The organism is Campylobacter sp. CFSAN093227, assembly GCF_012897855.1.
GTDB lineage: Bacteria > Campylobacterota > Campylobacteria > Campylobacterales > Campylobacteraceae > Campylobacter_D > Campylobacter_D jejuni.
The window spans coordinates 171,858-287,200 of record NZ_CP040610.1; the positions used below are offsets into that span (position 1 = coordinate 171,858).

117 protein-coding genes and 6 pseudogenes (2 of these 123 cut by a window edge) are annotated in these 115,343 nt (G+C 30.3%); 53 read left to right on the top strand and 70 right to left on the bottom strand.

Features of this window, described 5'->3' with window-relative positions:
- The 7 genes and pseudogenes from FBF06_RS00880 to FBF06_RS00910 all read left to right on the top strand — a co-directional run.
- Nucleotides 1–470: the 3' portion of a ChaN family lipoprotein gene (locus FBF06_RS00880; RefSeq protein ID WP_168977494.1), read on the top strand. It extends 340 nt beyond the left edge of the window; 470 of the gene's 810 nt are visible here — the last part of the coding sequence; its start codon lies off the left edge, out of view; the stop codon is at nucleotides 468–470.
- A pseudogene (locus FBF06_RS00885) lies at nucleotides 467–2,733 on the top strand (TonB-dependent receptor). The gene FBF06_RS00880 and the pseudogene FBF06_RS00885 overlap by 4 nt, the downstream one beginning before the upstream one ends.
- 11 nt (nucleotides 2,734–2,744) lie before the next feature.
- Nucleotides 2,745–3,506: a MotA/TolQ/ExbB proton channel family protein gene (locus FBF06_RS00890; protein ID WP_052796041.1), complete on the top strand. Its 762-nt coding sequence runs from the start codon at nucleotides 2,745–2,747 to the stop codon at nucleotides 3,504–3,506.
- Nucleotides 3,493–3,903 (top strand): biopolymer transporter ExbD, encoded by a 411-nt coding sequence (locus tag FBF06_RS00895; RefSeq protein ID WP_002851714.1) that lies wholly within the window; start codon nucleotides 3,493–3,495, stop codon nucleotides 3,901–3,903. Before FBF06_RS00890 ends, FBF06_RS00895 begins: the two co-directional genes overlap by 14 nt.
- 1 nt (nucleotide 3,904) lies before the next feature.
- Nucleotides 3,905–4,651 carry an energy transducer TonB gene (locus FBF06_RS00900; RefSeq protein ID WP_002867104.1) on the top strand — a complete coding sequence of 249 codons (747 nt, stop codon included), beginning with the start codon at nucleotides 3,905–3,907 and terminating at the stop codon, nucleotides 4,649–4,651.
- A gap of 45 nt (nucleotides 4,652–4,696) precedes the next feature.
- Nucleotides 4,697–5,902: a putative transporter gene (locus FBF06_RS00905; protein WP_079460392.1), complete on the top strand. Its 1,206-nt coding sequence runs from the start codon at nucleotides 4,697–4,699 to the stop codon at nucleotides 5,900–5,902.
- 98 nt (nucleotides 5,903–6,000) lie between these two features.
- A complete protein-coding gene (locus tag FBF06_RS00910; protein ID WP_002869507.1) occupies nucleotides 6,001–7,359 on the top strand; it encodes a hemolysin family protein in 1,359 nt (452 codons plus the stop codon).
- A 13-nt stretch (nucleotides 7,360–7,372) separates the two neighbouring features.
- Here FBF06_RS00910 and FBF06_RS00915 read toward each other — a convergent pair whose 3' ends face one another.
- From FBF06_RS00915 to tig, 10 genes are all read right to left on the bottom strand, one after another.
- Complete coding sequence (locus FBF06_RS00915; protein WP_052796043.1) at nucleotides 7,373–8,557, bottom strand: metallophosphoesterase; 1,185 nt, start codon at nucleotides 8,555–8,557, stop codon at nucleotides 7,373–7,375.
- Nucleotides 8,558–8,566: 9 nt separating this feature from the next.
- Entirely contained in the window at nucleotides 8,567–8,776 is a 210-nt protein-coding gene (locus FBF06_RS00920; RefSeq protein ID WP_002851709.1) for an alkylphosphonate utilization protein, read from the bottom strand.
- On the bottom strand, nucleotides 8,769–9,488 hold the full coding sequence (locus FBF06_RS00925; RefSeq protein ID WP_002900759.1) for a TerC family protein: 720 nt from the start codon (nucleotides 9,486–9,488) through the stop codon (nucleotides 8,769–8,771). The genes FBF06_RS00920 and FBF06_RS00925 overlap by 8 nt, the downstream gene beginning before the upstream one ends.
- Before the next feature lie 71 nt (nucleotides 9,489–9,559).
- On the bottom strand, nucleotides 9,560–10,126 hold the full coding sequence (gene purN, locus FBF06_RS00930; protein WP_002900760.1) for a phosphoribosylglycinamide formyltransferase: 567 nt from the start codon (nucleotides 10,124–10,126) through the stop codon (nucleotides 9,560–9,562).
- The gene (locus FBF06_RS00935; protein ID WP_052796044.1) at nucleotides 10,117–11,487 is read right to left on the bottom strand and encodes a bifunctional ADP-dependent NAD(P)H-hydrate dehydratase/NAD(P)H-hydrate epimerase; all 1,371 of its coding nucleotides are present in this window, start codon (nucleotides 11,485–11,487) and stop codon (nucleotides 10,117–10,119) included. The genes purN and FBF06_RS00935 overlap by 10 nt, the downstream gene beginning before the upstream one ends.
- On the bottom strand, nucleotides 11,471–12,169 hold the full coding sequence (locus FBF06_RS00940) for an NYN domain-containing protein (RefSeq protein WP_002826913.1): 699 nt from the start codon (nucleotides 12,167–12,169) through the stop codon (nucleotides 11,471–11,473). The genes FBF06_RS00935 and FBF06_RS00940 overlap by 17 nt, the downstream gene beginning before the upstream one ends.
- Before the next feature lies 1 nt (nucleotide 12,170).
- Nucleotides 12,171–13,676, bottom strand: coding sequence for a YifB family Mg chelatase-like AAA ATPase (locus tag FBF06_RS00945; protein ID WP_052796045.1), 1,506 nt, complete (start codon nucleotides 13,674–13,676; stop codon nucleotides 12,171–12,173).
- The gene (gene def / locus FBF06_RS00950) at nucleotides 13,673–14,200 is read right to left on the bottom strand and encodes a peptide deformylase (RefSeq protein ID WP_002917788.1); all 528 of its coding nucleotides are present in this window, start codon (nucleotides 14,198–14,200) and stop codon (nucleotides 13,673–13,675) included. Before def ends, FBF06_RS00945 begins: the two co-directional genes overlap by 4 nt.
- Nucleotides 14,201–14,235: 35 nt before the next feature.
- Nucleotides 14,236–14,820, bottom strand: coding sequence for an ATP-dependent Clp endopeptidase proteolytic subunit ClpP (gene clpP, locus FBF06_RS00955; protein ID WP_002806309.1), 585 nt, complete (start codon nucleotides 14,818–14,820; stop codon nucleotides 14,236–14,238).
- On the bottom strand, nucleotides 14,820–16,154 hold the full coding sequence (tig, locus tag FBF06_RS00960; protein ID WP_002851938.1) for a trigger factor: 1,335 nt from the start codon (nucleotides 16,152–16,154) through the stop codon (nucleotides 14,820–14,822). Before tig ends, clpP begins: the two co-directional genes overlap by 1 nt.
- Before the next feature lie 143 nt (nucleotides 16,155–16,297).
- Between tig and folE the strand changes: the two genes are divergently transcribed.
- Both folE and fliI read left to right on the top strand, forming a co-directional pair.
- Nucleotides 16,298–16,870 (top strand): GTP cyclohydrolase I FolE, encoded by a 573-nt coding sequence (gene folE / locus FBF06_RS00965; RefSeq protein ID WP_002826917.1) that lies wholly within the window; start codon nucleotides 16,298–16,300, stop codon nucleotides 16,868–16,870.
- Complete coding sequence (fliI, locus tag FBF06_RS00970) at nucleotides 16,870–18,255, top strand: flagellar protein export ATPase FliI (RefSeq protein WP_002900770.1); 1,386 nt, start codon at nucleotides 16,870–16,872, stop codon at nucleotides 18,253–18,255. The genes folE and fliI overlap by 1 nt, the downstream gene beginning before the upstream one ends.
- A gap of 2 nt (nucleotides 18,256–18,257) precedes the next feature.
- Here the strand turns inward: fliI and purF are convergent, their stop codons facing one another.
- From purF to FBF06_RS01005, 7 genes and pseudogenes are all read right to left on the bottom strand, one after another.
- Nucleotides 18,258–19,595, bottom strand: coding sequence for an amidophosphoribosyltransferase (gene purF, locus FBF06_RS00975; protein WP_002857257.1), 1,338 nt, complete (start codon nucleotides 19,593–19,595; stop codon nucleotides 18,258–18,260).
- 1 nt (nucleotide 19,596) lies between these two features.
- Nucleotides 19,597–20,325 carry a 4-hydroxy-tetrahydrodipicolinate reductase gene (gene dapB, locus FBF06_RS00980; RefSeq protein ID WP_002860637.1) on the bottom strand — a complete coding sequence of 243 codons (729 nt, stop codon included), beginning with the start codon at nucleotides 20,323–20,325 and terminating at the stop codon, nucleotides 19,597–19,599.
- A 62-nt stretch (nucleotides 20,326–20,387) separates the two neighbouring features.
- Nucleotides 20,388–21,569: an AAA family ATPase gene (locus FBF06_RS00985; RefSeq protein ID WP_002860636.1), complete on the bottom strand. Its 1,182-nt coding sequence runs from the start codon at nucleotides 21,567–21,569 to the stop codon at nucleotides 20,388–20,390.
- Entirely contained in the window at nucleotides 21,569–22,696 is a 1,128-nt protein-coding gene (locus FBF06_RS00990; protein ID WP_052796046.1) for a hypothetical protein, read from the bottom strand. Before FBF06_RS00990 ends, FBF06_RS00985 begins: the two co-directional genes overlap by 1 nt.
- 134 nt (nucleotides 22,697–22,830) lie before the next feature.
- On the bottom strand, nucleotides 22,831–23,178 hold the full coding sequence (locus tag FBF06_RS00995) for a hypothetical protein (RefSeq protein ID WP_002867117.1): 348 nt from the start codon (nucleotides 23,176–23,178) through the stop codon (nucleotides 22,831–22,833).
- Nucleotides 23,179–23,276: 98 nt separating this feature from the next.
- Nucleotides 23,277–23,850: pseudogene (locus FBF06_RS01000) on the bottom strand (YiiX/YebB-like N1pC/P60 family cysteine hydrolase).
- Nucleotide 23,851: 1 nt separating this feature from the next.
- Entirely contained in the window at nucleotides 23,852–24,175 is a 324-nt protein-coding gene (locus FBF06_RS01005) for a DUF4878 domain-containing protein (protein ID WP_052796047.1), read from the bottom strand.
- 243 nt (nucleotides 24,176–24,418) lie between these two features.
- Here FBF06_RS01005 and FBF06_RS01010 point away from each other — a divergent pair, with 243 nt between their 5' ends.
- The 11 genes and pseudogenes from FBF06_RS01010 (at nucleotide 24,419) to FBF06_RS01085 (ending at nucleotide 39,499) form a co-directional block, all read left to right on the top strand.
- A complete protein-coding gene (locus FBF06_RS01010) occupies nucleotides 24,419–25,765 on the top strand; it encodes an SLC13 family permease (protein WP_032586638.1) in 1,347 nt (448 codons plus the stop codon).
- Between the two features lie 182 nt (nucleotides 25,766–25,947).
- Complete coding sequence (locus tag FBF06_RS01015) at nucleotides 25,948–27,945, top strand: oligopeptide transporter, OPT family (RefSeq protein ID WP_074482883.1); 1,998 nt, start codon at nucleotides 25,948–25,950, stop codon at nucleotides 27,943–27,945.
- A gap of 73 nt (nucleotides 27,946–28,018) precedes the next feature.
- Nucleotides 28,019–28,822: an undecaprenyl-diphosphate phosphatase gene (locus tag FBF06_RS01020; protein ID WP_032592228.1), complete on the top strand. Its 804-nt coding sequence runs from the start codon at nucleotides 28,019–28,021 to the stop codon at nucleotides 28,820–28,822.
- Between the two features lie 130 nt (nucleotides 28,823–28,952).
- Nucleotides 28,953–30,761: a threonine--tRNA ligase gene (gene thrS, locus FBF06_RS01025; RefSeq protein WP_032592230.1), complete on the top strand. Its 1,809-nt coding sequence runs from the start codon at nucleotides 28,953–28,955 to the stop codon at nucleotides 30,759–30,761.
- Complete coding sequence (gene infC, locus FBF06_RS01030; RefSeq protein ID WP_002851726.1) at nucleotides 30,758–31,276, top strand: translation initiation factor IF-3; 519 nt, start codon at nucleotides 30,758–30,760, stop codon at nucleotides 31,274–31,276. The genes thrS and infC overlap by 4 nt, the downstream gene beginning before the upstream one ends.
- 38 nt (nucleotides 31,277–31,314) lie before the next feature.
- A complete protein-coding gene (locus FBF06_RS01035; RefSeq protein WP_002857221.1) occupies nucleotides 31,315–32,406 on the top strand; it encodes a DNA adenine methylase in 1,092 nt (363 codons plus the stop codon).
- 39 nt (nucleotides 32,407–32,445) lie between these two features.
- Nucleotides 32,446–35,894 (top strand): annotated as a pseudogene (gene vvfC, locus FBF06_RS09580) (autotransporter serine protease VvfC).
- Nucleotides 35,895–35,974: 80 nt separating this feature from the next.
- Nucleotides 35,975–37,003, top strand: coding sequence for an N-acetyl-gamma-glutamyl-phosphate reductase (argC, locus tag FBF06_RS01070; protein WP_168977495.1), 1,029 nt, complete (start codon nucleotides 35,975–35,977; stop codon nucleotides 37,001–37,003).
- Nucleotides 37,004–37,012: 9 nt separating this feature from the next.
- A complete protein-coding gene (locus tag FBF06_RS01075; protein WP_002854672.1) occupies nucleotides 37,013–37,459 on the top strand; it encodes an N-acetyltransferase in 447 nt (148 codons plus the stop codon).
- Between the two features lie 3 nt (nucleotides 37,460–37,462).
- Nucleotides 37,463–38,308 carry an acetylglutamate kinase gene (argB, locus tag FBF06_RS01080; RefSeq protein WP_002859393.1) on the top strand — a complete coding sequence of 282 codons (846 nt, stop codon included), beginning with the start codon at nucleotides 37,463–37,465 and terminating at the stop codon, nucleotides 38,306–38,308.
- A 3-nt stretch (nucleotides 38,309–38,311) separates the two neighbouring features.
- Entirely contained in the window at nucleotides 38,312–39,499 is a 1,188-nt protein-coding gene (locus FBF06_RS01085) for an aspartate aminotransferase family protein (RefSeq protein WP_079355485.1), read from the top strand.
- Between the two features lie 19 nt (nucleotides 39,500–39,518).
- Here the strand turns inward: FBF06_RS01085 and FBF06_RS01090 are convergent, their stop codons facing one another.
- Complete coding sequence (locus FBF06_RS01090) at nucleotides 39,519–40,148, bottom strand: protein-L-isoaspartate(D-aspartate) O-methyltransferase (RefSeq protein WP_002851780.1); 630 nt, start codon at nucleotides 40,146–40,148, stop codon at nucleotides 39,519–39,521.
- Nucleotides 40,149–40,236: 88 nt separating this feature from the next.
- Between FBF06_RS01090 and FBF06_RS01095 the strand changes: the two genes are divergently transcribed.
- Entirely contained in the window at nucleotides 40,237–40,785 is a 549-nt protein-coding gene (locus FBF06_RS01095) for a gamma carbonic anhydrase family protein (protein ID WP_002867133.1), read from the top strand.
- Here FBF06_RS01095 and FBF06_RS01100 read toward each other — a convergent pair.
- The 7 genes from FBF06_RS01100 to FBF06_RS01130 all read right to left on the bottom strand — a co-directional run bounded on the left by FBF06_RS01100 (nucleotide 40,754) and on the right by FBF06_RS01130 (nucleotide 45,916).
- Nucleotides 40,754–42,127 carry a nicotinate phosphoribosyltransferase gene (locus tag FBF06_RS01100; protein WP_002859396.1) on the bottom strand — a complete coding sequence of 458 codons (1,374 nt, stop codon included), beginning with the start codon at nucleotides 42,125–42,127 and terminating at the stop codon, nucleotides 40,754–40,756. The genes FBF06_RS01095 and FBF06_RS01100 overlap by 32 nt on opposite strands.
- Complete coding sequence (locus FBF06_RS01105) at nucleotides 42,114–43,136, bottom strand: ribonucleotide-diphosphate reductase subunit beta (RefSeq protein WP_002859397.1); 1,023 nt, start codon at nucleotides 43,134–43,136, stop codon at nucleotides 42,114–42,116. Before FBF06_RS01105 ends, FBF06_RS01100 begins: the two co-directional genes overlap by 14 nt.
- A 2-nt stretch (nucleotides 43,137–43,138) precedes the next feature.
- Nucleotides 43,139–43,561, bottom strand: a complete 423-nt coding sequence (locus tag FBF06_RS01110) for an RDD family protein (RefSeq protein ID WP_002859398.1) — start codon at nucleotides 43,559–43,561, stop codon at nucleotides 43,139–43,141.
- Entirely contained in the window at nucleotides 43,562–44,170 is a 609-nt protein-coding gene (gene pyrE, locus FBF06_RS01115) for an orotate phosphoribosyltransferase (protein WP_002869477.1), read from the bottom strand.
- A gap of 2 nt (nucleotides 44,171–44,172) precedes the next feature.
- On the bottom strand, nucleotides 44,173–44,736 hold the full coding sequence (gene frr, locus FBF06_RS01120) for a ribosome recycling factor (RefSeq protein WP_002860618.1): 564 nt from the start codon (nucleotides 44,734–44,736) through the stop codon (nucleotides 44,173–44,175).
- 9 nt (nucleotides 44,737–44,745) lie between these two features.
- Nucleotides 44,746–45,117 carry a preprotein translocase subunit SecG gene (secG, locus tag FBF06_RS01125; protein WP_002854650.1) on the bottom strand — a complete coding sequence of 124 codons (372 nt, stop codon included), beginning with the start codon at nucleotides 45,115–45,117 and terminating at the stop codon, nucleotides 44,746–44,748.
- Between the two features lie 103 nt (nucleotides 45,118–45,220).
- Nucleotides 45,221–45,916, bottom strand: a complete 696-nt coding sequence (locus FBF06_RS01130; RefSeq protein WP_002851668.1) for a Bax inhibitor-1/YccA family protein — start codon at nucleotides 45,914–45,916, stop codon at nucleotides 45,221–45,223.
- 160 nt (nucleotides 45,917–46,076) lie between these two features.
- On the opposite strand from FBF06_RS01130, the gene FBF06_RS01135 reads away from it, so the two are divergent.
- Nucleotides 46,077–46,712: a carbonic anhydrase gene (locus FBF06_RS01135; protein WP_002859401.1), complete on the top strand. Its 636-nt coding sequence runs from the start codon at nucleotides 46,077–46,079 to the stop codon at nucleotides 46,710–46,712.
- Nucleotides 46,709–48,592 (top strand): mechanosensitive ion channel family protein, encoded by a 1,884-nt coding sequence (locus tag FBF06_RS01140; RefSeq protein WP_002890623.1) that lies wholly within the window; start codon nucleotides 46,709–46,711, stop codon nucleotides 48,590–48,592. The genes FBF06_RS01135 and FBF06_RS01140 overlap by 4 nt, the downstream gene beginning before the upstream one ends.
- Nucleotides 48,593–48,614: 22 nt before the next feature.
- On the opposite strand, the gene FBF06_RS01145 is transcribed toward FBF06_RS01140, so the two are convergent.
- The 4 genes from FBF06_RS01145 to FBF06_RS01160 form a co-directional block, all read right to left on the bottom strand.
- Nucleotides 48,615–49,586 (bottom strand): iron-sulfur cluster assembly scaffold protein NifU, encoded by a 972-nt coding sequence (locus FBF06_RS01145; RefSeq protein ID WP_002840050.1) that lies wholly within the window; start codon nucleotides 49,584–49,586, stop codon nucleotides 48,615–48,617.
- 9 nt (nucleotides 49,587–49,595) lie between these two features.
- Entirely contained in the window at nucleotides 49,596–50,777 is a 1,182-nt protein-coding gene (locus tag FBF06_RS01150; RefSeq protein WP_004308213.1) for a NifS family cysteine desulfurase, read from the bottom strand.
- Nucleotides 50,778–50,954: 177 nt separating this feature from the next.
- Nucleotides 50,955–51,356, bottom strand: a complete 402-nt coding sequence (locus FBF06_RS01155; protein ID WP_002854195.1) for a bacteriohemerythrin — start codon at nucleotides 51,354–51,356, stop codon at nucleotides 50,955–50,957.
- 136 nt (nucleotides 51,357–51,492) lie between these two features.
- Nucleotides 51,493–52,659 carry a hypothetical protein gene (locus tag FBF06_RS01160; RefSeq protein ID WP_002860616.1) on the bottom strand — a complete coding sequence of 389 codons (1,167 nt, stop codon included), beginning with the start codon at nucleotides 52,657–52,659 and terminating at the stop codon, nucleotides 51,493–51,495.
- Nucleotides 52,660–52,817: 158 nt separating this feature from the next.
- Between FBF06_RS01160 and rpmI the strand changes: the two genes are divergently transcribed.
- Nucleotides 52,818–53,009 carry a 50S ribosomal protein L35 gene (gene rpmI, locus FBF06_RS01165; RefSeq protein WP_002777995.1) on the top strand — a complete coding sequence of 64 codons (192 nt, stop codon included), beginning with the start codon at nucleotides 52,818–52,820 and terminating at the stop codon, nucleotides 53,007–53,009.
- A gap of 93 nt (nucleotides 53,010–53,102) precedes the next feature.
- The gene (gene rplT / locus FBF06_RS01170) at nucleotides 53,103–53,456 is read left to right on the top strand and encodes a 50S ribosomal protein L20 (RefSeq protein ID WP_002851731.1); all 354 of its coding nucleotides are present in this window, start codon (nucleotides 53,103–53,105) and stop codon (nucleotides 53,454–53,456) included.
- Between the two features lie 57 nt (nucleotides 53,457–53,513).
- Here the strand turns inward: rplT and FBF06_RS01175 are convergent, their stop codons facing one another.
- Both FBF06_RS01175 and FBF06_RS10080 read right to left on the bottom strand, forming a co-directional pair.
- Entirely contained in the window at nucleotides 53,514–53,996 is a 483-nt protein-coding gene (locus tag FBF06_RS01175) for an FIST C-terminal domain-containing protein (RefSeq protein ID WP_011049643.1), read from the bottom strand.
- A 28-nt stretch (nucleotides 53,997–54,024) separates the two neighbouring features.
- Nucleotides 54,025–54,590: pseudogene (locus tag FBF06_RS10080) on the bottom strand (FIST N-terminal domain-containing protein).
- Nucleotides 54,591–55,071: 481 nt separating this feature from the next.
- On the opposite strand from FBF06_RS10080, the gene cheP reads away from it, so the two are divergent.
- Both cheP and cheQ read left to right on the top strand, forming a co-directional pair.
- Nucleotides 55,072–55,929 (top strand): cheVAW transcriptional regulator CheP, encoded by an 858-nt coding sequence (cheP, locus tag FBF06_RS01185; RefSeq protein ID WP_002860614.1) that lies wholly within the window; start codon nucleotides 55,072–55,074, stop codon nucleotides 55,927–55,929.
- Nucleotides 55,930–55,956: 27 nt separating this feature from the next.
- Nucleotides 55,957–56,436, top strand: coding sequence for a cheVAW transcriptional regulator CheQ (cheQ, locus tag FBF06_RS01190; RefSeq protein WP_002854628.1), 480 nt, complete (start codon nucleotides 55,957–55,959; stop codon nucleotides 56,434–56,436).
- On the opposite strand, the gene FBF06_RS01195 is transcribed toward cheQ, so the two are convergent.
- Nucleotides 56,405–57,715 carry an MFS transporter gene (locus tag FBF06_RS01195; protein ID WP_002851616.1) on the bottom strand — a complete coding sequence of 437 codons (1,311 nt, stop codon included), beginning with the start codon at nucleotides 57,713–57,715 and terminating at the stop codon, nucleotides 56,405–56,407. The genes cheQ and FBF06_RS01195 overlap by 32 nt on opposite strands.
- 2 nt (nucleotides 57,716–57,717) lie before the next feature.
- A complete protein-coding gene (locus tag FBF06_RS01200; protein WP_002851965.1) occupies nucleotides 57,718–57,873 on the bottom strand; it encodes a highly acidic protein in 156 nt (51 codons plus the stop codon).
- Nucleotides 57,874–57,965: 92 nt separating this feature from the next.
- Here FBF06_RS01200 and moaC point away from each other — a divergent pair, with 92 nt between their 5' ends.
- The 3 genes from moaC to FBF06_RS01215 are packed head-to-tail and all read left to right on the top strand — an operon-like array spanning nucleotide 57,966 to nucleotide 59,830.
- The gene (gene moaC / locus FBF06_RS01205; RefSeq protein ID WP_002886444.1) at nucleotides 57,966–58,439 is read left to right on the top strand and encodes a cyclic pyranopterin monophosphate synthase MoaC; all 474 of its coding nucleotides are present in this window, start codon (nucleotides 57,966–57,968) and stop codon (nucleotides 58,437–58,439) included.
- The gene (locus FBF06_RS01210) at nucleotides 58,417–58,680 is read left to right on the top strand and encodes a DUF493 family protein (protein WP_002852023.1); all 264 of its coding nucleotides are present in this window, start codon (nucleotides 58,417–58,419) and stop codon (nucleotides 58,678–58,680) included. Before moaC ends, FBF06_RS01210 begins: the two co-directional genes overlap by 23 nt.
- Nucleotides 58,670–59,830 carry a hypothetical protein gene (locus FBF06_RS01215; RefSeq protein ID WP_010891847.1) on the top strand — a complete coding sequence of 387 codons (1,161 nt, stop codon included), beginning with the start codon at nucleotides 58,670–58,672 and terminating at the stop codon, nucleotides 59,828–59,830. The genes FBF06_RS01210 and FBF06_RS01215 overlap by 11 nt, the downstream gene beginning before the upstream one ends.
- Before the next feature lie 18 nt (nucleotides 59,831–59,848).
- Here FBF06_RS01215 and FBF06_RS01220 read toward each other — a convergent pair whose 3' ends face one another.
- Nucleotides 59,849–60,607 (bottom strand): exodeoxyribonuclease III, encoded by a 759-nt coding sequence (locus tag FBF06_RS01220; RefSeq protein WP_002851821.1) that lies wholly within the window; start codon nucleotides 60,605–60,607, stop codon nucleotides 59,849–59,851.
- A 117-nt stretch (nucleotides 60,608–60,724) separates the two neighbouring features.
- Between FBF06_RS01220 and eptC the strand changes: the two genes are divergently transcribed.
- From eptC to pyrC, 4 genes are read left to right on the top strand one after another with little or no spacing between them, the layout of a single operon-like run.
- Nucleotides 60,725–62,263, top strand: coding sequence for a lipid A/FlgG phosphoethanolamine transferase EptC (gene eptC, locus FBF06_RS01225; protein WP_052796052.1), 1,539 nt, complete (start codon nucleotides 60,725–60,727; stop codon nucleotides 62,261–62,263).
- A complete protein-coding gene (locus FBF06_RS01230; protein ID WP_002872983.1) occupies nucleotides 62,260–62,616 on the top strand; it encodes a diacylglycerol kinase in 357 nt (118 codons plus the stop codon). The genes eptC and FBF06_RS01230 overlap by 4 nt, the downstream gene beginning before the upstream one ends.
- On the top strand, nucleotides 62,613–62,858 hold the full coding sequence (locus tag FBF06_RS01235; protein ID WP_002872982.1) for a replication/maintenance protein RepL: 246 nt from the start codon (nucleotides 62,613–62,615) through the stop codon (nucleotides 62,856–62,858). The genes FBF06_RS01230 and FBF06_RS01235 overlap by 4 nt, the downstream gene beginning before the upstream one ends.
- A complete protein-coding gene (pyrC, locus tag FBF06_RS01240; protein WP_168977496.1) occupies nucleotides 62,848–63,855 on the top strand; it encodes a dihydroorotase in 1,008 nt (335 codons plus the stop codon). Before FBF06_RS01235 ends, pyrC begins: the two co-directional genes overlap by 11 nt.
- A gap of 31 nt (nucleotides 63,856–63,886) precedes the next feature.
- Here pyrC and FBF06_RS01245 read toward each other — a convergent pair.
- The 3 genes and pseudogenes from FBF06_RS01245 to FBF06_RS01255 form a co-directional block, all read right to left on the bottom strand.
- A pseudogene (locus FBF06_RS01245) lies at nucleotides 63,887–64,101 on the bottom strand (hypothetical protein).
- A gap of 55 nt (nucleotides 64,102–64,156) precedes the next feature.
- The gene (locus FBF06_RS01250; RefSeq protein ID WP_168977497.1) at nucleotides 64,157–64,876 is read right to left on the bottom strand and encodes a class I SAM-dependent methyltransferase; all 720 of its coding nucleotides are present in this window, start codon (nucleotides 64,874–64,876) and stop codon (nucleotides 64,157–64,159) included.
- A gap of 80 nt (nucleotides 64,877–64,956) precedes the next feature.
- Nucleotides 64,957–66,945 carry a methyl-accepting chemotaxis protein gene (locus tag FBF06_RS01255; RefSeq protein WP_168977498.1) on the bottom strand — a complete coding sequence of 663 codons (1,989 nt, stop codon included), beginning with the start codon at nucleotides 66,943–66,945 and terminating at the stop codon, nucleotides 64,957–64,959.
- A gap of 195 nt (nucleotides 66,946–67,140) precedes the next feature.
- On the opposite strand from FBF06_RS01255, the gene zupT reads away from it, so the two are divergent.
- A complete protein-coding gene (gene zupT / locus FBF06_RS01260) occupies nucleotides 67,141–68,016 on the top strand; it encodes a zinc transporter ZupT (protein WP_002867909.1) in 876 nt (291 codons plus the stop codon).
- 98 nt (nucleotides 68,017–68,114) lie between these two features.
- On the opposite strand, the gene FBF06_RS01265 is transcribed toward zupT, so the two are convergent.
- The 5 genes from FBF06_RS01265 to ilvE all read right to left on the bottom strand — a co-directional run bounded on the left by FBF06_RS01265 (nucleotide 68,115) and on the right by ilvE (nucleotide 73,361).
- Complete coding sequence (locus tag FBF06_RS01265; RefSeq protein WP_168977499.1) at nucleotides 68,115–70,094, bottom strand: methyl-accepting chemotaxis protein; 1,980 nt, start codon at nucleotides 70,092–70,094, stop codon at nucleotides 68,115–68,117.
- A 200-nt stretch (nucleotides 70,095–70,294) separates the two neighbouring features.
- Nucleotides 70,295–70,804 (bottom strand): DUF2393 family protein, encoded by a 510-nt coding sequence (locus tag FBF06_RS01270; protein ID WP_002867731.1) that lies wholly within the window; start codon nucleotides 70,802–70,804, stop codon nucleotides 70,295–70,297.
- Nucleotides 70,804–71,334, bottom strand: a complete 531-nt coding sequence (locus FBF06_RS01275; protein ID WP_002867732.1) for a DUF2393 domain-containing protein — start codon at nucleotides 71,332–71,334, stop codon at nucleotides 70,804–70,806. The genes FBF06_RS01270 and FBF06_RS01275 overlap by 1 nt, the downstream gene beginning before the upstream one ends.
- 12 nt (nucleotides 71,335–71,346) lie before the next feature.
- On the bottom strand, nucleotides 71,347–72,435 hold the full coding sequence (locus tag FBF06_RS01280; protein ID WP_002867733.1) for a prohibitin family protein: 1,089 nt from the start codon (nucleotides 72,433–72,435) through the stop codon (nucleotides 71,347–71,349).
- A gap of 11 nt (nucleotides 72,436–72,446) precedes the next feature.
- A complete protein-coding gene (ilvE, locus tag FBF06_RS01285) occupies nucleotides 72,447–73,361 on the bottom strand; it encodes a branched-chain-amino-acid transaminase (protein ID WP_002826902.1) in 915 nt (304 codons plus the stop codon).
- A gap of 175 nt (nucleotides 73,362–73,536) precedes the next feature.
- Here ilvE and FBF06_RS01290 point away from each other — a divergent pair, with 175 nt between their 5' ends.
- From FBF06_RS01290 to FBF06_RS01335, 10 genes are all read left to right on the top strand, one after another.
- Entirely contained in the window at nucleotides 73,537–73,743 is a 207-nt protein-coding gene (locus tag FBF06_RS01290) for a 4-oxalocrotonate tautomerase family protein (RefSeq protein WP_002860331.1), read from the top strand.
- Nucleotides 73,740–74,195, top strand: a complete 456-nt coding sequence (gene bcp / locus FBF06_RS01295) for a thioredoxin-dependent thiol peroxidase (protein ID WP_002851665.1) — start codon at nucleotides 73,740–73,742, stop codon at nucleotides 74,193–74,195. The genes FBF06_RS01290 and bcp overlap by 4 nt, the downstream gene beginning before the upstream one ends.
- Nucleotides 74,195–75,286, top strand: a complete 1,092-nt coding sequence (locus FBF06_RS01300) for an epoxyqueuosine reductase QueH (protein WP_002867734.1) — start codon at nucleotides 74,195–74,197, stop codon at nucleotides 75,284–75,286. Before bcp ends, FBF06_RS01300 begins: the two co-directional genes overlap by 1 nt.
- Nucleotides 75,287–75,380: 94 nt before the next feature.
- Nucleotides 75,381–75,821: a 3-hydroxyacyl-ACP dehydratase FabZ gene (gene fabZ / locus FBF06_RS01305; protein ID WP_002857452.1), complete on the top strand. Its 441-nt coding sequence runs from the start codon at nucleotides 75,381–75,383 to the stop codon at nucleotides 75,819–75,821.
- Nucleotides 75,821–76,612, top strand: coding sequence for an acyl-ACP--UDP-N-acetylglucosamine O-acyltransferase (lpxA, locus tag FBF06_RS01310; RefSeq protein ID WP_002867735.1), 792 nt, complete (start codon nucleotides 75,821–75,823; stop codon nucleotides 76,610–76,612). Before fabZ ends, lpxA begins: the two co-directional genes overlap by 1 nt.
- Nucleotides 76,605–77,828 (top strand): ATP-dependent Clp protease ATP-binding subunit ClpX, encoded by a 1,224-nt coding sequence (gene clpX / locus FBF06_RS01315; RefSeq protein WP_002860329.1) that lies wholly within the window; start codon nucleotides 76,605–76,607, stop codon nucleotides 77,826–77,828. Before lpxA ends, clpX begins: the two co-directional genes overlap by 8 nt.
- Before the next feature lie 10 nt (nucleotides 77,829–77,838).
- Nucleotides 77,839–78,879 (top strand): rod shape-determining protein, encoded by a 1,041-nt coding sequence (locus tag FBF06_RS01320; RefSeq protein ID WP_168977500.1) that lies wholly within the window; start codon nucleotides 77,839–77,841, stop codon nucleotides 78,877–78,879.
- Complete coding sequence (gene mreC, locus FBF06_RS01325) at nucleotides 78,869–79,618, top strand: rod shape-determining protein MreC (RefSeq protein ID WP_002859838.1); 750 nt, start codon at nucleotides 78,869–78,871, stop codon at nucleotides 79,616–79,618. The genes FBF06_RS01320 and mreC overlap by 11 nt, the downstream gene beginning before the upstream one ends.
- A 260-nt stretch (nucleotides 79,619–79,878) precedes the next feature.
- Complete coding sequence (gene carB / locus FBF06_RS01330; protein WP_052796133.1) at nucleotides 79,879–83,148, top strand: carbamoyl-phosphate synthase large subunit; 3,270 nt, start codon at nucleotides 79,879–79,881, stop codon at nucleotides 83,146–83,148.
- Nucleotides 83,145–83,567: a hypothetical protein gene (locus FBF06_RS01335; protein WP_002851686.1), complete on the top strand. Its 423-nt coding sequence runs from the start codon at nucleotides 83,145–83,147 to the stop codon at nucleotides 83,565–83,567. The genes carB and FBF06_RS01335 overlap by 4 nt, the downstream gene beginning before the upstream one ends.
- Here FBF06_RS01335 and FBF06_RS01340 read toward each other — a convergent pair whose 3' ends face one another.
- From FBF06_RS01340 to FBF06_RS09645, 15 genes and pseudogenes are all read right to left on the bottom strand, one after another.
- Nucleotides 83,568–84,545, bottom strand: coding sequence for a transaldolase (locus FBF06_RS01340; RefSeq protein WP_002851728.1), 978 nt, complete (start codon nucleotides 84,543–84,545; stop codon nucleotides 83,568–83,570).
- Nucleotides 84,545–85,168 carry a phosphoserine phosphatase SerB gene (serB, locus tag FBF06_RS01345; RefSeq protein WP_002851598.1) on the bottom strand — a complete coding sequence of 208 codons (624 nt, stop codon included), beginning with the start codon at nucleotides 85,166–85,168 and terminating at the stop codon, nucleotides 84,545–84,547. The genes FBF06_RS01340 and serB overlap by 1 nt, the downstream gene beginning before the upstream one ends.
- Nucleotides 85,168–85,689, bottom strand: coding sequence for a chemotaxis protein CheW (locus tag FBF06_RS01350; RefSeq protein ID WP_002826355.1), 522 nt, complete (start codon nucleotides 85,687–85,689; stop codon nucleotides 85,168–85,170). The genes serB and FBF06_RS01350 overlap by 1 nt, the downstream gene beginning before the upstream one ends.
- A 4-nt stretch (nucleotides 85,690–85,693) precedes the next feature.
- On the bottom strand, nucleotides 85,694–88,003 hold the full coding sequence (locus tag FBF06_RS01355) for a chemotaxis protein CheW (protein WP_002859840.1): 2,310 nt from the start codon (nucleotides 88,001–88,003) through the stop codon (nucleotides 85,694–85,696).
- 3 nt (nucleotides 88,004–88,006) lie between these two features.
- Complete coding sequence (locus tag FBF06_RS01360; RefSeq protein WP_002851778.1) at nucleotides 88,007–88,963, bottom strand: chemotaxis protein; 957 nt, start codon at nucleotides 88,961–88,963, stop codon at nucleotides 88,007–88,009.
- A complete protein-coding gene (locus tag FBF06_RS01365; protein ID WP_323808422.1) occupies nucleotides 88,956–89,714 on the bottom strand; it encodes a UDP-2,3-diacylglucosamine diphosphatase in 759 nt (252 codons plus the stop codon). The genes FBF06_RS01360 and FBF06_RS01365 overlap by 8 nt, the downstream gene beginning before the upstream one ends.
- A 9-nt stretch (nucleotides 89,715–89,723) precedes the next feature.
- Entirely contained in the window at nucleotides 89,724–90,209 is a 486-nt protein-coding gene (gene greA / locus FBF06_RS01370) for a transcription elongation factor GreA (protein WP_002851733.1), read from the bottom strand.
- A gap of 11 nt (nucleotides 90,210–90,220) precedes the next feature.
- Nucleotides 90,221–91,315, bottom strand: coding sequence for a lipid-A-disaccharide synthase (lpxB, locus tag FBF06_RS01375; RefSeq protein ID WP_139889264.1), 1,095 nt, complete (start codon nucleotides 91,313–91,315; stop codon nucleotides 90,221–90,223).
- On the bottom strand, nucleotides 91,312–94,155 hold the full coding sequence (locus FBF06_RS01380) for a DEAD/DEAH box helicase family protein (protein ID WP_002851717.1): 2,844 nt from the start codon (nucleotides 94,153–94,155) through the stop codon (nucleotides 91,312–91,314). Before FBF06_RS01380 ends, lpxB begins: the two co-directional genes overlap by 4 nt.
- Before the next feature lie 112 nt (nucleotides 94,156–94,267).
- On the bottom strand, nucleotides 94,268–95,005 hold the full coding sequence (locus tag FBF06_RS01385; protein WP_002868183.1) for a hypothetical protein: 738 nt from the start codon (nucleotides 95,003–95,005) through the stop codon (nucleotides 94,268–94,270).
- A 1-nt stretch (nucleotide 95,006) separates the two neighbouring features.
- Nucleotides 95,007–97,475, bottom strand: coding sequence for a DNA methyltransferase (locus tag FBF06_RS01390; RefSeq protein ID WP_002868182.1), 2,469 nt, complete (start codon nucleotides 97,473–97,475; stop codon nucleotides 95,007–95,009).
- 35 nt (nucleotides 97,476–97,510) lie between these two features.
- Nucleotides 97,511–97,735 (bottom strand): annotated as a pseudogene (locus FBF06_RS01395) (lipid-A-disaccharide synthase); the annotation flags it as partial.
- A gap of 96 nt (nucleotides 97,736–97,831) precedes the next feature.
- A complete protein-coding gene (gene peb3, locus FBF06_RS01400; RefSeq protein WP_002868180.1) occupies nucleotides 97,832–98,584 on the bottom strand; it encodes an AcfC family glycoprotein adhesin PEB3 in 753 nt (250 codons plus the stop codon).
- 141 nt (nucleotides 98,585–98,725) lie between these two features.
- Nucleotides 98,726–99,808 carry an MFS transporter gene (locus FBF06_RS01405; RefSeq protein WP_002906404.1) on the bottom strand — a complete coding sequence of 361 codons (1,083 nt, stop codon included), beginning with the start codon at nucleotides 99,806–99,808 and terminating at the stop codon, nucleotides 98,726–98,728.
- On the bottom strand, nucleotides 99,799–100,020 hold the full coding sequence (locus FBF06_RS09645; protein WP_002857419.1) for a glycerol-3-phosphate transporter: 222 nt from the start codon (nucleotides 100,018–100,020) through the stop codon (nucleotides 99,799–99,801). The genes FBF06_RS01405 and FBF06_RS09645 overlap by 10 nt, the downstream gene beginning before the upstream one ends.
- Before the next feature lie 254 nt (nucleotides 100,021–100,274).
- Here FBF06_RS09645 and surE point away from each other — a divergent pair, with 254 nt between their 5' ends.
- Entirely contained in the window at nucleotides 100,275–101,051 is a 777-nt protein-coding gene (gene surE / locus FBF06_RS01410) for a 5'/3'-nucleotidase SurE (RefSeq protein WP_002854555.1), read from the top strand.
- On the top strand, nucleotides 101,041–101,694 hold the full coding sequence (locus FBF06_RS01415; RefSeq protein ID WP_079263976.1) for a ThiF family adenylyltransferase: 654 nt from the start codon (nucleotides 101,041–101,043) through the stop codon (nucleotides 101,692–101,694). Before surE ends, FBF06_RS01415 begins: the two co-directional genes overlap by 11 nt.
- Nucleotides 101,695–101,768: 74 nt before the next feature.
- On the opposite strand, the gene panD is transcribed toward FBF06_RS01415, so the two are convergent.
- From panD to FBF06_RS01465, 10 genes are all read right to left on the bottom strand, one after another.
- A complete protein-coding gene (gene panD, locus FBF06_RS01420; protein WP_002854245.1) occupies nucleotides 101,769–102,149 on the bottom strand; it encodes an aspartate 1-decarboxylase in 381 nt (126 codons plus the stop codon).
- Nucleotides 102,146–102,994, bottom strand: a complete 849-nt coding sequence (gene panC, locus FBF06_RS01425) for a pantoate--beta-alanine ligase (protein ID WP_002867741.1) — start codon at nucleotides 102,992–102,994, stop codon at nucleotides 102,146–102,148. Before panC ends, panD begins: the two co-directional genes overlap by 4 nt.
- Before the next feature lie 10 nt (nucleotides 102,995–103,004).
- Nucleotides 103,005–103,829, bottom strand: a complete 825-nt coding sequence (gene panB / locus FBF06_RS01430; protein WP_165434402.1) for a 3-methyl-2-oxobutanoate hydroxymethyltransferase — start codon at nucleotides 103,827–103,829, stop codon at nucleotides 103,005–103,007.
- Nucleotides 103,830–103,982: 153 nt separating this feature from the next.
- A complete protein-coding gene (locus FBF06_RS01435) occupies nucleotides 103,983–104,873 on the bottom strand; it encodes a sulfate/molybdate ABC transporter ATP-binding protein (RefSeq protein ID WP_165434403.1) in 891 nt (296 codons plus the stop codon).
- A 9-nt stretch (nucleotides 104,874–104,882) separates the two neighbouring features.
- Nucleotides 104,883–105,551 carry a molybdate ABC transporter permease subunit gene (modB, locus tag FBF06_RS01440; RefSeq protein ID WP_002854336.1) on the bottom strand — a complete coding sequence of 223 codons (669 nt, stop codon included), beginning with the start codon at nucleotides 105,549–105,551 and terminating at the stop codon, nucleotides 104,883–104,885.
- The gene (locus FBF06_RS01445; RefSeq protein WP_002787993.1) at nucleotides 105,544–105,945 is read right to left on the bottom strand and encodes a molybdenum-pterin-binding protein; all 402 of its coding nucleotides are present in this window, start codon (nucleotides 105,943–105,945) and stop codon (nucleotides 105,544–105,546) included. The genes modB and FBF06_RS01445 overlap by 8 nt, the downstream gene beginning before the upstream one ends.
- Nucleotides 105,942–106,691, bottom strand: coding sequence for a molybdate ABC transporter substrate-binding protein (gene modA, locus FBF06_RS01450; protein ID WP_002854529.1), 750 nt, complete (start codon nucleotides 106,689–106,691; stop codon nucleotides 105,942–105,944). Before modA ends, FBF06_RS01445 begins: the two co-directional genes overlap by 4 nt.
- A gap of 53 nt (nucleotides 106,692–106,744) precedes the next feature.
- Nucleotides 106,745–107,431: a malonyl-ACP O-methyltransferase BioC gene (gene bioC, locus FBF06_RS01455; protein ID WP_002854349.1), complete on the bottom strand. Its 687-nt coding sequence runs from the start codon at nucleotides 107,429–107,431 to the stop codon at nucleotides 106,745–106,747.
- The gene (locus FBF06_RS01460) at nucleotides 107,428–108,039 is read right to left on the bottom strand and encodes a pimeloyl-ACP methyl esterase BioG family protein (protein WP_002854367.1); all 612 of its coding nucleotides are present in this window, start codon (nucleotides 108,037–108,039) and stop codon (nucleotides 107,428–107,430) included. Before FBF06_RS01460 ends, bioC begins: the two co-directional genes overlap by 4 nt.
- On the bottom strand, nucleotides 108,036–109,178 hold the full coding sequence (locus FBF06_RS01465) for a pyridoxal phosphate-dependent aminotransferase family protein (RefSeq protein WP_002854666.1): 1,143 nt from the start codon (nucleotides 109,176–109,178) through the stop codon (nucleotides 108,036–108,038). Before FBF06_RS01465 ends, FBF06_RS01460 begins: the two co-directional genes overlap by 4 nt.
- Nucleotides 109,179–109,244: 66 nt before the next feature.
- Between FBF06_RS01465 and FBF06_RS01470 the strand changes: the two genes are divergently transcribed.
- Entirely contained in the window at nucleotides 109,245–110,528 is a 1,284-nt protein-coding gene (locus FBF06_RS01470; protein WP_002859851.1) for an adenosylmethionine--8-amino-7-oxononanoate transaminase, read from the top strand.
- Here FBF06_RS01470 and bioD read toward each other — a convergent pair.
- The 3 genes from bioD to FBF06_RS01485 are packed head-to-tail and all read right to left on the bottom strand — an operon-like array spanning nucleotide 110,515 to nucleotide 111,785.
- Nucleotides 110,515–111,120, bottom strand: a complete 606-nt coding sequence (gene bioD / locus FBF06_RS01475) for an ATP-dependent dethiobiotin synthetase BioD (protein ID WP_002816248.1) — start codon at nucleotides 111,118–111,120, stop codon at nucleotides 110,515–110,517. The genes FBF06_RS01470 and bioD overlap by 14 nt on opposite strands.
- A gap of 9 nt (nucleotides 111,121–111,129) precedes the next feature.
- Nucleotides 111,130–111,444: a multidrug efflux SMR transporter gene (locus FBF06_RS01480; RefSeq protein ID WP_002857436.1), complete on the bottom strand. Its 315-nt coding sequence runs from the start codon at nucleotides 111,442–111,444 to the stop codon at nucleotides 111,130–111,132.
- 2 nt (nucleotides 111,445–111,446) lie between these two features.
- Entirely contained in the window at nucleotides 111,447–111,785 is a 339-nt protein-coding gene (locus FBF06_RS01485) for a multidrug efflux SMR transporter (protein ID WP_002810730.1), read from the bottom strand.
- A 131-nt stretch (nucleotides 111,786–111,916) separates the two neighbouring features.
- Between FBF06_RS01485 and FBF06_RS01490 the strand changes: the two genes are divergently transcribed.
- The 5 genes in view from FBF06_RS01490 to FBF06_RS01510 are tightly spaced (at most 43 nt apart) and all read left to right on the top strand, a layout consistent with a single transcriptional unit that may run on beyond the window.
- Complete coding sequence (locus tag FBF06_RS01490; RefSeq protein ID WP_002791314.1) at nucleotides 111,917–112,453, top strand: 50S ribosomal protein L25/general stress protein Ctc; 537 nt, start codon at nucleotides 111,917–111,919, stop codon at nucleotides 112,451–112,453.
- Nucleotides 112,450–112,995, top strand: a complete 546-nt coding sequence (gene pth / locus FBF06_RS01495) for an aminoacyl-tRNA hydrolase (RefSeq protein WP_002854409.1) — start codon at nucleotides 112,450–112,452, stop codon at nucleotides 112,993–112,995. Before FBF06_RS01490 ends, pth begins: the two co-directional genes overlap by 4 nt.
- 1 nt (nucleotide 112,996) lies before the next feature.
- Nucleotides 112,997–114,055 carry an LptF/LptG family permease gene (locus FBF06_RS01500; RefSeq protein ID WP_002867746.1) on the top strand — a complete coding sequence of 353 codons (1,059 nt, stop codon included), beginning with the start codon at nucleotides 112,997–112,999 and terminating at the stop codon, nucleotides 114,053–114,055.
- A gap of 43 nt (nucleotides 114,056–114,098) precedes the next feature.
- The gene (gene lysA, locus FBF06_RS01505) at nucleotides 114,099–115,307 is read left to right on the top strand and encodes a diaminopimelate decarboxylase (protein WP_002867747.1); all 1,209 of its coding nucleotides are present in this window, start codon (nucleotides 114,099–114,101) and stop codon (nucleotides 115,305–115,307) included.
- Between the two features lies 1 nt (nucleotide 115,308).
- Nucleotides 115,309–115,343, top strand: the 5' end (the start) of a protein-coding gene (locus FBF06_RS01510; protein WP_168977501.1) for an HAD-IIA family hydrolase. The gene runs 733 nt beyond the window's last position; the window shows 35 of its 768 coding nt (coding positions 1–35); it begins with the start codon at nucleotides 115,309–115,311; its stop codon lies beyond the right edge, outside the window.

Genomic DNA, 115,343 nt, shown 5'->3' on the forward strand with positions numbered 1-115,343 from the left:
ATTGGGATAAGGTCTGGAAATGGAAAGATTATGAGCAATTTGTCAATGTGGTTTTTTATTCAAAGTCAAAAATATTGGGTGTAAATCTTTCACGCTCAGAAATTACAAGTATTTATAATGGGGCTCAGCCCTTAAAGGGTTATGTTTCAACCACAAATGAAGTAAAAAAACAACTTTTTGACATTATATCCTTAAGCCATAAGCTAAATCCTGAAGAAAATAAAGAATTACTAGATAAATTGGTGGAAATTCAACAATTCAAAGACAGGCGTATGGCTGATGTATTGGTTCATCATGTAAATAAAGTTTTATTGCTAGCTGGAAGCTATCATACAAGTAAAAAAATAGGAATTCCTTTACATATACAAGATTTTAAAAGCAGTAAAAAAATAGTTGTAGTGAATTTAAGCTATGGAGAAATAGATTTAAAAGACAGTGATTATGTTTTGATTTATAAGGGGGAGGAATGAAAAAATTAAGTTTATTTTGTGCTGTAGGTTTATGTTTTGCTAGTTTTGCTTTTTCTGAAGAATTAGAATTTGATAGTCTTGAAATTTCAGGTTCAAAAATCAAAAACGATGAAAAACCTTTTGTAACTCCTGGAGCAACAAGCACAAGAGAGGGTATAGGTTCAGATACACAAAGTATAGATTCTATAGTGCGTAGTATACCTGGAACCTACACAAACACAGATCAAGCTCAAGGTACAGTTCAAGTAAATATTCGTGGTATGAGTGGTTTTGGGCGTGTTAATACCATGATTGACGGTGTTACTCAAACTTTTTATGGTAGTGCATCAGATGATCCAGCTAGATTTCATTCACAAACGGGAACTTCAGCTTTTGGAGCTGTTATTGATACAAATTTCTTAATCGGAGTTGATGTTACAAGGGGAACTTTTGAAGGAGTAGGTGGAGCAAATGCCTTGATGGGATCAGCAAATTTTAAGACCATAGGTATAAATGATATTGTACATGATGGCAATATCTTTGGATTTTTAGGACGATTTTCTTATGGAAGCAATGGAATCGGACCAAGTTATATGAGTGCAGTGGCTGGAAAGACTGAACTTGAAAATAATGGATATGTGGGCGCGCTTTTTGGTTATAGCGCAAAGAGAATTACTCAAAATTACACTGTAGGCGGGGGTGGCAAGATAGGTAGTAGTATGGTTGATACTGATGGAGATGGTATAGCTGATACCAATATCGCTCCTTTTGATCCAGATTTTTTAACCCAAAAACCAAACTCTCAACTTTTTAAACTCGAATATGTCCCAAATTCTTTTACAAACACTATATTTTCTTATCGTAGATATCAAAACGAACTTGCCGGTAGAAAAATACACAATGACAATTATCAACTTGATTTTTGGCACAACCCTAATGAGTGGCTTAATGTAAATACGCTTATTGCCTACAATCAAGGCATACAAACCTATGGATCAAAATCTACTTTTGCGGCAAACGATGCCATAGCTAACACAAAGGCAAAAAATACTGCCACTACTTTTGATATAAGTGATACTTTAGAGGGTGAATGGCATGGATTTAATCTAAACACACGCTTTGGAGCAAATATTTTGCTTAATGATTATAAAAATACCTTAAATACATCAATTCAAGGAGTAAATTCTATACCTTTTCAGCCTCGTGGAAAACAAAATCTTTTTACTTATTATCTTGATAATAGTCTAAATTATGGTATCTTTACACTTGATACTAATGTGAATCTTTTAGATTGGAATATCAAAGGACACAGACCTGCTTGCGATGAAGTAAATTTTATGTGTTTTCCAAAAGCGGCGACAGATATAGATAAAAATGGACTTCGCCTGAATGCTTCTGTCATGCTTTCAGCTGCCATACACGAGCTTTTTACACCCTTTGTAAGTTTTGCGGAACAAATAGAGCCCCTAATGTGCAAGAAATGTTTTTCTCAAATAACGAAGGCAATGGTATCAATCCTTTCTTAAAACCAGAACAAGCCAATACTTGGCAAATAGGTTTTAATTCTTTTAAACATGGACTTTTAAAAGATGATGATCGCTTTGGTTTTAAAGCCGTGTATTATCATACAAAAATAAAAGATTATATTTATAATGAACAATTTTATCTTGAAGATCCAAGTAAAGTTCCTCCAAGCTCGCAATTTTATATGCACTTAAATTCAGCTGATGATACCATATTTAAGGGTGTGGAGTTAGAATTAAGCTATGACTTGGGTTTTGCTTATGCTAAAGCTATGTATTCAAGATAAGATACAAGTTCGACTATTTCTCAAACTTCAGGACCTCTTCTTGGCTCTTTTTCGGCAAGTAAAATCATGGAGCTTCCAAAAGATTATGTAAATGTAGAGCTTGGCTTTAGGCTAAATGACAAAATAAGCTTTGGTGGTATAGCAAAATACACAGGCAAAGCAAAAAGGGTAAATCCAAATACAGATGATTGGAATAAAGATCCAAACAATCCTTATTATCCTAAACCAACCACACAAGACTTACCAAAAATTCCTATTATAGTAGATTTATATTGGAATATAGAATGGTTTAAAAACCTCACAATGAGAGCAGAGGTGCAAAATTTATTTGATAAAAACTACATGGATGCCTTAAATGCTTATAATTCCTTAGATAATCAGCTTCAATATAATGGAGCAGGTGATCCTATCTATCTTTTTAGCAATTCTGCTCGCGGTCGTACTTTTATAGTAAGTTTTGAATATAAATATTAAGGAATATACAAATGTTAAAAAAAATGTTTTTATTTTGTTTTTTATTGTTAAATTTAAATGCTGAAGTAAATGCAACAGATACAAATTTATCTTTTGATTCTTCTAAGATAGAAACCAAAGCACCTAAAATAGAGCTTTCTCTTTCTAGTCTTTATCAAAATGCTGATGAGGTGGTAAAAGGTGTTATTTATATATTGGTTTTATTTTCCATTTTAGCATGGGCGGTTTTTATTTCTAAGCTTATGCAATTTTATTTTATGAAAAAAAATCTAGACTTGTCTATACAAAAGATAAAAGAATTAAAAAATCTCAATGAATTAGATCAGACAAAAGATTTTGCAGGTGTTTTATCTTTAGAAATTCAAGATGAGCTTGAAAAAAGTGAATATAAAAATGATCACATAAAAGAGCGTATAGAATTGCGTTTGCAAAATACCATCTCAAAGCAAATCACAGCAAGCAAAAATGGCTTGAGCTTGCTTGCGAGTATAGGTGCTAGCGCACCTTTTATAGGGCTTTTTGGAACAGTTTGGGGAATTATGAATGCATTTATAGGTATAGCAAATCTTGGCAATGCTTCTTTAGCAGTCGTTGCGCCTGGTATAGCTGAAGCCTTGTTTGCTACAGCTTTTGGCTTGATAGCTGCTATCCCTGCGGTGCTTTTTTATAATTATCTTACAAGAAAAAATTTAAAACTTATGCACCATTTAGATGAGCTTGCAAATTTTGTCTATATACTTTTTCATAGGAGTTATTTTAATGATAAAAACTGAAATGGCTCACAAAGAAGAGGAGTTAAGTGAGATCAATATAACTCCTTTTATAGATATTATGCTTGTATTATTGATTGTTTTTATGGCTGTTACTCCTCTTATCACAAGTTCTATCAAAATAGAATTACCCAAGAGTTCGCAGCAAGCAGAGGATAAGCTTAAAAATCCCATCATACTTTATTTAAATACTGATAATACTTTGGCTATTAATGATGATAAATTAAGCCTAGAAAATCTTTCAAGTGCTTTAGATATAAAAACCAAAGGCAATAAAGAAGAAATTATTTATTTTCATATCGATAAAAGTGTAAAGTATGAAGATATTATGCAAGTAATGCAAAAATTAAAAGAGAATGGCTATGGAAAAATAGCTCTTTCAAGTAAAAAGATGGATTAGTATGAAGTCTAGTGTGATTTTTGGGTTTGTGTTAAGTTTGATATTGCATACTTTAGTATTAATGTTTTTCCTTTTTTCTTTTTATACTCAAGAAAAATCAAGTGGTGTTGATTTTAAACAAGGAGCGGAATTTACTTCCATTATGATGGTATCAGAGCTTCCCATTGGGGAATTAAAAGAAGTTTCGATTGATCAAAAAAAGAGTAATTCTCAAGATAAAAACAAAAAACAAGACGAAAGAATAAGTCTTAATTCTCAAGATAAAAATGCTGTATTAAAAGTTCAAAAAAAGATTGAAAAGCAAGATGAAAACCAAGCTCAAAAAGAAATAGCTAATGCAAGTGAAAATTCAAAATTTAAAAATGAATCGCTCAGTGCTCCGCTACAAAGTAATGAAGATAAAACACAAACTATAGTAAGTGGCAATGCCAAAGAACAAGTTAAAAGCTATCAAGCTTTGCTTATGGCTCATTTGACTAAATTTAAAAAATATCCTCAAGAAGCGATAATGCAAAAACAAGAAGGCGTTGTAAGAATTCGCGTAAGCATTGATGAAAGCGGAAATGTCTTAAGCAAAGAGCTTAAAAAATCTTGCCCTTATGCAGCGCTCAATGATGAAGCTTTAAGTTTATTTAAAAGAGCTTCTCCATTGCCAAAACCGCCTAAAGAAATGTTAAAAAATGGTGATAAAATCAGTTTTGTTATGCCTATTGATTACAATATTAAAGACTATTTAGGTAAAAAATAAACTTTTCATTAAAAAAAGTTTATTAGAATTTTTATTTTAAAGGTGATGATTATGTTCTCTTCGTTTTTTAAAAGTAAAAAATGGGCTTTATGGGCTTATTTGGGACTTTTTTTACTGTTATTTTTCTTATATATACAAACAAGCTTAAATGTTGCGATCAATTCATGGTATAGTGATTTTTACAATGTTTTACAAAAGCCAAAAATAGAACTTTTGGATTCTAATTCTACGCAAAAAATAGAAGAAAATCTTGAAAATAATGCCACTTTAATCCAAGAGGCTAATCAAAGAGCTGAGCAAAATTTCCAAAAAGCTAATTTTATCAATAAAGGCGCATTGTATTATTATCAAAATTTATTAGAATATTTTTTCAACTCTAGGGCTATGATTGAAAAGCCAAATTATTCAGCAAGTGATTTTTATGCTTTGATTTTAGTTTTTTTGGCTATTGCTATTCCTTATGTTTTAATCGCTACAATTAATATCTATTTTGCTAGCGTCTATGCTTTTAAGTGGCGTGAGGCTATGACTTTTTCTTATTTAAAATTTTGGAAAAATAAAGATGATAATATAGAAGGAAGTTCGCAAAGAATTCAAGAAGATACTTATAATTTTTCTAAAATCGTAGAGAGTTTAGGACTTAGTTTTATAAAAGCTTTGATGACCCTTGTAGCATTTATTCCGATTTTATGGAGTTTAAGTGATGTTGTGAGTAAAGCTTTATTTGTAAATTTAAGCGAAAATTCTTCTTTTTATTTTTTAAAAAACATTGATGGTTTGCTTGTTTATATTGCACTTTTGATTTCTTTAGGAGGCTTGGTTGTGTCATGGTTTGTAGGTATTAAGCTTCCTGGACTTGAATATAACAATCAAAAAGCTGAAGCAGCTTTTAGAAAAGAGCTTGTTTATGCTGAGGATAATCGCAAAGAATACGCTAAAAATGAGACTATGATAGAGCTTTTTACAGGGCTTAAATTTAACTATAAAAGACTTTTTTTACATTATGGATATTTTAATATTTGGCTCATTTTATTTGAGCAAATGATAGTTATAGTGCCATTTTTAATCATGGCACCAGGGCTTTTTGCTGGAGCTATAGGACTTGGTATTGTAATGCAGATTAATAATGCATTTGATCAAGTGCGAAGCTCTTTTAGTGTTTTTATCACAAACTGGACAACTATCACTCAACTTAGAAGTATATATAAGCGTTTAAAAGAATTTGAGAAAAATATTTCTTATAAGTCTTAGTTTTTTCTTATAAAATACAAGAAAAAATTCAAATATTAAATTTACTTTTAATTGTGTATAATAAGGTTTAATAATATTTTATTTCTTAAGGAGCTTCATTGGACCCCAGTCAGGTTTTGGATTTAAACCAAACTTCTACAGCATCTTTTGATGCAGGATATTCTATGCTTATGGTTGTTGTTGCACTTGCTCTAGTGTTTTTAAATGGTTTTTTTGTTTTGTCTGAATTTAGTATTGTTAAAGTACGTCGTTCCAAGCTTGAAGAGATGGTAAAAGAAAAAAAAGCTGGTGCCAAGAAAGCTTTGGAGGTTACTTCAAGGCTTGATACATATCTTAGTGCTTGTCAATTAGGAATTACTTTAAGTTCTCTAGCTCTTGGTTGGATAGGTGAGCCTGCTATTGCAAAAATGCTAGAAATTCCGCTTATTAATCTTGGTTTTAGCACTGTTATTATCCATACTATAGCTTTCATTATTGCTTTTAGCATTATTACTCTTTTACATGTGGTTTTAGGAGAACTTGTGCCAAAAAGTATAGCTATTGCAGTTGCAGATAAAGCGGTTTTATTTATAGCTAGACCGCTTCATTGGTTTTGGATGCTCTTTTTGCCTTGTATTAAAATTTTCGATTTTTTAGCAGCTATAAGTTTGAAACTTTTTGGAATAAAACCTGCTAAAGAAAGCGAGCTAACTCATAGCGAAGAAGAAATTAAAATCATAGCAAGTGAGAGTCAAAAAGGTGGAGTTTTAGATGAATTTGAAACAGAGATCATACGCAATGCTGTTGATTTTTCAGATACTGTTGCTAAAGAGATTATGACTCCTAGAAAAGATATGATTTGTCTAAATAAACAAAAAAGTTACGAAGAAAATATGCAAATCATTTGTGAGCATAAACATACTCGCTTTCCTTATATTGATGGTTCTAAAGATACTATTTTAGGTATGATACACATACGAGATATAATACAAAATGAATTAAACCATAAAAGTCAAAATTTAGATACTTTTGTTAAACCTTTGATTTTGGTTCCTGAAAATATCAGCATTTCAAAAGTACTTGTAATGATGAATAAAGAACGCTCTCATACTGCATTAGTAGTTGATGAGTATGGTGGAACTGCTGGAATTTTAACCATGGAAGATATCATGGAAGAAATTATTGGCGAAATTAAAAGCGAGCATGAAGAAGACAGCTATAAAAAACTTGCTGAAAATATCTATGAATTTCAAGGACGATGCGATATAGAAACTGTTGAAGAAATGCTTGTAATAAACTATGATGAGGATTTAGAACAAGTTACTATAGGTGGTTATGTATTTAATCTTTTAGGACGCTTGCCTATGGTAGGAGATCGCATTGAAGATGAACTTTGTTACTATGAAGTTAAAAAAATGGATGGGAATTCTATAGAGCGTGTTAAGGTGGTTAAAAAAACAAATAAAGATGAAGAATAAGCCTCTTTAGGCTTTATTTCTTTTTGTAAATTTGGTTTTTAATTTCTATACACTCAAAACCTTTTTCATCTAGTGTAACTACGCGTAAATATCCACCATCATCTATTTTACCCTCGCATAAAAATACTCTTTTGGCTATTTTCATAGGAAGTTTTTCTTTATTTCTGTGTCCAAAGATTTGATAAAGATTGTCCGAGGTGAAATTACAAAATTGATTTGCTATTTTTTGACTGTCTTCATATCCACCTACACCATAAATAAAATCATGGCTTGGTATAAAACTTATTTTTTCAGGTTTGGAGGGTATAAAATTTACTCCTCCATGTGAACAAAATATGAATTTATTTTGGAATTTGTAGTATAAACATTCTTTTAGATGAGGATAGAGTTTTCTAGCATCTCTTGGAGTAAGTTTTTCTTTTCTAAAATCCTTTAAAGTATTTTCATTAAATTCTTTGGAATTTGACAATTCTCCATTAGCCCATTTTATAAGATGTCTTTCGTGATTTCCTTCTAATAAGCATACGTTTTCTTTTTCGCAAATTTTTAAAAGAAATTTTATTACTTTGCCATTTTCTATACCTCTGTTGATATAATCTCCCAAAAATATATAAAATTCATCTTCTTTGATTGTTTTAATGTATTCTTTTAAAACACTATAACAACCTTGTAAATCTCCTATATGATGAATTTTTTTGTATTTGCTTAAATTTGGCATTTGGTAAAGACATTTTTTCCAGTCGCTCGAGTCTAAAATTGGGTATTTTTTTGGATTTTTTTTGAGCAAATCTTGAGTTTTTTCCAAAAGAGCATAAGGAATGATATATCCATTTTTTTTAGCTTCTAAAAGATTTTTTTCTTGACATTGTTTTAAAGAGCTATCAAAAACAATAACATATATTTTATAGCGATATTGTTTAGCTAAGTCTTTATAAATTTTTAATGTTTCGTTGTAAGCGTTTATGATGCTAAACTCACCTTTTTGCATACGCATTTCTAGAAGTTTGAGTAAAATTTTACTCAAATCTTCATCATTTTTAACATTTAAAATTTTATATTCACTGACTATATTTTTAACGCTTCCTGATAAAAGACGCAAAGCATTTAAATCAAGTGTATAATTTTGAAGTTTATTATTTTTGATAAATTCTTCTTGTCCTGCGTAATAATTCCCTCTTAAAACAAGTAAGATTCGCACATTCTTTGCCTAGATTTTCTTTAAAAATTCAGTTTTTAAAACAATAACGCCAAATTTATCTACTCTAGCCTCAATTTCACCTTCTTTAGAAGTGAGCTTAATATTTTTTATAGTAGTTCCACGTTTTAAAGTTGTACTTGCACCTTTAACCTTAAGATCTTTTATTACACTCACGCTATCACCTGTGTTAAGTTCTATTCCATTAGCGTCTTTAGCCATTTTTTTCCTTTCTTTGATCTAAAATATTTAAAATTTGCACCACTAAAGCAAAAGCCATAGCGGTATAAATATATGCCTTATCAATATGAATATCAAAACTTTCAGCAACTAAAACTACGCCTATTAGCACCAAAAAAGCTAAGGCTAAAATTTTAATGCTTGGATATTTTTCAACAAAATCTGCTATAGGTTTAGAAGCAAAAAGCATCACAGCTACTGCGATAATAACAGCGATAATCATGATGGTTACATCTTGAGCAATTCCTACTGCGGTAATAACACTATCAAGCGAAAACACTATGTCAATCACAGCAATTTCAGCTACAACTATCCAAAGTTTATTGCTTGCTTTAAAATGACTTTGACTTTCTTCTTGATGAGAAATTTGCTCTTTAATTTCTTTAATAGACTTTACAATCAAGAAAAGCCCACCTAGTAAAAGAACTAGATCTCTTCCTGAAATTTCATTGTCTAATACACTAAACAAAGGTGTTACAAGTTTCATCACCCAAAAAAGAGATAAAAGAAGTAAAATTCTTGTAATCATTGCAAAAGCTAAACCTAAGATACGTCCTTTATCACGATGTTCAGGGGGTAGTTTGCTTACTAAAATAGCTAAAAAAATGATATTATCTATCCCTAGTACAATTTCAAGAGCACTTAAAGTAGCTAAAGTAATCCAAGCATCAATACTAAATATCCATTCAAACATAAATTTCCTTGAAAATTTTAAAATTTTTTAAAGCGATATTTTATAGTTTTAAAGCAAATACCTTTAATTCTTTAAGAAAAAATTTCAATCACACTTAAGGGTAAAATTTCATGTTCTAGACTATGAATTTTTTCTTCAAATTCTTCAAAACTCAAATTTCTTTTTTCAAAAGCTTTTTGAGCTATAATCATTCCACCATCAAGTTCTTCACTGACCCAATGCACACTGACTCCAGCCACTTTCATATCACTTTCATAACTTTCTTTAATCGCATGTGCTCCTTTAAAAAGGGGTAATAAAGAAGGATGAAGGTTAATTGTCTTGATATTTTTTGTAAAAACAGGACTTAAAATTCTCATAAAACCTGCTAATACAGTAAGATTTGCTCCACTTTCTTTGATTTTTTGTACCAAAATCGTATCAAATTTTTCACGAGTATTATAAGCCTTATGATCAACAATTACAGTATCAAGACCAAATTTTTTTGCCCTTTGTATACCAAAAGCATCTTTTTTATTGCAAAGGCAAAGTACTACTTCATAGGTATTTTCCCCTATGGTTTTTTTATGAAGTTTTTCTAAAATATTTTCTAAATTACTTCCATTTCCACTAAAAAGTACAGCTAATTTTACAAGCATTTTAATCCTTTGGTAAGTTTTAAAGCGTCAAAGCTATTTTTATTAAATTTATATTTTTTTGCAACAAGTCCATGAGCTAAAGTAGCATTTTTTGCTGCTTCTAAAGCGCTAAAACCAAAACCTAAATGTGCAGCAATCATTCCACTTAAAACATCTCCACTCCCACCTTTAGCTAAGGCTTGATTTCCTAAATTTACAACAAATAATTTTTCTTTTTGCACAATAATAGGATTTGCTCCTTTTAAAACAAGAACACAATCATAATTTTGCGAAAATTTTCTAGCATAGAAAAAGCGATTTTTTTGCAATGTTTCTATATCTAAATCCTCATCAAAGCACATTTTATAAAGTTTTATAAATTCTTTTGGATGAGGGGTTATAACAACATCTTTTCTGTTTAAATACCAAAGCAAAGCTTCACTTAAAAAGCAGTTTGCATCCAAGATCAAAGGAGTGTTTTGCAAAATTTCATCTTTTAGAAAATCCAAATTTTCAAGCCCCATACCTAAAGCAATAGCACTTGCATTATTTTCAATTTTTTCTTTTAACATCAAAAGAGGCGAGAAGCTTTTTTGCGCTACTAAAGAAACAAGACCTGCTCCAAAATTTAAGGCTCCAAGTCCTGCTAAAGTTCCAGCGCTTGCATTGGCAACTATATAAATATGGCCAAAATTTCCTTTATTGGCGTTGATTTTTCTATCTATAGTTTTTAAATCTTTTTTTTCAAGCAAAAAAGCTTGAGAATTAGAGTAAAATTTCTTAGAGCTAATGCCTAAATTGGCTATTTTAATCCTTCCTACAAATTCCTTAGCAAAATCTTCAAATAAAATTTCCTTTAAAACTCCCATACAAAGTGTAATATCAGCTTTAAAACAAGGATAAAATCCCAAATTTGTAGGTATATCACAAGCTATTTTTAAAGCCTTACTTTGATTAACTTTTTGAATAATTAAACTTGTTTTTTCATCTAAACAACGATTTGAACCTGTACCTAAAATACAATCAATGATAATATGAAATTTTTTAAAATTAGGCTCCTTTTGACAAAATTTAAAAGCATAATTTTGTAAAATTTGCTCTTGTTTTTTAAAAAGCGTATTTTCTTTAAAGCCTATTTTATAAGCTTTAGCGTGTTTTAAATTTCTTAAAGCCACCAAGCCATCTGAAGCGTTGTTACCCCCGCCTAATAAAAAAAGTATTTTTACTTTTCTAATCTTGCGTTGAATGCGAATTTTTTTAGCTTCTTTTTTAATTAGCTTGGCTAAATTTAATCCCGCATTTTCCATTAAAATAAGCTCATCTAGGCCTTTATTTATAGCATTTTGTTCTAAAATTTTTATATTATCAATAATAGCTTTCATAATCTTTTTTCACCAAAAAATATATATTTTTTTCTCTTTCTTCTTCAAATTTTTTCATTTTGGGTAAAAATTTCTGGATCAAAGCACGAAAATTCTTAAAACCATAATTTTGCGGATGAAAATCCGAGTATTTGCGGTTCATATTAGTACGGATTTGTGCGTATTCGGCACGCCCTTTTTCATCGATAAGTTGTTCGGTGATATTGATTAAAGCTCTTAAATAATCCTTACTTAAAATATCTTCTTTTTTACTCTCATCTTTATCTAAATAAAAAAATTCACTAAAGGCATTTACATAAGATTTTATAGACTTTTCAAGCCCCATTCCTATAACTTGTTTTTTATTTTCTCTTAATTTTTGAATGAGTGAAGTATAATCACTATCGCTTGAAACAATAACAAAAATATCTATATTTTTTTCATAAAATATGGACATAATTTCAGTGATTAAATACATATCGCTTGAGTTTTTGTTGGCTGCAAAATTAAATTGTTGCATAGCGATTAAAGAATATTCAGCAATTTGCTCTCTCCAACCTTGTATATTTTTTTGAGTCCAATCCCCATAAATGCGTTTAATGATAACCTCTCCGTAATCTGAAGCGATATCAAAAATACTTTTAGCGTATTTTGCAGGGATATTTTCTGCATCTATAAAGATAGCTATACTTTTATTTTCCATTTTAATTCCTTGCTCTAAAGCTTAAAGCTTCTAAAATATGGGTTTTGCTAATATTAAGACTTTGTTCTAAATCCGCTATACTTCTTGAAACTTTTAAAATTTTATTAAGCGATCGCAAAGAAAGATTATAACGTGAAATTGCTAAATCTAGCGTATCTTTGGCATCTTTTTCCAATACACAAAAACGACTTAAATCTTCATCTTTTAATTTCCCATTAAATTCTTTTTGCCCCCGTTTTTTACTAAAAATAAAAGCTTGTAAAATTTTTTCACTCATTTCTTTAGAACTTATACTCGTTTTATCATCCTTGCTGATCTCATCCATAGCTACATAAAGATCAATCCTATCCATAATAGGAGCTGAAATGTGATTTTTGTATTTTTTAATCTCATTTTCACTACAAACACAAGAAAGATTTTTGGAGAATAAATTTCCACAAGGACAAGGATTTTGGGCAGCTATAAAGCTAAATTTTGTTTCATAAGTGATTTTAGAATTTACTCTTGAAATATGAATTTTATGATCCTCTAAAGGTTCTCTTAAACTCTCTATGATTTGCTTGTTAAAATGTGGAAATTCATCAAAAAACAATACTCCACCATTTGCAAGTGCGACTTCTCCAATTCTAGCATTTTTTGTTCCTCCGCCAAAAATACTTGCTCTTGTAGAAGTATGATGAGGATGACGAAAAGCACGAATTTTAGTAAATTCACAATCTTTTGAATCTAAAGACATATAAGCATTTTGCATTAAAATTTCATTTAAACTTTGAGGAGGCATGATATAAACAAGGCGTTTAGCACACATACTTTTACCACTTCCTGGACTTCCTTCAAATAAGATATTATGCATACCTAAAGCAGCTATCATACAAGCTCTTTTGGCTTTTTCCTGCCCTTTGATGTCTTTAAAATCAAGTTTAAAATCCATATTTTGTAAAAAAATTTCATTTTCTATTTGTAAAGGGTTTGCAAATAAAGGATGATTGTGAGAAAAACGAAAATTTTCATAATTTTTTTCTTTAAAAAACTCTATTGCTTCATTTAAATTTTCAAGTCCATAAACCTCTAAATTTGGTATCATGGAAGCTTTTTGTGCTATACTTTTTGGAACAACGATCTTAGCTTTTTTAATTTTAGCAGAGAGAAACAAAAGCAAAGAAAAAAGCTCATTTGTGCTTTTAATACTTCCATCAAGTCCTAATTCTCCTACTACAAAAAAGTCATCTAATTCTTCATTTTGCAAAAGGATTAATAAAGCGATAGCCAAATCAAAATGCGATCCCTTTTTTGGGATGCCTGAAGGACTAAGATTGATAGTGATTTTTTTAGCAGGAAAAGCAAAATCATAACTTAAAAGTGTGGCTTTGATGCGTTCGACACTTTCCTTAATCGCTGTACTTGCAAGCCCTACTATGCTTAAATTTGGCAAACCTCTTGTAAAAGTGGATTCTACCTCTATAATGTCTAAGCCTTCATGAAAGCTTATGCACTTTAGTTTTTTCATTTCTCTTTTTTATGATTTTTCTTTTTTTTCTTAAATTCTTTATCGAATTTTTGACGCTTAGTAAAGGAAATTTTTTCTATAAATAAATGTCCATTTAAATGATCATTTTCGTGTTGAATAGCCACAGCTAAAAAACCTTTTGCTTCAAGTTCTTTAAATTCTCCAAAGCGATCTTGATATTTAAGCAAGATATGATTATAGCGTTTCACTTCTTCAAAAAAATCTGGCACACTCAAACACCCTTCTGTGCAAGTGATCATTTCTTCATCTAAAGGAATAATTTCAGGATTGATAATCTCTAGCAAATCTTCTTTTTTTTGTTCATCGTTTTCATCAAAAATATTTACAAGTAAAACACGCAAAGGAATATCCACTTGAATAGCTGCTAAACCTACTCCATTACTTGCTATCATAGTTTCATACATATCATCAAGCAAGGTGTGAAGTTCTGTATCAAATTTATTTACAATTTCAGAGTTTAAAAAAAGTCTAGGATTGGGATAGGTGATAATTTTTCTAACCATTAAAAAACCTTTGTTTTAAATGATCTCCAAAGAAATCATTTAAAACTTTTTTCCAAAACCTTATCAATCAGCCCATATTCTTTAGCTTCTTGTGCTGACATGAAAAAATCTCTTTCTGTATCTTTTGCTATTTTTGCAACTTTTTGCTTAGTATTTTTTGCCAAAATATCATTAAGTATAGTTTTGAGTCTTAAAATTTCTTTGGCTTGAATTTCAATATCTGTGGCTTGACCTCTAGCTCCACCTAAAGGTTGATGAATCATAATACGTGAATTAGGCAAAGCAAAACGTTTTCCTTCTGCGCCACAACTAAGCAAAAATGCTCCCATAGAAGCAGCTTGTCCTATACAAATCGTACAAACATCAGGTTTGATATAGTTCATAGTATCATAAATACTAAAACCACTTGTAATTACACCACCTGGAGAATTGATATAAAGATAAATATCTTTTGTAGGATCTTCAGCTTCTAAAAAAAGAAGTTGTGCTACGATAGAAGCGGCAAGTTCATCATGAATTTCACCACTTAGCATAATAATTCTATCTTTTAAAAGGCGTGAATAAATGTCATAACTTCTTTCACCACGACTAGATTTTTCAATAACATAAGGAATAAACATTATTTATCTTCTTTCTCTTTTTTGCTCACTTTTTCCGATTTTTCTGTTTTTGGTATAAAAATATCATTAAAAAGTTTTTCTTCAATTAAAGCCATTTTCACAGCAGGCAAAGCTCCTTGTTTTTTATAGTTTTCTAAATGCTCTTTTGGATTCATACCATAGCGATATGCTTCAAAATAAATCGCTTGAATCAATTCTTGATCATTTACTTCAATCTTACGCAATTTTGCAAGTTCATCAATGATAAAAGTAAGTTTTACACTTTTTTGTGCTTCTTCTTTAAAAGAATCACGTTTTTCTTGATATTTTTCTTTACTTGCTTTAAGCTCTTCAATTTCTTTTTCGCTAAAAGTATTAAAAGCCGCACGCATCTGCATATCAGTTTCTTGTTCTACTATGCCTTTAGGTAAATCAAAATTATATTTTTCAATCAAAGCATCTGCAAATTTGCCTTTTAATTCATCATTTACAAGTTTGAAAAGTTTTTCATTTTTGATTTGCTCTTTTAATTTTTCATCTAAAACTTCAACACTAGCTTTTTCTTCTCCTGGTAAAAGTTTTTTAAGCATTTCATCATCAAGTTCTGGAATTTTAAGCTCTTGAATTTCATGTAGTTTTACTTTAAATACTGCATCTTTACCCGCTAAATGCGCTGCGCCGTATTCTTTAGGGAAAGTTACTTTGATATCTTTTTCTTCACCTATTTTCATTCCCACCATACCATCTTCAAAACCTGGAATAAATTGCTTAGAACCAATTTCTAAAACATAATTTTCAGCTTTACCACCTTCAAAAGCTTTATCATCTACAAAACCTTCAAAATCAAATTTTGCAAAATCACCTTCTTTTAAAGCTCTTTTTGTTTTTATAGCTTCAGGAGTAGCAAAACGCTTTAAAAGTTCATCTTTTTTCTCATCAATTTCTTTTTTACTTACTTTTGGAGTTTGATATTCAGGGATGAGTTTTTCATAACCCTCAAGTTTGATTTCAGGTTTAAAAGAAAGTATTAATTCAGCAATAATTTCTCCATCTTTACGATCAAATTTTTCAAAATATGGCTCACCTACAAGCTCTTTATTTTCTTTTTTAAGTTCTTGTAAAGCGCTATTTACAGCGGATTTAAAAAGATTTTGTTCTGCATCTTGAGTGAGCTCTCTTTCATATCTTTTAAGTACGGCACTTACAGGAACTTTTCCTGGTCTAAACCCATCCATTTTTACACTTTTAGAAGCTTTTTTTGCTAAATTTTCTACTTCACTTTTGATCATTCCTGAAGGAATTTTTACACTAGCAGTCGCATTAACAGAATCTAGTTGCTTTGCCTTTACTTCCATAGTTTTTTCCTTATAAAATAAAATTTGCCTTCAATGATAGCAAATTTTTCCTTATTACTTGCATAAAATTTTAAAGTAATTTATGATAAAATTGCAATATTACATTAATTATTAAAATATAAAAAATATTTTTGGAGAAAAATTTGCAAAAAAAATTTGAAGATTGTGTTAAAACCATACTTGGAATTATAGGAGAAAATCCAAATCGTGAAGGGCTTATTAAAACACCAAATCGTGTTTTTAAAGCTTATGAATTTCTTACTAGTGGTTATACGCAAAATGTCAAAGACATTTTAAATGATGCTTTATTTGAAAGCTCTAATAATGAAATGGTTTTGGTGCGTGATATAGAATTTTATAGTCTTTGCGAACATCATCTTTTACCTTTTTTTGGGCGTGCTCATGTAGCCTATATCCCTAATAAAAAAGTAGTAGGTTTAAGCAAAATTCCACGCCTTGTAGAAGTATTTGCAAGAAGACTTCAAATTCAAGAACAACTTACTGAACAAATCGCACAAGCTTTAATGGAAAATGTTGATGCAAAAGGTGTGGGTGTAGTCATAGAAGCAAGACATATGTGTGTTGAAATGCGTGGAATACAAAAAGCTAATTCCACCACTACAACTTCAGCTTTACGTGGAATTTTCTTAAAAAATGAAAAAACCAGAGAGGAATTTTTTTCTCTCATAAACTCTGCTAAACAGGTAAGATTTTAATGAATCTTGAAAAACTACGCTCCAAACTTGGTAAAGAAAATTTAAGTGCTATCTTTGGAGAGATTACAAAAATTTCTGCTACGAGTATAGAAATTCGTGGGCTTAAAACAGGGGTTGGAGATATAGTGAAGCTAGTTTCCAATGAAAATGAAAATTTAAACACTCTAGCTATGGTCGTAGAAATCAAGGAACAATTTAGCTATTTAAGCCCTTTTTCTTTTATAGAAGGTTTCAAAATAGGCGATCGTGCTTTCATAAGTGATGCAGGTATGCAAATAGGCGTTAGCGATGAACTTTTAGGCAGAGTAGTAGATCCTTTTATGCGCCCAAAAGATGGTAAAGGAGCTATAGAAGTAACCAAATATATGCCTATAATGCGTGCACCTATTGATGCCATGAAAAGAGGGCTTATAGAAGAAGTTTTTCCCGTGGGTGTTAAAACCATAGACGCGCTTTTAACTTGTGGTGTAGGACAAAAACTTGGTATTTTTGCAGGAAGTGGGGTAGGAAAATCCACTCTTATGGGAATGATAGTTAAAAATTCCAAAGCTCCTATAAAAGTAGTGGCACTCATAGGAGAAAGGGGGCGTGAAATTCCTGAATTTATACAAAAAAATTTAGGCGGAAAGCTCGATGATACAGTGATTATTGTTGCTACAAGTGATGATAGTGCTTTGATGCGTAAATACGGTGCTTTTTGCGCAATGAGTGTGGCAGAATACTTTAAAGAACAGGGCAAAGATGTACTTTTTATCATGGATAGTGTAACGCGTTTTGCTATGGCACAAAGAGAAATTGGACTAGCTCTTGGAGAGCCTCCTACAACCAAAGGTTATCCGCCAAGTGTTTTAAGTCTTTTGCCTCAACTCATGGAAAGAACCGGTAAAGAAGAAGGTAAAGGCACTATAACAGCCTTTTTTACCGTTTTAGTGGATGGTGATGATATGAGCGATCCAATCGCCGATCAAAGTCGTTCTATCTTAGATGGACACATTGTTTTAAGTCGTGAATTAACAGACTTTGGAATTTATCCTCCTATTAATATACAAAACTCTGCTTCAAGGGTGATGAGTGACATTATAAGTCCTGAACATAAACTTTGGGCAAGAAAATTTAAGCGTTTAAACTCGCTTTTAAAAGAAAATGAAGTATTGCTTCGCATCGGTGCTTATCAGAAAGGAAGTGATAAAGAACTTGATGAAGCTATTTCTAAAAAAGAATTTATGCAAAAATTCTTAGGACAAAATCCTGAAGAAAGCTTCGAATTTAATCAAACTTTAGAGCTTTTAAGTCAAATTGATGCACCAAATACTCCTTTGCTACCAACTCAAAATATAAATGTAGGAAGTGCAAGTGCAACCTTGCCTAATCCTAATTTAAAATAAAATTATTTAATAAAATAATCTCCATCAAAACTGATTAAAGAATATTTTCTTTCATCGCCTATGCTTTGAGTTAGCTCTTCTATGCTTAAAAAACTTAGCGTATCAGCTTCTACATATTCACGCACTTCTTCAGCATTTTTATTTGCGCTGATAAGTTCTTCAAAAGTTGGAGTATCTATACCATAAGTATCAGGAAATTTGATCTCAGGACAAGCTATGGCAAGATGGATTTTACTCGCTCCTGCAGCACGAAGTAAGGAAATTATTTTTTTAGAAGTAGTGCCACGCACCAAGCTATCATCAATGACTACAATTTCTTTGCCTTCTAAAACTTTACGCATAGGATTAAGCTTTAATTTTACTTTTAAATTTCTAAGCTCTTGAGTTGGCTCTATAAAAGTTCTTCCTACATAATGATTTCTTACTATTGCCATTTCAAGAGGGATTTGTAAATATTGAGCAAAACCTATAGCTGCACTTACTCCACTATCTGGCACAGGCACGACAAAGTCTGCTTTATAAGCAAATTTTTTAGCTAAAGCTTCGCCCATTTTTTTACGCACTTCATACACGCTTTTACCTTCTACTATGCTATCAGGTCTAGCAAAATAAATGTATTCAAAAGCGCAAATTCTAGGAGTTTGAGAAAAAAGTTCTATGCTTTCAAATTTATCATTTCCCTGAGTAAAAATAAGCATTTCCCCTGGTTTAACATCACGAATAAATTCAGCCTCTATAAGATCAAAAGCACAAGTTTCACTAGCAACTATATAGCCTCCATCTTTTAAACGCCCTAAAGACAAAGGACGCACCCCATGAGGATCTCTTACAATATAAAGCTTATCTTTGCTTGCTAAAACAAAACAATAAGCTCCTATACATTCTTTTAAACTCTCAATAAATCTATCTTTTAGACTTTCTTGCTTACTTCTTGCGATAAGATGAACAACATTTTCTGTGTCCATATTGGTTTGAAAAATAGCCCCATCTTGAATAAGTCTTGATCTTACTTCTTCTTTATTGACTAAATTTCCATTATGCGCTAAAGCAATATCACCTAAAACCGAAGTGGCTGCTATGGGTTGGGCATCGTTTAAACTTGAATTTCCTGCTGTAGAATAGCGATTATGCCCTATGGCGATTTCACCTTCTAAAGTTTTTAAATTATCGGGATTAAAAATTTGACTCACTTCACCTTTAGCTTTAATAGTCTTAATATTTTTACCATTACTCACACTAATACCACTTGCCTCTTGCCCACGGTGTTGCATAGCAAAAAGCGCATAATACGCATAAGTACTAGCATTTTTTGAATTAATAACTCCTACAACTGCACACATTTTAAATTCCTAAAAAATCATTGATTGAATACATTTTTGCTTCTTGCTTACTAAGCCAAATAGCGATTTTAATCGCACCTTTAGCAAAAGTCGCCCTTGAAGTAGCGGTATGATTAAGTTCTAAAAATTCTCCATCTTCATAAAAACCTACTGTATGACGTCCTACTATATCGCCACCCCTTAAACTCATCACGGCAATTTCATCTTTGCTTCTTTCACCTATAATGCCATCTCTTCCACTTACTCTTACTTTTTCAAGTTCTAAATTTCTAGCTTTTGCTACACTTTGAGCTAAAGTCATAGCTGTACCACTTGGTGCATCTTTTTTATGGCGATGATGCATTTCTAAAATTTCTATATCAAAATTTCTTAGCATTTGACTGGCTTTACTAGCAAGATAGTTTAAAACCGCAACACCTAAAGACATATTGGTCGCATAAAAAATCGGCATCACTTCACTAGCACTTTGCATCAAATGTAAAATTTTCTCATCAAGCCCTGTTGTACCTATTACCAAAGGTTTAGGTATAGTTCTTGCATAATTTAAAAGCTCATGAGTTCCACTTGGGGAAGAAAAATCAATAATCACATCGCTTTTTTCAAAAAGCTCTCCTAAATTTCCACCCTTATCATAAAGTATCGAAATTTGTGCTTGTGTTTCGCTTTTTAAACATTCTTCAATCTGTTTTCCCATTCGTCCTTTAGCGCCATAAATTCCTATTTTAATCATCTTTTTCCTTGAAAATAAAATATTGATTTTAGCATTTATTTTGTAAATTTTAAATAATAAAATTAAGCTTTATGGTTTTTTAATTTATATAAATTATCTAACAATTTTGCTTCTTCTCCTAAGCCCTTGCTATGATAAAATTTTAAATTTTTACTAAGATATTTTTGCTCTACCCAGCCACCAAAATCATGTGGATAAAGATAGTTTTGTTTTTCTTGATGATTGTTGTTAAGATAATTAGGTATTTCTAAAGCTTCATTATTTTTTACATAGTTTAAAGCTTCATTGATAGCTTTGTAGCTTGCATTAGATTTGATTGTGCTTGCTAAATAAACTACGCATTGGGCTAGGATAATTCTTGCTTCAGGATAACCTATATTTTTAACAGCCTCTAGAGTCGAAACCGCTAAATTTAAAGCATTTGGATCGGCATTTCCGATATCTTCACTTGAAAAAATCACCAAACGCCTAGCGATAAAATCCGCACTTTCTCCTGCATCAATAAGTCTTGCAAGATAATAAATAGCTGCATCAACGTCACTTCCGCGTAAACTTTTTATCATTGCACTTGCTAAAATATAATGTGTATCTTTTGAGCTAACACCTTCACTATTTATGGTGTTGCGAAGTTTTTTAAGATTTTCAAGACTGATATGTTTTTCATTTAAAACCAAGACAAATTCAAGCAAATTTAGCATAGCTCTTGCATCAGCACTTTTCAGTAGAAAATCTTTAGCTTCTTTATCAATACTAAATTTCATTTTTTCTTGTACACGCAAGAGTAAAGTTTCAAGTTCCTTTACCCCTAAAGATTTAAATTCAAAAAGCATGGAACGACTTCTTATACCAGAACTTAAAACAAAATAGGGATTTTCAGTGCTTGCGCCGATTAAAATTAAACGGTAATTTTCCATAGGAATTAAAAGCATTTCTTGTTGGGTTTTGCTAAGGCGGTGAATTTCATCAATAAAAATTAAAGGCTTATAAAGACTATTTTTATAATTATCTAAAATTTTTCTTAGTTCTTCGAGTTTAAAATTTCCTCCATCAAATTCATAAAAATCTAAGCCAAATTCTTTGGCTACAACTCTAGCAAAAGTTGTTTTTCCAGAACCTGCCGTTCCAAAAAAAATACTATGAGGAAGTTTTTGTAAAGCAGTAAATTTTTTGAAAATTTCTATAAGCTCATATTGTCCTAAAATATCATCAAAATTTTCAGGGCGAAAGGTCAAAGCTAGGCTCATTAATTTAAATCCATATTTGAAAATTCACTACCATTAATTTTTAGTTGAGGATTGGCTAAGCTATCATAAGATAAATTTAGAAAAAAGTTATTATTTTCTTTTAAAAAATATTGATTTAAACCTCCATAATCTTTTGTCCAAGGAAAAATTTCATCAGGCTCATCTGAACTGATAACTTGTAATTTTGCTTGATAAGAGTTGTTAATATTTAAATTGCCTTGTAGACTGATATTTTGTTTATTTTTTTCAAGAATTAAATTTTGTATTTCTAGATCAAGATTTTTTTGAATAAAATGAGAGATATTGAAATTTGAGTTAAGAAATTTATTTATGGTTATATTAAATTTTGTTTTGTCAAAATTTAAATTCTGACCCAATAAAGATTTAAGATCAATATCAATTTCATTGGATTTTCCTTGTATGTTTAAGTTTATTGTTGAATTTTCTTCATTAAAATTTACTAGATTTTTGCTATAAAAAGAATTGATTTTATTGTTATCTAACACAAGATAATCAAAGTTGATTTGTTGTTGGCTTTTGCTAAATAAATTTAATTCATAAAATTGTACAGGATTGTTAAAAAATTGTTCGTAATTTAAATTTTGCAACACAAATTTAGTATAAAATTGAGAAAAATTAATCATATCAAAATGTATTTTAATGTTTTTAATTTCTAAATTTTTATTCATTAAAGCTTCAATATATCCGCCTTTTATGATGGTATCTCCACCTTCATTGCTTAAATTTATATCTTTAATATTTAGAAATATTTTAGAGTTGTTATCGTGTAATTTGAGAGTAAAAGTTCCTAATTTATTGTTTTTTAACACTTTATCTAAAAAATCAAAAGGATTTGTAAAATTTCCTTTTATAATTTTATTTAAGAAAAAATAATTATTAAATTTAAGGTTGATTTTGGTTGAAAGCTGTGTATGAGAGTGATTTAAAGTAAAACTTCCTTTAGAGGTTAAAAAACCTTTTTTGAAGTAAATATCTGTAATTGTATAATCAGGATTGCTGTTTTTAATAAATTTATTAAATAAAAGTTCGTTAGTGTATCCTATATAAAATATATGAATAATAAAACCTAATATAAAACAAAAAACAATAAAAATCCATTTTTTCATTATTTGCCTTAGATGAAAATATAAGTGTTATTTTATAAATTGCTTGTTAAAAAAGAGTTTAAATTTTTATTTAAGAGTAATGAAGTAGTTTGCCGAAGAATGATTTTTATAAATCCCTTGTTAAGGGATTTATATTAATAAGCTTTTTTATAACATTGAATTTCAATTTTTCTAGCTACTGGAATAGCCTGAGTATTTGGTGTAGCAGGTATTCCATAAGAAATTTTACTTTCTAAAAAATTTCCAACCTGTAAATCTTTAAAAGTTCCATCTTTATCTGTTCCAAAAATACCACAATCATCCATTTCTATTTCGGTATTTGGTAGAACTTTTATAGCCATTTGTCCGCCATAAATAGAGTCAATAAGCAAGGTTTTATTGTTATCATAAATTTGTGCAATAGTACCTTCAAGTTTTAGACTATCTGCAAAAAGCATTGAGCTAGCTAAAAGTGCTGATGCGAATAAAATACTTTTTTTCATAATTATTTCTCCTTAATGTAAAGTGATGACATTATAAAATTTTTAAGTGAAGTGAATGTGAAATTAAAAATTTTTGACTTTCATAAAATTAATACGCTTTAATTATTTTCAAAAAAAGCTTGTGGAAAAAGATATAAACCTTCATTAAAAGGAGCTTTGATTAGAGTATATTGAAGATGAAATGGGGTAATGGAGTTAATAGATTGTTCTAAAAAAAGTAGTGCAGTAAAAAGCATCTTTATCTGTACTTATGATAAATTTTCTGCCTAAATGTTCCAAAGCTTTAGCAACTATTTTTTGTTTGGTTTTTTCATCAAATTTTAATCTTTTAATAGCAATTTTATGACTCAGTTTTAAAAAATCATCCATAGAGCTTAAGATAACTTGGTCTTTAGCATTTTTGTCATCATCTGTTGTAGCATGTATGAGTATAGTTGGAGAAGTTTTAACTACCATAGCGATATGAGAATAAGGGCTTTGACTTAAATTTTCTATTAAAAAACTTTCACTTCCTATTCCTGCACGAAAGACAAGATCACCTATTTCAAGAAAAGGTAGATAGGGTTTTTTGATGATTTGATTTGAAGGATTGGAATTTATAAAGAAACCCAAAATTCCAATCAATAAAAATAAAATTAAGAAAAAATATAAAATTTTATTTAAGTAAAACAAGCTATTTTCTATCTTTTTTAGCAAGAAAAACATTGCTGCTTTGATTATTATCATTGTTAAATAACACTAAAACTCTGATTTTAGCAGAATCTTTATTGATTGTTTTTTCTTCAATTTGAATATTTTTAACACCACCCATTCTTTTTGCTTTGGCTGCATTTTTAGCAACAACTTGAGTGATTTTATCACTAACAAATGTTTTTTCTTCATCGCTTTTAGCTTCGCTAAGATCAATGTAACTCATAACAGATTTAGTATTACCACTGTAAAGATCTTTTGTAAAATTTTTAGCTAAATCTTCAGGATTTGAAGAACCGCAAGCCACTAAAAAAAGGCAACTAAAGCCAAGAAAGAAAGTTTAAAAAATTTCATTTTTTTCTTTTGATAGTATAAATTAAAATATTCATAATTATAGCAAAATAATTCAAAATTATTTTTTTATTCTTGTTTATAATGGTTACATTAGAAAATATATTTTTTTTAAAAAGCTATAAATTTAAACACATATAAGTTGGAGTTAAAATATCCTATTTTATTATCGAATAAAAATGATACAAAAGGATAGGATATGGAAATTTTTTTAGCTTTATTGGGTTTTTTCTCGTTAGGATTGATAGTTTGGCTTTTGCTAAAAGATTATACTACTCCAGCACTAGCTTTTATAAGTGTAAGTATTAGTGTAGCTTGTATTTTACTTATTCTTGAACGGCTTGGTTTTGGCGTGGGTGTAGCTTTAGGGGTTAAAGGAGGTGTTTTTGATATTAAAACATTGGTTGTTTTTATTAAAGATGGAGTCAAAAGCGTAACGGATACGGCAGCTTTGTTTGTTTTTTCTATACTCTTTTTTAGTGTTTTAAATGCAAGTGGTTTTTTTACTAAAATTTTAAATGCATTTTTATCAAAAATGAAAGCTAATATATATCAAGTTTGCATTCTTACTGTTTTTATTGCTGCTGCTGTACATTTAGATGGTTCGGGTGCTTCTACTTTTCTTATTGTAATACCTGCATTATTACCTATTTATGAGCGTTTAAGTATAAGAAAGACTTCAATGTTATTGATTATTACTTCAGCTATGGGGGTTATGAATGTTATTCCTTGGGGTGGTCCTACTTTAAGAGCGGCTACTAATATAGGAATGGATGCAAATTTGCTTTGGCACCATATTATACCTATTCAGATTGTAGGTTTAGTATTATCCCTTCTTTTGGCAATTTGGATTGCTAAGATAGAAATAAAAAGAGGCGCAGGCGCAGGTAACTTGTCGGGAATAAAATTAAATATAGAAAAAAGCGAGCACCATAATGAAAAATGGTTTTGGTTAAATTTACTTGTAACTATTGGGGTTATTGGGCTTTTAATTAGTGGTATTATTCCTAGTTATATTTGCTTTATGATAGGGCTTGTAATAATTTTACCGCTTAATTATCCTAATTTAAAAATAGCTAAAAAAGTTTTAGATCGTGCAAGTGCTGGTGCAATGCTTATGTATATTACTTTAATTGGTGCTGGGATATTAATAGGCGTATTTGATAAAAGTGGTATTATGGAGAAAATGGGTGTTTTGATTTTAAATTTCGTTCCAGATTATTTAGGTGCTTATATTCCTTTAATGGTAGGGATATTGGCTGTTCCAATGGCAATTATTTTTTGTACGGATTCTTATTTTTATGGAGTGATGCCTATAGTTTTGAGTGTAACTAAGGCTTTTGGTGCTGAACCTTTGACTATAGCTATTATCATGGTGATAGCAAGAAATTGTGCGACATTTATTTCTCCTGTTGTGCCTGCAACTTTGCTAGGTTGTGGTTTAGCAGAGGTTAATATTAGAGATCATATCAAAAGAAGCTTTTTTTATATATGGGGTATAAGTATTATTTGCTTGATTTTTGCTGAGGTAGCTGGGATAATATAATTAAAATAAAAGAACTTTTGATTTTTCAATGATTAGCTCATTGTTTTATGATATTTTTGAGTCAAAAATTTATAAAAATATAAGCGTTTTTTTGTATTATTTTATTTTACTTTAGAGAAAAATTATAAATTTAAACTTATAAGAATATTTTTTAAGTTGAAGGTAAATTTTAAAACGGAGAAATGATGTACAAAAAACAAAATTTACCAGAACTTACCTTAAGGGGTTTGATTTTGGGAAGTATTTTAACTATTATTTTTACAGCTTCAAATGTATATTTGGGGTTAAAAGTGGGACTTACTTTTTCATCATCAATTCCAGCTGTGGTCATCTCCATGGCGGTTTTGAGTCTTTTTAAGACTTCAAATATTTTAGAAAATAATATGGTTCAAACTCAAGCTTCAGCAGCAGGAACTTTATCATCAGTTATTTTTGTTATCCCAGGGCTTTTTATGTGTGGGTATTGGAGTGAATTTCCACTTTGGCAAACTTTTATGATATGTCTTTGTGGTGGCGGACTTGGAGTGCTTTTTACTATACCATTAAGAAGGACTATGGTGGTTGAAAGCAAGCTTGCTTATCCTGAAGGTAGAGCTGCAGCTGAAATTTTAAAAGTAGCCAATAAAGATCAGAGTAGTAAAAAAGGAAAACAAGGCATTAAAGAAATAGCATTAGGCTCTTTTATAGCTGCTATTTTTAGTTTGTTAAGCAATGGTTTCAAGCTCGCTGCAAGTGAGAGTAATTTTGCTTTTATTTGGAATAAAATGGCTTTTGGTTTTTCTATGGGATATTCTTTGGCACTTTTAGGGGCAGGTTATTTAGTTGGTTTAGCAGGTGCTATAGCTCTTTTTGTAGGTATGTTTTTAGCTTGGGGTATTTTTACTCCCTATCTTTCAAATTTTGAATTCGATAGTGCAAAAAATGCTGTAGATTTAGCTTCTAGTGTATGGAGTTCTAAAGTAAGGCTTATAGGAACAGGAGCTATTGCTATAGCAGCGCTTTGGACTTTAATAGAACTTTTAAAACCCGTTATTGAAGGTATTAAAGAAATTGTTAAAAATGTTAAAATTACTAATCAAGAAAAAAATGAAAGAACAAATATAGACCTTTCTTTAAAAAGTATTTTTATACTTTTTGTTTTAATGGTTGTGGGTTTATTTATTACTTTTTATAGTTTTGTTGAAGATGCTAACTTAAGTATTTATTATCAAATGCTATTTTCATTTGTTGGAACTTTAGTTTCTGTTTTAATAGGTTTTTTTGTTGCAGCAGCTTGCGGATATATGGCAGGACTTGTAGGATCTTCTTCTAGTCCTATTTCTGGAATCGGACTTATTGGTGTTATTATTTCTTCTATTGTTTTTTTGGTTTTAGGTGTGGAACTTTTTCAAGATCCTATGCTTTCTAAATTTGCAGTAGCATTAGCTATTTTTACTACTAGTGTTATTTTAGCTACAGCTGCTATTTCGAATGATAATTTACAAGATTTAAAGACAGGACATTTAGTCGGAGCTACTCCTTGGAAACAACAAGTTGCTTTACTTGTAGGCTGTGTTTTTGGTGCTTTGGCTATAGTTCCTGTTTTAAATTTGCTTTATCAAGCCTATGGTTTTGTCGGAGCAATGCCAAGAGAAGGTATGGATGCTTCATCAGCTTTAGCAGCACCGCAAGCAAATTTAATGAGCACTATCGCCCAAGGAATTTTTCATCACAATATAGAGTGGGGTTATATGGCTTTTGGTGTATTTGTAGGAATTTTAATGATTATTATAGATAAAATTTTAAGAAGAACACAGAAAATGTCTTTGCCGCCTTTAGCCGTTGGAATAGGTATTTACCTTCCCCCTGCTGTAAATATACCTTTAGTTATAGGCGGAATTTTAAAATATATTGTAATGCAACACTTGACTAAAAAATATGCAAAAAATTCTCATAAAGAAGAAAAACTTGCAAGTTGTGAGCAAAGAGGCACGCTTTTTGCTTCAGGGCTTATAGTGGGTGAAAGTATTTTTGGGGTAATTATCGCAGGAATTACTGTATTTTCAGTAAGTATGGGTGGTAGTGAAAATCCTTTAGCTTTAAATTTAGCAAATTTTCATGATAGTGAGCTTTTCGCACTTATCTTTTTTGTGGGAGTTGTATTATATTTCATTAAGCGTATTGTTAAAAAAGATGCTTAATTTTTGGGGTTAAAATCCTATTTAATCCATTCTGATATAATTTTTCTTTTGCAATTATCATTCAAGGATTAAAATGGAAAATTTATATGCTTTAATACTTGGAATTATAGAAGGTCTGACTGAGTTTTTACCTGTTTCTTCAACAGGACATATGATTTTAGGTACGACTATTTTAGGTATCGATATAGATGAGTTTTGGAAAAGCTTTTTGATTATCATCCAGCTTGGTTCTATTTTGGCGGTAATTTTTGTATTTTGGCGTAAATTGTTTCAAGGGCTTGATATTTGGTTAAAACTTGCAGTTGGATTTTTTCCTACCGGAGTTATAGGGCTTTTTGTGGCAAAATACTTAAATGCTTTATTTAATGGTTGGGTTGTGGTTGGAATGCTCATTTTTGGCGGTGTTGTGTTTATTCTTATAGAACTTGCACATAAAAATAAACAATATCGTATCAATTCTTTAGAAGAAATAAGTTTTAAACAAGCTTTTTGCATAGGTATTTTTCAATCTTTAGCCATGATTCCTGGTACTTCAAGAAGTGGAGCAAGTATTATTGGTGGACTTTTGCTAGGATTTAATAGAAAAGTTGCGGCTGAGTTTAGTTTTTTGCTTGCCATTCCAACGATGATTATCGCTACAGCTTATAGCATTTATAAAGAGCCTGAGCTTCTTAGCAATGCAAATTCTTTAATTCCTTTAGGCATAGGTTTTATCACTGCTTTTATTGTTGCAGTTTTAGTTATAAAATTTTTCTTAAAATTTATTTCTAAATTCGACTTTATCCCTTTTGGAATTTATCGTATTATTTTAGGATTTGTTTTCTTTTATTTGTATTATAGTGGGATTTTAAATGCTGGAAGTGAATTTAAGCTATAAATAAATATTAAATTTATTCTAAGATTTTTTTAAAAATAAGCTGAATTTCAAAAATAATTAAGTCTTAGAAAGTTAAAATTAGAACTTTATAAACACTCACAGGGTAAGTGAGCGACAAAGGGTTAAAAATATGGAAAAAGAAGTTATTGCGTATTTGGACAATGAGACAATAATTGACTCTCAAAGTGTGAAAAATACAAATTTAAAAGAAATTTATTTTGATAATTCTAAAGAAAGTTTAGAAGTAATCCGTCATTCTTGTGCGCATTTAATGGCACAGGCGATTAAGAGTTTGTATCCTGAGGCTAAATTTTTCGTTGGCCCTGTTATAGAAGATGGATTTTATTATGATTTTCGTGTGGAAAGTAAGATTGGCGAAGAAGATTTAGTAAAAATTGAAAAAAAGATGAAAGAACTTGCTGAAGCAAAGATTGAAATTTTAAAGTATGAAATCACAAAAAACGAAGCTTTGGCTAAATTTCAAAATGATGATTTAAAACAAGAAGTTTTATTGCGTATTCCTGATGGAGCTGTAAGTATTTATAAACAAGGTGAATTTGAAGATTTGTGTCGTGGTCCTCATGTGCCAAATACGAAATTTTTACGCTTTTTTAAACTCACTCGTGTTGCAGGAGCGTATTTGGGTGGCGATGAAAAAAGAGAAATGCTTACTCGAATTTATGGTACCGCTTTTGCAGATAAGGAAAGTTTAAAAGAGTATTTAACCATTATTGAAGAAGCTAAAAAACGCGATCATAGAAAGCTTGGAACAGAGCTTAAGCTTTTTACTTTTGATGATGAGATCGGAGGAGGTCTTCCTATTTGGTTGAGTAACGGTGCAAGACTTAGATCTAAACTTGAACATATGCTTTATAAGATCCATCGTTTACGTGGTTATGAGCCTGTGCGTGGGCCTGAACTTTTAAAAGCAGATGCATGGAAAATCAGTGGGCATTATGCAAACTATAAAGAAAATATGTATTTTACACAAATTGATGAACAAGAATATGGCATTAAGCCTATGAACTGTGTGGGACATATTAAAATTTATCAAAGTGATGTAAGAAGTTATCGTGATTTGCCTTTGAAATTTTTTGAATACGGCGTGGTACATCGTCATGAAAAAAGTGGCGTTTTGCATGGACTTTTTAGAGTGAGAGAATTCACTCAAGATGATGCACATATTTTTTGTATGCCAAGTCAGATTAAAGAGCAGGTTTTAGAAATTTTAGCTTTTGTGGATAATTTGATGAAATTATTTGATTTTAGCTATGAAATGGAAATTTCAACTAAACCTGAAAAAGCCATAGGTGATGATGAAATTTGGGAAATAGCGACTAAGGCTTTAAAAGAAGCTTTAGATGAACAAGGTTTAAAATACGGTATTGATGAAGGTGGCGGGGCTTTTTATGGGCCAAAGATTGATATTAAAATCACCGATGCTTTAAAAAGAAAGTGGCAATGTGGAACCATACAAGTAGATTTTAACCTGCCAAGTCGTTTTAAACTTGAATACACTGATAGTGATAATGAAAAAAAACAACCTGTAATGTTGCATCGTGCGATTTTAGGTTCTTTTGAAAGATTTATAGGAATTTTAACCGAGCATTGTGCGGGTGAGTTTCCGTTTTTTATCGCACCAACTGCGGTGGGTATAGTGCCAATAGGCGAAGCACATATTGCTTACGCAAAAGAAATTCAAAAAGAATTATTAGAGCTTAATATCGATAGCGAGGTGTATGAAAAAAATGAGAGCTTAAGTAAAAAAATTCGTATCGCTGAAAAGCAAAAATTACCTATGATTTTAGTTTTAGGCGATGATGAGGTGGTAAAGCGTAGCGTTGCTTTAAGAGATAGAAGAGCTAAAGAACAAAAAAATCTTAGCTTGGACGAATTTATTAAATTAGTTAAGGAGAAAATGAGTGAGGTACACTTTTGAGTAAAGAAAAAGAAGTATTGCTCAATGAAGAAATAAGAGCGGATGAAATCAGATGTGTTGGCGATGATGGCAAAGTTTATGGTATTATCAGTAGTGATGAAGCTTTAGAAATTGCAAATCGTTTAGGACTTGATCTTGTAATGATAGCTGCAGATGCTAAGCCACCTGTTTGCAAGATCATGGACTATGGTAAATTCCGTTATCAACAAGAGAAAAAACAAAAAGAAGCAAAGAAAAAACAAAAAGTGATTGATATAAAAGAAATCAAACTTTCTGTAAAAATTGCTCAAAATGATATTAATTACAAGGTAAAACATGCTTTAGAATTTTTAGAACAAGGTAAGCATGTGAGATTTCGTGTGTTCTTAAAAGGACGTGAAATGGCAACTCCTGAAGCAGGTGTAGCTTTGCTTGAAAAAATTTGGACTATGATAGAAAATGAAGCTAATCGTGACAAAGAGCCAAATTTTGAAGGTCGTTATGTAAATATGCTTGTAACTCCAAAAAAAGCTTAATCCACTTTTGTGGATAAGGCTTTTAAAGGTTTTAAATTTTGAAAGAAAATCCTTCTTTTTTAAAAGAGCAAATTATAACTTATCTTGGAAATAAAAGAGCACTTTTAAGTTTTTTAAATAATGGCTTTAAGGTAGCTAAAAAAGAACTTGGTAAAGATAAATTTAGTTTTTGTGATATATTTAGTGGCTCAGGTGTTGTAAGTCGTTTTGCAAAAGCACACTCAAATTATATTTTAGCCAATGATTTAGAAGATTATTCAAAACTCATCAATGAGTGTTATCTTGCTAATAAAGACAAAGATTTACTTCAAAATATAAAAAAGTATTATAAAAATTTAATCCAAAATTTAGATTTTCAAAAAGGTTTTATCAGTGAGCTTTATGCTCCAAAAGATGATGATGATATTAAAAAAAATGAAAGGGTTTTTTATACTTTTAAAAATGCTTTATATCTTGATACTATAAGGCAAAAAATCGAAAATGAAATTCCAAAAGAATTGAGGCATTTCTTTATAGCTCCTTTGATTTATGAAGCCAGTGTTCATTCAAATACTAGCGGAGTTTTTAAAGGTTTTTATAAGGGTAAGGATGGCATCGGAAAATTTGGTGGCGAAGGACAAAATGCACTTAAACGCATTAAAGGAGAAATAGAGCTTAAAATGCCTATTTTTTCAAATTTTTCTTGTGAATTTGAAGTGATGCAAAAGGATGCAAACATGCTTGCAAAAGAACTTGATTTTTTTGATGTAGTGTATCTTGACCCCCCTTATAATCAGCACCCTTATAGTTCTAATTATTTTATGCTAAATTTAATTGCAAATTATAAAAAACCTGAAGAAATTTCTAAAATCAGTGGCATTCCAAAGGATTGGAACCGCAGTACTTTTAATAAGTCAAAATTTGCCCAAGATGCTTTATTTGAACTTATTAATGATTTAAAAGCAAGAGTGATTTTACTTTCTTATAATTGTGAAGGTTTTGTAAAAAAAGAAATTTTTTTAAAGCGCTTAAGCACTCTTGGAAAATGTCGGATTTTAGAACAAAAATATAATACTTTTAGAGCTTCTCGCAATCTTAAAAATCGTAATATCCATCTTCATGAACAACTTTATATTTTAGTTAAAAATTAAATTTTGTGCTAAAATTATATTTATAAAAAGGAGGGATTTATGAAACTAAAATTATCTTTTTGTACATTAATGGCATTTGGTTTTTCTAACTATCTTTTTGCTTCAGCTATTGATCCAAAGTTATTTTCAAGAATATCTTGATTTTGCCAGTAATAAAGGCAAATTTCAAGTAGGTTAAAGTGGCTTTGAAATTTTAGCAAAAAATCCTAGTCAAAATATCTCTTTCAATGTGCCTATGATTGATTTTTCTACTTCAAATCGTGGAGGAAAATTCCAAGGAGAATTTACCAATATAGGACAATCTTATATAGTCAGTGCTTCTCATATGAGTACAAGTTTAAATACTGGGAAGTAAATAAAGGCTATGTGAAACAAGGTAGTGTTTTACACTTTGGAGGTGTAGCAAATAGAATCGTAAGCTCAAGTGATAATTTTACTTATAAGAAAGAAAATGTGGATTTTGCTGTTTTAAAAATGAGTAAGATTAGTCTCAATAAAAGTGCAAATTTGAGTAAAGATTTAAATCTTATTGAAAAAGATTCTGGCGATGGTGGAGAGTGGAGATATTTATGAATACAAGGATCCATTTTGGGATAGTTGTCAAAGTGGAAAATGTGATTATTCAAAAGGCAAAGGCAAGCTTTTTGATAGTTCGCGTTATGAGTACTTTGTAAGAGAGGGAAGTGGTATTGTAGCTTTAGGTTTTGAAGATACAAATAAAGTACCCATTAAGATTTTTGATTCTAATGAAATTAATTTAGGAGGTTTTGTCAGTTTAGCTCCTAAAAATACTGAAGATAAGCGTTTTAAGTTGCAATTTCTTAATTATACCAATGATAAAAGAAATCCTTTTACAAGTTCTTCAACACCTGGGGATTCTGGAAGTGGAGTTTATGTTTATGATAAGATTGATAAAAAATGGTATTTAGTAGGTGTAGTAAGTACGAGTAATTGTAATGCCCATTTTACTGATGGATATACTTGTTCACAGGTTGATTATGCTTTGATCAATCAAGTAAAGATCAATGAATTTCAAAATACTCATAAAATAGCCATAGGATCTGGAACTTATACACTTAGTAGCGATGGTTTGGTGAAAGATGGTAAAAAAATAGAAAATGTAAGTTTGATTTCTAAGACTAATGTGGGTTGTGTAAGCTATAAAAATTCTTTTGATGATAAAAATAATTGTGATAAGAGAATTGAAGAAATGCAAAATAGCAAGGATTTGTATTTTTCTCAAAATGGAAGTATAAATTAAATAGCGATGTGGATTTAGGCGCTAGTGTTTTAAATTTGATAAAAATTCAAATTGGCAAATAACAGGCGATAAATGGCTTATACATGGCGGAATTTATGCTGATAAGGGTTCAAGGTAGAATATAATGTTAAAACCAAAAAAGATGATTTTCTTTATAAAATGGGTGAAGGAGAGCTTGTTGTCAAAAGTCAAAGTGTGGATACAGGACTTAGAATGGGTGAGGACCAAGGTAAGTCTTGAGGGTGAAGGTTTAAGTTTTGGCGAAATTTATATGAATGGCAGAACTTTGGATTTATCAGGGGCTTAACATTAAATTTTGATCAAATTAAAACTGACTCTAATAATGTTTTTATCACAAGTTCTTAATCAGGAATACATTTAAATTTAGAAAACAAGCAAGATTATCTTTATCATGGCAATATCTTTTCAGATGAAGCTGTAGCAATGAGTGCCAATACAGACAAAGCTTTGATTTTTGATGGTAATATTTACAATAAAGAAGGTGTTTTTAGGACAGAAAATGCCAAGTTAAATTTTCAAGGACATGCTAGAATACACGCTTATGTAAGCAAAGAACAAGCTAAAAAACTTCAAGAGCAAGGTTTAAGTGCTTTAACTAAGCCTGTAAGTTTTACACAAGAAGATTGGGTTTTTGTTTTAAAAGAGCTTAATTTAGAAAAAAGCGAGTTTTATTTAGGGCGTAATGTAAGCTTAAAAGTAGAAAACCTTAATGCTAAAAATTCCAAAATAGAGCTTGGAAGTAAAAATTTGTGGATCGATGAAAAAGATGGGGAAAATATTATTGATAAGACTGATGATTATTCTTATGGAGATGTTGTATAAACAGGAGTTGGCAAAGAAATGGCTTTTGAGCAAAAGCTTTAAAATACCCAAAATGCTAAGATAGAAAAGGTTTATTTTAGTGTAAATTTAAATCTTGATCATTCTGATGTTACTTTGCAAAACACATTTTTTAGTGGTAATATCAAAGGTATCAATGATACGCAAAAAAATCTTGCGATTAAAGATTCTTTGCTTGAGTCTCATATACAAATGAGCAATCTTCAAGTAGAAAAAAGTGCTATTTATAGGAAAGTTGATGCAAAAAAAATTAAGTGCAAATAATACAATATTTAAAATCAATGTGGATTTTGAAAATTCTAAAGCAGATTATATTAATTCTAAGGAAAGCACACAAGGAGTAAATAATACTTTAGTATTAATTTTTCTTAATAATCCTAGTAAAAAGCGGGTTTAAATATCTTGCTAGCTCATTTAAAAGATGAAAATAAACATTTAACAAAGGAATTTTTTACTATGCCTTTAGTACGTATACCCCAAATGTTGTTTTTTCTCATAATGAGGAAAATTTTGCCCAGAGTGGAATTTAGAAAAAATTGATTCTAAGATTAAAGATGAATATTTTTTTACTAATGATAATACTCAAGCTATTGTAAAAACTAAATCTATACTTGCTCAAGCTATTTTAGGCTCCATGATAGGAGTGGAATAATATGCATAAAAGAATGGGGGAATTACGCAATAATCCTTATGAAAGTGGTGTATGGTTAAGAACTTTTGGATGGGGTACGAGTGATGAGTATAATAGTGGAAAATACTTTGAAATTCAAAGCGGACATGATAAATTAAACGAGTATTCGAATTTCGAGCTTTACAGTGGAGTAAGGTTTTTATAGTGATTTTGTTTTAGATATATTTATTATCAAAATGAAATAAATGCAAATTTTATTCCAGGAAATCAAGGTAGATTAGATGATAATGATGGTTCGCATAATATTATCTTAAGTGCTGAGTTAGGTTATAGAAAAGCTTATGATAAATTTTATCTTGAGCCGAGTTTGGAATTTATCAGTGGTTATGTAGGAGCTATGGATCTAAAAGGAGATATTGCTAGTTTAAAACGATTTTCTTATATTCCTTTAGTCGTAAAAACAGCATTTTTCATAGGAAGTCAAAATTAAAATTTAAATTTTAGAACAGGACTTGGTTTGTATGCGGATCCGATTAAAGCAGGAGATCAAATCTTGGAGGATCAAGCAAGTCAGAGAAGATATGAAGGAAAAAAGATCAAAGAATGTTTATAAATTTAGGAAATGATTATAAGCTTAACGATAAAACACGCTTTAGTTTTGAATTTGAAAAGACATTTTTTGGCGATTTAAATGTAGATTGGAGTGCAAATGCTAATTTAAGATATAGTTTTTAAATAAAAAATAATTTAAAAATTGTATTTTTATTTTAAGCTTTTTTGTTTATAATACTTGCTTTTACATTTAAAGGATAAAGATGAAAATAAAAGTTGGGATTTTAGGAGCGAGCGGTTATGCGGGAAATGAACTTGTTCGCATTTTGCTTAATCATCCCAAGGTTGAAATTTCTTATTTGGATTCGAGTTCTAGCGTGGGGCAAAATTATCAAGATCTTTATCCTAACACCCCTTTAAATTTATGTTTTGAAAATAAAAATTTAGATGAACTTGAACTTGATCTTTTGTTTTTGGCTACTCCGCATGAATTTAGTGCTAAACTTTTAAATGAGAATTTATTAAAAAAGATGAAAATCATTGATTTAAGTGCGGATTTTCGTCTTAAAAATCCTAAAGATTATGAGCTTTGGTATAAATTCACTCATCCTAATCAAGAGCTTTTGCAAAATGCGGTTTATGGACTTTGTGAGCTTTATAAAGAAGAGATAAAAAAAGCAAGTTTAGTGGCAAATCCAGGTTGTTATACCACTTGTTCTATCTTAAGTCTTTATCCGCTTTTTAAAGAAAAGATCATTGATTTTAGCTCAGTTATTATTGATGCAAAAAGTGGAGTAAGTGGAGCAGGAAGAAGTGCAAAGGTGGAAAATCTTTTTTGTGAAGTTAATGAAAATATCAAAGCTTATAATTTAGCTTTGCATCGCCATACTCCTGAAATTGAAGAGCATTTAAGCTATGCAGCCAAAAAGAAAATCACTCTACAATTTACCCCTCATCTTGTGTCTATGCAAAGAGGAATTTTAATCAGTGCTTATGCAAATTTAAAAGAGGATTTGCAAGAACAAGATATACGCGATATTTATACAAAATACTATCAAAACAATAAATTCATAAGGCTTTTACCGCCGCAGTCGCTTCCGCAGACTCGGTGGGTTAAATCAAGCAATTTTGCGGATATAAATTTTAGTGTAGATCAACGCACAAAGCGTGTTATTGTGCTTGGTGCTATTGATAATTTAATCAAAGGTGCAGCAGGACAAGCTGTTCAAAATATGAATTTAATGTTTGATTTTGATGAAGATGAAGGACTTAAATTCTTTGCAAATTTGTAAAGGATAAAAATGTTAATACGAGCTATGCAAAAAAGCGATTATGAAGCCGTTTATAAGCTTTGGTGTGAGATAAAAGGCTTTGGGATAAGAAGCATTGATGATAGCAAAGAAAATATAGAAAATTTTTTAGATAGAAACCCAAATCTTAGCGTTGTAGCAGTGCTTGGTGAAGAAATTGTAGGAAGTATACTTTGCGGACATGATGGACGCACAGGAGGATTTTATCATGTATGTGTACATAAAGATCATAGAAAAAAGGGCATAGCGCACGAGATGACAAAATTTTGTCTTGAGGCTTTAAAAGCTCAAAAAATCAATAAAATCGCCTTAATCGCTTTTAAAAACAATGATTTAGGCAATGAGTTTTGGAAACATTATGGTTTTACTTTAAGAGAAGATGCGAATTATTACGATCTTTCTTTAAATGAGTATAATCAAACTAGCTTTAATGCTTAAGGAATGATCATGCAAAAATATTTAGAAAAAGCTAATGTCTTAATCGAAGCTTTGCCTTATATACGCAAATTTAATTCCAAGATTATACTTATAAAATACGGCGGATCAGCTATGGAAAATGAAGAGCTAAAGCATTGCGTGATGCAAGATATAGCTCTTTTAAAACTTGTGGGTTTAAAGCCTATCATCGTACATGGTGGGGGAAAAGATATTTCTGCTATGTGTGAAAAATTAGGCGTAAAGAGTGAGTTTAAAAACGGTCTTAGGGTTAGTGATAAAGCCACTACTGAAGTAGCCAGTATGGTTTTAAATCATATCAATAAAAATTTAGTCCATAGTTTGCAAAATTTAGGAGTTAAAGCCATAGGGCTTTGTGGTAAAGATGGCGCGCTTTTAGAATGTGTGAAAAAAGATGAAAATTTAGCTTTTGTTGGCACGATACAAAAGGTAAATTCGAAAATTTTAGAAGAGCTTTTGGAAAAAGATTTTTTACCTATCATTGCTCCTATTGGCATGGATGAGAATTTTAATACTTATAATATCAACGCTGATGACGCAGCTTGTGCGATCGCTAAGGCTTTAAGGGCTGAAAAACTTGCTTTTTTAACTGATACTGCAGGGCTTTATGAGGATTTTAATGATAAAAATTCTTTAATTTCTAAAATCAGCCTTGAACAGGCTAAAATTTTAGCTCCTAAAATAGAAGGTGGTATGCATGTAAAATTAAAATCCTGTATTGATGCTTGTGAAAATGGAGTCAAAAAGGTACATATTTTAGATGGGCGTGTGAAACATTCTTTGTTGCTTGAGTTTTTTACCGATGAAGGTATAGGCACTTTGGTGGGTTAAAGGATGAAAATGGATTATAAAGAACAAAGTCATATTGTCCCTACTTATAAGCGTTTTGATATAGTTTTAGAAAAAGGGCAGGGGGTTTATCTTTTTGATGATAAGGCTAAAAAATATCTTGATTTTTCAAGTGGTATAGGTGTTTGTGCTTTAGGATATAATCATGCTAAATTTAATGCTAAAATCAAAGCTCAAGTGGATAAACTTTTACATACTAGCAATTTATATTATAATGAAAACATAGCCGCTGCAGCTAAAAATTTAGCCAAAGCTAGTGCTTTAGAGCGTGTTTTTTTTACAAATTCTGGTACAGAAAGTATAGAAGGAGCGATGAAAACAGCTAGAAAATACGCCTTTAACAAAGGTATTAAGGGTGGACAATTTATCGCTTTTAAGCATTCTTTTCATGGGCGTACTTTAGGGGCTTTATCGCTTACTGCTAATGAAAAATATCAAAAGCCTTTTAAACCTTTAATTTCAGGGGTTAAATTTGCAAAATATAATGATATTTCAAGCGTTGAAAAACTGGTGAATGAAAAAACTTGTGCCATTATCTTAGAAAGCGTGCAAGGAGAAGGTGGGATAAATCCTGCAAATAAAGATTTTTACAAAGCCTTAAGAAAGCTTTGCGATGAAAAAGATATATTATTAATCGCTGATGAAATTCAATGTGGCATGGGTAGAAGTGGAAAATTTTTTGCCTATGAGCACGCACAAATTTTGCCTGATATCATGACTTCAGCTAAGGCCTTAGGTTGTGGGCTTAGTGTGGGTGCTTTTGTAATAAATCAAAAGGTAGCAAGCAATTCTTTAGAAGCAGGCGATCATGGTAGTACTTATGGTGGAAATCCTTTAGTTTGTGCAGGAGTGAATGCAGTTTTTGAAATTTTTAAAGAAGAAAAAATTTTAGAAAATGTCAATAAACTCACGCCTTATTTAGAGCAAAGTTTAGATGAGTTGATAAATGAATTTGATTTTTGTAAAAAACGCAAAGGCTTAAGGTTTATGCAAGGGCTGAGTCTTGATAAAAATGTAAAAGTAGCTAAGGTCATTCAAAAATGCCAAGAAAATGCACTTTTACTGATAAGTTGCGGGGAGAATGATTTGAGATTTTTACCTCCTTTGATTTTGCAAAAAGAACATATTGATGAAATGAGTGAAAAGTTAAGAAAGGCTCTAAAGAGTTTTTGATAAATTTTGTAAAAAAAGTTTATTCTTTCCCATCTACTATAGGCACAAATAAACATTCTTCTAAAATTTCTTTTTGTAAATTTGTGCCATTTTTTCTAAGGCGTGTGATGAATTGTTTGCCATTGTGTAAAATAGGAGCAACTAAAATACCATCATCGCTTAATTGATCGAGTAAAATTTCAGGAATTTGTGTCGCATAAGCAGAAAATAAAATCCTATCATAAGGAGCATAATTTTTCCAGCCATTTTGTCCATCATCAAATTTTACATTGATATTAAAAAGTTCTAATTCTCTGAAAGTTTGAGCGGCTTTTTTGGCTAAATTTTCTATGCGTTCTATGGTAAAAACACGCCTTATGACTTTGCTTAAAATCGCAGCTTGATAGCCACTTCCACAACCTATCTCTAAAATACTATCAGCATTTTTAAAATCTAAAGCCATAGTCATTTTAGCTACAGTTAAAGGTGAACTAATCCATTGAGAATTTGCTAAAGGCAAAGCATCAAGGCGATAAGCATGGGCTTTTAAAGGAGAAAAAATTTCACGCGGAATTTGACAAAAAGCATTAAAAAGCTCTTCATTGATAAAAACTTTTTGTGCAATTTCTTCAGCCATATTTTGACATCTTTTTTGTTCAAATGCGTTCATTACTTCTCCTATAAATTTAAATAAAAATTGTAACTAAAAAAGTTGAAATAGAGTTAAACTTAGCTATACTTAAATAAAAAGGAAAAAAATGCTTATAAAATTTAAAAATCATAGTCCCAAACTAGGTCAAAATGTTTTTGTTGCAGAGGGCGCTAAAATCATAGGAGAAATAGAAATAGGAGATGAAAGTAGTATTTGGTTTAATTGTGTTTTAAGAGCCGATGTTAATTTTATAAAAATTGGCAAAAGAACCAATATTCAAGATCTTAGCACAGTTCATGTTTGGCATAGGGAATTTGATAAAAAAGGAAAGTTAAAAGATGCTGGTTTTCCTACGATAATAGGAGATGATGTAACTATAGGACATAATTGCGTTATCCATGCTTGTGTGATAAAAAATCGTGTTTTAATCGGAATGAATGCTGTTATCATGGATAGTGCTTTGATAGAAGAAGATAGCATAGTGGGTGCTGGAAGCGTTGTAACAAAGGGTAAAAAATTTCCGCCACGCTCTTTGATACTTGGAAATCCTGCAAAATTTGTGCGTGAATTAAACGATGAAGAAGTCAGCTTTCTAAAACAATCCGCTTTAAATTATGTGGATTTTAAAAACGAGTTTTTAAAAGATCTTCAGTGATATTTTGAAGTTTAGGCGAGAGTTTTACTTCAAATTTCACAAAACGATCAAGATCTAAAAAACTCTCATCGAGTTTTGAAATTTGCTCTTTTGTATAATCTTGAATAGTATTTAAAGATGACTTTTTAAGAAGTCTTTTTTCTTTGTAGACTAATTCTAAAAGTTCTTTGCGTTCTAAATTTTCATCTTGATTTGGGTTTTCGTCAAAAACATAAAGCTCATCAAAAAGGATTTTTTGCGTGTTTTTATCATAAACCCTAAAAAGCTTTTTAAAATGAGGTAGGGTTGATTTTTCGTTATTTTCGCTGATTTTGATTTTAGGTTTTATGCCTTGATCTTCTAAGGCTGCGAGTTTATAAACGCAACTAAAAATAGGGTCACTTGAAGCAGTGATCAATCTTTCACCTACACCAAAGATATCAATAGGTGCATTTTGTTCTTTGAGTTTTTTAATGCTCCATTCATCAAGTGCGTTAGAAACTATGATTTTACATTTTTGAAGTCCTGCTTGATCAAGTTCTTGTCTGATTTTCAAACTCAACTTAAGTAAATTTCCAGAATCTATTCTCACGCCGCCTTCTTGAATACCAAATTCTTTAAAAACTTTAATCGCATTTTTAAGTCCGCTATTTAGACAATCATAAGTATCAATCAAAAAAACAGGATTTTTTGGATAAATTTTCACATAAGCTTTAAAAGCTTCAAGTTCATTTTCAAACATTTGCACCCAAGAATGTGCCATAGTTCCATTGATAGGGATATTATAAATTTTTCCTGCTAAAGTACAAGCACTTCCTATGCAACCTCCTATAAAAGCTGCTCTTGCTCCTTTTAAGGCTGCTTCACTTCCTTGTGCTCTGCGTGAACCAAATTCTAAAATTTTACTGTCTTTAGCTGCACGCACGATACGATTGGTTTTGGTAGCAATAAGGCTTTGGTGGTTTAAACTTAAAAGTAAAAAAGTTTCTAAAAGCTGTGCTTCTATGGTTGTAGCTTTAATACATAGCAAAGGTTCGTTTGGAAAAATCACTTCTCCTTCACGCATAGCATAAATTTCACCCTTAAATTTAAAGTTAGCTAAAAAATCTAAAAATTCTGTATCAAAAATACCTTGTTTTCTTAAAAATTCTATATCTTCTGCATCAAAACTCAAATTTTCAACAAAGTCTAAAATATCTTCAAGACCTGCAAAAATAGCAAAAGATCCTGAATCTGGAATTTTTCTAAAAAATATATCAAAATAACAAATTTGATCTTTTTTATTGTTTTTGAAATAGCCTTGAGACATTGTAAATTCATAAAAATCACAAAGCAAGGCTAAAGAAGTTTTAGAAGTCATCAAAGCTTATACTACCCTTAGAATAATTCGTTACTTTACTTTCAAAGAAATTGCTCTTTTGATCGTTAAATTTTGAAAAATCATCTACCCATTTAATAGGATGTTTTGCATTGTATAACTTATCTAAATTGATCGCGCTTAATCTTTGATCTACAAGATAATGGATATATTCTTCTATGATATCATCAGTAAAGCCCATGATTTGATTTTGAGTGATGTATTTACCCCATTTGATCTCAAGATCTCCAGCTTTTTTAAACATATCATAAATTTTATTGATATTTTCATCATGGAACAAATCAGGTCTTTCTTTGCGTACTGAATTGATCATATTTTGAAATAATAAAAGATGTGTGATTTCATCTCTTTGGATAAAGCGGATCATTTGTGCTGAACCTAGCATTTTTCCTGCACGTGCAAGTGCGTAAATGGCAGTAAAACCACTATAAAAATATACTCCTTCTAAAATTTGATTTGCTACCATAGCCAAAAGAAGTTTATTATCATCTACATCGCCTGCTAATTCTTCATAAATGCTTGAAATAAAGTCATTTTTTTCACGCAAAGTTTCATCATGCTTTTCCATTTCATAAATCAAATCTGTATTATCGCAAATCGCTTCTACCATAACAGCGTAAGATTTTGAATGGTTTGCCTCTTCATAAGCTTGACGTGCCAAAACCGCATTGATTTCAGGAGCTGTGATGTAAGGGTTGATATTATCTGCTAAATTATTGGTTTGAAAACTATCCATAGAAATAAGCTGACTCCAAACCAAATCATACATTCTTTTTTCACCTACAGTTAAATTACAGCGATAATCAAGTGCATCTTTAGTTGTATCCACTTCTTTTGGAAACCAAGTATTTGCCTCCATTAAATCCCAAAGTTTTAAAGCCCAGGTATATTTTGCCTTAGTGAAATTTAAAATTCCATGTGGGTTACCATCAAAAATTTTACGATCTCCTAGGGTTTCGTTTGAGTTTGGATTGTAAATTCTTTTTCTTTGCATTTTTAACCTTTCTTTATGCTTTTAGTAGCTATACAACTTTGAGTTAAAATATCGTGTAAATTTAAACGATCTTTTCTTACAAAACTGACAAATAAACCAAAGAGTAAGCCAAAACTTATAATAAATATCACATATCTTAGTAAAATTCTAAGAAAACTTAGTTTCTTTCCCGTTTTTATATCAATAAGATATAAATCATATGCTTTAAGACCTGGGCTTTGTGCCTTTTTTGTTAAAAAAATAGCTTGAATCAAACCAAATAAAAAAGTACATAAAGTTGTGATAAAATGGTTGTTTAAAAAAGCTTCTTTAGAGCCTAATAGAAAATAAAATAAATACAAAATAGGAACATAAATAAGAAAAATATCTATAAGCAAAGCTCTAAATCTTAGCCATCTAGAGCTAATTTTTGCTTTAGTTTTCATTTAATTTCCACGGCTTCCTGGTTTTATAGCTTTACTCCCTTTTTTACAAAGTGGACAATTTGTTTCATCATAAATTTCAAATTCAAAATTTCCTAGAGTAAAGAGTGGTAAATTTTCAGGTAATTTCGCATTATCTTTTCTTGGAGATTTTAAATTTTCTACTGCACAGAAACCACGATTTGCCAATGCTGCAAAACCTACAACAATGCCACCTAAACTTTCAATGATTTTTGCACTCTCTAAAGCACTACCACCTGTAGTAATGATATCTTCACAAATTATAAATTTTTCACCCTTTTTCACCTCAAAACCACGTCTTAAAGTCATTTCTTTATTTACTCTTTCAGTGAAGATAAAACGTTTACTACAAGCTCTCGCAAGCTCATAACCTGCTAAAATTCCACCTAAAGCAGGAGAACAAATGCTATCAAATTCTATCTTATAGCTTGCAATAATCTTTGCAAGTTCATCACAAAGTTTTGCTGCTAATTTTGGATTCTCTAAAACTTTTGCACTTTGAAGATAAAATTGCGAATGTTTACCTGAACTTAGTAAAAAATGCCCTTCTAAATAAGCACCACAACCTTTATAAATTTGCTCTAAATTCATCGTTAAACCTTTAAAAGTTCACTTTCTTTACTTTTTACACTCTCATCAATTTTTGTTGTATAGGTGTCGGTAAGTTTTTGCACTTCATCATAAGCTTTTTTTGCTTCATCTTCGCTTATTGCCTTATCTTTTTCTAGTTTTTTAACTGCATCGTTGGCATCTTTGCGTATATTTCTTATAGAAACTTTTGCCTTTTCACCCATAGCTTTAGCTTGCTTTACATTTTCTTCTCTTTGCTCTCTAGTCATCGGAGGGAAAAATAATTTTACACTTTCGCCGTCATTGTTTGGATTTACACCGATATTTGCAGCTGCAATAGCGCTTTCTATGGTTTTTAGTAAAGGTTTTTCCCAAGGAGTGATGCTAATAGTTGAAGCATCACTTGCTAAAACAGTTGCTACTTGATTTAAAGGAGTTTGAGTTCCATAATAATCCACTGTAATATGATCTAAAATATGGGTATTAACTTTTCCAGTTCTTAAAGTGGTGAAGTCTTTTTTTAAGGCTTCTAAAGATTTTTCACTTTGGGTTTTTTGTTTGTTAAAAATTTCATTTAGCATTATCATTTCCTTTGATTATTTACTTGAATTAACATCGCTTGGAAGTTGTGGTGCACTTGGAGCGATAGAATTTGTGTTTGGGGTAGCAGGCACAATAGGAGCACTTGGAATAGTAGTATTGTTGTTTTCTACTTTAATTTTCTCTGCTAGAGAGTCTTTGCTAGCTTTATTGTATAAATAACCAAGACCAATAGTATTTGCAATAAGTAAAATTCCCATAACAAAGGTAAATTTTGCCAAAAATCCAGCTGGTCCTTTGGCACCAAATAAACTTTCATTGCTTCCACTATAAGCTCCAAGTCCTATACTTGAACTTTTTTGAAGTAAAACTGCTATACAAATAACTACAACGATGATAAATTGCAAAATGATTAAAAGAGTGATCATTGAAAATTCCTAAAAGTTAATTTTTAAATGATTATTTTAGCTAAATAAAACTTGAAAAGTTTTGAAACTTGAAAAGTTTTTGTGAGAAAAATCCCACAAAAATTTATCTGCTATTGAAGCTTCTTAAGATATTAAGTAAAGATACGAAAAGATTAACAAAATCAAGATAAAGTGCTACTGCACCTTCGATTGGAGTTTCATAATTTCCGCGGATAATATTTTGCGTATCATAAAGAATGTAAAATGAAAATAATATTGCAGCTACTGCTGAAATAGCTAGATTAACTATACTGCTTTGGAAGAAAAGGTTTAGTAAAGATGCTGCTACAATAACGATTAATACTATAAATAAAGCTTTACCCATAACAGTAAAATCTTTTTTTGTATTCATAGCAAATACACTAAGTCCTGCAAAAGCAACTGTTGTTAAAGCAAAAGCTTGAGCGATGATAATTCCTCCAGCTGGTAGAGCTAACACTGAAATAAGCAAAGGTGTAAGCGTTAAACCTGAGCAGAAAGTAAAACCAAAAAGCAAAACAAGATTTAATGGAGCCTCTCTTTTTTTCCATTGCAAAGCAAATAAAAGTCCGATTTCAACAGCAAAAAGGATCCAAAAAGTTACTTGTGATTGTATAAAAAATGATGCTAAAGCAAAAATTCCTACATACGCACCTACTGTTGCAGCTAATAATGAAGCAGCAAAAAGTTGATAAGTTTGTTTAATAAAAATACTTAATTCGCTTGAGCGTGTATTTTCAAATTCTTTTGATCTTGAGTAGTCTCTATCATAAAGACTCATAAAATTCTCCTTGCAAAATTGTTAGATTTTTTAAAATCTTGAGCGAAATCTAACATATTAGACTAAATAAAAAGTTAATTTATATAATATCTTTATGATTAAATGAAATCTTTGCTGAAATTTTGTTATAATTTCAAGATTTTAGTTTCAGGTTGGTTTTATGGAAAATCTTATTAGTGGGGCGATTAAGTTTATGCAAGAAGACTTTAAGGAGCATGAAGAACTTTTTGAAAGTCTAAAAAATAAGCAAAATCCCCATACTCTTTTTATAGGTTGTTCTGATTCTAGAGTAATTCCAAATTTGATCACCAATACGGGTCCAGGTGAGCTTTTTGTAATACGAAATATTGCAAATATAGTTCCACCTTATCGTATTGGGGAAGATTACTTAGCGACAACTTCAGCAATAGAGTATGCTTTAAATTCATTGCATATTAAAAATATCGTCGTTTGTGGCCATAGTAATTGTGGAGGTTGCAATGCTCTTTATTATTCTGATGAAGAGTTAAATAAAATTCCTAATGTGAAAAAATGGCTTACTATGTTAGATCCGATAAAAAAAGATGTAATGATTTTTGCAAGAGACGATTTGGCTATGCGTTCATGGCTTACAGAAAAATTAAATTTAGTAAATTCTTTGCAAAATATACTTACTTATCCAGGCGTGCAAGAAGCTTTAGATGAAGGAAAAATAGAAGTACATGCTTGGTATTATATTATAGAGACAGGTGAAATTTATGAGTATGATTTTAAAGCAAAAATTTTTACTTTAATACAGGATAGGAAAGTTCAATGAAGAAAATTATTTTTAGTTTATGTTTTTTTATTTTATACCTTGGAGCACAAGAATTTAAATTTATTGATGCGAATATTAGTAAAGAGGATGAAGGAATTTATGCTTTAGTTGAAAAATATGTTGATCTTAACAATCAAATTAAAGAATTTAAGAAAAACAATGATGAAAATTCAAGCACTTTTAATGGTATTTTAAGTGAATTTGAAAAAGACAAAAAGACTATTTTAGCAAAAATACCCGATATGATAGTAGGACAAAAGATTAATGAAGAGGCAGTGGCTAGATTTTTAAAAGCAAAAGAAAAATTACTAGATGTTCAAAAAAAGAATATTAATAAGCCTTATATTTATACAGATGCCACTCTTAATCTAGTTTATTTTAATATTGTGGAAAGTTTTTATTCTTCTTTGTTTGAAGTGGAAAAACTTTTTAAAAATACAGCAAGCAGTGAAGATTTGATTGCTACTGTTGATAAGGCAATGGAAAATTTACAAAATTCTTCTAATGTTAATTTAGATAGTTTTAAAAGCAAAATTACAAATTCAGAAGAATTAGAAAAAATTACCCTAAAAGAAAGATATATCAGTAATGCTGTAGATTCTTATTCTGAAATTCTTAAGTATTTACGCTCAAATGCAGATTTGCTTGAAAGTAATTATATTTTTTCATTACTCGAGCTTCAAGTTTGGATAGATCGTATAAATGAGGCAATTGGGGTAAGTTTTGTTAATATCGGAAAAATAGTAATTTCTGCTTTGGTTTTAGTATTTTTTATATCTTTAAGACGTTTTTTTGCAAATATAGTATATTTTTTCCTTGTTCAGTTTTTTTATAGAAATAAAAATGATGTAGATGATATTAAAGTCATTTTTATTGAGAATATTAAAAAACCCGTAGGCTTCTTGTTGATTGTCTATGCTATTTCTCTTTGTCTTACTATAGCAACTTATCCTGCACCTTTGAGTGTAAATTTAAGTAATTTTTTTCATATAGTTTATGCAGTTTTAATTGCATGGCTTATTTTAAGAATGCTTGATGGTTATGGCGTGGTATTGGTTTCTAAACTTGCTCAAAAAAGTGGAAAAAAAGAAGTTGTAAATTTAATTATTAAAATTTTATATTTTGTCATTATTATTATAGCTTTATTATATATTCTTGCTCAACTTGGTTTTAATATTTCGGCTATTATTGCATCTTTGGGAATTGGTGGTTTAGCTGTTGCTTTAGCGGCGAAAGATATCATTGCAAATTTCTTTGCTTCTATACTCTTACTTTTTGATAATAGCTTTAATCAAGGAGATTGGGTAGAGGTTTCAGACATAGAAGGAACCGTGGTTGAAACAGGACTTAGAAAAACTACTATTAGAACTTTTGATAATTGTCTTGTATTTTTACCAAATTCAACTATTATGGGAGCTAATATCAAAAATTGGAGCAAAAGACGCATGGGTCGCCATGTTAGAATGTATTTGGGTGTTGGTTATGATGCTACTCCTGAAAAACTAGAACAATGTGTAAAAGATCTAAGAGAATTTTTGCATACAAGTGATTTAGTAGCTCACGATGAGGATAGCGCATTAAAATATGGCGATCATACAACAAAATATCGTCAAAATCTTGTATCTATTAATGATTTAGAAGGCTATAAAAATGCTTGTTATGTGGCTTTAAGTGAATTTGCAGATAGTAGTATTAATATAGAGCTTTATTTTTATATCAAAGAAATAGGTGGAAAAGATTTTAGAGAAGCTAGACAAAGTTTAATGCTTGAGTTTATGCGTATAATTGAAAAAAATGGTTTAACCTTTGCTTTCCCAAGTCGTAGTATTTATATAGAAAATTTACCACCCCTTGATTTGCAAGCAAAAGCTAAAAAATAGCAAGATTTTATCTTGCTATTTTTTAAACCGGCATAACGCGTATATTTGGACTTAATTCTTCTTGTAAAATTGTTTCAATAGCATAAAGTGTTGCACCACTTCCACTAGAACAACCACTACAAGCACCAAGATAACGAATATAAACATCAATTGCTGCACCTTCAGCCTTTTGTATATCAATCACTTCCAAATCTCCACCATCATTATGAAGCATAGGGCGAATTTCAGCATCTAAAACACTTTCAACTGCTTTTAATTGCCCCACTACGGTCATTTCATCAAAAGCTACATCACTTTTCATTGTATTTTTGAGTTTTTCTCTATCTATTTCAGCTCTAGTTTCAGCTAAAATATCTACAAGGTAATAATCTCTTTTTTCATGTCCGCCTGGTTTGATACAGGATTTACAAAAAGCACCCGCTTTAGTGTATTGTGTGATTTCTTCTACGCTATGCAAATCATTAAGTTTAATCACTTCTTTAATAGTTCCAAGACTTACCCTAGCGCACTCGCAAACTATAATTTGATCTTCAAAATCTTCAGGACTTATGCCTTTATAATGCGCTGCTGCTTGTTTGATTACATCATAAGCCATAACCGAACAGTGCATTTTTTGAGGTGGAACAGCTGGAGTTTCTGGATTATCACGCATAGCAAATTCCACATCTAAATTTGTGATTTTTACTGCTTCATCTACAGTTTTTCCTATACAAAGATCCACCATAGTATCACTACTTGCTATAGCTGTACCACAACCAAAACTTTTAAATTTTGCATCGATAATTTTATCAGTTTTTTCATCTACAAGCCAAAAAAGTCTTACTGCATCGCCGCAACTTTCTGCGCCAAAATCAGCTACGATCAATTTTGCATTGCGTGCTTTAGCATCTTCTTCACTAAATTCTCCCATATGTTGAGGATTATTCATTCTATCTTGAACTTTTTGTGAATACTCATCCCAAATGGATCCACCAATTAAACTATTTTTTCCCATTTTTCATCCTTATTTGTAATTATTTGGATTATAAGCATAAGTACAAGAAATTGCTCTTAATCTCTGTGTTGCATTTTTAATTTGTTTTGCTGCATAATCAATTTCTTCTTCAGTGTTAAAACGTGACAAAGAAAGCCTTAAAGCTGTATGCGCTAAATCATGCTCCGCACCGATAGCTTCCATAATAGGATTGCTTTCTAAAGCTTCACTTGCACAGGCTGAGCCCGTACTTGCAGCTATACCATTTTTATTTAAATCCCAAAGCATTGCTTCGCCTTCAACTCCTTTAATACTTGCTAAGATTGTATTAGGCACACGGTGTTTTCTTTTTCCAACCACTGTTGTATCAGGCAAGGCTAAAATTTGATCTTCTAGTTTATCTCTTAAACGGCGTATATGAGAATCTTCAAAATCAAGCATAGTATTTGCAATACGCAAAGCCTCGCCCATAGCCACTATATAAGGCACATTTAAAGTCCCGCTTCTACGACCACCCATGTGTTCTCCACCGTGTAAAAGTGGAGTAAGCTTAAGTCCTTTTTTTATAAAAAGTCCACCCACACCCTTTGGTCCATGAAATTTATGTGCCGAAAATGAAGCAAAATCAACTCCTACTTGAGTTAAATTAACCTTTATTTTACCTACTGCTTGAGTAGCATCTGTATGAAAAAGAGCACCAAATTCATGCGCAAGTTCTGCCATCGCTTTAATATCAAAAATCATACCTGTTTCATTATTTGCCCACATAACACTTACAAGTGCTGTTTTATCGCTAATCACTTTACGCAAATCTTCTACAGTAGAAACTCCTTCTTCGTTTACAGGAAGTTCTATGACTTTTACTCCAAGACTTTTTAAAAAATAAGCAGCAGCAGTAACAGCAGGGTGTTCTACACTAGAAATAATCACTTCATTGCGCTCTCTATCTAAAATATGATCAAAATACACACCCTTAAGCACCCAGTTAATGCTTTCTGTCGCACAGGAGGTTACAATTATGTCATCTAGGTCATTTGCTCCAAGTCCTGCATAAAGTTTATCCAAAGCTTCTCTTAAGGCAGGATGTGTTGCGCTACCATATTGATGAAGGCTATTTGGATTTCCATACATATCCTTTAAAAAAGGTAGCATCAACTCATAAGCATTAGGATCAAGCATTGTCGTTGCGTTGTTATCTAAATATACTTTCACTTTAAAATCCTTAATTTATCCTTAATTTTAATTAGGATATTTTTTATCTTTATTTGAAAATGGATAATAACAAAAATTTATAAAAATTAGGTTAAAAATTATAACAAAAATAAAATGCTAAAGTAAAATTTTAAAGTGAAATATTTTGTGAATTTTATATAGCAAAAATGAGAAATACTATTTCTTAAATTTTTCTTCGTAATACTTTACTATTTTTGAATCTTCTTTGGCTGTATGTTTAAAGATAAAATCTTGAACAACGAGATTTAATTTTTCGGTCATTATATTTACAAATTTAGCTTCACTGATGATAATTTCTTCAATTTCTAAGATAATTTTTCTGTGAATTCTTGTATGATGGTTGATATAAGGATATTCTATTTTTCTCATAAAGGCTTCTTCATCTGAAAAATGTCTATTGATCATTATCAACAACTCTCTTAAGACAATTTTTAATTCTTTTGTTCCAACATGACATTGGTTCATTAAAGAGAGTTTTTTAGAAATTTCAAAAAGTTCTTTATGTTGATGATCTAAAAGATCATTATTCATTGAAATAATTTTTTCATTATAAATCATGGTTTTGAGTACTTTTATATTTATATTTTTTGAGAGCGGATTATAATGCTATAATACTTAAAATTTTATTAATTAATTATATAAAAATTATTATTATTAAAGTATTTATAATTTATATATTTTTTAAAAAATTATTTTAAACCATCACAGACATATAAGAGTTTAAAATTTTATTTATATTTGCTTGTTTTTGACGACGATCTAAAAAATTTTCTATAGAGCTAGAACGTAGTTGATTTGCTTCTTCTAATCTTTGCGTATCTTGACTTTGGTTTTGATATTGTTTTTTAAGAGCATCAAAATCATTGCGATTTTGATCGATATAAATTTGAAATATTGAACTTGAATTTGCAAATTCTCTTAAATCCATATCTTTTTGGTAGTTAATATATTGTTGAAAAAATACAGATAGTTTATCTTGAGTACTTGTTTTTTTATCTACGCCATTCACATAAAGATAAAGATCAAAACTCATCTTTTTTTCATTTTCTTTTTTGATGTAATCTTCTATATCTGTTTCACCCTTGAGAATTTTTTGTAAATTTTGATGAGAGCTTAGTTCTAAAGTGGCAGGTTTCATAAAAAAGTTAAATTCTTTTTCGTTTTGAGTTTTTATATCATGGTAGATAAAATTCATTAAAAGACCAGATTTTGATACTTCTGCATTTTTAGTTAAATAAGGTTTTAAAATTTCATTAGAAGAAGTGTTTTCTATGGCTTTATCAAAGTGAAAATTAGTTATTTTATTATCTAACATTAAAGTATTTAAATTTGTGATATTACTTAATGCCAAATCAATTTCTTCTTGATTGTTGTAAATTCTTGAAATTTGGCCTAAAAATTCTCCATTATCTGTTGAAAAACCTGATGATAGTTTTGAAATAAGATCGCGACTTAAATAAGCATTATCATCTTGTAAAAATTCTGAATTTATAGATTTTAATGAACTATGATAGCTATTTAAAAGATAAGGTAGATCAATTTTATTGTAGTTTAAATTTTCATCTTGTTTTGCGAGTTCTTTCGCTATGCTTCTAACGCTTTTAATGTTGATATCATAAGATTCTGGTATATTTGCAATTTTATTTAAATCTTTATCAAAAAAACCTTCTTCATTGATTCTAAATCCAAATTCACTAGCATAAGTGATATTATTAAAAATATAACTTAATTGTTCTAAGCTATTTTCATTTCCTTTTTGATCTAAGGCTTTGCTATCTTTAATCAAATTTAGAGCAGAGCTATTCTGCAAAGGATTAGATAAGGTTAAATTTTGATATGGATTTGCCGAATTTATAGTCATTTTAAATCTTTCCAAAATATTGCTGATTTTTTTATAAGCAAAATGCGTGCCAAGTTTTTTAAAAATTAAATTCAGTCAAAAATTAGAAAAAATTTGATAGTATTTATCTTTTCTTTTAAAGTTTGAAAAATAAAAATTTATCTAAATAAGGAAAGCGTATGCCAAAGATGAAAAGCGTTAAAAGCGCAGTTAAACGCTTCAAAGTAGGTAAAAATAAAATCAAAAGAGGCTCAGCTTTTAGAAGTCATATTTTGACTAAAAAACCTGCAAAAAGAATGCGTGATCTTCGCACAGCTAAATATGTGCATAGCACAAATGTAAAAGCTGTTGAAAAAATGCTAGGAATTTAAGTTTTTGACTAAAAGTCATTCAAACTCCCCTCTGAGATAAAATTTCAAGGGCAAGCTCCAAATTTGGACGCCACTTTATGAAAGGAAATAAAAATGGCAAGAGTAAAAACAGGTGTTGTTAGACGCCGCAGACATAAAAAAGTTTTAAAATTAGCGCGTGGTTTTTATAGTGGACGACGCAAACATTTTAGAAAAGCAAAAGAACAACTAGAAAGAAGTCTAGTCTATGCTTATCGTGATAGACGCCGTAAAAAAAGAGACTTCCGCCGTCTTTGGATTGTGCGTATCAATGCTGCTTGCAGACTCAATGATTTAAGTTATTCAAGATTTATCAATGGTCTTAAAAAAGCAGGTATTGAACTTGATAGAAAAATTCTGGCAGATTTAGCTATGAATGATGCTGCTGCTTTTGCAAAAATTGCAGAGGCTGCAAAAAAAGCACTTTAATTTTTTAGTGTAAGAATTTCAAGATTTTTGATTCTTGAAATTCTTAATTTTTTAGTATTAATTTAATTTAGCTAGAACATCTTCATAACATTTGAGTTGATTTAAGATTATTTTATTAATCTCATTTGTCATTTCTAGTTTTTGACCTTTTATATTAAGATAATAGTATTTAAAATCACTGTATTTTTGTATGAAAGTTTTTAAATATCTAGGTTTGAAATCATTAAAATTTTCAACTTCATAAAAAAATATTGCCACTAAACTTTTTGCAATTCCCGCTCCGTAAATTTCTCCAAAACTAGAAAAACCAACTATGGGAAAATTATTAAAATGGATTTGATTTAAATGTTCTTTGTTGTGAAGTCTTCTTAAGATACAATCATTAAAAATTGCTCCTAGTGGTTTTGGTTTATTAAGAGAAAATTTTTCATAATCTTTTTTTATAGCTTCAATAAAATTTGTTTTTTTAAGCAAGCTTAATTCCTGAGCGCTTTCTATATCACAATAACTAAATAATGTTTTATTTGGGTTGATTTTCATAGGGGAAATAAGATAGTCTTCTCCAATTTTAAAGCAAAAGTATATTCTTGCATTTTATTTTTAAGTTCTTCAAAAGTACAGTTAAAATAATTACATAAAACTTCAACCGCGTTGATGGATTGAAAGGTTTTTTATTAATAAATTCGCGTACAGTTTTATCATATAAGCTTACATCAAGTATGGTAAAGGTAATGTTGCTTTGAGGATTGAAATTTTGAGACTTCATTAAATTAAAACGGTATTTAGGTTTAAATTGAACATGTATGCTTAAAGCTTGATTTTTAATATTTCTCCGTTATAAAATATAAATGCTCCGCTAAAGTCCATGTTTCCGCTAGACCCACCCCCTACTAAAGCACAAGGATAGGGGTTGTGTTTGTACAAAAGTTCTAAAAGAGAACTTTCGCTTTGACTTAAACCATCATAAATTAAATAATGCAAAGTATTTATGCAGTGTGCTTCAAAAGGTATATTTATAAATAAAACTTCTTTTTCTATCAGTTTTTTTCTTTCTGTATAATCTTTTATATCACTAAAAAGCTTGATTTTATTTGTGCAAAGATTTTCTATCATATCTTCACTAAAAAGTATCAAGCTTATTCCTTGGATATTTTGTTTATAAGGACTGTTTTCAATGTTTGAGTTAGAATCAAGGTTGCATAATAAATCAGTAGCACTGCTTAAGATGATATCACATTGCTCATTTATAGAATTTTGAATCTTATTTCCTATGATCGCTAGATTAAGTTGATTGACACAAAGCCTATAATTAATTTTGGCTTGATGTTTATTTTTTTTAATTTTTCTTCAAGTTCATTTTATTGAAGATATGGAGCTTCTAAAACTTTTTTACTTCTTCTTTTTTTGTTGAGCTTTTATTTTTAAAATTAAAAAAACATCAATTTAACTCCATTAAAACTATTTTTTAATTACTAGTTAACTAAATCAAGACACCATAAATTCGGCATTTATTTGTAATTTTTATTATACCTTAAGTCATAAAAAATGCAATAAGTAAATTAAAATTTAGATATAATTGCAAATTATAATAATATTAATTAAGGATAAATTAAATATGATTGGAGATATGAATGAGCTTTTATTAAAAAGCGTTGAAGTATTGCCACCTTTACCTGATACTGTAAGTAAGTTAAGAAAATATGTGAGCGAGGCTAATTCAAATATAGAAACTATGAAAGTTGCTGAAATCATTTCAAGCGATCCGTTGATGACGGCTAAGCTTTTGCAATTAGCAAATTCTCCTTATTATGGTTTTACAAGAGAAATTACAACCATAAATCAAGTGATTACTTTATTAGGCGTTGGTAATATCATCAATATAGTTATGGCTGACTCCATTAGAGATAATTTTAAAATAGACGTTTCACCTTATGGTTTAAATACTCAAAATTTTTTAAAAACGTGCAATGAAGAGGCAACTTTTATCGCAAATTGGCTTAATGATGAAGATAAAAAACTTTCTCATCTTTTAGTTCCTTGTGCAATGCTTTTAAGGCTTGGTATTGTTATTTTTTCAAATTTTCTTATACAAAATCATAAGGATAAGGATTTTTTAGCTTTTTTAAATAAAAGTGAAAATCTTGCTTTAGCGGAGAATGAATTTTTAGGCGTAGATCATATTTCTTTCTTGGGATTTTTGTTACATCGTTGGAATTTTGATGATGTTTTGATTGAAAGTATATGTTTTGTTCGCACTCCTCATGCTGCTCGCGAAAAAGTGAAAAAATCCGCTTATGCTTTAGCAATAACAGATCATCTTTTTGCTCCGCATGATGGCTCTTCTCCATTTAACGCAAAAGCTGCAGTTGCTTTACTTAAAGAGGCAAAAACTCAAGGAATTAATTTTGATTTAAACAATCTTTTATCTAAGCTTCCTAACAAAGCTAAGGAAAATTTAAACAAAGAAGATTAAAGAGCCTTTTTAAGGCTCTAAATTGTAGTGATGAAAAGTTTAATCTTACCTCCTAATGAATTTTTAGATCACTATATTTTAAACGCTGAATTTCATCGTTTTGCTGGAATTTCAAAAAATGCTTATAAATTTTGGAAAAATGTAGAAATAGGTAGATATCAAGGAACAAGAATTATATTTTTGCATAGAAATTGCATTTTAGAAAAACATCAGCAAGCTTTAAGGCAATGTAGTGGTTTAAATGGTTTTGTATTGGCAAGTGCTTTTTGTTCTTTTACTGGATTAGCCCCCTCTCATTTGGTGGAAAAAAATAATTCTTCTATTTACAAACTTTTAGAGCTTAAGGAGATTTGTGGGATTAAATTTGTTAATCTAAAAAAATTTTATGATTTTTTAGGGCTAAATTATCATCAGCATATTTATATAGAAAAATGCCATTTTTTTAGCCCAGCTCCTTTTGAAAAGCGTATTAAAATCACTGAGAGTATGTGCGTTGGGTATTATTAAGATAAGAAAAAATAAATGCACATAGCAAAGCTATAATAGCCAAAAAGAAAACATAAAGTCCCAAAGAAAAACGCCAAAAATTACTTAAATTATTTAAGGCAAAACTATGCAAGAAAAAAGCAAGTTGCGGAGTTAAACCTCCAGCTATAGCATAAGCAATATTATATGAAAAAGAAAGTCCTGAAAATTTAATTTTTGCATCAAATACTTCACTCATTATTAAAGGGCAAAAATTCATCACTCCGCTAAAAAAACATACAAGTAAATATAAGCAAGCTACTAGGTTAAAATCAGCATTTTGTCTATATAAAGTATTAAAATAAAGCAAGCTTGCAATTCCAAAAAAAACACTAAAAAATACACAAGATTTAATAACGCCTATTTTATCCGCTAAAATTCCACTTATAATACACCCTAGGCAAATAAGCAAAATTCCACCTATTTGAAGATAGGTTTGTATAGAAGTATTAATTTGAAGTATTTTTGCCATATAACTAGGCATAAGCAAAATCATTACAACAATACAACCTGTCAAAACCCAAGTAATCATCATAGAAAGAACAATTCCCATTTTAGCTTTTTTAAACACTTCTTTTAAAGGAAATTTTTCTAAAGCCTTGTCTTTTTTCATTTGTTCAAAAACAGGAGTTTCTCTTAAAAATTTTCTCAAATAAGCAGAAATAATCCCAAAAATTCCACCTAAAAAGAATGGAATTCTCCAAGCCCATTCATGAAGTTCTTCTTGGGTATAAATTTTATTCATAATTAAAAAAACCAAACTACCTAATAAAATTCCACCTACAACCGAAGCGGTTAAAATTCCCAAATAAGTTCTTTTTTGACCTTGTGGTGCGTGTTCGTATACAAAAACCCAAGCTCCAGGGAGTTCCCCGCCTATAGCTATACCTTGACAAATGCGTATAAAAACTAAAAGCACAATACAAAGAAAACCTATACTTTCATAATTTGGAATAAAAGCTAGAGTAAAAGTTGGAATAACCATTAACAAAATACTAATCATAAACATTCTTTTGCGTCCAAATTTATCTCCAAAATGTGCCAGTATCACACCCCCTAAAGGACGTGCTAAATATCCAGCTGCAAATATTCCATAAGTATTAAACATTTGCCAAAAACTACTTAAATCTTTTGGAAAAAAGTTTGTTGAAATATAATTTGCAAAAAATACAAAAATAATAAAATCATAAAATTCTAAAGTTCCACCTAATGATGAAAGTCCTAAAACTTTTATATCTTTTTGGTTAAGGGTTTTGCTCATTCTTAATCCATCTCATAAAAATCATCATCATTGTTATCATCATCGTATTCATAATCATCATCATCGTAATTATAATTTTTATGGTGATTTTGTGGATATTCTTCATCTTCGTTTTCATAATCATCGTAATTTAAATCTTCTTCATCTTCATAAGCCATTGTTTTCTCCTTAAATAAAAATACAAAGCTTATTTTATCTTAAATTTGTTTGGTTTTGCTATAATTTTTATAATTTTTTAAAAGGTGAATTTATGAAATTAAGTCATTTAGATGAAAAAAATCATCCTAAAATGGTAGATGTAAGCGATAAAAATATTACTTTAAGAATAGCCACAGCTAGTGGTATAATATATATGAGTCAAGAAGCTTTTGATGTAATTAAAAACAATACCGCAAAAAAAGGTCCTGTTCTTCAAACAGCTATTGTTGCGGCTATAATGGGGGCTAAAAAAACAAGTGAAATTATTCCTATGTGCCATCCTTTGATGCTTTCTAAAGTTGAAACTAATATTGTGGAATTTGTTAAAGAATGTGCATTTAAGCTTATTGTAACAGTTAAGTGTGAAGGTAAAACAGGAGTTGAAATGGAAGCTTTAAGTGGAGTTAGTATAGGACTTTTAACTATATATGATATGATCAAGGCTATAGATAAATCAATGAGAATTACGGATATAGTGCTTGAAAGCAAAGAAGGAGGTAAAAGTGGTAAATTTGTGCGATCTTAAAAAAGAACCTCAGATCAATTATCCTACTTTTTGGGATTATAAGGTGATTTTTGAGGTGCATGTTAAGGCAAGTGAAATTTTTGAAGAAATTTTAGGTCAAAGAGAATATAAATTTAAACATTCGAATTCAAGTGCGAGTGGAAAATATCAAAGTTATTTGTTAAATGTTTATGTTGATAGCAAAAAAGATCGTTTGGATATATTTGATAAATTAAAAGCTAAAGCAAAATTTGTACTTTAAGAAAGAAGGAAAAATGAAAAATACTTTAATTATTTTTGAAAATTCTTTATCAAATCTCGGTAAAGATGAAGCAAGTGATTTACTTGAAGACTTGAGTTTTAATCTTGCGTATAAGCAAATTTCACATAATCCTCATGAAACAAAAAAAGTTTTAAATTCTCTTTTGGTTGAATTTTTAACTATTTTGAAAAAACTTGATTTTTTTGATGATGAAAATGTTACAAAGGTTATCAAAGCTTTGGTTAAGGCGAGTATTGTAGATGCTCAAAATTCACTTTATGAGTATATTAGCGAAGCTGAATTATTAAACAAACAGATTGAAAATCAAAAGAATTTGATTAAAAATCAAATCAGCGATAATTTTTTTGAATTCGAGAATATTTTACAAGAATGTTCTTTTTGTGATGAATTTAGTGGTGGTTTAAATGATGCTATTTTATTTGATATAGAAATGCTTGGAATTTTAAAAGAAACCGCTGAAAGTGCTTTTTTAACTACATTAGAAAAGGCTGAAGATATAGAACTTACAAGTAGTGAAATAGCTAAAAATCTCGTATATAATGCCATTTGTGAAGCTCATTTTGAAAAAGAAAGAATTTTAAAAATTTCAAGTATTATTTTAAATACCGCTTTTGAAATAGCTAATGAATCTATGGCTTATGCAAAAGATCTTTGTTTAGGCGTGATTAAAGGCACAAGGGATGGTATTGTTTTGGCAATGGAAAAATTTAAAGCTTCATTAACTTATGCAAATTTTGAAGAAGATGTTAGTTTAAAAAGCAAAGAACTAATAGGTATAGAAGATGATTTTATTGCTCTTTTAAAAAAAGAGATTCAATTACAAAATGATCCTTGTAAGAGTATAGTTGAGAATTTGCTAGAACATGAACTTGATAATCTTTTTGCTAAATTTAGACGTCTTGCAGGTGAAAGCAGAGAGCAACTAATATTAGTTTTAAATGATATTAAGAAAAATCCAAAGATTAATGATTTTAACAAACTTACTCAAAGAAAATTAAATCGTTTTAAACAAGAAATTTTTGAATTAGAAAAAATTGCTAGTGAAAAATACAAAGATTTAAATTCCAAAAAAGCTAAAAAGCTCGGTGTAAGACTTTGGGAAAAAGCAAAAAAATTCGTTAAAAAATAATATCCCATTTTTGGGATATTAAATATCTATTTCTATACCTACAGGTGCGTGATCAGAGCCAAAAATATCATCTCTTATGAAAGCGTTTTTAAGTTTATCTTTTAAACCCTTTGAAATGAAAAAATAATCAATCCTCCAGCCTACATTTCTTTCTCTTGCTTTCATTCTATAGCTCCACCACGAGTATTTTTCTTTGATTTCACCATTAATTTCTCTAAAAGTATCTATAAAACCAAGCTTTAGCAAATCATCAATCCAAGCTCTTTCTATAGGTAAAAAACCTGAAGTGTTGGCATTGGCTTTTGGATGAGTAAGATCGATTTCTTTATGAGCGGTATTGACATCACCGCAAATGATAATTTCAAATCCATCCTTTAAAAGCTTATCCAAATACACTAAAAAATCTGCATAAAATTGCATCTTAAAATTTAAACGCTCTTCATCTTTTTGACCATTTGGAAAATAGATATTAAAAAGTGCAATATTTTTAAAGCGGTGTTCTAAAACCCTACCTTCTTCATCATCAAAAAATTCGCATTTTTTTACTTCGCTATTAAAATTACAAAGACTCATTACCCCAGAATACCCCGCTCTTTTAGCAGAATTAAAATACATGTGTTTAAAAGGATATTCATAAATTTTTTTAGGAAATTTATCTTCATGTGCTTTGATTTCTTGAAAACCTATAAAATCAATTTGTTCTTGTGCTATCCAATCAAGTGCATTTTTATCACAAATAGCTCTTAAGCCATTGACATTCCATGAAAGTAGTTTCATTATTTTCCTTAAAATTTTCATTAAAAGTGTAAATCATAACATAAAAAGATTTAAAACTACAATCCATTTAAAAAAATTCAATAAAATTAAAAGCTTAAATTTGGAGGTGGGATTTATATGCTTAGATTAACTTGGCTTCAGTTTACTTTTTTTAATTCTTTGATGATTGTATTGTTGAATTTTAATTTATTTTATTTTGTGTATGAAAAAAATACACAAAACTGGTTTATAACTTTTGTTTTTATTGTGGCCTATTTTGCCCTTGTTCACGTGATTTGCTCTTTGCTTTTTATAAAGTTTTTTACTAAATTTTTTTCTATATTATTTATAATATCATCTTTTTTAAGTGTTTACTTTATTAGTTTTTATGGGGTGCTTATAGATTCTGATATGATACAAAATGTTGTTCAAACAGATATCAAAGAAGTAAAAGATTTGTTAAATTTAAAATTAATCTTATTTGTTGTTTTGGCTTTATTGTTGGTTTTTTATGTTGTTAAAGTAAAAATTGATTATTATGGTAGTTTTAAATCCCATCTAAAAATTAAAATTATCAATATAATATCAGGTTTGATTGTTGTTTGTGCGATTTTAATCCCTTTAAGTAAAACTTTCTTGCCTTTTTTTAGAAACTATAATGAAATAAGAATGTATAATACTCCTTTTTATCAAATTTATTCCATATATCGCTATTATGTTCGTTTTGTAAAAACTAAGCCAGAATTTAAAACTATAGCTAATGATGCTTATAGAGAAAACAATCACACTAAAAAACTTTTAGTTTTGGTGGTGGGTGAAACCGCTAGAGCGGCAAATTACTCTTTGGGTGGATATACTAAAAATGATACCAATTTTTATACCAAAAAAGATAATGTAGTCTTTTTTGATAATTTTTCATCATGTGGAACAGCAACAGCGGTAAGTTTGCCTTGTATGTTTTCTATTTCTAAGCGTGAAAATTATTCAAGTTCAGAATTTCAAGAAAATGCGATGGATGTACTTTATAAAACAGGTGTAGATGCTGCATGGTTTGATAATAATTCTGGTGGTTGTAAAGGGGTTTGCGATAGATTAGCTTATAAGCAAAAGCTTTCTAGTGATTTGGATGAAAATTTACTCGCCCCTTTTAAAGAAAAATTAAATCATTTAAGTGATCAAAATATAATAGTTCTTCATTTGCAAGGTTCTCATGGGCCAACTTATTATAAACGCTATCCAAGTGAATTTAAAAAATTTACTCCAACTTGTGATACTAATGAGCTTTCAAAATGTGATAGCGAGGCTTTGATCAATACTTATGACAATACTTTGCTTTACACAGACTATCTTTTAAGTGAGATTATAAAACTATTAAAAGAGCAAAAAAGCTATGAAAGTTCTTTGTTTTATCTTTCAGATCATGGTGAAAGTTTGGGTGAAAATGGTATTTATCTTCATGGTATGCCTTATGCTATAGCACCAAGTTATCAAACTCATATTCCTGCTATTTTTTGGAGCAATGATGAAAATTTAATGAATTTAGCTAAAGAGCATAAAGGTTTAAAACTTTCTCAAGATAATCTTTTTAGCACTCTTTTAGGATATTTTGATGTAAAAACAAGTGTTTATGAGCCAGAATATGATTTATTAAATTCTAAACTTAAGGCAAATCCATGAAGCCTAAATATCATTTTTTAAATAACGCAAGATATGCTTTAGAAGGGCTTTTTGCTTTATTTAAAAATGAAATGGCGTTTAAAATTGAACTTTGTATTATTATCCCTGCGATAGTTTTTAGTTTTTTCTTAAAAGTTAGTTTTTTGGAACATTTGTTATTGATAAGTGTCTTAATACTTATCTTAATTGTAGAAGCTTTAAATTCGGCTATTGAAGCTTGTGTTGATTTGATTACAAACGAATGGCATGAAAAAGCAAAAATCGCTAAAGATTGTGCGAGTGCGGCAGTGTTTTTTAGTGTGCTTTTAGCTCTTTTTGTTTGGGGCTTTATTTTATATAATATTTACTTATGAAATTTGAAAATTTAATACGAGAAATTTTAGGAAAAAAGCGTTTTGAATTGTTAAAATTTTTATGTGAAAATGCCGATGAAAATGGTTTTATTATGATTAAAATCAGTGAACTTGAAGAAAAACTACATCAAAGTAAACCTACCATCATCGCTACTTTTAAGTTTTTAGAAGAAAAAAAACTTTTTAAGCGTCTTAAAAATGGATTTTATCAGCTAAATATAGGAGATAAAAATGAAACTTAAAAATCCTTTAGATATGCATTTGCATTTAAGAGATAATCAAATGTTAGAACTTATTGCACCTTCGAGTGCAAGAGATTTTTGTGCAGCTGTGATTATGCCAAATTTAATCCCTCCACTTTGCAATTTAGAAGATCTAAAAGCTTATAAAATGCGTATCATTAAGGCTTGTAAAGATGAAAATTTCACTCCTTTAATGACACTTTTTTTTGAAAATTATGATGAGAAATTTCTTTACAGTGCTAAAGATGAAATTTTTGGCATTAAGCTTTATCCAGCAGGAATTACAACAAATTCAAATGGCGGAGTTTCAAGTTTTGATATAGAGTATTTAAAACCTACTTTAGAGGCTATGAGTGATTTAAATATTCCTTTGCTAGTGCATGGAGAAACCAATGATTTTGTAATGGACAGGGAAAGTAATTTTGCTAAAATTTATGAAAAATTAGCCAAACATTTTCCACGACTTAAGATTGTTATGGAGCATATTACCACTAAAACTTTATGTGAACTTTTAAAAGATTATGAAAATTTATACGCGACAATCACTTTACATCATTTAATCATCACTTTAGATGATGTTATCGGAGGTAAAATGAATCCTCATCTTTTTTGTAAGCCTATAGCCAAGCGTTACGAAGATAAAGAAGCCCTTTGCGAACTTGCTTTTAGTGGTTATGAAAAAGTTATGTTTGGAAGTGATAGTGCGCCTCACCCAAGAGATACTAAAGAGTGTTGTGGTTGTGCCGCAGGTGTATTTAGCGCCCCAGTGATTTTACCTGTGTTGGCTGAATTATTTAAGCAAAATAGTTCTGAAGAAAATTTGCAAAAATTTTTAAGCGATAATGCTTGTAAAATTTATGATTTAAAATTTAAAGAAGATAAAATTTTAACTTTAGAAGAAAAAGAATGGCAAGTGCCAAATGTTTATGAAGATAAATACAATCAAGTCGTGCCTTATATGGCTGGAGAAATTTTAAAATTTCAATTAAAACATTGATTTCCCACCTTAAAGGTGGAAAATTTAAGCTTTATTTACAAGAGCATCTCTGATATCTATAACAAGATAGATTACAAAAAAACTTAAAAATAAAGCAATAAAACTGACTATCAGCGATAATAAACCAGCTAAAAATCCAATGCTAAACATCATAAAAAGAGAATAAAGCAAAGCTACAACAAAACTTATCGCTGCAATTGCATCAAGAATCAAGCGTCCAAATTTGATGATTAAATTTTTAACCATTAAAAACTCCTTTGAAATAATGAGTGAAATTGTAATAAATATCAGCTTAATATTTTTATAAGTTATTTATAATTAAAAGTTTTATTTTAGATTCTATAGTTTCAATAATATCATTTTCAACAAAAGAACTTACAGCTTCTTTAGAAGTTGTGATTTTGTTCATGCTTAAATGCCATAGAGTATTTTCTATAGCCTCTTCTTTTGTTCTTTGGACTTTGCGTGTTTCATCAAAAACAATCTTATGAAAAAATATATTTTTTTCTAGTAAATAATTTTCTAAATCTTTTTTATAAAAACCTTTAAATTCAGTATTAAAATATTTAAAAATCGGATCTAAAAAATCACTTTTTCTATAATCAGCCCAACCAAGATAAATTTTTATTTTGGCTAGATTTAAGAAATTTGTATAATCTTTTTCATTTTGCAAAGCAGGGGACATGCTTAAAAATGCAAGATCAAATTTAGTATTAGGATTGTTTTGCATCCAAGTTTCAAAGCTCAAATTTTCGCATTTTATATTGTTAAGATTTAGTTTTTTAGCATCTTCTTGTAAAATTTCAAGCATAGCATTTGCACTATCTAGGGCTAAAATTTCTTTAGCTTCTTTAGCTAAGTGTAAAGTCCAAACCCCAGTTCCACATCCTATGTCTATAATACTTTTATTTTGAAAAGAAATATTTAAATTTTGTAAATATTCAAAAGTTTGTTTTTGTATAGTGTTTAAAGTGTTTTGATATCTTGCGTAAGTTTTGGCCTTTTTATCCCATAAATTCATATATTTTCCTTGATAAAATATACAAAATCATAGCATAAATTTTTAAAATTCAAGCCCAAAGAAAGGGCTTGAATGATTAATTAAAACCTTTTCTTCTTAACATCTTCTAAGATATTATTAGCTATATCACTTACTGTACTAGAAATAATAGCTGATTCATTAGCAATTTCAACATTATCTTTAGTAGTTTGATCAATTTGAGCTACGCTATCATTGATTTGAGTGATACCTGCAGTTTGTTCTTTAATACTTTCTGCCATATCATTGATAGATTGAACAAGTAAATTAGTATTAGCTTCAATTTCTGATAAAGACTTTTGAGTTCTTTCAGCTAACTTTCTAACTTCATCAGCTACCACTGCAAAGCCTCTACCATGTTCTCCAGCACGAGCTGCTTCAATAGCTGCATTTAAAGCTAAAAGATTGATTTGATCTGCAATATCACCTATAATACCTGTAACATTTTTAATCTCTTCAGATTGAGTGATAACATCACTAGTTTTAACTGAAACATTTTGCATAGAAGAAGTGATCTCTTCTAAAGCTGCTGCAGTTTCTTCTAAAGATTGAGCTTGAGAATTTGAAGAAGTGGTTAAGCTTTGAACAGCAGTTTGTAATTTTCCACTTTCATTAGCTAAAGCATTAGCAAAGTCTGAACTTTGTTTTAGCATTTTAACTATTTCATCACCTAAAGCATTAGTAGTTAATTCTACACTACCGCTAGCATTTTCTAATTTATTTCTAAAGTCTAAGCTTTTGTATTCTTCAAAAATTTTATGAATAGCATTCATATCAGAACCTACTCTAGCTTGTAAAACATCAAGAAGTTTATTTAGAACATTTTTAAGTTCAATAAGTTGTGGGTTTCTTGGATTAGCAGTAATTCTTGCTGTTAAATTACCACCTTCTACAACTGATACGGTTTGAACTGATTCTTTAACGGCTTGATTGTCTTGTTCTAAGCCTCTTTTAGTAGCAAGAATGTTTTCATTGATAGCATTTGAGATTTGTCCAAATTCATCATTGCTTTTTACTTCTATAGTAGAAACATTTTTTGTTTTATAGTTGATAAAATCAAAGAATGAAGTTAAACCTGTTTGGATAGCTGCAAGTGGGGAGAGACTTCTGCTGATTAAAAATCTAATCAAGATTAAAGCTATGATTATAGCTATAATACCGACTATAACTTGTTTCATTAAAATGGAATTAACAGCGGAAGTATAGTTACTATCTAAAGTTACAGCACAAATACGATATAATCCATTGGAACTTGTATCGCACATTGTTTCATATTTGATACCTTTATCATCAAATACAGGAAAAAGAATATCTCTCTTATTTGGATCTATATATTCAGGGTTTTCTTTTATGGCGTTAGCAATATTAACGCTTAAAGTGTTTTTTGTTAAAATTCTATCAAGCACTTCGTGAAAAATAATTCTTCCTTCAGAGTCATAAACAGCAGCATAAGTAGTTGATGAGTGTCCTAAAGATAATACATCTTTGGAAAATTTATCTAGATTGTAATCGCCTCCAACGAAAGCTATAAGTTGATTATTTTTATAAATAGGGAAAACATAAGTTATACCAATCTCTTGATCTATAGGGGATTTATATGGTTGAGTTATTGTGATGCCTTTGTTATTTTTTGCTTCTTGATACCAAATTTGTTTTGTAATGTCAAAATTTGATTTTTTATCTAAAATTGTTCCATTTGACAAAAGCATTTTGTTGTTTTTATCAAACGCAATAAAAACAATATCAAAATCAAACGCCTTCTTAAAAGAATCTAGAAGCAGTGAAATATTTTCATCTTCTAATTTTTTAGCACTTTCATATGCTAGAACCTCTATAGCTTTTTGCTTGCTTTTGGAATAGTTTTCAAAAGTTACTTTAACATCATCCATAGTTTTTAATTGATTTTCTTTTAGCAATTCATATGTGTGATTTTTGGCATCAAAGTAACTAACGGTACTTGTGATTGCTAAAATTAATACAACTAAAATTCCAACCCACAGCGTAAGTTTGACTGAAACTCCAACGGATTTGCCTGAATTTATTGATTGCATTATAACTCCTATATTTATATTTTGGAAATAAAATTATTATTATAGCAGAAATATAGAGAAAGAAATGCATAAAAATGAACTTTTTTACATAAATATTCTTAAAAATTTTAGTATTTTTTATACTTTTTGCCATTTATTAACTTTTTACATATATATAATTATAAAACACTATAATTATATATTAAGAATTAATAAATGCAATTTACATTTGAACAAATTTTTATCGCAATGCTATTGACTCTTTTTGCAGGTTTTTCTACGGCTATAGGTTCTATAATAGCCTTTTTTTCTAGAAAAGATGATTTAAGGGTGCTTTCTTTAGGGCTTGGTTTTTCAGCTGGAGTAATGATATACATTTCTTTTATGGAAATTTTACCCACTGCTCTTAAAGATTTTAAAAATTATTATAATTCACATTGGGCCGAACTTTTAGGATTGGCTTGTTTTTTTGGTGGAATTTTAATATCTTTATTGATTGATAAATTAATCCCCGAAGATGTCAATCCTCACGAGCCTAAAGAGGATTTAAGCGAGTTAAAAATTTGTCCCTTGCCTCAAAAAGGACAAAATCCTCCGAAATTTCATCCTGGAGAAAAGTTGCATCAGATCAATACTAAAGCTTTAAAACGTACAGGGATTTTTACAGCTTTGGCTATTGCTATACATAATTTCCCAGAAGGTTTTGCTACTTTTATTTCAAGTCTTGATAATCTTACTTTAGGAATTGCTATAGCTATAGCTGTGGCTATACACAATATCCCAGAAGGTTTGGCTGTGAGTTTGCCAATTTACCATGCTACAGGAGATAAGAAAAAAGCTTTTATTTATTCAGCTCTTTCGGGTTTTGCAGAGCCTTTGGGTGCTTTTGTTGGAGCTTTGATTTTATTGCCTTTTATAGGCGATCTTACTTTAGCTATAAGTTTTGCTGTGATTGCAGGAATTATGGTTTTTATATCTCTTGATGAGCTTTTGCCCGCTGCAAAAACTTATGATAAGGCTCATGATAGTTTATATGGACTTATCGCAGGAATGGCAATAATGGCTTTAAGTTTAAATTTACTTGAATATTGAAAATTATTTTTTGTTTTTAAGTGTTTATTTATAAAATATACAAAATCATAGCATAAATTTTTAAAATTCAAGCCCAAAGAAAGGGCTTGAATGATTAATTAAAACCTTTTCTTCTTAACATCTTCTAAGATATTATTAGCTATATCACTTACTGTACTAGAAATAATAGCTGATTCATTAGCAATTTCAACATTATCTTTAGTAGTTTGATCAATTTGAGCTACGCTATCATTGATTTGAGTGATACCTGCAGTTTGTTCTTTAATACTTTCTGCCATATCATTGATAGATTGAACAAGTAAATTAGTATTAGCTTCAATTTCTGATAAAGACTTTTGAGTTCTTTCAGCTAACTTTCTAACTTCATCAGCTACCACTGCAAAGCCTCTACCATGTTCTCCAGCACGAGCTGCTTCAATAGCTGCATTTAAAGCTAAAAGATTGATTTGATCTGCAATATCACCTATAATACCTGTAACATTTTTAATCTCTTCAGATTGAGTGATAACATCACTAGTTTTAACTGAAACATTTTGCATAGAAGAAGTGATCTCTTCTAAAGCTGCTGCAGTTTCTTCTAAAGATTGAGCTTGAGAATTTGAAGAAGTGGTTAAGCTTTGAACAGCAGTTTGTAATTTTCCACTTTCATTAGCTAAGGCATTAGCAAAGTCTGAACTTTGTTTTAGCATTTTAACTATTTCATCACCTAAAGCATTAGTAGTTAATTCTACACTACCGCTAGCATTTTCTAATTTATTTCTAAAGTCTAAGCTTTTGTATTCTTCAAAAATTTTATGAATAGCATTCATATCAGAACCTACTCTAGCTTGTAAAACATCAAGAAGTTTATTTAGAACATTTTTAAGTTCAATAAGTTGTGGGTTTCTTGGATTAGCAGTAATTCTTGCTGTTAAATTACCACCTTCTACAACTGATACGGTTTGAACTGATTCTTTAACGGCTTGATTGTCTTGTTCTAAGCCTCTTTTAGTAGCAAGAATGTTTTCATTGATAGCATTTGAGATTTGTCCAAATTCATCATTGCTTTTTACTTCTATAGTAGAAACATTTTTTGTTTTATAGTTGATAAAATCAAAGAATGAAGTTAAACCTGTTTGGATAGCTGCAAGTGGGGAGAGGTATTTTGATACGATGAAATAAAGGAGGATGATGCTAAGAATGCTTGCAAAAACAACAATCACAGTTTGTATAAATGCAATTTTATAAACTGGAGCTTCTATTTGTTCTATTGGCTCTCCAACGCAAGCAGTATAAATTCCAGAAACCTTTGTGCATACAGCAAATCTTTCATTACCATCTTTTGGTCTAGTATACTCAAAAGGTTCAAGATCCTCTTTAGTTTTAGCAAGATTTGCAATAGTACTAATATCATAACCTTGTTGCAAAAGAGTTTTGTCTGTAGAAACAAATACTTTATTTTCTTCATCAAATACAAAAGTTCTACCTGGTAAATTTTCAAATTCAGCTTGCAAATCTGCCGCAAGAATATCTACAGCCAAAACCCCTATAAATTTACCATCTTTATAAAGCGGAATAGAATATGTAAAGCAAGGTAAATTTGTAGTTACATCAATATAAGATGGGGTAATATAAAGTTTATTTGTTTTAACTGCTTCTATATAATACTCTCTTGTTCTAGCATCATAATTATCAGCTTTTCCATAAGTTCCAAAATCTAAATTTTTAGCATCAGAGTCTGGATCGCTTACAACAAGTTCGCCATTTGGTTGAGCAATATAAACTGCTAAGAATCTTCCAGCATCTCTAAAATTCTTTAAATCTTTTCCAACATAATGCATTAAAGCATCTTGACTATCTAACTGTTCTATAGGATGCTTTAAAATACTTTTAGCTAAACTTTCAAGAGCTAAAGAATTTCTTGCCTTAAAAGACTCTATAGAATTTTTAGCCGTTTTAACATAATTTATTTCAGCATTCACAACTTCATGAAAAATTGCTTGCTTTACAAATATAAATGTTACAACACCTAAAATTATCAAACACACTACTGAGATTAAATTTGCAATCAGTGAAACCTTCAATTTTACACTTTTCATAATTTAAGCGCTCCTTTCTAATATTATTTTATAGAGATATCTACATAAAGTTTTAGAATTATAAATTAAAAAATCTAGATTTTTACTTAAATATAAAAGTAATAAAAAATTTTATTTAAATAAAGCTCGTTAGCATATCAAAAAAAATAAAATTAATATAAAATTATTTTTTATAGATGTTTTAAAACTATTTAACAATATCAAATACATTTTAAGGTGTGATAAAATTCAGGATTATTAAAAGTTGGAGGAAAAGGAACGCTAGCTCTAAATTCTTTATAGGTATTACCCGGGAGTGTGTCTATGATTTCTATAGTATAAGAAACACTTGTATTTTGCATTTTAGCGTTACGGATATTTTTATCATTGAAAATTTCACCTCCTACTTGTTGTTGGTTTAATATGCTAAGTATCAAATAGCATTTTTTGATTTCAAATTTAGTAAGATTTTGAACTTTTCCATTTACTATAACGCTTTCATGTCTTAGATCTCTTGTATAGGTTAGTTTGCTAAGATCGGCTTGAGTGGTGAATTGATTGATTGTCAGAAAAATAGAATATATCAAAAGTGCGGTAAAAATAGTAGCTATGGTATAAGAAATCAAAGCCATTTCTTTTTGTTTGACTTTTAGAAAGATTAAAATACAAATCAAGGCAAAGCAAATAAGTAAAATGATAAAAACTATAATATGAAAAATTGTAAAATGCATTAAAAACACTCCGAAACTAAGCGTATGGTATAGTTATTTTCATAGTTAAAATTTTCAAAAGCAATTCTTTGAAATTGGGTTGCGTTTTTCTTTAGATCTTTAATTTCTCTACTTTTTTGTCTAAAAGGGATAAATTTCTTTTTATATTCTTCTATGATATTATCATTAGGTATTTTATCTGCAAAAATTTTAGCTGTAATTTTACATTCTTTAAAATTATTTTTTGAATTATTTGTAATGTTAAAATCAACAATTAAATCATTTGAGCTTTGTATCATTTTTTGATCTGTAATAGCGATTTTTCGAGTTCTTACTTCATTGTCTATTAGTTTATACCCATAGATATAAACTAAAAAACAAATAATAATATCAAATGCAATAATAAAAAGTGCTGCTATAGGTCTATGGCGTAAAAATACGCAAAGAAGTAAAACACAAGTGAAGAGAAAAAAAACTAATAAAATCAGCATATAATCTACTAAATATAAATGAGTAGTGTAAAAAAGCACAATTTCTCTTAGTTTCTCCACTTGCGTATCCTTTTAGTTTATGTTGGCAGAACTTTGCTTTTTAGCATCTTTGGTATCAACCCAAATGTTTGGCACTGCTCCACCTGGAGTTAAGAAAATTTTAGCATCTTGATTGACTTTTAAGGCTTCATTAAATTCTTTTTGAGTTTCAATTTGTTTTAAATTTAGCAAAGGGGTGTTTAAGCTGTTTGCGATTTCTTTATTAGAATAAGCTTGTGCATCTGCTTCTATCTTAACAGCCATAGCTTTACCTTTGGCGCTGATTATGGTTGCATTTGCTTCCCCTTCAGCTAAAGCAGCTTTTTTTAAGGCTTCTTGATTAGCTCTTTCTACTTCATATTTAGTTCTTTCAGCCTCTTGTTTTGCAATTTGCACGCGTTCGATTTGTTCTTTTACTTTTGAAGGTAAAATAATTTCTCTAAGTTGTACAGCGCGAAGTTCTACAGGTTCGTTTGGTTGGGCTTCTATGGTTTTTCTTATACCTTCTTCTATTTGAGCGGCTATTGTATTACGATTAGTAGGAAGTTCTTCGGCTGTATATTTTCCTACAACACTTCGCACTACATCACGAACAACTGGATCGATAATTTTATTTTCCCAATTTAAGCTCCAAGTAGCTATAGTTTGAGGAACTTGCAGAGGATTTAAGCGGTATTGTACTGTAACATCAATAGATACAGGCAATCCACGAGAGTCAAGTACAGAAATGCTATTTTTATTAATAACACCTGAACCTGAAGATAAATTTTCATTACTTCCCTCTATAGAAGCATAGTTGATTTGTCTTACTCTAGTATCGATTATGGTTATTTTTTGTACAAAAGGTAAGAAAAAGTGAAGTCCTGGTTCTAATGGATTTGGGTCATATTTACCTGTTGTTGATTTAATCCCCATTTCCCCAGAATTTATCACCATAAAAGGTTTTGCAACGATTAAAAATAAGATAATAATAATCACCCCATAAACAAATGGAGAGAATTTCCCAAAACCTTTAAAATTAAATTCTGGTGCTTTGAAATTGAAATTTTGACGGTTGTTGTTTCCGTTATTGTTAGAATTTCTATTTTTTTTATTGAAATAATCATTTAAATCAGCTGGCATTTATTTCCTTTTTAAATATAAGTTAGCATAGATGCGTATTTTTCATTGCGTCCATAAACTACATTAAAATAAGCATCTTGAAGTTTTTTGGTTACAGGTCCTCTTAAACCATTTCCTATTATTCTTGCATCAATATTGTTAATAGGTGTGATTTCAGCGGCTGTTCCGGTAAAAAATGCTTCATCAGCAGTATAAACTTCATCTCTTGAAATTCTTTGGCGAAGCACAGTGATACCAAGATCATGAGCTATTTTAAGCACTGTATTTTGAGTAATGCTTTTTAAAGAAAAATCATTTGGAGGTGTGATTAAAACCCCGTCTTTTACAATAAAGAAACATTCTCCTGTTCCTTCTGCGATAAAACCTTCTTCATCAAGCATTAAAGCTTCTTCATAGCCTGCTTCAATAGCTTCAAATTTTGCAATTTGAGAGTTAAGATAATTTGCACTTGCTTTAGCTTTTCCCATGCATGATTTAACACTATTTCTTGCAAAAGACGAAATTTTTACTTTTATGCCTTTTTCTAAACCTTCTTCTCCAAGGTAAGCACCCCATTCCCAAGCTGCAATTCCAACTCTTACAGGAGCTTTTATATGATAAAGTCCCATAACTCCATCGCCTAAGAAAATCAAAGGGCGGATATAGACATTGCTTTTAAAGTTGTTTGCTTTTAAGAGTTCAATTTGTGCATTTTCAAGCTCTTTTTGGGAAAAAGGACAATTTAAAAGAGTAATTTTTGCAGACTCTAAAAGTCTTTTGGTGTGATCTTCAAGTCTGAAAATTGCCAAGCCTTTATCTGTTTTATAGGCTCTAGTTCCTTCAAAAACAGCATTGCCATAATGCAAAGAATGGGTTAAAAAGTGCAAAGTTGCATCTTTAAAATCAACTAATTTTCCATCCATCCAAATTTTATCTGCTGAGATCATTTTTTTACCTTTTATAGTTGTTTATTTCTTAAAAAATATTATTTTAAGAATAAATCGGGATTTTATCAAAAATATACTAACAATAAGCTTTTATTAAATTAAGGTTTTTTGTTAAAAAAAATATTAGGTATTTTTTGAAATAATTATGAAAAATTATCGTTAAAAAGGAGAAATTATGCCATTGGTAAATATTAAATTAGCAAAGCCGTCTTTAAGCAAGGAGCAAAAAGCAGAACTTATAGCTGATATTACCAAACTTTTAAGCACGAAATATAATAAAAGTAAAGAAAGAGTTGTGGTGGTTTTAGAAGATGTAGAAAATTATGACATAGGCTTTGGCGGAGAAAGCGTTGAAGCTATTAAAGCAAAGGCAAGTAAATGAGTTTAAACATAGGAGATAAAGCGCCTCAGTTTGAGCTTTTAAATCAAGATGGGGTAAAAATAGCATTAAAAGATTTTATTGGCAAAAAGGTGATTTTGTATTTTTATCCAAAAGATAATACCCCAGGTTGCACTACAGAAGCTTGTGATTTTAGTGCAAATTATGATAAATTTGGTGGCAAAAATGCGGTGATTATTGGTATCAGTCCTGATAGCGTGGCAAGTCATGAAAAATTTATCTCTAAATTTGATTTAAAACATATTTTACTTAGCGATAGTGAAAAAGAAGTTGCTAAAGCTTATGGAGCTTGGGGGCTTAAGAAAAATTACGGAAAAGAATACGAAGGTCTTATTCGTTCTACTTTTGTTATCGATGAAACAGGTAAGATTGCTCAAATTTATAGTAATGTTCGTGTAAAAGATCATGCTTTAAAAGTGCTTGAAAGTCTTTAATGCTAGTACATATTTGTTGTAGCGTAGATAGTCATTATTTTATTGAAGAGCTTAGAAAAACTTATCCTAATGAAAAAATCATAGGATATTTTTATGATCCAAATATCCATCCCTTAAGCGAATACGAACTAAGATTTTTAGATGTAAAAAGATCTTGTGATAAACTTGGTATTAAGCTTTATAAAGGTGAGTATGAGTATGAAAAATGGCTTAATGCTGTGCGTGGTTATGAAGATGAGCCTGAAAAGGGTGCAAGGTGTGAAATTTGCTTTGATGTAAGAATGGGATCTAGTGTTAAATTTGCTGCTAAAATAGGAGAAAAAAAGCTTACTACTACGCTTTTAACCAGCCCTAAAAAAGATTTAGAACAGTTAAAAAATGCTTTACAAAAAGAATGTGAGCCTTATAGAGTAGAGTTTTTAGCTCCTGATTTTCGTAAAAATGGCGGTACTCAAAGACAGTTTGCTTTAGCAAAAAAGGAAATGCTTTATCATCAAAACTATTGCGGCTGCATTTATGGGCTTAAAAAACAAAAACAAGATAAGAATTTTATTGATGAATTAATGTCTCCTGTAAATAAGCAAATTTTACCTGCAAGTATAGAAGTAAGAATAGCTCTTTATAAAAAAGTAGTTTTATGGGAAAAAAAAGGTATAAAATTTGAAATTTTAAGAGAGAAATTTTTAAATTATCGTCTTTTAAGTGCTTTGATAAAATTAGATAAAAAGCCCATTAAATCTCATATTTTATTTTATTCGCATTTTAAAAACGCTTATACAAGATTTTCTTTGGATGAGGAAAATTTAAAACAAAATTTAAAAGAAGGCTTTTATAGAAGTACTAAAGATGAAATAGTTTTAGTGGAATTTTGGCGTTTTAATGCATTTTTTAAAAACAAATGGAAAAATTTTGAAGATTTTTTAAAAAGACCTTTAAGTGTTCAAGCAGAAATTAAATGGCGTAATAAATTGTTTGGAACTTATAATCTTAGTCCTATTATCATCCTCGAAAATATTTTACCTTCAAGATATGAAGTGATAGCAAAAAGTGAAATTTATCATGATAATCAAGAGGTGCTTGTAAAAATTTAAGAAATTTATTAAGAAAAACTTTTTTTGTTAATATAATTTTTAATGATTTTTTTATATAATAAAATTTTTAATTGTTTTCAAGGTTAATTTAATAATGATAGATGTAATGCAAATTCAAGAAATCTTACCACACCGTTATCCTTTTTTACTGGTAGATAAAATTACAGAATTAAAAGTTAAAGAAGTGGTGCTAGGATATAAAAACATCAGTATAAGTGATCATGTTTTTATGGGACATTTTCCAGGGCATCCTATTTATCCTGGAGTTTTGATTTTAGAAGGTATGGCTCAAACAGGTGGAGTTTTAGCTTTTGAAAGTATGGAAGATAAAGTGGATCCAAAAAGTAAAGTAGTTTATTTCACAGGCATAGATGGAGCAAAATTTAGAAATCCTGTGCGTCCTGGAGATAGGCTTGATTATGAAATGAGCGTGGTTAAAAATCGTGGTAATATGTGGATTTTTAAAGGGCAAGCTTTTGTAGATGGAAATTTAGTTGCAGAGGCCGAGCTTAAAGCTATGATAGTGGATAAATAATGAAAAAAATTCATCCAAGTGCGGTGATTGAAGAGGGTGCACAACTTGGTGACGATGTTGTAGTAGAAGCTTATGCTTATGTAAGCAAAGATGCTAAAATAGGTAATAATGTTGTCATCAAACAAGGTGCTCGAATTCTTTCAGATACAACTATAGGTGATCATTCTCGTGTATTTTCTTATGCTATAGTAGGCGATATTCCTCAGGACATATCTTATAAAGAAGAGCAAAAAAGCGGTGTTGTTATAGGGAAAAATGCAACTATTAGAGAATTTGCAACGATAAATTCAGGTACAGTTAAAGGAGATGGTTTTACTCGTATAGGCGATAATGCTTTTATTATGGCTTATTGTCATATTGCTCATGATTGTCTTTTAGGTAATAATATTATTTTAGCTAATAATGCAACTTTGGCAGGACATGTAGAGCTTGGAGATTTTACGGTTGTAGGCGGGCTTACACCTATTCATCAATTTGTCAAAGTAGGTGAGGGTTGTATGATAGCAGGAGCAAGTGCACTTTCTCAGGATATAGTACCGTTTTGTTTAGCAGAAGGAAATCGTGCAAGTATTAGAAGTTTAAATTTAGTAGGTACTCGTCGTCGTTTTGATAAAGATGAAGTAGATAGACTTAGTAGAGCTTTTAAAACTTTATTTAGACAAGGAGATTTAAAAGAAAATGCTAAAAATTTGCTTGAAAATCAAGAAAGTGAAAATGTTAAAAAAATGTGCCATTTTATATTAGAAACAAAGCGTGGAATTCCTGTCTATAGGGGTAAAAATAATGCCTAGAAAATGTAGTTTTTGCAATGAAGTGGAGAATCCACAAAGAAGAATTTTAGCAAATGAAAATGATGATGCTTTTATTTGTGAATATTGCGTTGAAGGTGCTTATAGTATTATTTATGGAGAAGAAAAAGAATTTAAAGAACCTAAACAAAGTCATAATACAGAATTTAAAGATATCACTCCAAAAGAATTAAAAGCTTATTTAGATCGTTATGTCATAGGACAAGATAGAGCTAAAAAAGTTTTTAGTGTTGGAGTATACAATCATTATAAAAGACTTTTTAAAGCTGAACTTCAAGATGATGATACAGAGCTTTTTAAGTCAAATATTTTACTTGTTGGGCCAACAGGAAGTGGAAAAACTTTATTGGCGCAAACTTTAGCTAAATTTTTAGATGTACCTATAGCAATTTGTGATGCAACTTCTTTAACTGAAGCAGGATATGTAGGTGAGGATGTAGAAAATATTTTAACACGTCTTTTACAAGCTGCAGATGGAGATGTGCAAAGAGCTCAAAAAGGTATAGTTTTTATTGATGAGATTGATAAAATTGCCAGAATGAGTGAAAATCGTTCTATTACTCGTGATGTAAGTGGAGAGGGTGTGCAACAAGCTTTACTTAAGATTATCGAAGGAAGTTTGGTAAATATTCCACCAAAGGGGGGGAGAAAACATCCAAATCAAGAGTTTATACAAATTGACACTTCAAATATTTTATTTGTTTGTGGTGGAGCTTTTGATGGTTTGGAAACTATCTTAAAAAGAAAACTTGGAGATAAAGTTGTAGGTTTTTTTGATGATGCAAAAGAAGAAAATAAAGCTTTACTTGAGAAAATTGAACCTGATGATTTGGTGCATTTTGGTTTGATTCCTGAGCTTATAGGTCGTTTGCATGTGATTGCATCTTTAAATGAGCTTAATGAAGAAGATATGGTAAGAATTTTAACTGAACCTAAAAATGCCATTATTAAGCAATATCAAAAGCTTTTTGCTATTGATGGGGTAAATTTAAAATTTGAAGAAGATGCTCTAAGAGCTATCGCACAGCTTGCATTGGAGAGAAAAACAGGGGCTAGGGGGCTTAGAAGTATTATAGAAGAAATGATGGTAGATTTAATGTTTGAGTTACCAGAGTATAAAAACTATGATATTGTAATAACCAAAGAAGTTGTTAAAGACAATGCAAAGGCATTATTAATAAAAAGAAAAATAAGTTAAAAGGATAGAAATGATATTAGATCAACTTATAGGATTTTTTTCTAGTGATATGGGGATTGATTTAGGAACAGCTAATACGCTAGTTTTGGTAAAAGATAAGGGTATAGTGATAAACGAGCCTTCTGTTGTAGCAGTTGAAAGAGAAAGGTATGGTTCCAAAGCAAAAATTTTAGCCGTAGGTAAAGAAGCTAAAGATATGGTGGGAAAAACTCCAGGTAACATCGAAGCTATTCGTCCTATGAAAGATGGCGTGATTGCAGATTTTGATATGACTGAAAAAATGATCCGCTATTTTATAGAAAAAACACATCGTAGAAAAAGTTTTTTACGCCCTAGAATTATTATTTCTGTTCCTTATGGTTTAACTCAAGTAGAAAGAAAAGCGGTAAGAGAAAGTGCTTTAAGTGCAGGTGCAAGAGAGGTATTTTTGATCGAAGAGCCTATGGCAGCAGCTATTGGTGCAAGTTTACCTATACAAGAACCTAAAGGAAATTTGGTAGTAGATATAGGGGGTGGAACTACTGAGATCGGAGTGATTTCTTTGGGCGGACTTGCGATTTCAAAGTCTATTCGTACAGCTGGAGATAAGCTTGATATGAGTATAGTTAATTATGTAAAAGAAAAATACAATCTTATCATAGGTGAAAGAACAGGCGAAGAGATCAAAATCACCATAGGTTCAGCAATACAACTTCCAAAAGAACTTTCTATGGTGGTAAAAGGACGCGATCAAGTAAGTGGACTTTTAAGTCGTATTGAACTTACAAGTGAAGATGTAAGAGAAGCAATGCGTGAGTATTTAAAAGAAATTGCTGATGCTTTAAAAATGGTTCTTGAAATGATGCCGCCTGATTTAGCAAGTGATATAGTAGAAAATGGTGTAGTTTTAACAGGTGGTGGAGCATTGATTCGTGGTTTTGATAAATACTTAAGTGAAATTGTACGTTTGCCAGTTTATATCGCAGATGAACCGCTTTTAGCTGTAGCAAAAGGAACGGGTAAAGCTTTAGAGGAAATTTCATTATTGCAACAATTAACCAATGAAGAATAAGATTTTTTATGTTCTTGTCTTAGCCTTTTTGGTTTTTATATCTTTTTATTATGGAGGACTTATCAAGCAAAATGTTCTCCGTGTTAATGATTTTGTTATAGGTAATTTTTATAATATTAAAGATTATTTGGGAAAAAAAATTTCAGAACACTTTAATCAAGCAAATCAAATTCAGCAACTAAAAGCTAGAAATAAAGAATTAGAAGATATTGCTGTAAAGGTAACTAGTTTTGCAAATCAATTAAATCGTATTTTAGAGGATCAAAATTCTACAAAATATTTACCTCAAGTTTCTTTAACTAGAGTTATTTCTTATGTTCAATTGAATGATTATAAAAAATTATGGTTAGATTGGAGCAAAATTCCCGTTGGTAAAAACCGTGGTTTGATATATCAAGGATATACTGCAGGTATAGCTATTAATAAAAATGGTAGAGCAATGGCTCTCTTACAAGGTGATGATCAGTGTGTTTTTTCTGTTTATATAGGAAAATCCAAAGCTCCAGGTTTAATCCAGGGTGAAGATGGCAGGATTGTGGTTAAATTTATTCCAAAATGGGCAAAAATTAATACCGGAGATGAAATTTTAACAAGTGGACTTGATAATATTTTCTTTTCAGATATACCTGTTGGTATTGTGAATAGAGTTAATGATGAAGATATGTATCAAAGTGTAGAAGTAAAGCCTTATGTTAAGATTAGTATTCCTGCTTATTTATATGTAGTAGATAATTTATAAGTCAAGGATTAGACTTTTTAAAAATTTTCTATATTTTTGCTAATTATTATAACTTTGTTTAATGCTAAAAATTTTGTTAAATTATCAAATAAATGTTTATAATTGAATGAGAATTTTATAAAAAATCTTAAATTTCTTTATGTATTATTTCCTAGATTAAAAGCAGAGTGTTTATTTTTTAAAATTATATCGATAATTTCAAAGTTTATAAAACTAATTTTTGTTATAATCAGCCCAAATTTATGCTCTTAGGAAAATTTATGCCAAAACGAACAGATATTAAAAGCATTTTACTTATAGGAAGTGGTCCTATTGTGATAGGACAAGCTTGTGAATTTGATTATTCTGGAACTCAAGCCGCAAAGACTTTAAAAGAATTAGGATATCGTGTAGCATTAATCAACTCAAATCCTGCAACCATCATGACAGATCCCGAATTTGCAGATGCGACTTATATAGAACCCATAACAAAAGAAAGTATTTTAAGTATTATTAAAAAAGAAAAAATTGATGCAATTTTGCCAACTATGGGTGGACAAGTAGCGTTAAATGTTGCTATGGAAGTTTATGAAAGCGGACTTTTAGGAGATGTGAAATTTTTAGGCGCAAATCCTGAGGCGATTAAAAAAGGCGAAGATCGTCAGGTTTTTAAAGAATGTATGAAAAAAATTGGCATGGATTTGCCAAAATCGATGTATGCGTATAATTATGACGAAGCTTTAAAAGCCGTAGATGAAATCGGCTTTCCTTTGATGATCCGTGCTTCTTATACTTTAGGGGGTGCTGGAAGTGGTGTGGTTTACAATATGGACGAATTTAAAGAACTTACCAATACTGCTTTAGCTTTATCACCTATTCATGAAATTTTGATTGAAGAAAGTTTGTTAGGTTGGAAAGAATATGAAATGGAAGTTATACGCGATAGAGCGGATAATTGTATCATAGTTTGTAGCATAGAAAATATCGATCCTATGGGAGTTCATACAGGAGATAGTATTACAATAGCTCCAGCATTAACTTTGACAGATAAAGAATATCAAGTTATGCGTAATGCTTCTTTTGCTATTTTGCGTGAAATTGGTGTAGATACAGGCGGAAGTAATGTGCAATTTGCTATCAACCCAAAAAATGGAAGAATGATAGTTATAGAAATGAATCCAAGAGTTTCAAGATCAAGTGCTTTAGCTTCTAAGGCAACGGGTTATCCTATAGCAAAGGTTGCGACACTTTTGGCAGTAGGTTTTAGCTTAGATGAGATTAAAAATGATATTACAGGAACTCCTGCATCTTTCGAGCCTGTGATTGATTATATTGTAACAAAAATTCCTCGCTTTACCTTTGAAAAATTTCCAGGAGCAAACACAACTTTAGGTACAGCTATGAAAAGTGTGGGTGAGGTGATGGCTATAGGACGCACTTTTAAAGAAAGTATACAAAAAGCACTTTGTTCGCTTGAGTGTTCTTTAAGTGGTTTTGATAGAGTAAAATTTGAAGATAGAAATGATCTTGTTTTTAAAATTCGCAATGCCAATGAAAAGCGTTTACTTTATGTTGCTCAAGCTTTTAGGGAAGGTTTTAGCGTAGAAGAACTTTATGAGCTTTGTAAAATAGATCCTTGGTTTTTAACACAGATTAAAGAAATTGTAGATTTTGAAGAGCAAATTGATATGGATATTTTAAACAATAAAGCTCTTTTGAGAAAAGCAAAAACTATGGGCTTTTCAGACAAAATGATAGCTTTGCTTGTAAATTTGAAAGATAATTTAGAATTAAGCCAAAATGATATTTATTATGCAAGAATGAAGCAAAAAATCATCGCAGAATTTAGTGAAGTGGATACTTGTGCGGGTGAATTTGAAGCTTTAACTCCTTATCTTTATTCAAGTATCAATGTAAGCGAACTCACTCAAAGTAAAAACGATACTAAGGATAAAAAAGAAAAAAAAGTGATGATTATAGGTGGGGGGCCAAACCGCATAGGACAAGGTATAGAATTTGACTATGCTTGCGTACATGCTTCTTTTGCGCTTAAAGATATGAGTATTAAAACTATTATGTATAATTGTAATCCTGAAACCGTTTCAACTGACTATGATACAAGTGATATTTTGTATTTCGAGCCTATTGATTTCGAACATTTAAGAGCGGTGATTGAGCGTGAAAAACCTGATGGAGTGATTGTGCATTTTGGTGGACAAACTCCTTTGAAATTTGCTAAGCGTTTAAGTGCTTTTGGAGCTAAGATTATAGGTACTAGCTCAAGAGTAATTGATATGGCAGAAGATAGAAAGAAATTTGCCGAATTTATTACAAAGCTAGGTATCAATCAGCCAAAAAATTCTACTGCAACAAGCGTAGAAGAAGCGGTTCTTAAGGCTAGTGATATAGGGTATCCTGTGCTTGTAAGACCAAGTTATGTTTTAGGTGGGCGTGCGATGCGCGTGGTAAATGATGAGGCTGAACTGAGATTCTATATGCAAGAAGCTGTGGATGTAAGCGATAAAAGCCCTGTTTTGATCGATCAGTTTTTAGACAATGCTACAGAAATTGATGTTGATGCGATTTGTGATGGCAAAGATGTTTATGTTGCAGGAATTATGGAGCACATAGAAGAAGCAGGAATTCATTCAGGTGACAGTGCTTGTTCTTTGCCGCCTTGCAATATCGATGAAAAAATGCAAGAATTTATTGCACAAAAAACCGCAGATATTGCTTTAAATTTGGGAGTTGTAGGGCTTTTAAATATACAATTTGCTTTACATAATAATGAGCTTTATATGATAGAGGTAAATCCTAGAGCTAGTCGTACCGTACCTTTTGTTAGTAAAGCTACGGGTATTCCTTTAGCAAAAGTGGCAACGCGTGTGATGTGGCAAGGAAATTTAAAAGAAGCTTTAAAATTTTATGATACTTTTAAAGTGGTTAATTTTGATACTAAAATTTTACGCCCTAAAACTCCAAAATATATGAGCGTGAAAGAAGCAGTATTTCCATTTGCAAAACTTAGTGGAAGTGATTTAGAATTAGGCCCTGAAATGCGTTCAACGGGTGAAGTTATGGGTATAAGCAAGGATTTTGCAAATTCTTATGCGAAAAGTCAAATTGCATCGTTTAATCATCTTCCAGAGCAAGGCGTGGTATTTATCTCCTTAAAAGATAAGGATAAAAAATATACCAAAAAAATCGCTGCAGAATATGTAAAGCTTGGCTTTAAGCTTATGGCAACAGGGGGAACTTGCAAGGAAATTTTAGAAAGTGGTTTTGAGTGCGAACTTGTACATAAAATTTCAGAAGGACGCCCCAATGTTGAAGATAAATTGAAAAATGGGGAAATTCACTTAGTTATCAATACAAGCGATAGTCACAGTTTTAAAGGCGATACGAAAAAAATTCGTGAAAATATTATTCGTTTTAAAATACCTTATTTTACAAATTTACGATCAGCTTTAGCAGGTGCAAAATCGATTAAAGCTATACAGAGTAAATCTTGCCTAGATGTAAAGAGTTTGCAAGAGTGGCTTAAATCTTGATTTATTTAGCTCAAACAGATACTACGGTAGGATTTTTAAGTAAAAATTTAGAAGAGATTAATGCTTTAAAAGGTAGAGATAAAAATCAGCCTTGCTTAATCACTTCTGCGAAATTTTGCGAGTTAAAAAGTTTAGCAAGAATTCCAAAATCTTTTAAAAATTTAGTACGTCGTTCTAAAAAAACAACTTTTATTTATCCCAATAATCAGGCCATTCGTATTGTGAAAGAGTGTAAACATGCGAATTTTTTAAGTAAAAATGGCTATTTTTATTCATCTTCGGCAAACAAGCATGGAAAAGAATTTGATGAAGAATGGGCTAGAAGTGTTGCCGATATAATACTTGATGAGAAATTTTTCGAAAATATCCCATCAAAAATATTAAAACTTTCAAAGAATAAAATGATAAAAATACGTTAATTAAAGAGCTTTTAAAATATCTTCAAAAGCAATACAAAATTGCTCTAGGCCGTCACTTAATAAGTCATTGCAAGCTTTTTCTCGTTCACTTTGAGAAATGATTTGATTAAGTTCTGTATAAATTTCAAAATTCATTAAAGGTTTTTTAAAATGCATTTTTCCTTTAAATGCCTCTATTGCATCAAGAGGAGCAGTATTAACAGAATTCTCAAAAAGAAGTTCTTTGATATAATAGTCTTTTGGCAGATCATCTCCTTTAACTCCGGTGCTTGCAAACAAGGCGCGAATATTAGGTTCATTTTTTGAGTAGATATTGTTATAAGCTAAATTTGCATTTAAAATTCCAATACGATTTTGCTCCTTAGCCTTAGGATTTAAAAGTCTATCAAAACGACTTACAAAAATACTTATAACAGCTTGTGGTGTTCTAGTGTTTTGTTCTTTTAAGGCTATATTGTTTTTTCTAAATTCGACTAAACCTGCATTTAAAGCTTCAAAACATTTTTGACTTTGTTCAAGAGAAAAAATTAAGGTAGCATTGACGCTAATACCATTTTTCATAAGTTCATACATTACTTCATAAGAAGCTTTTGTAGCTGGAATTTTAATCATTATATTTTCTTTGCCAATAGCACTATAAAGTCTTTTAGCTTCACCTAAACTAAGAGTTGTGTTATCATGAAGTCTTGGATCTATTTCAATACTTATAAATCCATCATTTTTTTGATAAAAAAGAGGAGCTAATTTATCAGCTGCTTTTTGAATATCAGAAATTGCTAATTCTTCATAAATATCTTTTGTTTTTTTTTCTTTTAATTTAAGAATTTTATCTTTATAAATTGGAGAATTTAAAATAGCATTTTTAAAAATAGCAGGATTTGAAGTAGCGCCATTAATTCCATGTGATAATAAATTTAAAAATTCATTATCTAAAAAACTATTTTCTATAAAATCACACCAAAGAGAAAAATTTTTCATTATATTACCTTTATTATTTCTTTTAAGTCTTTTATATCTATGCAAATATCAGCTTGAGAACGTAAAATTTCTTTAGCACAAAATGCAATCTTTAATCCACTTTCGTTAAACATTGCCAAATCATTTGCCCCATCGCCAACACACATCACTTCATCTGTTTTCAAATTTAAAAAGCTTTTTAATCGTTGTAGCATTAAGCCTTTTGAATTTGAAAACATCATTTCCCCACCAACTAGCCCTGTTAAAATGTCATTTTTATGATGCAGATAATTTGCAAAACCGAGGTTAATTCCAAGTTTTTGCATAGCAGGATTTATGCCTTCATGAAAACCACCGCTAAAAATAACAATTTGTATATTTTTAGATTTTAAATATTGGATAAGTTCATGTGCTCCACGCATTAGTGGAAGTGTGCTACTTAATTCTAAAACTTTTTTATAAGACATACCTTTTAAAAAGCTTACTCGTTTTTGAAGACTTTCGAAAAAATCAAGTTCTCCAGTCATAGCATGGCGGGTAATTTCGCTTGTTTGATTACCCTTGCCATGCGCTGTAGCTAAAATATCAATGGTTTCACCATCCATTAAAGTAGCATCAAAGTCAAAAACACAAAGTTTAATCATTAAAATTCGCGCTTAAGCAAAGCTTCTACTTTGAGTATAGTTAAGATATTTTCATCTCTTTTTCCTATACCATAAATCATACCTTTGTCTTTAACTAAAGTTTCAGGTGGTGGATCGATTCTGTTTCTGTGAATTTTAATTGCTTCAGTTAATCTATCTATAACAAAACCAGCATTTCCTCCAACTCCAGTTCCATTTGTCTCACCTCTTAAAACAATATATCTTGTTTGAGGTGTCATTTTAGAACTTCCTAAATGAAAGCGTTGAGCTAGATCAATGAGCGGCATAACATTACCACGCATATTAAAAACCCCTAGAACATAATCAGGTACACTAGGAACTCTAGTATATTCTATAGGTTTGATGATTTCTTGTATATTAAGAATTGGAATCGCATATTCCTCATCTCCAACTACAAAGCCAACAAGTTGGATGATATCATCTTCTCTTTGATCGACATCAGGACCAGCCATCTGAGTTTGCTGTTTTTGCAAAATTTGCTCTAATTTTTCATTACTCATATTCTTATCCTAGTTTCAAATTTTTTCTAACCACATTTTCCAAGTATTCTGGAGAATAAGGTTTAGTGATATATTCAGTCATACCCACTTCAACACCTCTTAAACGGTCAGTTTTACTTGTTCTTGAAGTAACTGCTATCAATGGTAAGTTGCGATATTTAGAATACTTTCTAATTTCACCAGCTAAGGTGTATCCATCCATTCTTGGCATTTCGATATCTATAAGCATTGCATCAATATCATGTTCGCCAGATTTTATAATATTCAATGCTTCAACACCATTTGTTGCTTCGATTAAACTAACTCCTAGCGGTTCTAAAGCTTTTTGCATTAAAGTTCTATCCATTTTAGAATCATCTACAATTAAGACTTTATAATCACTTGGTTGTTCTTTAGGTTTTTTCGCACTTGATTCTAATTGCGCTTTAATATCAACTTTAATTTCTTTGGCCATATCCATCATAGCGCCTACATCAATGATTAATGTCACCCTACCATCACCACGGATTGTAGCTCCTGCTATACCTTGGATATTTTGTAAATAATCACCCATGGATTTAATAACTATTTCTTCTTGTCCTACAAGAGTATCTACTATAATACCAAGCTTGCTTTCTGCTACCCCTATAACAACGACATAAGTTTGATCACCGCTTTCAAGGACTTGTTTAACTCCAAATACATCTGAAAGTCTCACAAGAGAAAGCACTTCATCTCTTAAGCGTAATACATTTTTACCTTCGATAGTATAGATATCATCGATTGGCACTCTAACTGTTTCAAGAACGCTTGCAAGTGGAATTGCATAGAATTCCTCTTGAGTTCCTACAAGTAAAGATTGAATGATTGCCAAGGTAAGAGGAATTTTAAGTTTAAATGAACTTCCTTTACCTAACTCACTATCAATTTCAATTACCCCATTAAGTTTTTCGATGTTGGTTTTAACAACATCCATTCCTACGCCACGACCTGAAACATTTGTTACTTTAGCCGCAGTTGAAAAACCAGGCTTGAAAATCAAAGCAAAAGCTTCTTTGTCTGTCATTTGATCTGCTTCTCTTTCGGTAATCAAATTTTTCTCTATAGCTTTTGCTTTTAAGCCATTTGGATCAAGTCCTTTACCGTCATCTGTAATTTCTACAACGATGTGATTGCCCTCATTATAAGCTTTAAGTTGGACTATACCTTTTTCAGGTTTTCCATTCGCTGCACGAGTTGCTGGATCCTCAACACCATGATCACATGAATTTCTAATCATATGCATGATAGGATCGCCAATTTCCTCTACGATAGATTTATCAAGTTCAGTTTCTTCACCTGTAATTTCAAGTTCTATTTGCTTTCCTAATTCACGACTTAAATCACGAACAACTCTTGGGAATTTATTGAAAACTTTTGCTATAGGTTGCATTCTTGTTTTCATCACAGCAAGCTGAACATCAGTTGTAATAATACTTAATTGACTTACAACCTGATTAAGTTCTTCAAGGAATTTTTCTCCTTCATAACGCTCTTCAACATCATCGTAAATTTTAAGCAAACGGTTTTTGCCTAAAACAAGCTCCCCAATTAGATTCATTAAGTGATCTAATCTTTTTACCTCCACGCGTATGGTTTGATCCATACTGCTAGCATTACTACCTGAAGCAGGAACTTTTTTCTCTCCACTTTCCGTAGGTTTATTTGCTGTATTGTTAGTCGGTTTAGGTGCCGCATTTGTTGTTTGTTTCTTTTGTGCGCGACGAGCTTGATCTTCAGCTTTTCTAACTTTTAAAAGTCTTTCTATTTCAGCTTCAACTTCAGAATCACTTAATTGATTAACATCTACTTCAGGTTCTGGAGTAGCTATTTCTTGTTTTGGTGCTTCTAGTTCTGCTTGTGGAGTAGATTTTTCATTTGAATCTGTTGCCACAACAGGAGACTCTCCCTCTGAAATAGCTGTTAATCTTGCGCAAATTGGTTCTATATCCATACCAATAGCAGTATCGTTGCCATTATCACGAATGGAATTAAGTAAAGTTTTCATTCTATCAATAGACTCTAAAACCACATCCATGATATCTGGAGTTATTTTTAACTCGCCATGTCTTGCTTTGTTTAAAACATCCTCCATGTGGTGAGTTAACTTTGTTAAAACATCAAAATTTAAGAAGCTTGATGATCCTTTAACCGTATGTGCAACACGGAAAATTCTATTTAATAATTCTAAATCTTCTGGATTTGATTCAAGCTCTACTAAATCATGGTCGATTTGCTCAACAAGCTCAAAAGCTTCAACCAAAAAGTCTTCAAGTATTTCTTGCATATCTTCCATATTTTACCCCTGTTCTTGAGATTGATGTTTTTTAATAACCTTTGCAATTTCATTGAAGAAATCGCTAGCGTTAAATTTGACAAGATAGCCTTCTCCACCAGCTTCTTGAACACCTTTCTCATTCATAAATTCATTTGATAAAGATGAGTTAAAGACTATAGGAATATCTTTAAATCTTGGATCTTCTTTAATGCGTGCAGCAAAGTGGAAACCATCCATTTGTGGCATTTCGACATCGCTTACTATAATTTTTAAAGTATCGTTTAAACTTTCACCATAAATTTGGCTTAATTCTTCTAATTTGTTTATGCCCTCTACGCCGTCCTTAGCTTCAACAACTTGAAAGCCCATCTGTTGCATCATTTCTTTGACGCGTTTTCTAGCAGTCATGCTGTCATCAAGTATAAGTGCTGTTCCAGTAAATTTTTCTATTTTTCCAAAATCTATATCTGTTTTTGGAGCGTAAATTCCTAAATCTTCAACAACACTTTCAAGATCTAAAATTAGCAACACTTCATCATTTTCAATGCGTGTTACACCTGTAATTTTACCTTTATCTAAAGCACCTGATCCTGTAGAAAAAGTTGCTGGTTCTATATCTTTCCAGTTTATTCTACGAATTCTTTTTGCTTCGTGAACTATAAAACCAATAAGAATATTGCTAAATTCAGTAATAATAACTCTAGGTTTTAGCATAGTGCTTTCTGGCTCAGTGATTTGCATCCATTTGGCAAGATTGACTACAGGTATAACCACTCCACGAAGATCAAAGATTCCTTCGATGTAATCAGGTACACCTGGAAGTTCTGTAAGGCTTGGGATTTTTATAATCTCCCTTACCTTAGAAACATTTACACCATAAATTCCTTCATAGACTTTATCGTGCCCTTGCTTAAAGATACGGAAATCGACAAGCTCCATTTCATTTGAACCCGTTTTCACGATATTTTCATCAAACATTTTGACCCCTCAATTTCTGTTCTCGAAATTTGATTTCTTGCTGATATTCTACTACAAAAAAACTTCTCTCATATGCAAAACTAGCTAAGTTAAGATATTTAATGTTTTCTTTGTTGATTTGATGATTTTGATGATAGTGTCCTTCACATACCCAAAATCCTAAATTTTCATATTTTTCATATCTTTTTTTCGCTAAATTTTCAAAATCTTTTATTTGATAAAAAAGGTTTTTTTTGTTTTGATTTTGAAGAATTTTATTTGAAATAAAATTACGAGTAATAATATTTAAAAAATTCAAAAATACAAGCAAATAATGATTTCTTAATGTTTTAAGAGTAAATTGTAAAAGAGGTGGTAAAAAAATATCTCCGTGGGCTAATTTTATAAAAGCATTATTTAAAACAAGATTATTACCTTTACTTGTATGCAAATTAAGCTTTATGGGCTGCTCTTGTAAGTTAAAAATTTTTACCCTTTTAAAAAAACAAGAAAGATTAAAATCATGATTGCCTTCTAAGTAGATAATTTCAATTTTTAAGGCCAATTCTTCTAAAAGTTCTATGTAAGGTTTAGCAAATTCATGTGTAGCAGAGATTTCGCCTATAAGTAAATCGAAAATATCACCCATAAGTATGAGTTGAGGGGTGGAAATTTTACCTTTTTTTAAGGCTTGTAAAAATTCCCAAAATCCCTTTCTTTGTTCATTTTCATGAGCATCCGCGATTAAAATCGCTCCATTTTGTAGTAAAATTTTTTATCCTTAAAATTTCAAAGGCTCATAATTTATAGAAAGGATTTCAAATTCACTCTCACCTTTTGGCAAACGCACTTTAAAATCATCTCCTTCTTTTTTCCCAAGCATAGCTTTTGCTATTGGAGATGCGATGGAAATATAACCCTTATCTAAATCTCCTTCGCAAATTCCTACTAGAGTATATTTACTTTCTTTTTCTGTATCCAAATCCATGATCACAACACTTGAACCAAATTTCACACTATCATGTTCATAGCTTGAAGGATCGATCACTTGAGCTCTTGCTAGCAAGTCACTAAGCTCTGCAATACGACTTTCTATCAAAGCTTGTTTTTCTCTTGCAGCATGGTATTCCGCATTTTCTTTCAAATCCCCATGACTCCTTGCTGTATCGATTTCTATTACAACGGCAGGGCGTTGATTGTCTTTTAAATCTTTTAATTCTGCGGCTAATTTATCATAGCCAAATTGACTCATTGGTTCTTTTTGCATGATTTATCCTTTTATATTTCGTTTAGGATTTTTGCTAAATTTTTAGCACTTCCAAATTGTAAATATTCTTTTAAAAAATCAACTTTAGCAAAAAATGCCTTATAATCATATTTATTATAAGCTTCATATAAATTTAAAACATTGACTTTATCTTGTAAAAATTCAGGATTTAAAGCTTCTTTTTTAGCAAAATCACAAAAAATATTTGCAAGTCCTATGTGTTTTAATTTTACAAAAAGTTTTGCGATAAAAATATCAATAGCCTTTGCTTTGTAAGTAAGAACAAAAGGAGTTCCCACTAAAGCTGCTTCTAAAGTAGCCGTTCCACTACAAATAAAGGCAAAATCAGCTTTTTTAAGCACTTTTGGAGTGTTACTTTCTATTTTAAATTCACTAATATCACCATAAATTTCTAATTTTTCAAGATTAAACGGGGGGATACAAAGAATTTTTTCACCCTTAAATTTTTGCGAGAGTTCTTTAAAAATAGGCATCAAACGCCTAATTTCACTACGCCTTGAACCTGGTAAAAAGGCTATAGTTTTTTCATCATCTTTTTTTGAAAGTATATTGTTAATGTCTTCTTGATTTTTAAATTCTTTTATCTCATCTAAAAGTGGATGGCCTACATAAGTGCTTTTACTAAAAAATTCACTATCAAAGGGCAAAATAGAAGCTAAAATATCAAAATGACTTTCTATGATAGGTATGCGACCTTTTTTCCACGCCCAAACTTGAGGCAAGATATAATAAATGCGTGGAATTTTACTACCTGCTTTTTTTAAAGCTTTTGCAAAAGGTATGTTAAAAGCAGGAGAATCTATACATAAAATCGCATCAACCTTTTGAGTAAGGCTTAAATTTACTAGCTCTTTTATAGCTTTTTTGGCTTTTAAAATGAGTGGCAAAACCTCTATAAAACCCATAGCACTAAACTCATGTGAGCTATAAAGTGGCTTGGAATTTAGACTAAATTCTTTACACAAACTCTCATCATAAATTCCTACTAAATCAAATTCTTTATACTCATTTTTATAAGCTTTTAAAACTTCTTTTAAATGCAAATTTGCTGAAGGCTCTAAAGCACAAACTAAAAAGGTTTTCATCTGAAAATATCCTCTATATTTGATCTAACAAAATCTTTTATTTCTTCTGAAGTGTTATTGATATTTTTATTATAAAAAAATAAATTTACTTTTATATTTTTATCTTCATAAGTTAAATTTTTATTTTCAAATATTGCTTTAAAGCCTTTTAATTTAAACCTAGGATTATCTTCTATTTTTAAACCTTTTGGATCTATAAAATATATAGAAAAATCTCCACTTTGTTTGTTTTTTAACCAAAATATAAAATCAGGATAAAATTTTCTTTCTTTTTGTTGTTCTTCATCAAAATAAGGGATATAAATTTCATCTTGATTTTCTACCAATTTAGAAAAATACCATTCATATTGTTCAAAAAAAGATGATTTTAAATTACTTTCTAAATCTTCTAAAAATTCTTTTTCACTTTTATTAGAAATGGCAAAATTAATCTTATTTTCTTTATCGTTTTTATTGTAAATGATTAAAGGGCTATAATAATGCTTGCTAAGTTTTGCACTAATTATATAGTTTTGCACCTCCTTGCTTTTTTGACTTTCTTTTATACCTTGCATTAGCTCATCTAAATTTATTTTTTTATTTTCAAAATCTGCTTTTAATTCATATTCGCTTTTTGCATTTAAAACATCTTTTATAGTCTTATTAATTTTTTGAACGGTTTCAAAATCTAACTTTGCTTGTATATTTCTATGGTGTGTTATTTCTTCTTCTAACTTTACAAATTTATCCAAAACTTTGGCATTAGAATTTAACACACTATTGATTGTTTTTAAGGTTGTTTTTTCATTAAACTCTACTCTATCTCCTGATAATTGTATTTTACTTTCTTTACCATCGCTAAATTTATAAAATTCTTCTAATGTAGAATATTTAAAATTTTTATACAAACACTGTTCTAAAATCAAAACATCCTCATCATAAGATTTTATAAATTTGTCTAAAGATTTTGCTTCTTTTTCTGAAATTTTATAAATGTTTTTTAGTTTTGCTTCGTTTTTGTATTTTGGCACAGGTAAATTAAACGACAATTTTGTTTCTTTAAATCCTTTTAAATGCCTACTTTCCATAAATTCGCATTCTATACCCTCTATAATAGCTTTTATGGCTTCATTATCACTTGCCATTACAAAAAGAGTTTCTAAACCACATGCTAAATTTACACATCGCTCATCAATTTTAAACATCTCTTTTAAAGTATTTAACCTCTTTCTTATATTTAAGAAAGGTTCTATTCTAACACCTCTTCCTATAGTTTGCAAAACATATTTTTTAGCATTAATGCTTCCTATATTGATAAAAGAAATTAAATTTACACGATTACTATCCCAACCTTCTGAAAAAACCTTACTTCCTAGCATTATATTGATAGAAGATTGTGAGCTATTGATATTTTCAAAATGACTTTGTGATATATCGCTTATGCTTTCTACCCCAAGCTCAAGTAAAAAATCTTTTTCCCATTCTTTTGCATTTGAAATATTTAAAAGCATAAAGGGTTTGTTTGAATTTTTACTCTTAAAAGCTAATTCTTTATCATTTCCTTTAATACTATAACATTCTAAATTTGCATTTGCGTTTGCATAAAAAATATTTTCTCTAAGTTCATCGTTATTTGCATTTTTTATATATTTCAAAAAATCATTGCTTAGCGTATTTATACCAAAATGCAAATTTTGATTTTGAAGTTTTTTATAAAGCTCTAAAGCTATATTACCTATATCTACTTTATTTTTTAATACATTATACACTGCCTTAAAATATGCTTTTATACCCGCATCTTGAGTATTTACTTTATCAGAAACTGCTATGATTAAAGGATTATGATATTTAAAGTCTGATCTTTTTAAAAACAATTCTTCTTTTGATTTTACAATAGCATTGAATATTATAAAACTTTCTAAAATCGTTTTAATTTTTACTTCTTCGTTATTTTCACTTTTAAAATCTAAATTCTCATTTAAAACTGCTATATTTTTACCATATCCTTCTTGATTGAATTTTTGAAGATTATAATTATAAGCACAAGTTATAAAGTCTATTTCATCTTCAAAGGTAGCTGAAAAATTAAAAACAAAGCCTTTTGGAAATTCATCTTCTTTGATAAAACCTCTAGCAAGCTCATGATAATAGTTTTTTCTTAGTGATGTTTTACTATCGCCTCTATGAGCTTCATCTAACAATATATACCAACCACCTTTATTAAGATAATTTTTATAGTTTAATCTTTTTGCTTTTTTATCTTTGCCTACATTTTCTTCACTCTCAAGTAAATCACTTCTTGCAAAATACACCACCGCTTCATTTAACAAACTAGCTTCTTTTTCTATGCTTTCAAAATCTTTTAAATCTTTTATTTTGATAAAATTGCTGTGATGATTGTTGTATTTAGCTATATTTGCTTTGAATTGATTTAAAATCTTATCATTTGGCGCTAAAAGCATGATAGGCTTTTTAGGTAATTGATTATTTTTAATAAATTCATGTATCAAAGCTATAAGTTTGATCATAACTATAGTTTTACCACTTCCTGTAGCCATCCAAAATGAAGCTCTTGCGATATGTTCTTTTTGTAGTTTTAAATTCTCACTTTCATCTTGATAAAATGCTAAAAGATTTCTGCGTTCTTGATTGTATTGATGTGAATTTAACTCATCTTTCATATAAAAAGAGAGTATAGCTAAAGCATTTTTAACACTTTCTTGCTGATAAAATTGTAAATTTATAGCTTGAGAAAAATTACTAAAATCATAACTTTCATCAAGCTTTTGCACTAGTGATTTATCATGGATAAATTTATTTAACAATAAATGTTTTCTTGTGTTTTGTTTTGCTTTAGCCATTATTTTTCCTTTAAAGCTTTAATTGTTTATTATCATTTGCAGCATGTAAGAATTTTTTACATACTGAAAATTCTTGTAACCACCTATCTTGCAAGTAGTGCAAAGGATGATGTTATTTTGTATTATTACTTAGAATATAATTTTTTAACATTAAAATTTCTTGATATTGGGCGTTTATAATATTATCAAGCAAACAAATAATAAGTTCGTAGAAATTTGGATTACATTTTCTAATCGGACACTTCCAAAATGTTTTATTCGCATAACACCAAGTTTTATATTCTTGCAAAAAATTAGCATTAATAGCTTCTTGTTTTGAAATCCAAAATATTTCAAATTGTAACTTCTTATACAAATCTAATAGCTTGTTATCTGTATTGTTGCATGCATTGTTTTGATAAATATTTTGTACATTCTCTTCCCACTCTGGTTTATATTGTTTAAAATAAATTTGAATTCCAAAATCCCAATATATATCATCCTCGATATTTGTCTTCTTATAAATTTTAACATCTCCATTATCGATATAGTTAAACTTATCATTTGGAATTAAAGAAGTCTTGATTTCTATTTTTATTGCTTTTTGAAATCGAATTTGCGATGATATAGTATTTAATCCATAAATTAATAAATCTCTATCAGTATTATCTTCCTTATCTTCGTTATTTTCATTTGATGTTGTTATAAAGCCATAATTTTTTAAAATATCTCTAATAAAAATCTCCCCCAAGACACCTCTTATGTAACAATCTTTTTGCAGAATTTCATTTCTATATCTTAAATTATTTACATAAGCCGGAAAAGCTCTATCTAATGCCTCTTGTATCTGATTTTCATAAAAAGTATACATTTTATTTCTCCCACCATATTAGATTTCTTAGTTTTGGATATTTGATTAAATCAATATTTTCTAAATTTACAGTATCACCATTTTCAAATCTGCAAGATTTTATGCCATTATCATCTATAAAAATATTTTTGATTTTAAGTCCCAAAAGATTAGACATCGTTACAAAAATGTCAAAGTTTTTATCATATTTACTCATATCAAGGTAGATGTTTTCACCTTTTTTGAGCCCTTTGATGAGTTTGCGGGATTTTCTATAATCTATGAGCGCATTATCACTACTTAATATATATTCACAATTTTCTAAACTTTCTTCATAGCTTTCAAGCTCATAGTATCTAAAAGCACCACCACCTTTAAATTCTACTTCTTTACTTATACCACAAACAAAGCCATTTAAAACTTTTTTCATTCTAGGAATGATGACTTTGTAAAAATGCTCTCCCATTTCCACTCCAAGCCATTTGCGTTTTAGTTTATGTGCAGTAGCTATCGTGGTACCACTTCCTACAAAAAAGTCTAAAACAAGTGAATTTTGATTGCTACCTATATCACAAATCCTTTTTAGAAGCTTTTCAGGTTTTGGTGTATCAAAAATTTTATTTTCGAAATTTAATTTAATTTCATTTGTAGCATCAGCATTTAATACAAAATCGTACCAAATAGAAGATGGCTTAAGATTAGAAGCTATATCAATATAGTGTTTGTAATACACTTTATCATTATTTTTAAAAATAATTTCATCTCTTTCAAGTCTTGAATAAAAGGTATTTTCTGACACTTTCCACTGATGTTCACTGCCTTTTAGTATTTTTCCGCTAGGCAATTTAATATCATAATGCAATCCAGGACTATCTTGCAAAGAAGTATCATTTAGTGGTTTTTCAAGATAATACCCTTTTTCATCCTTTTTATACTGAGAAATATTTGTTCTTGCAATTCCATATGTTTTAAGATGTTCTATATTTTTTGCATATATATTTATATACTCTTGTTCAACTGCTATATGATTGGAATCATTACCGCCACCCGCTCGTTTTCTCCAAATAACATTCGCCACAAAATTTTCTTCCCCAAACACCTCATCACATAGAATCTTAAGCCTTGCTTGTTCGTTATCATCAATACTTATAAAAATACTTCCGCTATTTTTTAGAAATTCTTTTGCTAGATCTAGGCGATTCTTCATCATAGCAAGCCATGAGCTATGGTTAAATTTATCGGTATAGACAAAGCCATCATTACCTGTATTATAAGGTGGATCTATATAGATCAGATCTATTTTGCCTTGGTATTTTGGCATTAGAGAATTAAGTGCTTGAAAATTATCTGCTTTTACAAGCTCTCCATTTAAAATTTCATCTAAATTTTCAAAACTTTGCAAAAGTTTATAATAGTTTTCCTCGCTTAAATACTTTGTATCAAGCGGTAAGAATTTGTATTTTTCATCATTTATAGCCTTTATATCAAACTCATCATTTATGAAATTTAATTCTTTCCATTCTGCGATTTGCTCATTAAAATTTATATCTTTATATATGGAGTTTAAAATTTCATCAGCGTTATTTGAGTGTGATTTAATAGTATCTAAGCTAAATACATAGTGAGCATTTTTAGCAAATTTTGGCTTTAACCATATAGCTTTTAACTCATTTTCAAAGTCAGCTATCATATCAATGATAGCAAAAGCGATTTGTTTTAGATCGTTGATCTCATCTATCTTTTCTTTAGTCCAATCAGTAATGCTATCATTCACATAGGAAAACAACCACAAATCAAATTGTTCTTTTAAAAATTCTTTCGCATTTTTATGGATAAAAAAATCTACTTCATTTTGTTTTTTATAAGTTTTAAAAAGTTTTTTTAGCTCTTCTTCTTTTATGTTTATTTGTGCATTTTTTAAAGTCTTTAAAAAAACATCGCTAAATTCACTTGAGTTTTGTTTAAATACATTTGCGCCATCATTATTTTTAGAATTTATCACTTTTATGTTTATATTATCATCTTGTATATTTTGCAAATAAAAATTGATTTTACTTTTATTATTATCAGCATTTTGCTCATACTCATCGGTAAGAAAATTTAAAGTGTATTTTTTATCTTCACTTTGCAAGCTTAAAGGATTATAAATAGTATCTGATTTTACATAGTATAAATTTTGTGTTTTATAAAAAAGACTTGTGTCTTTTGAATTTGAATATACCCTTGCATAGATATTTTTATACATAGGTGTATCGTAAAAAAACGGCGTTCCTGTTTCGTTTAAATAGGTGCTAAAAAAATTATAAAGTTTATTATAAGTATCTGTATAAAGATTTTGTGTGTCTAAATAGTCTTTGATTTTTTGAAAATATTTTTCTTTTATAACAAGTAAATTTGTAAAACCATTTTTAGCTTGATTTTGCGAGTTTTTAATTTTCGCACCTAAATAACAATCCTCTAATTTTAAATAAAATGCTTTTTTATAATCCATACTTTACCTTTATATTTGCAAGTTAAAATAATATCTTTTTTTGACTTAAAAATCAAAGGTAAAACCTCTATAAAACCCATAGCACTAAACTCATGTGAACTATAAAGTGGCTTAGAATTTAAATCAAATTCTTTACATAAACTCTCATCATAAATCCCATGAAGTTCAAATTCTCCAAAGTCTTTTTTATAGGCTTTTAAAACTTCTTTTAAATGCAAATTTGCTGAAGGTTCTAAAGCACAAACTAAAAAGGTTTTCAAAAAATTTCCTTATCAATATTTTAAACATTTTATCTTATTTTGGCTTAATTAAAAGAAGTTATGCAAGAATACACGCTAAAAAGCGTGTATGAAGGTTTATTCTCTCCAGCCGTATTTTTTAAAAATTTCTTTAGCTTCCTTAGAACTTAAATAAGCAATAAAATCTTGTGTTTCTTTGCTCGCACCTTCTTTAGCTACCACATTAAAAGTTCTATAAACAACCAAATCTTTTTCTATAGCTACGGCAGTTCCTATGTCAGGATTGCTTTTTGACCAGTCAATCCAAGTGATCCAAGCATCGGCTTGATTTTGTGCGAAAAGCTTTCTTGCACTTCCACTATTTGGAACAAAAGCTACGATATTGTTTCTAAAATTTTGTATGGTTTTTATATCTTGAGTTCTACCTATCATATCTTCCCAAACTCCCGTTCCAGAAGTATTGCTCTTTCCAGCACCTTCAGGTACAACGATTCTTACTTTTTTATTAGCCAAATCTTTTAAACCTTTGATTTTTAAAGGATTGCCTTTTTGAGTAAGTATGATAGCTTCTCTAAAATACAAAGGCTTGATTTTACTCACATTAAAATCTTTTCCAAAATCACTTGCTATAGCTAAAGCCGATTGATCCGAAGCGCCAAATAAAATATCTGCATCTTTTTTAGCCTTTTCAAACCAAGTCGCTTGAGGGCCAAAATTTACATTTACTTTAACGCCTGTTTTTTCGCTATATTTGTTTGCTATATCTTTTAAGGCCGTGTGTGGGCCACCTGGTCCATAAAGATTTACATCTGCATTTGCCATACTAAAAGCTAAGGCACATGCACCAAATAAAGTAATAATTTTTTTCATAGTATTTCCTTTTATGATAAATTTTTATTGATTGAAGGTGAGATTTTAGAAATTATATGTTAATAAATAGTTATAATGTAACAAAAATATTATTAAAATCTAACTTTTGCTTGGTATTTTTGCAAGCAAAAGTTAAAATTGTTATTGATACTTCTTTTTAGCGCTAAAATGACATAAAGTAGAACAAAGTATACAAAGAATACAAGCACTAAGGAGCATGATAAGACCAGCATTCCAACTACCATAGTAATCCACAGCCCAGCCTATAGCTTTTGTTCCAAGTGAAGCACCGACTACATAACTCATAAAGCCACGAAGTCCTACGCAAGATCCTACTGCAAAAGCAGGAACGACTTCCATAGTTTGCACACTTGCTAAAAATTGTGGTATATAGACTAAACATCCCGCCATAGCTGCAAAGAAAATAACCATATAAAGATTATTTGAAGTAAAATATCCAATAATCATAAAGAAAATAATCACCATGGCGCCTATAGCAGGAGGCATTCTATAGCCTTTAAAAATTTTATCTGAAATATATCCTGCAAGTAAAGTAGAAGGTATAGCAGCCCATTCAAAAAGCCAAAAGGCAATACCTATTTGTTCTTTATTAAAGCCTTTTGTTTCTAGCAAGTAAATAGGAAGCCAAGAAATAAGCCCAAAACGCACCATATAAACAAAAGTATCCATCCAAGCCACATACCAAGCATTTTTGTTTTTAAGTACATAATGATAAAAAATTTCAAAACTGCTTAAATTTGGAGTTTCTATAGCTTTGATTTCTTCTGTTTTAATCCCTCGCATTTCATTGATTTCAGTAATATCAACCAAACCTTCATTTTTAGGATTTCCTTTAACTGCATAAAGCGCATAAAGACTAATGATAACTGCACAAGCAGCAGGAGTATAAAAATGATTCATGTGCCAATATGTTTCGTTAAAATTTGCCATACTCACACCCAATAATGCTGCCAAAGCAAAACCTGAAAGCGAAACTATAGGAGCAACTATCCCGCCTCCTATATTATGTGAGATATTCCAAACGGCCGTGTAAATTCCCCGCTCTTTTTTAGGATACCAGTTTGCAAGAGTGATAAAAGAAGGACCTACCCCCATACCTTGAAAAACCCCAAGCGCGATAACAAAACCTACATAAGCGTAAAAAGAATTTGAAAAACCAAGTAAAACATTTACAAGAGCACATAAAATAAGACCTAAAGCCATGATTTTTTAGGATCAGCTTTGTCGCTTATAACGCTCATTGCACCCTTGCTAATCCCGTAAGCTATAAGCATTGAGCCTGTGATTGTTCCGATGTCTGATTTACTGAGATTAAGTTGATTTTGTATAAATGGAGTTGAAAGAGTGATATTATTTCGCACAAGATAATATCCCATATATCCTATAAAAACCCCACTTAAACTCCAAGTTCTCATTTTGTAATATCTAGGTAAAATTTCCTAAAGAGGAAATTTAATAGCTTTTGCCTTAGGTTTGAAAAAATCAAACATATTTAAACCATCCTTACTAACTTTATATTTTTATAGTTTAAATAATGTTAATCGATATAAAATAAAAAAATAATTAAAAATAATACGAAATTTATATAATTTAAAAATTAAAATTTTATACTATGAAGCTTTAAAAAAATATGTTAAAATCCAGATTTTTATCTTTTGCAAGGAAGACAATGAAAGAAATTCTTATCACTAATGACGATGGTTATGAAAGCGAAGGACTTAAAAAACTCATTAAGATGTTAACAAAAGAATTTAAAGCCAAGATCACCATAGTAGCTCCTGCTAGTGAAAAATCAGCTTGTTCGCACTCTATAACCCTAACCAAACCTTTGCGTTTTGTTAAAGTGGGAAAAAGATTTTACAAACTTGATGATGGCACTCCAGCAGATTGTGTTTATCTTGCTTTGCATGCTTTATACAAAAAGCGTTTGCCTGATCTTGTAATAAGTGGGATTAATAAAGGTGCTAATGTAGGCGAGGATATTACCTACTCAGGAACTTGCGCAGGAGCTATGGAGGCGGTTTTACAAGGAATTCCTGCTATCGCTCTTTCTCAATTTTATAAAAAAAGCGAAAAAGAACTAGACTATAAAAATGCTTTACAAATTACCAAAAAAATCATTCAAAATATTTTTGATAAAGGTTTTCCTTTGGAAAAAAAAGAATTTTTAAATATCAATTTTCCTGCAAAATCAAAAATCAAAGGCATTAAAATTTGTAAAGCAGGCAAAAGGGTTTATAATTTTGAAGCCCATTCAAATGTCAATCCGAGAGGAGTAGAGTACTATTGGCTTGCAGCGGCGAATTTAGACTTTGAAGATGAGAAAAATAGCGATATTGCCTTACTTAAAAAAGGCTACGCTACAATAACACCTATAATGCTGGATCTTACAGCTTATGAAAGAATGAAAAAAGTTAAAAAATGGTTAAAGGCAAATGATGAATGATAGATTTACACGTATAAAATGGCTAGTTGGAGAAGAAAAATTTCAAAAAATTTCACAAACAAAAGTTTTGGTTTGCGGACTTGGTGGAGTGGGTGGAATTTGCGTTGATGCGCTTTATCGTAGTGGTTTTAAAAACCTTACTTTAATCGATGCGGATAAATTTGAAATCACTAATCAAAATCGCCAAATTCATAGCGAAAATATAGGCGAAGAAAAGGCTAAAGTATTTGAAAGAATTTATAAGGTTAAAGGTATAGTCAGTAAAATCGATGAAAATTTTTTAAAAAATTTTGATTTAAGCGAGTTTGATCTTATCATAGATGCCATTGATGATATTCCTGCAAAAGTAGCTTTGGCTCATCTTATAGATTTTAAAAAACAAATTTTTATCTCCTCAACAGGTGGAGCTAGAAAGCTTGATCCAACACGCATTAAAACTACAAGTATTTTTAAAACTCACGGCGATGCTTTAGCAAAAAAATTTCGTTACGAGCTTAGAAAATCAGGTTTTAAAGGAAATTTTGATGTGGTTTTTTCAGATGAGGAAGCGCATTGTAAAGATCTTGGATCTTTCATGGGTGTGACTGCATCTTTTGGTTTAGCTTTAGCAAGTTTAGCATTAAGAAAAGTTCTTGCTAGATAAGATTGAAATTTAAATATTTATCTTAGATAAATGAATTTATCTAAGATAGAAAAAATTACAAAAATAGTTAGATATTAGAAAATAGCTCCGTGTTTTTCATAATTTGTTATTTTTGTAGCAGTGTTATTTTCATCTACAAAGACAACTTTTGGTTTAAATGTTTTTGCTTCTTCTTCGTTAAAATCAGCATAAGACATAATGATCACTTTATCTCCTACTTCAGCAAGACGAGCCGCAGCGCCATTTAAGCATACAACCCCTTCTTCTTGCGTAGCGATGGTGTAGGTTTCAAATCTAGCGCCATTATTGACATTGACTACTTGAACTTTTTCGTATTCTAAAATTCCACTCGCTTGCAATAATTTTTCATCTATGCTTATGCTTCCTACATAATCAAGCCTAGCTTCTGTTACGTTTGCACGGTGTATTTTTGATTTGAGTAAAGTAATGTTCATTTTAATCCTTGTACTAAAAAATTATCAATGAGTCTTGTTTTTCCAACAAAAGCAGCCACTGCTCCTAAAACATTATCGGCGATATTTTTAATATTTTCCATAGTGTTAAAATCAACTAATTCTATATAATCGATTTTGATTAATTTTTCTTTTTCTAAAATATCTTTCATAGCTTGGATAATTTTGGAAGTATCTTTTTCTCCTTCTTGGACTAATTTTTCAGCTAAAAAAATGCTTTGAGATATAGCTAGTGACGCTTTTCTTTCTTCTTCGCTAAGATATACATTTCTAGAGCTTTTAGCTAAGCCATCTTCTTCTCTAATGATAGGACAAATTTGAATTTTTAAATCAAAATTTAAATCATCAACCATATGTCTAACGACTACGCATTGCTGCGCGTCTTTTTGCCCCATATAGACTATATCAGGGTTTAGGATATTAAAAAATTTAGCCAAAACTGTGCAAACGCCTCTAAAATGCCCCAGTCTTTTAGCTCCACAAAGCTTATCCGTGATCGTGTTCATATCCACATAGGTGCTAAAATTCTTAAGATACATTTGAGCTGCATCGGGGATAAAAACCATATCAACGCCATTATCTTGACACATTTTAATGTCGCGTTCTAAATCTCTTGGATAACTAGAAAAATCTTCATTAGGGCCAAATTGCATAGGATTTACAAAGATACTTACTATGACTTTATCTTGTGTTTTGGCATTTTTGACTAAACTTAAATGCCCATCGTGTAAAAAGCCCATGGTTGGAACATAGCCTATGCTAAGGTTATGTGATTTCCAATTTTTTACAATTTGTTTTGCTTCTTTGATAGAAGTAATGACTTCCATATTTGTATCCTTAGTATAATTTATCTAATAATTCATCATCTAAATAATCAAAGCTGTGCTCTTCGGAAGGAAAAATACCGCTTTTAACTTCATCTCTATATTTTTCAACTCCTACTTGAGGGTCAATTTTATCAAAATGCTTTACAAATTTTGCTTTAAAATCTTTATTTAAACCTAAAAGATCATGATAAACTAAAACTTGTCCATCGCAGTATTTACCTGAACCTATGCCGATTGTTGGAATTTCTAAAATAGAGCTTATTTTTTGTGCTAATTTTACAGGTACGCATTCTAAAACCAACATACAAGCACCCGCATCTTGCACAGCTTTTGCATCATCTATGATTTTTTGAGCCGATTGTAAATCTTTACCTTGAACTCTATATCCACCTAGCATATTTACAGCTTGTGGGGTTAGTCCTAGGTGAGCAACGACGGGTATTCCTGATTGGGAAATTAATTTAATCTTGCTTGCGATTTCTATACCCCCTTCCACTTTTACCCCATTTGCATGGCTTTCTTTGATAAATCTTGAGGCATTTAAGATAGCGTCACGATCCGAGTTTTGATAAGACATGAAAGGCATATCCGCAAGTACGAAAGACTTTTTAGCTCCGCGAGAAACAGCTTTGGTAAAGATCAACATTTCATCCATGGTCACACTTAAAGTATCTTGCATGCCAAGCACTGTCATAGCTAATGAATCTCCAACCAATATGATATCTATATCGCAATTATCTAGAATTTTTGCACTATGGTAGTCATAGGCACTTACCATGGTTATTTTTTCATTTTTACCTTTTTTTTCCAAAAAACTAAGAATACTTTTTCTCATTTAAAATACCTCGTTTAGCTATAAAATAGCAAGCAAAAAACTAGCATATAAATTTTCATAAATAGTAAATAAACGATAAAACAAAATATATTTAATTAATGGATTGTTTTAATGGTTACAATTTTGGAAAATTTCTATAGAAAAATTAAATTTTTACTTTTGTTTATCAAGTTTTCCTACGATGATAGGGTTAAAGGCTTTTATGGATAGTAAAAGCGTATCGCCGATTTTTACATTTTTATAAGTTCTTAAAAATTCTTCTTCGCTAAGTGTGATTTTAACGATATCTTGATTTAAAAGTAGGGTAAAAATCATCAAAATATCACTTTTTTTAATCTCAAGCAAAGTTGCACTTAAACGCAGTTTCGCACTTAAATTTGATGAGGTAAAAAATTCATTTGTTCTTGCATCTTTGATGATTTTTCCATCACTAAGCTCTAAAATTCTATGACTTAATTTGTAAATTTCAGCCAAATCGTGACTTACCAATAAAGTAGTGATTTTAAAATGTTGTAAAATTTTCACAAGCTCATCTTGCAAAAAAGATCGCATTTTAAAGTCTAATGCACTCAAAGGCTCATCTAAAAGTAAAATTTGCGGTTCTCTCGCTAAAGCCCTTGCTAAAGCCACTCTTTGTGCTTGTCCACCGCTTAAATTTTTGGGATAAATTTTGGCTAAATTTTCTAAATTCATTAAGCTTAAAAGCTCTTCTACTTTTTGTTTTGAAATCGCAGCGTAAGAAATGTTTTCTTTTACGCTCATATTTGGAAAAAGAGCATAATCTTGAAAAACAAAGCCGATTTTTCTTTTTTGTATGGCTAAATTGATATTTTTTTGGGTATCAAGCCAAAGCTCATCTCCTACTTCTATGCGCCCAAATTCAGGTTTTATAAGTCCTGCAATGATTTTAAGTAGAGTCGTTTTTCCCGCACCGCTTTCTCCAAAAATAGCAGTGATTTCATTTGCTTTTAGGCAAGTGTTTAATTCTAGTTGCTTCTTGCCTTTTGCTGTGTTAATGGGAAGTTTTATATCGATTTTTATCATAAAATTGGCCTATAGAGCGATTTTTTTGTTCACAAAATAAAGACTTAAGAGTATGGCAAAAGAAATCGCAAATAAAGTAAAAGCGTATTGATGTGCTAAGGTATAGTTTAAAACTTCAAGCTCATCATAAATAGCAATACTTGCGACCAAAGTTTCACCTTTTTTGTGTCCACCTATCATCATCACCACTCCAAATTCACCAATGGTGTGTGCAAAACTCATCGCGCAAGCACTAAAAATCCCTACTTTAGAATTGGGTAAAATCACTCTAAAAAGTGTATAAATTTTACCCTTTCCTAGAGCATAAGAAGCATCAAGTAGGTTTTGATTGATTGATGAAAAAGCACTTTGTAAAGGATTTACCATAAAGGGCAGAGAAAAAATCAAAGAAGCAAATACTAAACCTTCAAAGCTAAAAACCAAAGAAAGGTTAAAATATTCTTTTAAAAATTGTCCTAAAAAGCTGTTTTGTGAAAAGCTTATGAGTAAATAAAATCCCAAAACACTTGGAGGCAAAACCAAGGGCAAAGCTACAAAGGTTTGCACCAAGCTTTTAAAAGGAAATTTCACAAAGCTTAAAAGATAGGCTAAAAATACTCCGATGAAAAAGAGTATAAAGGTAGTGATAAATGCAAGTTTAAAGGTAAGATAAAGGGTTTGTAAAAAATCATTATCCATAAATAGCCTTTAAAATGATATCGTTTTCCTTGACAAAGCAAAGCCATTCTTGTCCTTCTTCGAGCTTAAGCTCTAAGGCTTTTTCTTTAGCGATAATGCTAGAAATTTCATCACCCTCAAAATCAAAAAAGATATGATATAGAATTTTGCCCTTTTTAATACTTTTAATCCTTGCTAGAAATGAATTTTCCACACTTAAAATAGAATGAGGCAAGGCAAAGCCAAGTTCGTGTTCTTTAAAAAGCACTTGAATTTTTGTACCTATTTTAAGATCTTGCAAAGAATGAAGATCAAGCATTAAAACTTTAAAAATATGCTCTTTAATACTGATCTTAACGATGACAATCTCACCCTCATTTAAAAGCTCTATAATCTTGCCATTTAAGATATTCAAGGTGTGTCAAATCCGTATTTTTTAAAGATTTCTTTTGCTTTTTGTGAGCTGATAAAATCGCTAAATTCAAAGGCTAATTTTTTATCTTTAGCGTATCTTGTGATGACATAGCTTTGTTTTAAAGGGGTGAAGTATTTTTGATCGATTAAAATAGCTTTGCCCTTAGGATGATTGATAGAAGATACTAAAGAATAAGCCACAATACCCAAATCCGCATTATTGCTATCGACATGTAAAACGGGCACGGAGATATTTTCACCTAAAACAATTTTATCTTCAAAGAGTTTGTCTAATTTTAAATTTTCAAGTACTTCTTTAGCAGCTACTCCATAAGGAGCAACTTTTGGATTTGCAAGGCTTAGGTGATGAATTTTATTTGCTTTATCTTTTAGCTTTTCTATCCCACCTTCAAGTAAGCTTTCATCTAAGCTATATAAGGCTAAGATACCTAAAACATAAACTTTTGGTTTATCTAAAGCGTTTTGATCCTCATAAATTGCTTGCGCGTATTTTGTATCGGCTGAAAAAAATAGATCAAATTCCCGCCCTTGTTTCAAAAGTTGATAATACTTTCCTGAAGCACCAAAAACAAGATCTATATTGTCATTAGGGTGTGATTTTAAAAATTCATTTTTGACTTCTTCCATAGCTTTTGAAGCTGAAGAAGCTACGAAAACACTTAAATTTTGTGCATTTAAATTTAAAGATAAAAACAACACTATAAAAATTAACACAAGCTTTTTCACTGCACTTTCCTTTGTAGATAATCTTGATTTTTTGTATTATAACATAAGAAATTTTATTTTGTATCTTTTTTGCATAAAATAAAAATAGGATGATAAGTGAGTTTATTTTGGAATTTTTCTTCAAATTCTTTTAAGAATTGCTTGTTTAAGCGATAAAATCCCAAAGAATTTACCCCGCTTAATTTCAAATGCTTAAAAACCTCTAAAGCGTTTTGAAATTCCAAATTTACAATTTCTTCAGTGATTTTAATATCAGAAAAATAGGGTTTAAAAATTTGTTCAAGTTCTTTTGTGCTAAAATATTTTAAACCCAAGCCTGTGCTTTGTTTGATCTCTTTTAAATTCATTTTTCCAAAAGTAGAAAGAAGTAAAATTCCTTTTTCATTTAACATATTTGCTAGTGTGGGCAAAACCTGCTTTAAATCAAGCCATTGCAAACTCGCATTAGAAGTGATAAGATCAAATTTTTGCTTGCTTAAAATCTGTGTAGCTAGGGTATTCATATCAAAAATTTCCACATTAAGATTGTCAGGATAATCCAAAATATCATTTTTTAGATATTCATCAAAAGTGATAATTTTTGAAAGTTTGTCGCTAAATTCGCCCCTACCACAACCAAATTCAAACACTTTTTTAAAATGCGAAATTTCTAAATTTTTTAAAATTTCACAAAGTTTTAAACCCATTAAATCTTGCACTTTTGCGTGTTTTTGATAATCTTTTGCTTTTAAAAAATTCAAATTTCATCCCAAGTTTTAAAATGAAAAAAAGCAAAATGTGGCTCATTTAGGAAAATAAGCTTTGAAAAAGTGTTTTTTAAAGCATTTTGAGGAAAAATTTCATCATTATTGCTTGAGTAAATTTTGTCCCAAATAAAGTTTTCATTACACTCTTTTGAGGCAAATTCGAAAAGTTTTTCAAGCTCGGTTTTTAAATCTTTTTCATCTTTAAAAATAAAGTTTTTTGCTTCATTTTTGCGCTCTTTAAATAAAGATTTTTTAAAAGCCGTGAGATCAAATTTTTTAATTTGCTTAGCAAAAATTGCAGGATGAATTCCTTTTAATTTATCTATGCCAAAAGGAGTGCCATTGATAGCTATTTTTTGCGAAAACTCTATATCTTTTAAAACTCTACTTGCTACGCAAACTCCCATAGAAAAAGCTATGAGAGTGATTTTAGAAAAAGACTTTAAATCAAATTTAAAGTCTAAATTTTCATAATCATAAACCAAAACTACATTTTTATCGCTTTTTAAATGTGCAAAATGGCTAGGATGTGAAGCAAAACCGCCAAATACTAAGATAAGTTCTTGTGAGTTTTCATTTTGAATTAAATTGCTTATTTTCATAAAAGTTCTATCACTTTCTTTAAATCTTCTTTACTAAGTCCTGCATGCAAAGAAAAACGAATTCTAGCTGTATTTTTAGGCACCGTAGGTTCTTTTATAGCGGGTGCAAAAATGCCATTTGTTTCAAGTTTTTTTGCTAATTCTATAGTCTTTTGATTTTCTCCCAAAACCAAGGAGATGATGTAAGCATCGCCTAAAATTTGATGATTTTTTTCTATGAGTTGATTTTTAAAAAAGTTGCCTATGATTTGTAATTTTTCTCTTTTTTCTTTTAGCTCGCTCATTTTTTCAAAAATAAATTTTGTCCAAGCTATATTGATAGGAGGCAGCGCTGTAGAATAAATAAAAGCTCTAGCTTTGTTGATAAAAAAGCTTTTATAAAGATTATTACAAATCATGCAAGCACCCATAGAAGCAAGAGCCTTGCCAAAGGTAAAAACTATAAAATCAACCTTTTCTTCCAAATTTAAAGCTTTAACAAGTCCCAAGCCCTCCTCATCAAAGCAACCCACGCTGTGCGCTTCATCGATATAAAGTTTGATTTTAGGGTATTTTTCTTTAAAGGCGATGAGTGTATTAAAATCAGAAAAATCACCATCCATGCTAAATAATGCTTCGCTTAAAATGATGATATTTTCATAATGATCATAATGTTTTTGAATTAAATTTTCTAAATGATTCATATCGTTATGATGAAAGCGAAAAAATTTTGCTCCGCCAAGTTTTAGTCCATCAATCATACTTGCATGGATGAATTTATCTACTAAAAAAAGTGTATTTGGAATGCTCACAAGTGCAGCTATACAAGAGATATTAAGATGATAACCGCTGTTAAAATGTAAGATTTCTTTTTCTTTAAATTTGGATTTTAAAAAGCTTTCTAATTCCTCATAAATTGTAAAATTTCCACTCAAGCTCCTTGAACTTGAGCTTGAAAAAAATAAGTCTTGTTCTTTGACATTATCTAAAAATTCATCTTTTAAAGATTTGCAAGAGCTTAAATTTAAATAATCATTCCCCGCTAAATTTAAAAGCTTTTTACCCTCTTTAAAAACAAAATTTCCTTCATGTTTGAGGCTTGTAAGTTTTCTAAGATTGTGATTTTTTTCAAGGGCTTCTAAGATATTTTCAAGGCTCATTTTTTTCCTAAAATTCAGAAATTTAAAGTATTATTTTGCCAAAATATATTTAAAAAAGAAGTTATAATGCAAAATGAAATTTTAAAAAAACTCGATTTAGAGCATATTTGGCACCCTTGTACGCAAATGAAAGATCATGAAAATTTGCCACTCATTCCTATAAAAAGAGCTAAAGGAGTGTGGCTTTATGATTTTGATGATAAGGCTTATATGGACTGTGTGAGCTCGTGGTGGGTAAATCTTTTTGGGCATTGTAATGAAAAAATCGCAAATGCCATTAAAAAACAAGTTGATGAGCTAGAGCATGTGATTTTAGCAGGTTTTACACATGAGCCCATCATCAAGCTTTCTGCAAGACTTTGCGAAAAAGTAGGCAGGAATTTTAACAAATGTTTTTACGCAGATAATGGTTCAAGCGCTATTGAAGTCGCACTTAAGATGAGCTTTCATTATCATTTAAATAAGGGAGTGAAAAAAAGTAAATTTTTATCTTTAAGTAATTCTTATCATGGTGAAACCTTAGGAGCCTTAAGTGTAGGAGATGTAGCACTTTATAAAGATACTTATAAGCCTTTACTTTTAGAGTGTTTAAGCACGCCTGTGCCACAAAGTAAAGATTACACTCAAGAGCTTGAAATTTTAAAAGATATTTTAGAAAAAAATGCAAGTGAAATTTGTGCTTTTATACTTGAACCCTTGGTGCAATGTGCAGGAAATATGCATATGTATGAAGCAGGGTTTATTGATGAGGCCATAAAGCTTTGCCATAAATTTGGAGTGCAAGTGATTTTTGATGAAATTGCAGTGGGCTTTGGACGCACAGGAACTTTGTTTGCCTTACATCAATGCAAACAAAGCCCCGATTTTATCTGCCTTTCAAAAGGGATAACGGGTGGATTTATGCCACTTTCTGTAGTGCTTACAAGAGATGAAATTTATAATGCTTTTTATGATACTTATGAAAGCCAAAAGGCTTTTTTACATTCTCATAGCTATACGGGAAATACCTTAGCTTGCGCGGCAGCAAATGCGGTTTTAGATATCTTTGAGGATGAAAATATTTTAGTAAAAAATCAAATTTTAAGCGAGTTTATCAAAAAAGAATTTTCAAGACTTGAAAAATTTGACTTTTTGGGTAATTTTAGAACTTGCGGGATGATCAGTGCTTTTGATATTTTAAGCACCAAGTATAAACGCGTAGGACTTTTTGTATTTCAAAAAGCCTTAGAAAAAGGTTTGCTTTTAAGACCTTTAGCAAATACGATTTATTTTATGCCTCCTTACATCATCACAAAAGAACAAATCGTTTATGTACTAGAGAGTTTAGAGCAGATTTTTAAGGAATTTTAAGTTGTAAAATTTCTTGCATTTGCTCTTTAAAATCTTTATTTAAAATGCTATTTTCATCAAAAAAATCAAGATTGATTATAGGAATTTTTGCATAATTTTTTATAAAATCATCTTGTAAGATATCTTTTTTACCCATCATTACAAGGGCTAAAAGATTGATATTTCTTTGCTTTAAAGCTTCAATGCTAAGCAAGATATGATTAATGCTTCCAAGATAGTATTTTGCTACCAAAATCGTAGGGTGTTTGAAAATATTCACAAAATCAATCATAGTGTAATTTTCATCCATAGGAGAAAAAAGCCCACCCGCAAGCTCAATAAGTAGGTTTTTGCTTTTTGGTAAAATGATATCTAAGGCTTTATAATCAAGCTTTTCTTTGATTTTTCCAAGATGAGGAGAAGCTGGAGTTTGCAAAAAAATACCTTCTTTAAAAATCTTTGTTTTTGGGCTAAATTTTGCAATAAACTCGCTATCTGTTGGAGTTCCTGCTTGAATGAGTTTAAAATAATCATAGTTAAAATTCGCACAAAAAGCTGCACTAAAATGTGTTTTTCCTACATCAGTATGTATTCCACTCACATAAATTTGCACAAAAAATCCTTAAGAAAGAAATTTTAAACCTACTGTACAAGCAATAATCACAGTGATTAAAAAAAGTTTTAAAAAACTTTTACTTTCTTTATAAAAAAGCACTCCTATCATTACCCCACCAGCGGTTCCAGCTCCTGTCCATATAGCATAAGCAACGCTCATAGCGATATTTTGCATACTTAAGCTTAAAAAAGTAAAAGAAAATCCAAAACACACTATCAAAGCTAAAAGGTAAAGCTTGTTTTTAGTGCTTACAAGTTCTTTCATGATCACCACACCAAAAATTTCACAAGCAGTAGCTAAAAACAAATAAAACCATTCCATAACTAAGCTTCCTTGCTTACCCATTTAAGGGCTATAATGCTTAAAAGTAAAATCGCTATAAGCACAAGTTTAATTATAGAAACAGCCTCATTAAAAATAAACATTTCATTTAAAACCACTCCTATAGTGCCAATGCCTACAAAAACACTATAAGTAATGCTTACTTCAAGTCTTTCACAAGCTTTTAAAAAACAAGTAAAAGAAATACAAACCCCAATGGCTGTTAAAATATAGTGCCAAATTTCTGTAGAATACTTAAGTCCACTTACCCAAAAACATTCTATAATCCCGCCTAAGATTATTAAAAACCAAGCTATATTGATATTGAATTTTTCATTCACATGAAGCCTTAAATTAACATAATTTATAAAACAAATTATATCTTAAAGAAATTAAAAGAAGCTATAAATTTACTTTTCCATAAGCCAAAATTAGATATAATCAAAGCTCATTTTTTAAGAAAGGACAAAAGATGTTAGAAGGTATCGTTAGAGAGAGTATCGGTAGAAAAGCTGCTAAAGCTTTAAAAAGAGATGGTTATCTAATCGCAAACATCTATGGAAAAGGATTAGAAAACATCAATGCCGCTTTTAAAGTAAATGAGTTTATTAAGGAAGTTCGTAAAAAAACTACTTTAATTTTTGATGTAAAAGTAGGTTCTCAAACTTTAAGCGTTGTAGTTGTGGATTATCAAAAAGATCCTGTAACTGCAGAACTTAAACATGTGGATTTAAAAGTTGCACAAAAAGGTGTGATTTCTAAATACATGGTTCCAGTTAAAATCACAGGAACAGCTATAGGTCTTAAAAATAAAGGTGTTTTAATCCAATCAAAAAGAAGATTAAAAGTAAAATGTGCAGCTGAAAATTTACCAAATTTTTTCGAACTTGATGTAAGTAAACTTGATGTGGGTGATGCTTTACTTGTTCGTGATATTGTAGTTCCTGCGGGAGTAACTATGATTGATGCTGATAGAGTAGCGGTTGTAGGTGTAGAAAAAGCTAGATGATTTTAGTCGTAGGGCTTGGCAATATAGGCGTAGAGTATGAAAATACCCGCCATAATGTCGGTTTTATGCTAATTGACTTGCTTTTAAAAGAAAGCAATTTTACAAATCTTACAAACTCTAAATTTAAAGGAGAACTTTTTAAAATAGGTTCTTCTTTACTTCTTCTTAAACCTAGTACTTATATGAATAATTCAGGACTTAGTGTAAAAGCAGTGAATGATTTTTATAAATGCGAAAGAATGATAGTTATCCATGATGATATAGATATAAATTTAGGAGCCTTGCGTTTTAAAAAAGGCGGTTCAAGTGGTGGACATAATGGGCTTAAAAGCATAGATACTTTATGTGGAAATGATTATGAAAGAGTGCGTATAGGAGTGGGAAAGGGTGAAAATGTGATTTCCCATGTTTTAGGTAAATTTAAACCCGAAGAAGAAATAACCTTAAGCAAAGTTTTAGAGCATACAAAAAAAGCTTTGCTTGAGCTTATTGAAAATGATGATTTGTCTGCTATATCATCTAAATACAGCCTAAAGGCTTAAGATGTGGATATTTTTTCGTTTTATTTCAGGGATTTATTTAAAAAATTTTTTTATTATATTTTTTTCTTTGCTTGGTTTTTATTGCGGTATTGATTTGCTCTTAAATTTTAAAGATCTACCAAAAGCCGCAAATCTTGATTTGCTTTATGTTATGTTTTTATCTTTCTCGGCAGTGCCTTATGTATTACCCATTTCTTTGATTTTTGCTTTGGTAGTTTCTTTGATTTCTATGATCAGAGCAAATGAATTTGTAAGTCTTTATGCATTAGGACTGAGCAGAAATTATGTTATTTTATTTCCTTTTTTATGGGCTTTATTTTTTTGTTGTATTTATATAGGATTGAATTTTACTTCTTTTGCTTATGCAAATGATTATAAGAGAAATATTTTAAAAAATGGTACTATTATGAATCAAAGTGGAGAAGTGTTTTTGAAATTTAACAATAATTTTGTTTATATTTCAAAGATAAACAATGGACAAAATAGTGCTCAAAATATAAAAATTTTTAATATCAATGATTTAAATTTAAGCTCTTTTGTAAGTGCTAAAAACGCCTATTTTGAAGGTGAAAGTTGGATTTTGCGAGATGGTAATATTACATTATTACCTAAAAATTATGAACTTGCTAATGATGGTTTAAAGATACAAGATTTCTCCGAGCTTAAATCACTTGAGGGTTTTAAACCAAAGATTATAGAAGGGGTTGCTAGTAATAGTGATTATTCAATATCTGACGCACTTGAAAGTTTTGAGCTTTTTAAGGCGCAAAATGTCAATACAGATGCTCTTAAAATCAATCTTTATAAATTTGTTTTTACTCCTTTTTTTGCACCATTTTTAATGCTTATTATGTATTATTTTTTTCCTGTAATAGCAAGATTTTTTAATCTTGCTTTTGTAACTTTTATAGCTTTTGTAGTGACTTTGATGATTTGGGGAGTCTTGTTTTTGCTTACTAGATTAAGCGAAAATAGTGTGATTGCAAGTGAAATTGGCATTGTAGTGCCTATTATAATTTTGGGTTGTTTAAGTGCTTATATGTATTATAAGCATCGATAAATTAAGCTTTGTGTAGTAAAATTATAAAAATTAAAGGTTAAATATGGATTATAAACAATTAAAGCAAGAATTTAATACTCCTTTTTATATTTACAATTTTGATTTCATAAAAGAGCGTTTTTTAAATCTCAAAGAGGCTTTTAAGGCAAGAAAATCTCAAATTTTTTACGCTGTAAAAGCCAATTCAAATTTAAGTTTGTTGCAAATGCTTGCAAATTTAGATAGTGGATTTGATTGTGTAAGTATAGGCGAGGTAAAGCGTGCCTTAAAAGCAGGAGCAAAAGCTTATAAGATTATTTTTAGTGGAGTAGGAAAAACCAAAGAAGAGTTAAGACAAGCTTTAGAATATGATATTTTATATATTAACCTTGAAAGCGAAGCTGAAATGATGCTTTTAGAAAGTGTGGCTAAAGAACTTAATCTAAAGGCAAGAATCAGTATTCGTGTTAATCCAAATGTTGATGCAAAAACTCATCCTTATATTTCTACAGGATTAAATGAAAATAAATTTGGTGTTGAAATTGACATAGCAAGAAAAATGTATCTTTATGCAAAAAATTCATCTTTTTTAGAGCCCGTTGGAGTGCATTTTCATATAGGTTCGCAACTTTTAGATATTTCTCCTATTCATGAAGCAGCAGCCATTGTTGCAAAACTTGCAAGAGAGTTAAAAGCCTTGCAAATTGATCTTAAATTTTTTGATATAGGCGGTGGCTTGGGTGTGGCTTATGAAAAAGATGAGTGCGAACCTGATCTTTATAATTATGCACAAGGTATATTAGCACAACTTCATGGGCTTGATTTAACCATAGGAATGGAGCCTGGAAGGTATTTAGTTGCTAAAAGTGGAGAATTTGTTTGTTCAGTACTTTATGAAAAACAAAATAAAACCAAGCGTTTTGTTGTAGTAGATGGAGCGATGAATGATCTTATACGCCCAAGTTTATACGAGGCTTATCATGAAATAATCTTACCTTATACTCAAGCCCAAGAGAGTTTATGTGATGTTGTAGGTGGAATTTGTGAGAGTGGAGACTTTTTTGCTAAAGCAAGGTCTTTACCTAGCACTCAAAGTGGTGATATAATGGTTATTAAAAATACTGGAGCTTATGGTTTTAGCATGAGTAGTAACTACAATACTCGTAATAAAGTTTGCGAATTAGCCCTTGAAGAAGGACAGGTAAGATTGATCCGTCAAAGAGAAAATTTTGAAAATCAAATCGCTTTAGAAGAGAAATTTTTAAAGGCTTAAAATGTTTTTTTTAGATGTTCAAGGGACTTTAATTTC

What these genes read in the sequence shown, in the direction of transcription:
- FBF06_RS00890 (WP_052796041.1), top strand. Translation starts at nt 2,745, where the DNA reads ATGTTAAAAAAAATGTTTTTATTTTGTTTTTTATTGTTAAATTTAAAT.
- FBF06_RS00895 (WP_002851714.1), top strand. Translation starts at nt 3,493, where the DNA reads ATGATAAAAACTGAAATGGCTCACAAAGAAGAGGAGTTAAGTGAGATC.
- FBF06_RS00900 (WP_002867104.1), top strand. Translation starts at nt 3,905, where the DNA reads ATGAAGTCTAGTGTGATTTTTGGGTTTGTGTTAAGTTTGATATTGCAT.
- FBF06_RS00905 (WP_079460392.1), top strand. Translation starts at nt 4,697, where the DNA reads ATGATTATGTTCTCTTCGTTTTTTAAAAGTAAAAAATGGGCTTTATGG.
- FBF06_RS00920 (WP_002851709.1), bottom strand. Translation starts at nt 8,776, where the DNA reads ATGGCTAAAGACGCTAATGGAATAGAACTTAACACAGGTGATAGCGTG.
- FBF06_RS00925 (WP_002900759.1), bottom strand. Translation starts at nt 9,488, where the DNA reads ATGTTTGAATGGATATTTAGTATTGATGCTTGGATTACTTTAGCTACT.
- purN (WP_002900760.1), bottom strand. Translation starts at nt 10,126, where the DNA reads ATGCTTGTAAAATTAGCTGTACTTTTTAGTGGAAATGGAAGTAATTTA.
- FBF06_RS00935 (WP_052796044.1), bottom strand. Translation starts at nt 11,487, where the DNA reads ATGAAAGCTATTATTGATAATATAAAAATTTTAGAACAAAATGCTATA.
- FBF06_RS00940 (WP_002826913.1), bottom strand. Translation starts at nt 12,169, where the DNA reads ATGGAAAATAAAAGTATAGCTATCTTTATAGATGCAGAAAATATCCCT.
- FBF06_RS00945 (WP_052796045.1), bottom strand. Translation starts at nt 13,676, where the DNA reads ATGAAAAAACTAAAGTGCATAAGCTTTCATGAAGGCTTAGACATTATA.
- def (WP_002917788.1), bottom strand. Translation starts at nt 14,200, where the DNA reads ATGGTTAGAAAAATTATCACCTATCCCAATCCTAGACTTTTTTTAAAC.
- clpP (WP_002806309.1), bottom strand. Translation starts at nt 14,820, where the DNA reads ATGTTTATTCCTTATGTTATTGAAAAATCTAGTCGTGGTGAAAGAAGT.
- tig (WP_002851938.1), bottom strand. Translation starts at nt 16,154, where the DNA reads ATGGAAGTAAAGGCAAAGCAACTAGATTCTGTTAATGCGACTGCTAGT.
- fliI (WP_002900770.1), top strand. Translation starts at nt 16,870, where the DNA reads ATGAATCTTGAAAAACTACGCTCCAAACTTGGTAAAGAAAATTTAAGT.
- purF (WP_002857257.1), bottom strand. Translation starts at nt 19,595, where the DNA reads ATGTGTGCAGTTGTAGGAGTTATTAATTCAAAAAATGCTAGTACTTAT.
- dapB (WP_002860637.1), bottom strand. Translation starts at nt 20,325, where the DNA reads ATGATTAAAATAGGAATTTATGGCGCTAAAGGACGAATGGGAAAACAG.
- FBF06_RS00985 (WP_002860636.1), bottom strand. Translation starts at nt 21,569, where the DNA reads ATGAGCCTAGCTTTGACCTTTCGCCCTGAAAATTTTGATGATATTTTA.
- FBF06_RS00990 (WP_052796046.1), bottom strand. Translation starts at nt 22,696, where the DNA reads ATGAAAAAATGGATTTTTATTGTTTTTTGTTTTATATTAGGTTTTATT.
- FBF06_RS00995 (WP_002867117.1), bottom strand. Translation starts at nt 23,178, where the DNA reads ATGAAAAAAAGTATTTTATTCGCATCAGCACTTTTAGCTAGCTCAATG.
- FBF06_RS01010 (WP_032586638.1), top strand. Translation starts at nt 24,419, where the DNA reads ATGGAAATTTTTTTAGCTTTATTGGGTTTTTTCTCGTTAGGATTGATA.
- FBF06_RS01015 (WP_074482883.1), top strand. Translation starts at nt 25,948, where the DNA reads ATGATGTACAAAAAACAAAATTTACCAGAACTTACCTTAAGGGGTTTG.
- FBF06_RS01020 (WP_032592228.1), top strand. Translation starts at nt 28,019, where the DNA reads ATGGAAAATTTATATGCTTTAATACTTGGAATTATAGAAGGTCTGACT.
- thrS (WP_032592230.1), top strand. Translation starts at nt 28,953, where the DNA reads ATGGAAAAAGAAGTTATTGCGTATTTGGACAATGAGACAATAATTGAC.
- argC (WP_168977495.1), top strand. Translation starts at nt 35,975, where the DNA reads ATGAAAATAAAAGTTGGGATTTTAGGAGCGAGCGGTTATGCGGGAAAT.
- FBF06_RS01075 (WP_002854672.1), top strand. Translation starts at nt 37,013, where the DNA reads ATGTTAATACGAGCTATGCAAAAAAGCGATTATGAAGCCGTTTATAAG.
- argB (WP_002859393.1), top strand. Translation starts at nt 37,463, where the DNA reads ATGATCATGCAAAAATATTTAGAAAAAGCTAATGTCTTAATCGAAGCT.
- FBF06_RS01085 (WP_079355485.1), top strand. Translation starts at nt 38,312, where the DNA reads ATGAAAATGGATTATAAAGAACAAAGTCATATTGTCCCTACTTATAAG.
- FBF06_RS01090 (WP_002851780.1), bottom strand. Translation starts at nt 40,148, where the DNA reads ATGAACGCATTTGAACAAAAAAGATGTCAAAATATGGCTGAAGAAATT.
- FBF06_RS01095 (WP_002867133.1), top strand. Translation starts at nt 40,237, where the DNA reads ATGCTTATAAAATTTAAAAATCATAGTCCCAAACTAGGTCAAAATGTT.
- FBF06_RS01105 (WP_002859397.1), bottom strand. Translation starts at nt 43,136, where the DNA reads ATGCAAAGAAAAAGAATTTACAATCCAAACTCAAACGAAACCCTAGGA.
- FBF06_RS01110 (WP_002859398.1), bottom strand. Translation starts at nt 43,561, where the DNA reads ATGAAAACTAAAGCAAAAATTAGCTCTAGATGGCTAAGATTTAGAGCT.
- pyrE (WP_002869477.1), bottom strand. Translation starts at nt 44,170, where the DNA reads ATGAATTTAGAGCAAATTTATAAAGGTTGTGGTGCTTATTTAGAAGGG.
- frr (WP_002860618.1), bottom strand. Translation starts at nt 44,736, where the DNA reads ATGATAATGCTAAATGAAATTTTTAACAAACAAAAAACCCAAAGTGAA.
- secG (WP_002854650.1), bottom strand. Translation starts at nt 45,117, where the DNA reads ATGATCACTCTTTTAATCATTTTGCAATTTATCATCGTTGTAGTTATT.
- FBF06_RS01130 (WP_002851668.1), bottom strand. Translation starts at nt 45,916, where the DNA reads ATGAGTCTTTATGATAGAGACTACTCAAGATCAAAAGAATTTGAAAAT.
- FBF06_RS01135 (WP_002859401.1), top strand. Translation starts at nt 46,077, where the DNA reads ATGGAAAATCTTATTAGTGGGGCGATTAAGTTTATGCAAGAAGACTTT.
- FBF06_RS01140 (WP_002890623.1), top strand. Translation starts at nt 46,709, where the DNA reads ATGAAGAAAATTATTTTTAGTTTATGTTTTTTTATTTTATACCTTGGA.
- FBF06_RS01145 (WP_002840050.1), bottom strand. Translation starts at nt 49,586, where the DNA reads ATGGGAAAAAATAGTTTAATTGGTGGATCCATTTGGGATGAGTATTCA.
- FBF06_RS01155 (WP_002854195.1), bottom strand. Translation starts at nt 51,356, where the DNA reads ATGATTTATAATGAAAAAATTATTTCAATGAATAATGATCTTTTAGAT.
- FBF06_RS01160 (WP_002860616.1), bottom strand. Translation starts at nt 52,659, where the DNA reads ATGACTATAAATTCGGCAAATCCATATCAAAATTTAACCTTATCTAAT.
- rpmI (WP_002777995.1), top strand. Translation starts at nt 52,818, where the DNA reads ATGCCAAAGATGAAAAGCGTTAAAAGCGCAGTTAAACGCTTCAAAGTA.
- rplT (WP_002851731.1), top strand. Translation starts at nt 53,103, where the DNA reads ATGGCAAGAGTAAAAACAGGTGTTGTTAGACGCCGCAGACATAAAAAA.
- FBF06_RS01175 (WP_011049643.1), bottom strand. Translation starts at nt 53,996, where the DNA reads ATGAAAATCAACCCAAATAAAACATTATTTAGTTATTGTGATATAGAA.
- cheP (WP_002860614.1), top strand. Translation starts at nt 55,072, where the DNA reads ATGATTGGAGATATGAATGAGCTTTTATTAAAAAGCGTTGAAGTATTG.
- FBF06_RS01195 (WP_002851616.1), bottom strand. Translation starts at nt 57,715, where the DNA reads ATGAGCAAAACCCTTAACCAAAAAGATATAAAAGTTTTAGGACTTTCA.
- FBF06_RS01200 (WP_002851965.1), bottom strand. Translation starts at nt 57,873, where the DNA reads ATGGCTTATGAAGATGAAGAAGATTTAAATTACGATGATTATGAAAAC.
- moaC (WP_002886444.1), top strand. Translation starts at nt 57,966, where the DNA reads ATGAAATTAAGTCATTTAGATGAAAAAAATCATCCTAAAATGGTAGAT.
- FBF06_RS01220 (WP_002851821.1), bottom strand. Translation starts at nt 60,607, where the DNA reads ATGAAACTACTTTCATGGAATGTCAATGGCTTAAGAGCTATTTGTGAT.
- eptC (WP_052796052.1), top strand. Translation starts at nt 60,725, where the DNA reads ATGCTTAGATTAACTTGGCTTCAGTTTACTTTTTTTAATTCTTTGATG.
- FBF06_RS01230 (WP_002872983.1), top strand. Translation starts at nt 62,260, where the DNA reads ATGAAGCCTAAATATCATTTTTTAAATAACGCAAGATATGCTTTAGAA.
- FBF06_RS01235 (WP_002872982.1), top strand. Translation starts at nt 62,613, where the DNA reads ATGAAATTTGAAAATTTAATACGAGAAATTTTAGGAAAAAAGCGTTTT.
- pyrC (WP_168977496.1), top strand. Translation starts at nt 62,848, where the DNA reads ATGAAACTTAAAAATCCTTTAGATATGCATTTGCATTTAAGAGATAAT.
- FBF06_RS01250 (WP_168977497.1), bottom strand. Translation starts at nt 64,876, where the DNA reads ATGAATTTATGGGATAAAAAGGCCAAAACTTACGCAAGATATCAAAAC.
- FBF06_RS01255 (WP_168977498.1), bottom strand. Translation starts at nt 66,945, where the DNA reads ATGCAATCAATAAATTCAGGCAAATCCGTTGGAGTTTCAGTCAAACTT.
- zupT (WP_002867909.1), top strand. Translation starts at nt 67,141, where the DNA reads ATGCAATTTACATTTGAACAAATTTTTATCGCAATGCTATTGACTCTT.
- FBF06_RS01265 (WP_168977499.1), bottom strand. Translation starts at nt 70,094, where the DNA reads ATGAAAAGTGTAAAATTGAAGGTTTCACTGATTGCAAATTTAATCTCA.
- FBF06_RS01270 (WP_002867731.1), bottom strand. Translation starts at nt 70,804, where the DNA reads ATGCATTTTACAATTTTTCATATTATAGTTTTTATCATTTTACTTATT.
- FBF06_RS01280 (WP_002867733.1), bottom strand. Translation starts at nt 72,435, where the DNA reads ATGCCAGCTGATTTAAATGATTATTTCAATAAAAAAAATAGAAATTCT.
- ilvE (WP_002826902.1), bottom strand. Translation starts at nt 73,361, where the DNA reads ATGATCTCAGCAGATAAAATTTGGATGGATGGAAAATTAGTTGATTTT.
- FBF06_RS01290 (WP_002860331.1), top strand. Translation starts at nt 73,537, where the DNA reads ATGCCATTGGTAAATATTAAATTAGCAAAGCCGTCTTTAAGCAAGGAG.
- bcp (WP_002851665.1), top strand. Translation starts at nt 73,740, where the DNA reads ATGAGTTTAAACATAGGAGATAAAGCGCCTCAGTTTGAGCTTTTAAAT.
- FBF06_RS01300 (WP_002867734.1), top strand. Translation starts at nt 74,195, where the DNA reads ATGCTAGTACATATTTGTTGTAGCGTAGATAGTCATTATTTTATTGAA.
- fabZ (WP_002857452.1), top strand. Translation starts at nt 75,381, where the DNA reads ATGATAGATGTAATGCAAATTCAAGAAATCTTACCACACCGTTATCCT.
- lpxA (WP_002867735.1), top strand. Translation starts at nt 75,821, where the DNA reads ATGAAAAAAATTCATCCAAGTGCGGTGATTGAAGAGGGTGCACAACTT.
- clpX (WP_002860329.1), top strand. Translation starts at nt 76,605, where the DNA reads ATGCCTAGAAAATGTAGTTTTTGCAATGAAGTGGAGAATCCACAAAGA.
- FBF06_RS01320 (WP_168977500.1), top strand. Translation starts at nt 77,839, where the DNA reads ATGATATTAGATCAACTTATAGGATTTTTTTCTAGTGATATGGGGATT.
- mreC (WP_002859838.1), top strand. Translation starts at nt 78,869, where the DNA reads ATGAAGAATAAGATTTTTTATGTTCTTGTCTTAGCCTTTTTGGTTTTT.
- carB (WP_052796133.1), top strand. Translation starts at nt 79,879, where the DNA reads ATGCCAAAACGAACAGATATTAAAAGCATTTTACTTATAGGAAGTGGT.
- FBF06_RS01340 (WP_002851728.1), bottom strand. Translation starts at nt 84,545, where the DNA reads ATGAAAAATTTTTCTCTTTGGTGTGATTTTATAGAAAATAGTTTTTTA.
- serB (WP_002851598.1), bottom strand. Translation starts at nt 85,168, where the DNA reads ATGATTAAACTTTGTGTTTTTGACTTTGATGCTACTTTAATGGATGGT.
- FBF06_RS01350 (WP_002826355.1), bottom strand. Translation starts at nt 85,689, where the DNA reads ATGAGTAATGAAAAATTAGAGCAAATTTTGCAAAAACAGCAAACTCAG.
- FBF06_RS01355 (WP_002859840.1), bottom strand. Translation starts at nt 88,003, where the DNA reads ATGGAAGATATGCAAGAAATACTTGAAGACTTTTTGGTTGAAGCTTTT.
- FBF06_RS01360 (WP_002851778.1), bottom strand. Translation starts at nt 88,963, where the DNA reads ATGTTTGATGAAAATATCGTGAAAACGGGTTCAAATGAAATGGAGCTT.
- greA (WP_002851733.1), bottom strand. Translation starts at nt 90,209, where the DNA reads ATGCAAAAAGAACCAATGAGTCAATTTGGCTATGATAAATTAGCCGCA.
- lpxB (WP_139889264.1), bottom strand. Translation starts at nt 91,315, where the DNA reads ATGAAAACCTTTTTAGTTTGTGCTTTAGAGCCTTCAGCAAATTTGCAT.
- FBF06_RS01380 (WP_002851717.1), bottom strand. Translation starts at nt 94,155, where the DNA reads ATGGCTAAAGCAAAACAAAACACAAGAAAACATTTATTGTTAAATAAA.
- FBF06_RS01385 (WP_002868183.1), bottom strand. Translation starts at nt 95,005, where the DNA reads ATGTATACTTTTTATGAAAATCAGATACAAGAGGCATTAGATAGAGCT.
- FBF06_RS01390 (WP_002868182.1), bottom strand. Translation starts at nt 97,475, where the DNA reads ATGGATTATAAAAAAGCATTTTATTTAAAATTAGAGGATTGTTATTTA.
- peb3 (WP_002868180.1), bottom strand. Translation starts at nt 98,584, where the DNA reads ATGAAAAAAATTATTACTTTATTTGGTGCATGTGCCTTAGCTTTTAGT.
- FBF06_RS01405 (WP_002906404.1), bottom strand. Translation starts at nt 99,808, where the DNA reads ATGGCTTTAGGTCTTATTTTATGTGCTCTTGTAAATGTTTTACTTGGT.
- FBF06_RS09645 (WP_002857419.1), bottom strand. Translation starts at nt 100,020, where the DNA reads ATGAGAACTTGGAGTTTAAGTGGGGTTTTTATAGGATATATGGGATAT.
- surE (WP_002854555.1), top strand. Translation starts at nt 100,275, where the DNA reads ATGAAAGAAATTCTTATCACTAATGACGATGGTTATGAAAGCGAAGGA.
- FBF06_RS01415 (WP_079263976.1), top strand. Translation starts at nt 101,041, where the DNA reads ATGATGAATGATAGATTTACACGTATAAAATGGCTAGTTGGAGAAGAA.
- panD (WP_002854245.1), bottom strand. Translation starts at nt 102,149, where the DNA reads ATGAACATTACTTTACTCAAATCAAAAATACACCGTGCAAACGTAACA.
- panC (WP_002867741.1), bottom strand. Translation starts at nt 102,994, where the DNA reads ATGGAAGTCATTACTTCTATCAAAGAAGCAAAACAAATTGTAAAAAAT.
- panB (WP_165434402.1), bottom strand. Translation starts at nt 103,829, where the DNA reads ATGAGAAAAAGTATTCTTAGTTTTTTGGAAAAAAAAGGTAAAAATGAA.
- FBF06_RS01435 (WP_165434403.1), bottom strand. Translation starts at nt 104,873, where the DNA reads ATGATAAAAATCGATATAAAACTTCCCATTAACACAGCAAAAGGCAAG.
- modB (WP_002854336.1), bottom strand. Translation starts at nt 105,551, where the DNA reads ATGGATAATGATTTTTTACAAACCCTTTATCTTACCTTTAAACTTGCA.
- FBF06_RS01460 (WP_002854367.1), bottom strand. Translation starts at nt 108,039, where the DNA reads ATGAAAATAAGCAATTTAATTCAAAATGAAAACTCACAAGAACTTATC.
- FBF06_RS01465 (WP_002854666.1), bottom strand. Translation starts at nt 109,178, where the DNA reads ATGAGCCTTGAAAATATCTTAGAAGCCCTTGAAAAAAATCACAATCTT.
- FBF06_RS01470 (WP_002859851.1), top strand. Translation starts at nt 109,245, where the DNA reads ATGCAAAATGAAATTTTAAAAAAACTCGATTTAGAGCATATTTGGCAC.
- FBF06_RS01480 (WP_002857436.1), bottom strand. Translation starts at nt 111,444, where the DNA reads ATGGAATGGTTTTATTTGTTTTTAGCTACTGCTTGTGAAATTTTTGGT.
- FBF06_RS01490 (WP_002791314.1), top strand. Translation starts at nt 111,917, where the DNA reads ATGTTAGAAGGTATCGTTAGAGAGAGTATCGGTAGAAAAGCTGCTAAA.
- pth (WP_002854409.1), top strand. Translation starts at nt 112,450, where the DNA reads ATGATTTTAGTCGTAGGGCTTGGCAATATAGGCGTAGAGTATGAAAAT.
- FBF06_RS01500 (WP_002867746.1), top strand. Translation starts at nt 112,997, where the DNA reads ATGTGGATATTTTTTCGTTTTATTTCAGGGATTTATTTAAAAAATTTT.
- lysA (WP_002867747.1), top strand. Translation starts at nt 114,099, where the DNA reads ATGGATTATAAACAATTAAAGCAAGAATTTAATACTCCTTTTTATATT.